Source organism: Kinneretia sp. DJ1R-11 (assembly GCF_025717595.1).
Lineage (GTDB): Bacteria > Pseudomonadota > Gammaproteobacteria > Burkholderiales > Burkholderiaceae_C > Paucibacter_A.
This window is the reverse complement of the sequence record NZ_JAJIRR010000009.1, coordinates 111961-225254: the sequence shown is the minus strand read 5'-3', so window position 1 is coordinate 225254 and position 113294 is coordinate 111961. Positions and strand designations below refer to the sequence as shown.

General features: G+C 65.9%; 100 protein-coding genes and 1 riboswitch (2 of these 101 only partly in view). Of the genes, 61 read left to right on the top strand and 39 right to left on the bottom strand.

Translation table 11 applies throughout. From position 1 onward, the window contains the following. The 4 genes from LNV23_RS16285 to LNV23_RS16270 form a co-directional block, all read left to right on the top strand. A protein-coding gene (locus LNV23_RS16285; protein ID WP_263563931.1) for a diguanylate cyclase domain-containing protein crosses the window boundary here: on the top strand, nucleotides 1-219 show its final stretch. It extends 357 nt beyond the left edge of the window; the window shows 219 of its 576 coding nt (coding positions 358-576); the start codon falls outside the window, past its left edge; it ends in the stop codon at nucleotides 217-219. A gap of 148 nt (nucleotides 220-367) precedes the next feature. Then, nucleotides 368-4369, top strand: a complete 4002-nt coding sequence (locus tag LNV23_RS16280; RefSeq protein ID WP_263563960.1) for a two-component regulator propeller domain-containing protein — start codon at nucleotides 368-370, stop codon at nucleotides 4367-4369. 57 nt (nucleotides 4370-4426) lie between these two features. Continuing rightward, a complete protein-coding gene (locus LNV23_RS16275; RefSeq protein WP_263563930.1) occupies nucleotides 4427-6142 on the top strand; it encodes an alkaline phosphatase family protein in 1716 nt (571 codons plus the stop codon). A gap of 2 nt (nucleotides 6143-6144) precedes the next feature. Continuing rightward, nucleotides 6145-7974, top strand: a complete 1830-nt coding sequence (locus LNV23_RS16270) for an ABC transporter ATP-binding protein (RefSeq protein ID WP_263563959.1) — start codon at nucleotides 6145-6147, stop codon at nucleotides 7972-7974. Nucleotides 7975-8015: 41 nt separating this feature from the next. Here LNV23_RS16270 and LNV23_RS16265 read toward each other — a convergent pair whose 3' ends face one another. From LNV23_RS16265 to LNV23_RS16255, 3 genes are all read right to left on the bottom strand, one after another. Then, nucleotides 8016-8804: a substrate-binding periplasmic protein gene (locus tag LNV23_RS16265; protein WP_263563929.1), complete on the bottom strand. Its 789-nt coding sequence runs from the start codon at nucleotides 8802-8804 to the stop codon at nucleotides 8016-8018. A gap of 51 nt (nucleotides 8805-8855) precedes the next feature. Continuing rightward, entirely contained in the window at nucleotides 8856-9785 is a 930-nt protein-coding gene (locus LNV23_RS16260) for a sensor domain-containing diguanylate cyclase (protein WP_263563928.1), read from the bottom strand. A 65-nt stretch (nucleotides 9786-9850) separates the two neighbouring features. Beyond that, entirely contained in the window at nucleotides 9851-10672 is an 822-nt protein-coding gene (locus LNV23_RS16255) for a head GIN domain-containing protein (RefSeq protein WP_263563927.1), read from the bottom strand. 150 nt (nucleotides 10673-10822) lie between these two features. On the opposite strand from LNV23_RS16255, the gene ypfJ reads away from it, so the two are divergent. Continuing rightward, entirely contained in the window at nucleotides 10823-11722 is a 900-nt protein-coding gene (ypfJ, locus tag LNV23_RS16250; protein ID WP_263563926.1) for a KPN_02809 family neutral zinc metallopeptidase, read from the top strand. Nucleotides 11723-11729: 7 nt separating this feature from the next. On the opposite strand, the gene LNV23_RS16245 is transcribed toward ypfJ, so the two are convergent. After that, a complete protein-coding gene (locus tag LNV23_RS16245) occupies nucleotides 11730-12518 on the bottom strand; it encodes a substrate-binding periplasmic protein (RefSeq protein ID WP_263563925.1) in 789 nt (262 codons plus the stop codon). A 345-nt stretch (nucleotides 12519-12863) separates the two neighbouring features. Between LNV23_RS16245 and LNV23_RS16240 the strand changes: the two genes are divergently transcribed. Genes LNV23_RS16240 through pssA form a run of 5 tightly spaced genes read left to right on the top strand, consistent with a single transcriptional unit; the run spans nucleotide 12864 to nucleotide 16491 of the window. After that, nucleotides 12864-13463, top strand: coding sequence for a hypothetical protein (locus LNV23_RS16240; protein WP_263563924.1), 600 nt, complete (start codon nucleotides 12864-12866; stop codon nucleotides 13461-13463). Nucleotides 13464-13473: 10 nt separating this feature from the next. Beyond that, nucleotides 13474-13797 (top strand): hypothetical protein, encoded by a 324-nt coding sequence (locus LNV23_RS16235; RefSeq protein ID WP_263563923.1) that lies wholly within the window; start codon nucleotides 13474-13476, stop codon nucleotides 13795-13797. Further along, nucleotides 13760-14716, top strand: coding sequence for an HprK-related kinase A (locus LNV23_RS16230; RefSeq protein WP_318023248.1), 957 nt, complete (start codon nucleotides 13760-13762; stop codon nucleotides 14714-14716). The genes LNV23_RS16235 and LNV23_RS16230 overlap by 38 nt, the downstream gene beginning before the upstream one ends. A gap of 7 nt (nucleotides 14717-14723) precedes the next feature. Beyond that, nucleotides 14724-15821 carry a nucleotidyltransferase domain-containing protein gene (locus LNV23_RS16225; RefSeq protein ID WP_263563921.1) on the top strand — a complete coding sequence of 366 codons (1098 nt, stop codon included), beginning with the start codon at nucleotides 14724-14726 and terminating at the stop codon, nucleotides 15819-15821. A 52-nt stretch (nucleotides 15822-15873) separates the two neighbouring features. Further along, nucleotides 15874-16491, top strand: a complete 618-nt coding sequence (gene pssA / locus LNV23_RS16220; protein ID WP_263517847.1) for a CDP-diacylglycerol--serine O-phosphatidyltransferase — start codon at nucleotides 15874-15876, stop codon at nucleotides 16489-16491. Nucleotides 16492-16506: 15 nt separating this feature from the next. Here the strand turns inward: pssA and LNV23_RS16215 are convergent, their stop codons facing one another. The 9 genes from LNV23_RS16215 to LNV23_RS16175 form a co-directional block, all read right to left on the bottom strand. After that, complete coding sequence (locus LNV23_RS16215) at nucleotides 16507-17478, bottom strand: DMT family transporter (RefSeq protein ID WP_263563919.1); 972 nt, start codon at nucleotides 17476-17478, stop codon at nucleotides 16507-16509. Between the two features lie 327 nt (nucleotides 17479-17805). Beyond that, a complete protein-coding gene (gene glcF, locus LNV23_RS16210; RefSeq protein WP_263563918.1) occupies nucleotides 17806-19071 on the bottom strand; it encodes a glycolate oxidase subunit GlcF in 1266 nt (421 codons plus the stop codon). 15 nt (nucleotides 19072-19086) lie between these two features. Then, nucleotides 19087-20166 carry a glycolate oxidase subunit GlcE gene (gene glcE, locus LNV23_RS16205; protein ID WP_263563917.1) on the bottom strand — a complete coding sequence of 360 codons (1080 nt, stop codon included), beginning with the start codon at nucleotides 20164-20166 and terminating at the stop codon, nucleotides 19087-19089. Between the two features lie 3 nt (nucleotides 20167-20169). Continuing rightward, nucleotides 20170-21657, bottom strand: a complete 1488-nt coding sequence (locus tag LNV23_RS16200) for an FAD-linked oxidase C-terminal domain-containing protein (RefSeq protein WP_263563916.1) — start codon at nucleotides 21655-21657, stop codon at nucleotides 20170-20172. Nucleotides 21658-21665: 8 nt separating this feature from the next. Beyond that, complete coding sequence (locus LNV23_RS16195; RefSeq protein ID WP_263563915.1) at nucleotides 21666-22385, bottom strand: PhaM family polyhydroxyalkanoate granule multifunctional regulatory protein; 720 nt, start codon at nucleotides 22383-22385, stop codon at nucleotides 21666-21668. A 212-nt stretch (nucleotides 22386-22597) separates the two neighbouring features. Beyond that, on the bottom strand, nucleotides 22598-23566 hold the full coding sequence (locus LNV23_RS16190) for a TraB/GumN family protein (RefSeq protein ID WP_263563914.1): 969 nt from the start codon (nucleotides 23564-23566) through the stop codon (nucleotides 22598-22600). A gap of 41 nt (nucleotides 23567-23607) precedes the next feature. Further along, a complete protein-coding gene (locus tag LNV23_RS16185) occupies nucleotides 23608-26004 on the bottom strand; it encodes an ATP-binding protein (protein WP_263563913.1) in 2397 nt (798 codons plus the stop codon). A gap of 109 nt (nucleotides 26005-26113) precedes the next feature. After that, on the bottom strand, nucleotides 26114-26407 hold the full coding sequence (locus LNV23_RS16180) for a BTH_I0359 family protein (protein ID WP_263517839.1): 294 nt from the start codon (nucleotides 26405-26407) through the stop codon (nucleotides 26114-26116). Nucleotides 26408-26578: 171 nt separating this feature from the next. Continuing rightward, nucleotides 26579-27580, bottom strand: coding sequence for a DUF3108 domain-containing protein (locus LNV23_RS16175; protein ID WP_263563912.1), 1002 nt, complete (start codon nucleotides 27578-27580; stop codon nucleotides 26579-26581). A gap of 50 nt (nucleotides 27581-27630) precedes the next feature. Between LNV23_RS16175 and LNV23_RS16170 the strand changes: the two genes are divergently transcribed. The 5 genes from LNV23_RS16170 (at nucleotide 27631) to LNV23_RS16150 (ending at nucleotide 32462) form a co-directional block, all read left to right on the top strand. Then, the gene (locus LNV23_RS16170; RefSeq protein WP_263563911.1) at nucleotides 27631-28626 is read left to right on the top strand and encodes a fumarylacetoacetate hydrolase family protein; all 996 of its coding nucleotides are present in this window, start codon (nucleotides 27631-27633) and stop codon (nucleotides 28624-28626) included. Nucleotides 28627-28669: 43 nt separating this feature from the next. Continuing rightward, on the top strand, nucleotides 28670-29344 hold the full coding sequence (locus LNV23_RS16165; RefSeq protein WP_263563958.1) for a DUF4197 domain-containing protein: 675 nt from the start codon (nucleotides 28670-28672) through the stop codon (nucleotides 29342-29344). Nucleotides 29345-29465: 121 nt separating this feature from the next. Beyond that, a complete protein-coding gene (locus LNV23_RS16160) occupies nucleotides 29466-30320 on the top strand; it encodes a ProQ/FINO family protein (protein WP_263563910.1) in 855 nt (284 codons plus the stop codon). 232 nt (nucleotides 30321-30552) lie between these two features. Then, nucleotides 30553-31278, top strand: a complete 726-nt coding sequence (locus LNV23_RS16155; protein WP_263563909.1) for a PEP-CTERM sorting domain-containing protein — start codon at nucleotides 30553-30555, stop codon at nucleotides 31276-31278. Between the two features lie 122 nt (nucleotides 31279-31400). After that, a complete protein-coding gene (locus LNV23_RS16150; RefSeq protein ID WP_263563908.1) occupies nucleotides 31401-32462 on the top strand; it encodes a homocysteine S-methyltransferase family protein in 1062 nt (353 codons plus the stop codon). Between the two features lie 16 nt (nucleotides 32463-32478). On the opposite strand, the gene LNV23_RS16145 is transcribed toward LNV23_RS16150, so the two are convergent. Further along, on the bottom strand, nucleotides 32479-33681 hold the full coding sequence (locus LNV23_RS16145) for an HD-GYP domain-containing protein (protein WP_263563907.1): 1203 nt from the start codon (nucleotides 33679-33681) through the stop codon (nucleotides 32479-32481). 85 nt (nucleotides 33682-33766) lie between these two features. Continuing rightward, nucleotides 33767-33882, top strand: a riboswitch (S-adenosyl-L-homocysteine riboswitch). 75 nt (nucleotides 33883-33957) lie between these two features. Between LNV23_RS16145 and metH the strand changes: the two genes are divergently transcribed. Then, nucleotides 33958-36702, top strand: coding sequence for a methionine synthase (metH, locus tag LNV23_RS16140; RefSeq protein ID WP_263563906.1), 2745 nt, complete (start codon nucleotides 33958-33960; stop codon nucleotides 36700-36702). Between the two features lie 170 nt (nucleotides 36703-36872). Next, entirely contained in the window at nucleotides 36873-37373 is a 501-nt protein-coding gene (locus tag LNV23_RS16135; protein WP_263563905.1) for a glycine zipper 2TM domain-containing protein, read from the top strand. Nucleotides 37374-37400: 27 nt separating this feature from the next. Here LNV23_RS16135 and LNV23_RS16130 read toward each other — a convergent pair whose 3' ends face one another. Together LNV23_RS16130 and LNV23_RS16125 are read right to left on the bottom strand one after the other, a co-directional pair. After that, nucleotides 37401-39497: a sensor histidine kinase gene (locus tag LNV23_RS16130; RefSeq protein ID WP_318023247.1), complete on the bottom strand. Its 2097-nt coding sequence runs from the start codon at nucleotides 39495-39497 to the stop codon at nucleotides 37401-37403. Next, nucleotides 39494-40180: a response regulator transcription factor gene (locus LNV23_RS16125; protein ID WP_263563904.1), complete on the bottom strand. Its 687-nt coding sequence runs from the start codon at nucleotides 40178-40180 to the stop codon at nucleotides 39494-39496. Before LNV23_RS16125 ends, LNV23_RS16130 begins: the two co-directional genes overlap by 4 nt. Nucleotides 40181-40330: 150 nt before the next feature. Between LNV23_RS16125 and LNV23_RS16120 the strand changes: the two genes are divergently transcribed. Next, nucleotides 40331-41539: an SPFH domain-containing protein gene (locus tag LNV23_RS16120; RefSeq protein ID WP_263563903.1), complete on the top strand. Its 1209-nt coding sequence runs from the start codon at nucleotides 40331-40333 to the stop codon at nucleotides 41537-41539. A 3-nt stretch (nucleotides 41540-41542) separates the two neighbouring features. After that, on the top strand, nucleotides 41543-43066 hold the full coding sequence (locus tag LNV23_RS16115) for a hypothetical protein (RefSeq protein ID WP_263563902.1): 1524 nt from the start codon (nucleotides 41543-41545) through the stop codon (nucleotides 43064-43066). Nucleotides 43067-43076: 10 nt separating this feature from the next. On the opposite strand, the gene LNV23_RS16110 is transcribed toward LNV23_RS16115, so the two are convergent. Next, nucleotides 43077-44591 (bottom strand): YifB family Mg chelatase-like AAA ATPase, encoded by a 1515-nt coding sequence (locus tag LNV23_RS16110; RefSeq protein WP_263563901.1) that lies wholly within the window; start codon nucleotides 44589-44591, stop codon nucleotides 43077-43079. A 293-nt stretch (nucleotides 44592-44884) separates the two neighbouring features. Between LNV23_RS16110 and LNV23_RS16105 the strand changes: the two genes are divergently transcribed. The 3 genes from LNV23_RS16105 to LNV23_RS16095 all read left to right on the top strand — a co-directional run bounded on the left by LNV23_RS16105 (nucleotide 44885) and on the right by LNV23_RS16095 (nucleotide 47625). Further along, complete coding sequence (locus LNV23_RS16105) at nucleotides 44885-45622, top strand: TorF family putative porin (RefSeq protein ID WP_263563900.1); 738 nt, start codon at nucleotides 44885-44887, stop codon at nucleotides 45620-45622. Between the two features lie 47 nt (nucleotides 45623-45669). After that, nucleotides 45670-46008 carry a P-II family nitrogen regulator gene (gene glnK / locus LNV23_RS16100; RefSeq protein WP_102769267.1) on the top strand — a complete coding sequence of 113 codons (339 nt, stop codon included), beginning with the start codon at nucleotides 45670-45672 and terminating at the stop codon, nucleotides 46006-46008. Between the two features lie 69 nt (nucleotides 46009-46077). Then, the gene (locus LNV23_RS16095) at nucleotides 46078-47625 is read left to right on the top strand and encodes an ammonium transporter (protein ID WP_263563956.1); all 1548 of its coding nucleotides are present in this window, start codon (nucleotides 46078-46080) and stop codon (nucleotides 47623-47625) included. A 126-nt stretch (nucleotides 47626-47751) separates the two neighbouring features. Here the strand turns inward: LNV23_RS16095 and LNV23_RS16090 are convergent, their stop codons facing one another. After that, entirely contained in the window at nucleotides 47752-48156 is a 405-nt protein-coding gene (locus tag LNV23_RS16090; protein ID WP_263563899.1) for a response regulator transcription factor, read from the bottom strand. Nucleotides 48157-48332: 176 nt separating this feature from the next. On the opposite strand from LNV23_RS16090, the gene gshA reads away from it, so the two are divergent. Then, nucleotides 48333-49628, top strand: coding sequence for a glutamate--cysteine ligase (gene gshA / locus LNV23_RS16085; protein ID WP_263563898.1), 1296 nt, complete (start codon nucleotides 48333-48335; stop codon nucleotides 49626-49628). A gap of 6 nt (nucleotides 49629-49634) precedes the next feature. On the opposite strand, the gene LNV23_RS16080 is transcribed toward gshA, so the two are convergent. Then, nucleotides 49635-50609: a LysR family transcriptional regulator gene (locus tag LNV23_RS16080; protein WP_263563897.1), complete on the bottom strand. Its 975-nt coding sequence runs from the start codon at nucleotides 50607-50609 to the stop codon at nucleotides 49635-49637. A 134-nt stretch (nucleotides 50610-50743) separates the two neighbouring features. Between LNV23_RS16080 and LNV23_RS16075 the strand changes: the two genes are divergently transcribed. The 3 genes from LNV23_RS16075 to LNV23_RS16065 all read left to right on the top strand — a co-directional run bounded on the left by LNV23_RS16075 (nucleotide 50744) and on the right by LNV23_RS16065 (nucleotide 57819). Then, the gene (locus tag LNV23_RS16075) at nucleotides 50744-53695 is read left to right on the top strand and encodes a TonB-dependent receptor plug domain-containing protein (protein WP_263563896.1); all 2952 of its coding nucleotides are present in this window, start codon (nucleotides 50744-50746) and stop codon (nucleotides 53693-53695) included. A gap of 89 nt (nucleotides 53696-53784) precedes the next feature. Beyond that, a complete protein-coding gene (locus LNV23_RS16070) occupies nucleotides 53785-55893 on the top strand; it encodes a S9 family peptidase (protein WP_263563895.1) in 2109 nt (702 codons plus the stop codon). Nucleotides 55894-55935: 42 nt separating this feature from the next. Further along, nucleotides 55936-57819 (top strand): potassium transporter Kup, encoded by a 1884-nt coding sequence (locus tag LNV23_RS16065; RefSeq protein ID WP_263563894.1) that lies wholly within the window; start codon nucleotides 55936-55938, stop codon nucleotides 57817-57819. A gap of 20 nt (nucleotides 57820-57839) precedes the next feature. On the opposite strand, the gene LNV23_RS16060 is transcribed toward LNV23_RS16065, so the two are convergent. After that, nucleotides 57840-58610, bottom strand: a complete 771-nt coding sequence (locus tag LNV23_RS16060) for a class II glutamine amidotransferase (RefSeq protein WP_263563893.1) — start codon at nucleotides 58608-58610, stop codon at nucleotides 57840-57842. A gap of 69 nt (nucleotides 58611-58679) precedes the next feature. Between LNV23_RS16060 and LNV23_RS16055 the strand changes: the two genes are divergently transcribed. Beyond that, complete coding sequence (locus LNV23_RS16055) at nucleotides 58680-59855, top strand: benzoate/H(+) symporter BenE family transporter (RefSeq protein WP_263563892.1); 1176 nt, start codon at nucleotides 58680-58682, stop codon at nucleotides 59853-59855. A 39-nt stretch (nucleotides 59856-59894) separates the two neighbouring features. Then, nucleotides 59895-60848 carry a glutathione synthase gene (gene gshB, locus LNV23_RS16050; protein ID WP_263563891.1) on the top strand — a complete coding sequence of 318 codons (954 nt, stop codon included), beginning with the start codon at nucleotides 59895-59897 and terminating at the stop codon, nucleotides 60846-60848. 77 nt (nucleotides 60849-60925) lie between these two features. Here gshB and LNV23_RS16045 read toward each other — a convergent pair whose 3' ends face one another. Continuing rightward, on the bottom strand, nucleotides 60926-61567 hold the full coding sequence (locus LNV23_RS16045; RefSeq protein ID WP_263563890.1) for a PEP-CTERM sorting domain-containing protein: 642 nt from the start codon (nucleotides 61565-61567) through the stop codon (nucleotides 60926-60928). Nucleotides 61568-61858: 291 nt separating this feature from the next. On the opposite strand from LNV23_RS16045, the gene LNV23_RS16040 reads away from it, so the two are divergent. Further along, on the top strand, nucleotides 61859-62965 hold the full coding sequence (locus LNV23_RS16040) for an S-(hydroxymethyl)glutathione dehydrogenase/class III alcohol dehydrogenase (RefSeq protein WP_263563955.1): 1107 nt from the start codon (nucleotides 61859-61861) through the stop codon (nucleotides 62963-62965). A 2-nt stretch (nucleotides 62966-62967) separates the two neighbouring features. Then, a complete protein-coding gene (fghA, locus tag LNV23_RS16035) occupies nucleotides 62968-63831 on the top strand; it encodes an S-formylglutathione hydrolase (protein WP_318023246.1) in 864 nt (287 codons plus the stop codon). Nucleotides 63832-63841: 10 nt separating this feature from the next. Here fghA and LNV23_RS16030 read toward each other — a convergent pair whose 3' ends face one another. Next, nucleotides 63842-63988, bottom strand: a complete 147-nt coding sequence (locus LNV23_RS16030) for a hypothetical protein (protein WP_263563889.1) — start codon at nucleotides 63986-63988, stop codon at nucleotides 63842-63844. A 194-nt stretch (nucleotides 63989-64182) separates the two neighbouring features. Between LNV23_RS16030 and LNV23_RS16025 the strand changes: the two genes are divergently transcribed. Further along, nucleotides 64183-65352 carry a GGDEF domain-containing protein gene (locus LNV23_RS16025; protein WP_263563888.1) on the top strand — a complete coding sequence of 390 codons (1170 nt, stop codon included), beginning with the start codon at nucleotides 64183-64185 and terminating at the stop codon, nucleotides 65350-65352. A 93-nt stretch (nucleotides 65353-65445) separates the two neighbouring features. Here LNV23_RS16025 and LNV23_RS16020 read toward each other — a convergent pair whose 3' ends face one another. Then, nucleotides 65446-66162, bottom strand: coding sequence for a choice-of-anchor J family PEP-CTERM protein (locus tag LNV23_RS16020; RefSeq protein ID WP_263563887.1), 717 nt, complete (start codon nucleotides 66160-66162; stop codon nucleotides 65446-65448). A gap of 276 nt (nucleotides 66163-66438) precedes the next feature. On the opposite strand from LNV23_RS16020, the gene LNV23_RS16015 reads away from it, so the two are divergent. Both LNV23_RS16015 and LNV23_RS16010 read left to right on the top strand, forming a co-directional pair. Then, the gene (locus LNV23_RS16015; protein WP_263563886.1) at nucleotides 66439-68313 is read left to right on the top strand and encodes an ATP-binding cassette domain-containing protein; all 1875 of its coding nucleotides are present in this window, start codon (nucleotides 66439-66441) and stop codon (nucleotides 68311-68313) included. Further along, entirely contained in the window at nucleotides 68310-68735 is a 426-nt protein-coding gene (locus LNV23_RS16010; protein ID WP_263563885.1) for a hypothetical protein, read from the top strand. Before LNV23_RS16015 ends, LNV23_RS16010 begins: the two co-directional genes overlap by 4 nt. A 25-nt stretch (nucleotides 68736-68760) precedes the next feature. Here the strand turns inward: LNV23_RS16010 and LNV23_RS16005 are convergent, their stop codons facing one another. Both LNV23_RS16005 and LNV23_RS16000 read right to left on the bottom strand, forming a co-directional pair. Continuing rightward, nucleotides 68761-69543 carry a fumarylacetoacetate hydrolase family protein gene (locus LNV23_RS16005; protein ID WP_263563884.1) on the bottom strand — a complete coding sequence of 261 codons (783 nt, stop codon included), beginning with the start codon at nucleotides 69541-69543 and terminating at the stop codon, nucleotides 68761-68763. Further along, entirely contained in the window at nucleotides 69540-70178 is a 639-nt protein-coding gene (locus tag LNV23_RS16000; RefSeq protein ID WP_263563883.1) for a response regulator, read from the bottom strand. The genes LNV23_RS16005 and LNV23_RS16000 overlap by 4 nt, the downstream gene beginning before the upstream one ends. Before the next feature lie 237 nt (nucleotides 70179-70415). On the opposite strand from LNV23_RS16000, the gene LNV23_RS15995 reads away from it, so the two are divergent. Continuing rightward, nucleotides 70416-71762 carry a protease complex subunit PrcB family protein gene (locus LNV23_RS15995; protein WP_263563882.1) on the top strand — a complete coding sequence of 449 codons (1347 nt, stop codon included), beginning with the start codon at nucleotides 70416-70418 and terminating at the stop codon, nucleotides 71760-71762. Between the two features lie 14 nt (nucleotides 71763-71776). Here the strand turns inward: LNV23_RS15995 and LNV23_RS15990 are convergent, their stop codons facing one another. After that, nucleotides 71777-73192, bottom strand: a complete 1416-nt coding sequence (locus LNV23_RS15990) for an aminotransferase-like domain-containing protein (protein ID WP_263563881.1) — start codon at nucleotides 73190-73192, stop codon at nucleotides 71777-71779. A 73-nt stretch (nucleotides 73193-73265) separates the two neighbouring features. Here LNV23_RS15990 and LNV23_RS15985 point away from each other — a divergent pair, with 73 nt between their 5' ends. Genes LNV23_RS15985 through LNV23_RS15965 form a run of 5 tightly spaced genes read left to right on the top strand, consistent with a single transcriptional unit; the run spans nucleotide 73266 to nucleotide 77632 of the window. After that, nucleotides 73266-74048 carry an aspartate/glutamate racemase family protein gene (locus tag LNV23_RS15985; RefSeq protein ID WP_263563880.1) on the top strand — a complete coding sequence of 261 codons (783 nt, stop codon included), beginning with the start codon at nucleotides 73266-73268 and terminating at the stop codon, nucleotides 74046-74048. A 42-nt stretch (nucleotides 74049-74090) separates the two neighbouring features. Next, a complete protein-coding gene (locus LNV23_RS15980) occupies nucleotides 74091-75299 on the top strand; it encodes an aminotransferase-like domain-containing protein (RefSeq protein ID WP_263517805.1) in 1209 nt (402 codons plus the stop codon). Nucleotides 75300-75301: 2 nt separating this feature from the next. Further along, entirely contained in the window at nucleotides 75302-76150 is an 849-nt protein-coding gene (locus LNV23_RS15975) for a PhzF family protein (RefSeq protein WP_263563953.1), read from the top strand. 40 nt (nucleotides 76151-76190) lie between these two features. Next, nucleotides 76191-76952 carry an alanyl-tRNA editing protein gene (locus tag LNV23_RS15970; RefSeq protein WP_263563879.1) on the top strand — a complete coding sequence of 254 codons (762 nt, stop codon included), beginning with the start codon at nucleotides 76191-76193 and terminating at the stop codon, nucleotides 76950-76952. A 44-nt stretch (nucleotides 76953-76996) separates the two neighbouring features. Then, nucleotides 76997-77632, top strand: coding sequence for a glutathione S-transferase family protein (locus LNV23_RS15965; RefSeq protein ID WP_263563878.1), 636 nt, complete (start codon nucleotides 76997-76999; stop codon nucleotides 77630-77632). A 33-nt stretch (nucleotides 77633-77665) separates the two neighbouring features. Here LNV23_RS15965 and LNV23_RS15960 read toward each other — a convergent pair whose 3' ends face one another. After that, on the bottom strand, nucleotides 77666-78133 hold the full coding sequence (locus tag LNV23_RS15960; RefSeq protein ID WP_263563877.1) for a c-type cytochrome: 468 nt from the start codon (nucleotides 78131-78133) through the stop codon (nucleotides 77666-77668). A 142-nt stretch (nucleotides 78134-78275) separates the two neighbouring features. Between LNV23_RS15960 and LNV23_RS15955 the strand changes: the two genes are divergently transcribed. From LNV23_RS15955 to LNV23_RS15895, 13 genes are all read left to right on the top strand, one after another. After that, nucleotides 78276-78965 (top strand): cytochrome b/b6 domain-containing protein, encoded by a 690-nt coding sequence (locus LNV23_RS15955; protein ID WP_263563876.1) that lies wholly within the window; start codon nucleotides 78276-78278, stop codon nucleotides 78963-78965. A 36-nt stretch (nucleotides 78966-79001) separates the two neighbouring features. Next, the gene (locus tag LNV23_RS15950) at nucleotides 79002-79496 is read left to right on the top strand and encodes a GNAT family N-acetyltransferase (protein ID WP_263517800.1); all 495 of its coding nucleotides are present in this window, start codon (nucleotides 79002-79004) and stop codon (nucleotides 79494-79496) included. A gap of 90 nt (nucleotides 79497-79586) precedes the next feature. Then, the gene (locus LNV23_RS15945) at nucleotides 79587-80480 is read left to right on the top strand and encodes an SMP-30/gluconolactonase/LRE family protein (protein WP_263563875.1); all 894 of its coding nucleotides are present in this window, start codon (nucleotides 79587-79589) and stop codon (nucleotides 80478-80480) included. Between the two features lie 192 nt (nucleotides 80481-80672). After that, complete coding sequence (locus LNV23_RS15940; RefSeq protein ID WP_263563874.1) at nucleotides 80673-81326, top strand: ATP synthase subunit I; 654 nt, start codon at nucleotides 80673-80675, stop codon at nucleotides 81324-81326. A 2-nt stretch (nucleotides 81327-81328) separates the two neighbouring features. Continuing rightward, nucleotides 81329-82219, top strand: a complete 891-nt coding sequence (atpB, locus tag LNV23_RS15935; RefSeq protein WP_263517797.1) for a F0F1 ATP synthase subunit A — start codon at nucleotides 81329-81331, stop codon at nucleotides 82217-82219. Between the two features lie 90 nt (nucleotides 82220-82309). Continuing rightward, entirely contained in the window at nucleotides 82310-82555 is a 246-nt protein-coding gene (gene atpE, locus LNV23_RS15930; RefSeq protein ID WP_058721792.1) for a F0F1 ATP synthase subunit C, read from the top strand. Nucleotides 82556-82593: 38 nt separating this feature from the next. Next, on the top strand, nucleotides 82594-83064 hold the full coding sequence (locus LNV23_RS15925) for a F0F1 ATP synthase subunit B (RefSeq protein ID WP_263517796.1): 471 nt from the start codon (nucleotides 82594-82596) through the stop codon (nucleotides 83062-83064). A gap of 2 nt (nucleotides 83065-83066) precedes the next feature. Then, nucleotides 83067-83600 (top strand): F0F1 ATP synthase subunit delta, encoded by a 534-nt coding sequence (locus LNV23_RS15920; protein WP_263517795.1) that lies wholly within the window; start codon nucleotides 83067-83069, stop codon nucleotides 83598-83600. A 92-nt stretch (nucleotides 83601-83692) separates the two neighbouring features. Further along, nucleotides 83693-85246 (top strand): F0F1 ATP synthase subunit alpha, encoded by a 1554-nt coding sequence (atpA, locus tag LNV23_RS15915; RefSeq protein ID WP_263517794.1) that lies wholly within the window; start codon nucleotides 83693-83695, stop codon nucleotides 85244-85246. A gap of 62 nt (nucleotides 85247-85308) precedes the next feature. Next, on the top strand, nucleotides 85309-86190 hold the full coding sequence (gene atpG, locus LNV23_RS15910; protein ID WP_263563873.1) for a F0F1 ATP synthase subunit gamma: 882 nt from the start codon (nucleotides 85309-85311) through the stop codon (nucleotides 86188-86190). A 49-nt stretch (nucleotides 86191-86239) separates the two neighbouring features. Further along, nucleotides 86240-87664, top strand: a complete 1425-nt coding sequence (gene atpD, locus LNV23_RS15905; protein ID WP_263518134.1) for a F0F1 ATP synthase subunit beta — start codon at nucleotides 86240-86242, stop codon at nucleotides 87662-87664. Nucleotides 87665-87748: 84 nt separating this feature from the next. Beyond that, nucleotides 87749-88162 (top strand): F0F1 ATP synthase subunit epsilon, encoded by a 414-nt coding sequence (locus LNV23_RS15900; RefSeq protein WP_102769300.1) that lies wholly within the window; start codon nucleotides 87749-87751, stop codon nucleotides 88160-88162. A 129-nt stretch (nucleotides 88163-88291) separates the two neighbouring features. Beyond that, entirely contained in the window at nucleotides 88292-89164 is an 873-nt protein-coding gene (locus LNV23_RS15895; RefSeq protein ID WP_263563872.1) for a D-hexose-6-phosphate mutarotase, read from the top strand. A gap of 51 nt (nucleotides 89165-89215) precedes the next feature. Here LNV23_RS15895 and LNV23_RS15890 read toward each other — a convergent pair whose 3' ends face one another. Beyond that, nucleotides 89216-89596, bottom strand: a complete 381-nt coding sequence (locus LNV23_RS15890; protein WP_263563871.1) for a hypothetical protein — start codon at nucleotides 89594-89596, stop codon at nucleotides 89216-89218. Nucleotides 89597-89840: 244 nt separating this feature from the next. On the opposite strand from LNV23_RS15890, the gene ppk2 reads away from it, so the two are divergent. Beyond that, nucleotides 89841-90650 carry a polyphosphate kinase 2 gene (gene ppk2 / locus LNV23_RS15885; RefSeq protein WP_263563870.1) on the top strand — a complete coding sequence of 270 codons (810 nt, stop codon included), beginning with the start codon at nucleotides 89841-89843 and terminating at the stop codon, nucleotides 90648-90650. 10 nt (nucleotides 90651-90660) lie between these two features. Here ppk2 and LNV23_RS15880 read toward each other — a convergent pair whose 3' ends face one another. From LNV23_RS15880 to LNV23_RS15870, 3 genes are read right to left on the bottom strand one after another with little or no spacing between them, the layout of a single operon-like run. Further along, a complete protein-coding gene (locus tag LNV23_RS15880) occupies nucleotides 90661-91182 on the bottom strand; it encodes a TPM domain-containing protein (protein WP_263563869.1) in 522 nt (173 codons plus the stop codon). Next, entirely contained in the window at nucleotides 91182-92120 is a 939-nt protein-coding gene (locus tag LNV23_RS15875; RefSeq protein WP_263563868.1) for a TPM domain-containing protein, read from the bottom strand. The genes LNV23_RS15880 and LNV23_RS15875 overlap by 1 nt, the downstream gene beginning before the upstream one ends. Before the next feature lie 7 nt (nucleotides 92121-92127). Next, on the bottom strand, nucleotides 92128-92754 hold the full coding sequence (locus LNV23_RS15870) for a LemA family protein (protein WP_411910589.1): 627 nt from the start codon (nucleotides 92752-92754) through the stop codon (nucleotides 92128-92130). Between the two features lie 176 nt (nucleotides 92755-92930). On the opposite strand from LNV23_RS15870, the gene hemE reads away from it, so the two are divergent. Further along, nucleotides 92931-94022 carry a uroporphyrinogen decarboxylase gene (gene hemE, locus LNV23_RS15865; protein WP_263563867.1) on the top strand — a complete coding sequence of 364 codons (1092 nt, stop codon included), beginning with the start codon at nucleotides 92931-92933 and terminating at the stop codon, nucleotides 94020-94022. A gap of 385 nt (nucleotides 94023-94407) precedes the next feature. Further along, on the top strand, nucleotides 94408-96513 hold the full coding sequence (locus LNV23_RS15860; protein WP_263563866.1) for a primosomal protein N': 2106 nt from the start codon (nucleotides 94408-94410) through the stop codon (nucleotides 96511-96513). Between the two features lie 6 nt (nucleotides 96514-96519). Here the strand turns inward: LNV23_RS15860 and LNV23_RS15855 are convergent, their stop codons facing one another. The 5 genes from LNV23_RS15855 to LNV23_RS15835 all read right to left on the bottom strand — a co-directional run bounded on the left by LNV23_RS15855 (nucleotide 96520) and on the right by LNV23_RS15835 (nucleotide 102900). Then, nucleotides 96520-98091: a methyl-accepting chemotaxis protein gene (locus LNV23_RS15855; protein ID WP_318023245.1), complete on the bottom strand. Its 1572-nt coding sequence runs from the start codon at nucleotides 98089-98091 to the stop codon at nucleotides 96520-96522. Between the two features lie 112 nt (nucleotides 98092-98203). Continuing rightward, complete coding sequence (locus LNV23_RS15850; protein ID WP_411910590.1) at nucleotides 98204-98713, bottom strand: chemotaxis protein CheW; 510 nt, start codon at nucleotides 98711-98713, stop codon at nucleotides 98204-98206. A 238-nt stretch (nucleotides 98714-98951) separates the two neighbouring features. Next, nucleotides 98952-99641 (bottom strand): PEP-CTERM sorting domain-containing protein, encoded by a 690-nt coding sequence (locus tag LNV23_RS15845; protein WP_263563863.1) that lies wholly within the window; start codon nucleotides 99639-99641, stop codon nucleotides 98952-98954. Nucleotides 99642-99682: 41 nt separating this feature from the next. Further along, nucleotides 99683-102262, bottom strand: coding sequence for a peptidase associated/transthyretin-like domain-containing protein (locus tag LNV23_RS15840; protein ID WP_263563862.1), 2580 nt, complete (start codon nucleotides 102260-102262; stop codon nucleotides 99683-99685). Continuing rightward, a complete protein-coding gene (locus LNV23_RS15835; protein ID WP_263563861.1) occupies nucleotides 102262-102900 on the bottom strand; it encodes a hypothetical protein in 639 nt (212 codons plus the stop codon). Before LNV23_RS15835 ends, LNV23_RS15840 begins: the two co-directional genes overlap by 1 nt. 276 nt (nucleotides 102901-103176) lie before the next feature. Here LNV23_RS15835 and LNV23_RS15830 point away from each other — a divergent pair, with 276 nt between their 5' ends. The 3 genes from LNV23_RS15830 to LNV23_RS15820 all read left to right on the top strand — a co-directional run bounded on the left by LNV23_RS15830 (nucleotide 103177) and on the right by LNV23_RS15820 (nucleotide 108205). Further along, the gene (locus LNV23_RS15830; RefSeq protein WP_263563860.1) at nucleotides 103177-104937 is read left to right on the top strand and encodes a LuxR family transcriptional regulator; all 1761 of its coding nucleotides are present in this window, start codon (nucleotides 103177-103179) and stop codon (nucleotides 104935-104937) included. A 98-nt stretch (nucleotides 104938-105035) separates the two neighbouring features. Next, a complete protein-coding gene (locus LNV23_RS15825; RefSeq protein ID WP_263563859.1) occupies nucleotides 105036-105920 on the top strand; it encodes a PEP-CTERM sorting domain-containing protein in 885 nt (294 codons plus the stop codon). 35 nt (nucleotides 105921-105955) lie between these two features. Next, a complete protein-coding gene (locus LNV23_RS15820) occupies nucleotides 105956-108205 on the top strand; it encodes a serine/threonine-protein kinase (RefSeq protein WP_263563858.1) in 2250 nt (749 codons plus the stop codon). Here LNV23_RS15820 and LNV23_RS15815 read toward each other — a convergent pair. Genes LNV23_RS15815 through LNV23_RS15805 form a run of 3 tightly spaced genes read right to left on the bottom strand, consistent with a single transcriptional unit; the run spans nucleotide 108195 to nucleotide 110211 of the window. After that, nucleotides 108195-108752 (bottom strand): ECF-type sigma factor, encoded by a 558-nt coding sequence (locus tag LNV23_RS15815; protein ID WP_263563857.1) that lies wholly within the window; start codon nucleotides 108750-108752, stop codon nucleotides 108195-108197. The two genes, LNV23_RS15820 and LNV23_RS15815, sit on opposite strands and share 11 nt — an antisense overlap. Further along, on the bottom strand, nucleotides 108749-109555 hold the full coding sequence (locus LNV23_RS15810) for a hybrid sensor histidine kinase/response regulator (RefSeq protein ID WP_263563856.1): 807 nt from the start codon (nucleotides 109553-109555) through the stop codon (nucleotides 108749-108751). Before LNV23_RS15810 ends, LNV23_RS15815 begins: the two co-directional genes overlap by 4 nt. Beyond that, nucleotides 109552-110211 carry a response regulator gene (locus LNV23_RS15805; protein ID WP_263563855.1) on the bottom strand — a complete coding sequence of 220 codons (660 nt, stop codon included), beginning with the start codon at nucleotides 110209-110211 and terminating at the stop codon, nucleotides 109552-109554. Before LNV23_RS15805 ends, LNV23_RS15810 begins: the two co-directional genes overlap by 4 nt. Nucleotides 110212-110322: 111 nt before the next feature. Here LNV23_RS15805 and LNV23_RS15800 point away from each other — a divergent pair, with 111 nt between their 5' ends. The 3 genes in view from LNV23_RS15800 to LNV23_RS15790 are tightly spaced (at most 43 nt apart) and all read left to right on the top strand, a layout consistent with a single transcriptional unit that may run on beyond the window. After that, on the top strand, nucleotides 110323-110694 hold the full coding sequence (locus tag LNV23_RS15800) for a response regulator transcription factor (protein WP_263563854.1): 372 nt from the start codon (nucleotides 110323-110325) through the stop codon (nucleotides 110692-110694). 43 nt (nucleotides 110695-110737) lie between these two features. Beyond that, complete coding sequence (locus LNV23_RS15795; protein WP_263563853.1) at nucleotides 110738-111526, top strand: HD-GYP domain-containing protein; 789 nt, start codon at nucleotides 110738-110740, stop codon at nucleotides 111524-111526. Between the two features lie 5 nt (nucleotides 111527-111531). Next, nucleotides 111532-113294, top strand: the 5' portion of a protein-coding gene (locus LNV23_RS15790; protein WP_263563852.1) for a PAS domain S-box protein. Its footprint extends 811 nt past the window's final position; only the first 1763 of its 2574 coding nucleotides appear in the window; it begins with the start codon at nucleotides 111532-111534; its stop codon lies beyond the right edge, outside the window.

Here is a 113294-nt window from a genome sequence, read left to right as displayed (position 1 = left end):
TTGCAGCGTGCCTTGAGCGGGCCGTATGAGCTGCAGGATGAACTGCTGTTCGCCAGTCTGCGCGTCGGCGCCGCCGCTGCCACCGGCCCGCGTGCCAGCGGACTGGAGCTGAGCCAGGCCGCCGAGTCGGCCATGGAGCGGGCGGCGCCCGACTCCAGCTGGGGCGAGCTCATGAGCTGGCAGGCCGAGCCGCGCGGCTGCCGGGCGGAGCCGAGCTGAGCACAGGGCAACACGGCATCCAGTTGGAGACGTGAAGGGCGGGCTGTTGCGCCGGCCGCGATATGCCCTGGCAGCGATTTGCCCCGATGTCTTTTTGCCGGCCTCCGGGTTAGGCTTGCACGGCCCCGTGGGAGAGACCGTCTTGCCGATGCACGCCCGAGCCCCGTACCGCCGTTTGCAGGCAGCGCTGCTGCGTCTGCTGTTGGCCGGCTTGCTCGTCCTGGGGCCAGGTCTTGCCCAGGCGGCCGCCTTGCACGGCTTGCGCTTCAATCAGCTGGGCAGCGACGACGGCCTGCCCGGCTCTGGCGTGGTGACCATGCTGCAGGACAGCCGGGGCCTGGTGTGGGTCGGCACCGGCAATGGCCTGGCCCGCTATGACGGCCGCCATTTCAAGGTTTGGGAGCCTGATCCCGAGCAGCCCGGAAAGCTCAGCCATGGTCTGGTGCACAGCCTGATGGAGGACCGCGCCGGCCAGGCGCTCTGGGTGGGCACGCGCACCGGCCTGGACCGCATCGATCTGCGCGATGACAGCTTGCGCCGCATCGCCATGCCCAAGGAGCTTGCCTTGCAGGACCAGCCTGTGCTGGGTCTGGCGCCGGCCGGGCCGCAGCGGCTGTGGGTGGCCACCCCCATGGGCCTGTTCCTGCTCGACCCAGCGAGCGGCCGCTTCGAACGCTGGCAGGCCGAGGGTTGGGCGCAGCCGCAGGAAGAACAGCGTGTGCGCAGCCTGCTGGCGGACGGCCAGGGCGGGATCTGGCTGGCGCAAGGCCATCGGGTCGTGCACATCGACGCCCAAGGGCGTTTGCAGCAGCAGCTCAACACCTTGCAAGGCAGCTCGGCCGGACAGTTCAGCCCGGTCGAGCTGCTGGCGCGCCGCCTGGCTTTTGACCGCGAAGGCCGGCTCTGGGTTGGCCTGGCTGCTGGCCTGCAGCTCTGGCGCATTCCCGCCGATGGCCGCTCGGCGCCGCAGCCCGAGGCCTTGCCCGAACACCTGCGCTTGCCGCGTGCCGTGGTCCACAGCTTGTTGCTCGATCAGGACGGCGCCATGTGGATTGGCGTGGGCGCCTCGCCCGCACTGCACCGCTGGCGCGCCGGGCAAAGCCACAGCGAGTCCTATGTGCACCTGCCTGGCGTCAGCAGCAGCCTGGCCGGCGACAGCGTGGCTTCCTTGATGCAGGACCGCAGCGGCACGCTCTGGGTCGGTACCTGGGGCCGCGGCATCAGCCTGACGGACTTGGCCGCGCGCGGTTTCAGCAGCTATTTGGAGGTGCCGGGCGATCCGCGCAGCCTGTCCAACGAGGCGGTCATGGCGACCCTGCTCGATGGCCCCGAGCATGCCTGGCTGGGCACCTATGGCGGCGGGCTGAACCGGGTGCACCTGCCCAGCGGTGACACCGAGCGCATCGACGCCTCGGCGGTGCCCTTGAAGCGCATCAAGGCCATGCTGGCCGAGCCGGATGGGCGCCTGTGGCTGGGCGGCGATGGCGGCCTGTTGCTTTACGACCCGCGGCGCGGCCGCAGCCAGGCCGTGGAGCTGGGCAATCGAACGCCGGGTGGCGCGTCCATCAGCTCGCTGCTGCGTGACCGCCAGGGCCAGGTCTGGGCTGGCAGCGCCGGCGGGCTCTACCGCCTGGACCGCGAGCGCCGCCTCAGCGTGTTTCGCGGTCAGCCTGGGCAGGCCGGCAGTTTGAGTCATGACGTGGTGGACTGCTTGTTGGAGGACCGCGAAGGCCGGCTCTGGGTCGGCAGCAAAGGCGGCTTGCAGCTCTGGGATGCCGAGAAGCAGCAGTTCAGCCAGCCTGTGCTGCCCAGCATCGACATGACGACCCCCGGCAAGCTGCCGATCTTCGGCATGCGCCAGGATGCGCAGGGCCGGATCTGGCTGGCCACCGAGATGGGCCTGTACCAGCTGCTGGCGCGTGGCGAGGCCTGGGAGATCAAGTCCTGGCGCGATCTGCCCGGCATGCCCAAGGGGGAGTTCAGCGCCATTCAGGACGCCTTGAATGGTGAGATTTGGCTCAGCAATGAGCAGGGTCTGACGCGGGTGCAGCCGGATCGCCGGCAAGCCCGCTTCTACCCCGGGCGCAGCCGTTTCGGCGGCGGCTTTGCGTTCGGCTCGGCGGCGCGCGGGCCGGACGGCAGCCTTTATTTTGGCGGGCCCGGGCTGCTGCGTTTCCAACCCGAGGCCCTGCGCGACAACCCGACGCCGCCGCAGCTGGTGCTCAGCGATGTGTTGATCCTGAACCGCTCGGTGCGCACCGTTGACCCAGTCCTTGGTGCTGCGGCCAGTGGCGCCGCGACGACGCCGGATCGGGCCCCCACCGTGAAAGGGCTGGACGGCCCTTTGCATCTGACCGAAAGCCTGCAGCTCTCGCATCACGAGACCATGGTCAGCTTCGAGCTGGCGGCCTTGCATTTCAACCAGAGGCAGCTGCTGCGCTATGCCTGGAAGCTGGAGGGCTTTGACCGCGACTGGATCTACGGCATCGGTGACCTGGGCCTGGCCACCTACACCAATCTCGACCCCGGCCACTACCGCCTGCATGCCAAGGCCGCCAATCCAGACGGCCTTTGGAGCGAGAGCCGCGTGTTGCTGGACCTCGCGGTGCAGCCGCCGTTCTGGCGCAGCTGGTGGTGGCGTGCGGGCATGGTGGGGCTGTTCTTGCTGGGCATGGCTTTGGCGTACCGATTGCGCGTGCGCGTGCTGCAGCAGAGTCGCCAGCGCTTGAGCGAGCTGGTCGAGCAGCGCACCGAGCAGTTGCAGGAGCAGCAGCAGCAGCTGGCGCGCGAGAAGCAGGCCGCCGATGCGCAGCGCGAGGTGGCGGAGAAGGCGCGCCGCGACATCGGCCTGCTCAGTGAGATCGGCCGGCAGATCACCGCCTCGCTCGATGTGGCCGCGATCCAGCAGACGCTCTACCGCCATGTCAACGAGTTGGTCGATTGCAGCGTGTTCGGCGTCGGCTTGGTGGACTGGCAGGCGCGCCAGATCAATTTCGACTTCGTCATGCAGCGCGGCCAGGCCTTCAAACCCTATCAGCGCGCGCTGGATGGGCCCGGCCCGGCGGCCCAATGCGCGCTGCAGGCGCGCGAGCTCAACCTGGCCGACCTGGGGCAGGACAACCGGGACTTGCAGCCCGAGGGCGAGGCACCGCTGCGCGCTCAGCTGCAGAGTGGCGCGGAGCCGGACGAGGCGCATTCGGGTCTCTATGTGCCCATGATGCTCAAGGGCGCGGTTTTGGGCGTGATCAGCGCCTTGAGCCCCAGGCTGCGCGCCTTTGGCGCCGCAGACCTGGACATTCTTCGCACCCTGGGCGCCTATGCCGCGGTCGCCCTAGACAATGCCGAGGCTTACCGGCGCCTGCAGATCACCCAGAACCAGCTGGTCGAGCAGGAAAAGCTGGCGGCCTTGGGCTCGCTGGTGGCCGGTGTGGCCCATGAGCTCAACACGCCGATCGGCAACAGCCTCTTGATGGCCAGCACCTTGAGCGACAGCAGCAAGCGCTTTTTGCAGCAGGTGCAGTCGGGCGCGCTGCGGCGTTCGGAACTGGAGCGCTTTTGCCAGACGGCCGAAGAATCAAGCCAGCTGCTGGTGCGCAGCCTGGGGCAGGCGGCCAGCCTGGTGACCAGCTTCAAGCAGATCGCCGTGGACCAGACCTCGGACCAACGCCGCGTCTTCGACCTGGCCACGCTCTGCCGCGAGGTGGCTCTGACCCTGGGCAACCGCCTGCGCCGCGATGAGCATGATCTGCGTCTGGACGTGCCCGAAGGCCTGACCCTGGACAGCTTCCCGGGGCCGCTGGGCCAGGTGCTGACCAACCTCATCATCAATGCCGTGGTTCACGGGCTCGACGGCCGCAAGGGTGGCTTGCTGCAGTTGCAGGCCGAGGCCCTGGACGGCGATCGCCTGCGCCTGCTCTTCAGCGACAACGGCCGCGGCATCAGTGCCGAGAACATCGGCCGCATCTTCGACCCCTTCTTTACCACCCGACTGGGTCAGGGCGGCAGCGGCCTGGGCTTGCACATCAGCTACAACATCGTCACCGCCACCCTGGGCGGCAGCATCGCCGTGCGCAGTGCTCCGGGCGAGGGGGCGCAATTCGAGATCGTCCTGCCGCGCGTGGCGCCGCGCGGGCCGGCGCTGTCGCCATGATCGACTAAGCTTGCGCCTCCACGCCCTCGTGCTTGTCTGTTTCACCACGCTTCCACCATGCATTCACCTTTGCCCAGACTTCCTCTCGCGGCCCTGGCCCTGAGCATCACCTTGGCCCTGGCCGCTTGTTCGAGCGCGCCTTTGGCTGAGTCCGCCGGCGCGTCCGCCGCTCCGGCCGCCGCGGCAAAGGCGCCACCCAAGCTGGTCGTGTTCCTGGTGGTGGACGGCTTGCCCATGCGTCAGGTGCTGGCCTACCGTGAGCAGCTGCAGGCCGACGGCTTCAAGCGTTTCCTCGACCAGGGCGCCTGGTTCTCCGATGCCCGTTATGCCCATGGCCACACGGTCACGGCCGCCGGTCACGCCACCATGCTGACCGGTGCCTACCCGCAGCGCACGGGCATCATCAGCAATGAGTGGAACGACGCTCAGACCTTTGCACCGGTCTACAACACCGGCGACACCGCCTATCAATACATCGATCACAAGACCGACCCGCTGGCCGGCACCAGCCCGCGCAATCTGCGCGCCGAAACCGTGGGTGATGTGCTGCGCACGCGCCAGCCGGCGTCCAAGGTGATCGGCATCTCGGGCAAGGATCGGGGCGCCATCCTGCCGGCCGGCCACAAGGGCACGGCGTATATGTATATGAGCGAGGACGGCCAGTTCGCCTCCAGCACCTACTACATGAGCAGCCACCCGCAGTGGGTGCGCGATTTCAATGCGGCCAAGCCGGCCGATGCCTTCTTCGGCAAGGCCTGGGCGCCGCTTTTGCCCGAATCGGCCTACGCCGGTTCGGTGCCCGACGGACAGCCCTGGCAGTTCAATGGCGGCAATGGCAACCGCTTGCCGGCGGTGCTGGGCGCCAAGCACGAAAAGCCGGGCCCGCTGTACTACAGCAACATCCTGCCCTCGCCCTATGGCGATGAGCTGACCCTGGCCTTTGCTCGCGCCGCCATTGAAGGCGAACAGCTGGGCGCCGATGCGCAGACCGACATCCTCTCGGTCAGCCTGTCCAGCCATGACTATGTCAACCATGCCTTCGGTCCCGAGTCGCGTCTGTCGCACGACCATTTCCTGCACCTGGACCGTTATTTGCAGGGGTTCTTTCAGTACCTGGACCAACGGGTCGGCCGTGCCAACTACCTGGTGCTGCTGACGGCTGACCACGGCTTCGCGGATTCGCCGGACTGGGCCAAGACCCAGGGCCGCGACGCCGAGCTGCTCAATCCGAGCGTGGTCATGACGGCGCTCAATGCCGGCCTGGTGCAGAAGTTCGGCGAGGGCCGTTGGGCTGTCAAGTTTTCGGCCGCCGGCGTGCTCTTCGACCACCAGCTGATCGCGGCCCGTGGCTTGGCGCCTGCTGATGTTCATGAAGAAGCTGCCCGACTGTTGCGCGGCATGAACGGCATCGTCGCCGCCTTCACACCCGCGCAGCTGGACAGTGCCGACACGGCCACGCCCTTCCTGGACGCCATGCGCAAGGCCTGGCACCCTGAGGTGTCGGCGCCGGTGCAGTTTGTCATCAAGCCCAACTGGCTGTTCAGCTCGCGCGCCGGTGGCAGCTCTCATGGCACGCCGCACCGCTATGACCAGCATGTGCCCATCCTGGGCTGGGGTCCTGCCTGGCTGGGCCGCGGAGAGGTGAAGACGCCGGTGGAGGTGGTGGACATTGCGCCGACCCTGGCTGAAATCCTGCAGGTGCCGGCACCGGCGCAGTCGCAGGGGCGCCCCCTGCCGCTGCCGGGCGCATCGCCCGCAGCGTTGGCCCGCTGATGCTGTTTTCCTGGTTCGAGCGCCGGGTCGAACCCTTTCCGGCCGGACCCCCGCCACAGCCGCCGCTGGGCTTCTTCCCCTTTGTCTGGTCGGCCACGCGCGGCATGCGTGGTCTGATCCTGGCCATGACGGTGCTGACGGCCGGCATCGGCGCTTTCGAGGCCCTGCTGTTCGCCATGCTCGGCTCGGTGGTGGACTTCCTCAGCCAGGTGCCGGCCGACCGATTGTGGGCACAGGAGAAGGGCCGCCTGGCCTTGCTGGCCGGCATCCTGCTGCTCAGCCCGCTGCTCATCGCCTTGCAGGCGCTGAGCAAGTATCAGGGTCTGTCGGCCAATTTCCCGATGCGCCTGCGCTGGAACTTCCACCGTCATCTGCTCGGCCAGAGCATGAGCTTCTTTGCCGATGAGTTTGCCGGCCGGGTCTCGGCCAAGCTGATGCAGACCGCGCTGGCGGTGCGCGACTGCGTGCTCATCGTCACCGACATCCTGGTCTTCATCACCATCTACTTCATCACCATGCTGGGCGTGGTGAGCAGTTTCGATCTGATCCTGGTGCTGCCCTTCCTGGGCTGGTTGCTTTGCTACGGCCTGGCGCTGTATCACTTTGTGCCGCGCCTGGGCCAAGCGGCCAGTGCGCAGGCCGATGCGCGCAGCCTGATGACCGGCCGCATCACCGACGCGTACACCAATATCAGCACCGTCAAGCTGTTCTCGCACAGCCAGCGCGAGGCGCAGTTCGCGCGCGGCGCGATGCAGGAGTTCCTGGGCACGGCTTACCGGCAGATGCGCCTGGTCAGCGGTTTCGAGGTGGTCAACCATGTGCTGTCCATGGGCCTGATCGCCAGCACCGCCGGCATGACGCTGTGGCTGTGGACGCGCGGCGAGGTCGGCGTCGGCGCCGTGGCGGCGGCCACGGCCATGGCCCTGCGTCTGAACGGCATCGCCCACTGGATCATGTGGGAGATGTCCAGCCTGTTCGAGCACATCGGCACGGTGCAGGATGGCATCAGCACCCTGGCGCGCGGCGTGACGGTGCGCGACGCGGACGGCGCCCAGCCGCTGCAGGTCAGCCGCGGCGAGATCCGCTTCGAGCAGGTCAGCTTTGCCTATGGCGGCACGAAGCCGGTGCTGAAGGCCCTGGACCTGCAGATACGCGCCGGCGAGAAGATCGGCCTGGTCGGCCGCTCAGGCGCCGGCAAGTCCACCCTGGTCAATCTGTTGCTGCGTTTCCATGACCTGGAGCAGGGCCGCATCTTGATTGATGCCCAGGACATCGCCGGCGTGACCCAGGACAGCCTGCGCGCTCAGATCGGCATGGTCACCCAGGACACCTCGCTGCTGCATCGCTCGGTACGCGACAACCTGCTCTACGGCCGGCCCGACGCCGACGAAGCACAGATGGTGCAGGCGGCCGAACGGGCCGAGGCCATGGCCTTCATCGCCGGCCTCAGCGATCCGAAAGGCCGCAGCGGTTTTGATGCCCATGTCGGCGAACGCGGCGTCAAGCTCAGCGGCGGCCAGCGCCAACGCATTGCCATCGCCCGGGTGATGCTGAAGGACGCACCCATCCTGTTGCTGGACGAGGCGACCAGCGCGCTGGATTCGGAAGTCGAGGCGGCGATCCAGACCAGCCTCTACCGCCTGATGGAAGGCAAGACGGTGGTGGCGATCGCCCACCGCCTGTCCACCATCGCGGCCATGGACCGTCTGATCGTGATGGACGGCGGCGAGATCGTCGAGCAGGGTGACCACGCCAGTCTGCTGGCTCAAGGCGGGCTGTATGCCCGGCTGTGGGCACACCAGAGCGGTGGGTTTTTGGGCGAATCGGACTGAGGCCCTGGCGCGCTGAACCCGGCTTTGTAGCGCGAACGCATTCAGTCGGGTGCGATCACCGGATGGCGTGCCGCGATGGCCGCCACCGTGCCGTCGCGCCGCATGGCTCCCCAGCTTTGCTGCAATCGCAACAGCAGGGCCGGCTCGCTGGCCAGGCTGAGCGCGATGGACGGGCGCGATTCGGAGAAGCGCAGCAGCAGCTCGACTTCGTCCGGCTCGTAGCCGAACTGCCGCAACATGCCCGGTGCCATGCTTTGGTTCAAGGCCACCAGCTCGGTGCGGCCGGCAAAGAATCGGCGCAGCATGGTGCCGTAGTCGGCGCTGCGGTCCAGCTGCACGTTCACCTTGGGCCCCAGAGCCAGCAGCTCGCGCTCGGAAACATCGTCTTTGACCACGGCGATGCGGTAAGCGCCCAGTTGCTGCAGGGCACTGAGGCGCACATCGCTGCGGCTTTTCAGCCGGTATAAGGCGCCATAGCGCACCGTGATCTGGCCGATCCAGCGGTAGTCGCGCTCGCGCTCGGGCAGGCGCACGATGGCTGGAATCAGCAGATGGGCCTCGGCCTTGGCGCGCACCAGGATGCGCTGCCAGGAACTGAACTCATAGCTGCAGTCCAGGCGGGCACGGGCGCAAAGCTGCTGCACCAGCTCGACCGAATAGCCTTGCGGCCGGCCCTCGGCGTCGCGCTGCGAATAGGGCGGCAACTCCTGCAGCAGCACGGTCAGTCGGCCCGGCTCGCTGCACTGCGCGACCTGCGGTATCAAGGGCAACAGCGGCAGCAAGCCCGCTGCCAGCAGGGCCCGCAAGTCAGATCGGCGCTGGTGTTGCATGGTCTGGATTCTGACCGCTTTGTCGGCCCGCTGTGCCGCGCGACGCGCTTTTCAGTCGGCCAGGCAGATCCGGTCACGCCCCGCGGCCTTGGCCTGGTAGAGGGCGGCGTCGGCTCGACCCAGCAGGCTGGTCGCGCTCTCGCCCCAGACGGCCTGAGCCAGGCCGATCGAGCAGGTGTAGCCGCGTGATCCCTGGCTGGCACTTTCGTCCAGCGGTCGGGCCTTGCGCACCCGGTCTTGCAAGCGTTCCATGATGGCCTGGGCCTGAGGCAGACCGGTGGCCGGCAGGATCAAGAGAAACTCGTCTCCGCCGATGCGGGCGCAACCGTCCTCACGGCGAATGCTGGCTTGCAGCTGGCGGCCGAAGTCGCAGATCACGCGGTCGCCGGCCGCATGGCCAAAACCGTCGTTGATAGCCTTGAAAAGGTCCAGATCCAGCAGCGCGACGCACAAGGGCCAGGGCTCGCTGCGGGTGAGCACGTCTTGCAGCATCTGCATGCCATGGCGTCGGTTGCTCAGCCCTGTCAAAGGGTCGGTGTGGGCCGCCGCCAGTGCGCGCACATGGGCCAGGCGCAGGCTGCGCTTGTCCTGGCGAAGGCTGGTGATGTCACTGGCCACCAGCAACATCCAGCCTTGCGCTTGCGTGGTCTCCGTGACCCAGAGCCAGCGGCCGTCGCAGAGGTCCACTTCAAAGGCGCGGTAGGGCAGCTTGCCGCGCCGGCTGCTGACCGAGGCCAGCCAGTTATCGATGTCGCCGGTTTCGATCAGGGCGCCATGGCCTTGCGCATGGTTGTCACGCATCATGTCGGCCCAGGTGAGCAAGCCGTCAGGTTCGACGCAATAGGCTTCGCGGAAGGCCGTGTTGGCGTGGCAGAGCACATCGCGCGCGTCGAACAGGGCCACCAGCAGAGGGCTCTGCTCCTGCAGTTCGAGCAGGGTTTCGGCCAGACCCGGGGGCAGGGGCGCGGGGGCAGTGGTCATCAGTGGGCAACTCCGGCGGATGCGAGCATTCTGCTGCATCTGCCGGCCCGGGCGGGTAAAGCGTTTCAGCGTCGGCTGATTTCGCCCGATCCGCTGATGGATTGGCGCAACTGGGGGCGTCCGCCGTAGCTGAGATCCCCGGAGCCGCGCAAGCTGGCGTCCAAGGTTTCGGACACGCCCAGGGCCAAATCGCCCGAACCGCTCAGTTCCGCCTTGACCTTGCGGCCGCTCAACGCACGGGCATCGACATCACCCGAGCCATTCAGTGTCCAGCTTTGGGTGTCGGCGCGGCCGGCCACCTGCAAGTCGCCCGAACCGATCAGGCTGGCCGTCAACTCCTGTACATCGAGCTGGCCGACCCGTACATCGCCGGAGCCATTGAGACTGAGGCTCAGGCGCTCGCCCTTGAAGCGGTCCAGCTGCAAATCCCCCGAGCCCTCGAGCGCCACGGCTTGCAGGTTCTTGCTCTCGATCCGTATGACAGGGGCATGGCGGGTGCGGAAACCTGCATCCTTCTGAATGCGCACGACCAAGGTGTCGCCTTCGATCCGTGTTTCGATCAAGGGCTCAATATTGTCATCGGCGCCCACCTTGATGCTGTCACCGCTGGCCTGGCTCAGGCGCACATCGAGGGGACCCTCCAAGCGCAGCTTGCTGAAGGCGGCGACGCTGCGCTGTTTCTCGACCCAGGTTCCCGAACCTTTGAGTCGCGAGCTGCCGCTGCCGTAGTCCTGGGTGCTGCTGAAGTTGAGACTCCAGCCGTTCCCTTCCTTCTTGAGGCGCAGGTTCCAGTCCTGCTCATCCTGGCCGTGGCCGGCCAGGGCAGTGCCGCAGGCCAGGGTCATGCCGATTAGTGTCAGCAGTGGGGTGTGGCGATTCAGGCGCATGGGCTGTCTCCGTAGGATGCGTGGGCTTGGTGACCAGTGTCGGCAGGGTCCGGCAGGCGACCAAGGTTTATGCGACAGACTGCAAGAGGCACAGGCTAGGATGCAAGCTGACGTCCGGCGCGGGGCCGGGCGGGGCAGCGGGAGTGCGCCATGAAATGGGAAGGCCAGCGCGAAAGCGAGAACGTGGAGGACCGCCGGGCCGACGGTGCCAGCGCCGGCGCGGGCCTGAGTGGCCTCGGTGGGCGCATGCCCGGAGGGCGTGGGCTGGGCCTCGGCGGTATCGTGCTGGCGCTGCTGGTGTCCTGGGCGCTGGGCGTCAATCCGCTGACCGTGTTGGGGCTCCTGCAGGGCGGCGGCGAGCTGCCGACTACAGCACCGGCCCTGCAGCGCAATGGGCCGCCGGCTCAGGATGTTGGCGCACGCTTTGTGCGCACCGTTTTGGCTGACACCGAAGATGTCTGGACGGCCTATTTCGCGCGCAACCAGCAGCCGTACGAGCGCCCGCATCTGGTGCTGTTCTCGGGCCGGTCCGACACCGGTTGCGGCATGGGCGAGGCCGCCATGGGCCCGTTCTACTGCCCTGCGGACCGCAAGGTCTATATCGATCTCAGCTTCTACGACACCTTGCGCGAGCGCTTAGGCGCGCCGGGCGATTTTGCCCAGGCCTATGTGATTGCCCACGAGGTGGGCCACCACCTGCAGAATCTGCAGGGCACGACGGTCAAGCTGGAGCGTGCCCGTCAGCGGGTCAGCGAGCGGGATTACCGTGCTCTGAGTGTGCGCCTGGAGCTGCAGGCGGATTGCTATTCAGGGGTCTGGGCCTTCCACTCTCAACGCAGCAAGGGCTGGTTGGAGCGGGGCGATATCGAAGAGGCTTTGAATGCAGCGGCGCAGATCGGCGACGACACCTTGCAGCGGCGCGCCCAGGGTACGGTGGTTCCCGAAAGTTTCACCCATGGCAGCAGCGAGCAGCGGGTGCGCTGGTTCAAGCGCGGGCTGGAGAGTGGCGATCTGACGGCTTGCGACACCTTCAGGGCAGCCGCGCTCTGAGCTGAGCTCAGTCCAGCATCACGAATGGGTGGCGTGCTGCGATGGCCGCCACGGTGCCGTCTCGCTTCATGCTGTCCCAAGCGCGTAGCAGTTGGTGGTGCAAGCCTTCGCCACTGCTGCGACTCAGGGCCATGAACAGCGAGTTTTCGGACAGCTTGAGAATCGGCTCGATCTGCTTGTAGTCGTAGCCGAACTGGCCGGTCACGGCCGCTGCCACGGTGCTGTTCAAGGCGACCAGATCATCGCGTTGAATGAAGAGCTTGCGCAGCATGGCCGCGTGGTCGGGGCTGCGATCGAGTTGCTTGCCCAGTTCAAACCCCTGGGCGACCAGGTCGCGCTCCGCAGCATCCTCCCGGACCACGGCGATCTTGTAGGCTTTCGCGGCCTCCAGCGTGGTCGGTTGTACCTCGGGTCGTGACTTGAGCCGGTACAGAAACACCCGGCGGGCGGCGGTCGGGCCAATCCAGAAAAACGCCGACTCACGCTCGGACAAACGTGCCATGCTGACCACCAGGACGCGCGGCGTGGATTGGGCACGCTGGTAAATGCGAGCCCAGGAGTTGAACTCGGCCTTGTAGCCATGGCCCGTGCGCTTGAGCAATTCCTGCATCAATTCCACGGCGTAGCCCGCCGGCTGCCCCGAAGGGTCCTCGTAGGAAAAAGGCGGGACCGGCTCGAGCAGAACGGTCAGAGGCTCGGCAGCCGCCACCGAGGCAGGCGGCTGCGCCCACCCGGTGGCGGACGAGATCAGCGCGATACAGATCAAAAACTGGAAGAACGTACGAGTGCCACTCATCAAGTTCCGCCTCTCAGGCTCTAGCTGCGAAGGGGCACGATATGTCATCTAGGTGCCCCAAACTTCTATTGGGCATGATCTGCAGAGTTTCACTGAAAGGAACTTTTCACGATCTCGCGATTTTGTGCCCAAAAGTAGCCGCTACCCCCCCGGATTGAGGGCTCACATGTCATTTGGGGTACTCGCAGAGTCCTCTACCATACGCTTGCTTTGATGGACTTGGCTGCAGGTCTATCGGGCAAGCCGTCTGCGACACTCCAGGTCTCGCGCGACGGACGGGGCGGCAGGTCTGACTGCTGGCCGGCGAGTATTCCGCGAGCACCGCACTGAAACAGAGGCAAGAACGTGAACAACTTCAAAGACAACCAGCCATCGAGCTCCGCCTCCCAGGAGGTCAGCCCTGTTTCGGGCGTGCTGTCCTCTGGACGCCGTCGTCGGCTTCTGCAGGGTGGTCTTGTTGCGGCTCCGACCTTGTTGGCGCTGACCACGACGCCTGTGCTGGCTTGCAATTGCAAGCTGCCTTCTGGGTTCTCGGCGTCTGGAAATTTCAGCCAAACGGGTAGCTACAGTTGTACAGCGCCCGGCAAGACGCCCACAGGATGGAAGTCGACTGTCGATGTGAACAACAAGTACTTTCCGACCAACGTTTCCAAAGGCACGACGTTTTTCAGCGTCTTTGGTGGAACCGACACCACGACAACTTTCTGGAATTTACTCTGCTTGAGTAATGCCAACAGTGACAGCCGAGCCCTTGCCGTGGCGGTTTATTTGCAATCAGTCGCAAACGCTGGCGCGAATTTCCCGTCCGTGAACATGGTCAAACAAATGTGGACATCGACCGAGGGTGCTGGCCGCTATACCGTGCTGACAGCGCCGGTCTTGACTTGGTCCCGGGCCGAAGTGGTGGTGTATTTCAAGTATCTGACCGGCTTGGCCACGGCTTGAGCTTTCGCTGTTGAGCGTGGCCTTGGAGGAAGCAAGCGGATCGGGGTCTCGGTTCTTTGTTGGACCTCGACGTCTGATTTGGAAGTCTTGCGAAGACGGGAGTCTTTTCTTTGACATGGATAGTGGGGAAACTAAATTGGTTTCTCCGCTCGCCCGGTTTTTGATGGTTTTGCTTGGCGCATCACCGTCTGGTCTGACGGTGTCCGTATTGGTCGATTTGGTCCATGCCGAAGAGCCTGACGTGGACATGCAGACCTGCCGCGATGAAGTCGGCGAAGCCTTAGAAAACTTGCTCGGTGCAGGTTTATTGCGGACTGCGGCCTGTGCGGGTTGATCAGTTGTCTTTGCCCCAAGTTCAGGCCGCGCTGACCGGAGCTGGGTTGCGGGTTGCGACCGGCCCGTTCAACTGCCTCTTGCGGTCGGACATCCCTGCGGTCGCCCCTGAGTTGGCGCAGAACTATGCCCACCACCGTCTGCTTGGCCCCGAGGAGTTCATCGACTTTCATGTCGCGGTGAATTCCAGCCGCGGCTTGCGCCGCTGGGTCCGGCCGCAGGCCCTGTTCTCGGTCGACGGTGTTGAACCCTTCACGCCGCTGCCTCGAGATCAAGCCCTGCCCATGATCGAGTGGGGCTTGAATTGGTGCATCACGGCCTACAGCAACCATGTGCTGATTCTTCATGCCGCAGCCGTGGCGCGCAATGGACGTACTTTGATCCTGCCGGCGCCGCCCGGCTCCGGGAAAAGCACTCTGTGTGCGGCCTTGGTGAATCGCGGTTGGCGCTTGTTGTCGGACGAGCTCAGCATCATTCGACTGGACACCGGCGCCATGCTGGGTTTGGCCAGGCCGGTGAACCTGAAGAATGCGTCGATCGGCGTCATTCAGCGCTTTGCGCCCCAGGCCTTGTTCACCCGACCGGTTCATGACACGACCAAGGGCACGGTGGCCATGATGGCCGCCCCTCAGGCCAGCGTCGAAGCTGTCGATGAGCCCGCTTGGCCGGCTTGGATGGTGTTGCCGCGCTACCGCGCCGGTGCGAGCACCGCGCTCACGCCCATGCCGCGCGGGGAAGCGTTCATGAAAATTGCCGACAATGCCATGAATTACCATATCTTGGCGGCCGAAGGCTTCCGTGCCGTCGGCGATCTGGTGGATCGCTGCCAACACTTCAGTTTCGAGTACAGCGATCTGGACGAAGCCATGCAGGTGTTTGACCAACTGGCCTTGTCGACTGCCGATGCAAACATCGTTTGAGCCTGCCATGAATGTGCTGCGGCAGGTCCTGCTGGACAGTCACCGCATCGCCGCCTTGAGCGCGGTCGAGTGGGATTTGCTCGTGCGCCAGGCCCGTCATGCCAATCTGCTTGGCCGCCTCTACCGCCGCTTGCAAGCGGCCGATCTTCTGGCTCAGGTCCCCGAGCGTCCGCTCCATCACATGGAGTCCGCTGCCGTCATGGCAGATCGCCAGCACATGCTGGTTCGCTATGAAAGCCGCTTCTTGCGGGACACCTTGGCTGGCTTGGGCTTGCCCTTGATCCTGCTCAAGGGCGCGGCCTATGTGGTCGGCGATCTACCGGCGGCCAGCGGTCGCGTGTTCGCCGACATGGACATCCTGCTGCCGCGCGAGCGGCTGCCCGAGGTCGAGTCTGCCCTGATCATGACCGGGTGGATCGGCGAACCACTCGATGCCTACGACCAGCGCTACTACCGGCAGTGGATGCATGAGCTGCCAGCCATGCGGCAGATGCACCGCGGCACTGCGCTCGATGTGCACCACACCATCCTGCCGCCCACGGCTCGACTCAAGCCGGATGCGCAAGCCTTGATCCGCGACAGCGTGGAGATCCCCGGCTCGCCCGGTATGCGTACGCTCCAGCCCACCGACATGGTCTTGCACAGCGCCTGCCATCTGTTCCACGACGGCGAGTCGGAGAACTTGCTGCGTGACCTCAGCGACCTCGATCTGCTCTTGCGCCATTTCTCTAGGGAGCCGAGTTTCTGGCCTCAGCTGGTCGCGCGTGCGGCTGCCATGGATTTGCAGATGCCTCTGCGCCTGGCCCTGCGCTATCTGGTCCAGGTGCTGGCCTGCCCCGTGCCTGGGTCGGCCTTGCAGGCTCTGAAGGCCGATCGAAGCCATGACGTCGCCGAGCACACCTTGGACTGGATCTACAGCCGCACCCTGCGGCCCCAGCACAGCAGCACCCGTGACTGGGCCACGCCGCTGTGCCGTAAGCTGCTCTACATTCGTGGCCACTGGCTGCGCATGCCGCCCCATCTTTTGTTCGTCCACCTGGCCCGCAAAGCTTGGGTGGGGCCGACCACCATCTCGGCCGCCGCCTTGGAAAACGATCCACGCTAAGTGGCGTATGGGCTGAGCTCGAGGCCCTGCGCCTTCCCTTATGCTTTCGCCCATGAATCGACCCAAACCTTTTGCCATGATCCGCGAGTTCCATCTCGCCGACTGGTTCACTCTGGCCAATGCCTTTGCCGGCATGGGTGCCTTGTTCGCGGTCATGAGCTATTTGCAGACCGGCTCGGTCGTGCACATCTTTTATGCCTGCGCCCTGATCCCGGTGGCCCTGGTCTTTGACGTGCTGGACGGCCGCGTTGCGCGTTGGCGCCAGCAGACATCGGCCATGGGCCGCGAGCTGGACTCCCTGGCGGACATCATCTCCTTCGGCGTGGCGCCCGCAGCCATTGCCTACGGCTGCGGCATGCAGGGTCTCTATGACCGCATCGTGCTGGTGTTCTTCGTGGCCTGCGGCGTGTCGCGCCTGGCGCGTTTCAACATCACGGCCGAGGCGCTCAGCGAAGGTGGCGACAAGGTCAAGTATTTCGAAGGCACGCCCATCCCCACCTCCCTGGTCCTGGTGATGGTGCTGGCTGCCGCCGCAGCGCAGGGCGCGATCGGTGATCAGCTGTGGCTGGGCCGCCTGGAGTTGGGTGGCTTCTACCTGCACCCTCTGGTGCTGCTCTATGCCGTGTCGGGCTCGCTGATGGTGAGCCGCATCCGTATTCCCAAACTCTGAGGTCGAGGCCAGGTATCAGGCCGCACTGGGCTGCGGCTTGATGCGCAGCGCCAGGATCACGCCGGCGATCAGCAAGGCGATGCCGCTCAAGGTCCACGCCGAGGGCCAGCGCCCGGCCAGCACAAAGGCATAGGCCAGGGCCGCCAGGGTTTCGAAGACGATCAGCTGCCCGACCAGGCTGGTCGGCAGGCGTTGGCTGGCCTCGTTCCAGCACAAGGTGCCGATCCACGATGAAAACAGGCCGATGGCTGCCATCAAACTCAGATAGGCCATGGGGCGCGGCCCCAGCGGCAGCTCGAAGTCAGCGGGCAGCAGACCCAGATCGCGCGGCAGCAGCCCCAGCAGCGCAAAGCACAGCAAGGCCATGGGCAGGGTGACCAGGCCCTGAGCCGTGGCCCAAACACGCGGGCTGCGCTCCTGGTGGGCGCGCAACCAGTCGGCATTGCGGATGGGATACCAGGTCCAGCAAGCGACGGCCACCACCGCCAGCGCCGCACCTTGGGCGTAGCGCTGCAGGGCTTCGGGACCGGCTTCCAGGCCGAGGGCCAGCCGCTGCAGTTCGGCATGGTTGACGCAGGCAATGCCTCCGGCGATCAGGGCCAGGGCCGGGCTCAGCTGCAGCCAGGGCAGGCGGCCGTCGCGTCGGTGGTCGCGCAGATTGGAGCTGATGGCGATCACCACCGGCAGCGTGCCGATGATGACGGTCGGCAGCGCCGCTCCGGCGCGCTGGATGGCAGCCGCCAGGCACAGGTAGTAGAGAAAATTGCCGATTGCGCTGAGCTTGCAGGCCTCCAGCCAGTCTGCGCGCGCCAGCCCCTTCAGGCTGCGCCGGTCGATCAGGGCCAGGGGCAGGGCGATCACGCCAAAGGCCAAGTAGCGACCGGCCACCAACAGGGCGGGCGGGTAGTCCGCCATCAGCAGCGGCGCCACAAAGACCAGGCCCCACATCAGTCCGGCGCCGAGGGCAAACAGCAATCCAGTCCACATGATGACTCGGCTTTCAGCGGCCCTGCGGCGGGCCTTCGGTAGGGGGGCGATCAAAAAGAAAAGACCGGGATCCCCCTGGGATACCCGGTCTGTTCGCTTGTGGCTGGCTGGCTCGGCAGAAATATTTGGAGCGCTGTGTCAAAGTGCTTGGCTGCACTCGCTTGTGGCCGGGCTGGCTGGCTGGGAGCTCGGTTGGTACAAAGGCTCCACCCTCCTGCATAGAGGAGCCGATTGTGAAAAAACTGGTTCGGCAGTGGTCTCGGTATTTGCCCGAGTTTGCGCGTTCTGCGCACATCTCGCGCGCAGCAAGAGCCCGCCGGGGGGCTGTCATGCCAGCGCTTGATCCAGCACTTCGATCCAATGCCGCACCGGTGTGCGCGTCCCGCTCTGCAGATGCTGGATGCAGCCGATATTGGCCGAGACGATGGTGTCGGCATGCAGTGGCGCCAGTGTCTGCAGTTTCTGATCGCGCAGCTGTTTGGACATGGCCGGCTGCAAGACCGAGTAGGTGCCGGCCGAGCCGCAGCAGAGGTGGGCGTCGCAACTGGGCAGCTGGACCTCAAAGCCCAGCTCGCGCAGGCCAGCCTCGACCTCCCCGCGCAGCTGCTGACCATGCTGAAGCGTGCAGGGCGGGTGGTAGGCCAATTTGGCACGCGCGGCGCCGCCGTCCGTTCGAGGCCGAGCTTTGAGGCGTAGTTTGAGCAAGTGCAGCAGCCCGGGCAGCAGTTCGCTCAGGTCCTTGGTCACGGCGCTCACACGGGCCGCCTTGTCGGCATAGGCCGGGTCGTGCGCTAGGGCCCGGCCGTAGTCTTTCACCGTGACGCCGCAGCCCGAAGCATTCATCACCAGGGCCTCGATCGGCCCGGCTTCGGTCAGGCCTTGCACCAGCGGCCACCAGGCGTCGATATTGCGGCGCATATCGTCCAGGCCGCCGGCATGATCACCGAGATGGCTGCGTATCGCACCGCAGCAGCCGGCGCTGTCGGCCACCAGCGTCTGGATGCCGGCTGCGTCCAGCACCCGGGCGGTGGCGCTGTTGATATTGGGTGCCATGGCCGGCTGCACGCAGCCCAGCAGCAGGGCCATCTTGCGCGCATGGGTGCGGGTCGGCCAGTCATGGGCCGCAGCCGGCGCGGGGCCCGGCATCTTGTCCTTCAGCACGGCCGGCAGCAGCGGCCGCAGCGCCTGTCCCAGCTTCAAGGCCGGGCCGAAGGCGGGCGAAGTCAGTCCTTCCTTGAGCAGCCAGCGCACCGCTTGCTGGGTACGCGGCCGGGCCACCTTGGCTTCGACGATGTCGCGCCCGATCTCCAGCAGCTGTGCGTATTGCACGCCCGAGGGGCAGGTGCTCTCGCAGCTGCGGCAGCTGAGGCAGCGGTCCAGATGCAGCTGGGTGGCGGCCGTGGGGGGCGCGCCTTCCAACACCTGCTTGATCAGATAGATGCGGCCACGAGGGCCATCGAGTTCATCGCCGAGCAATTGGTAGGTCGGGCAGGTGGCGGTGCAAAAGCCGCAATGCACGCAGTGGCTGAGGATGTCGACCGCAGCCCGGCCCTCGGGCGTGCCCTCAAATTCGGCGGAAAGCGTGGTCTGCATGCGGTGGGTGCCGGCTCAGAGTTCGGGGTAGAGCCGACCGGGATTGAACACCCGGTCGGGGTCGAAGGATTGCTTCAGCCCGCGCTGGATGCGCAGGAGCGCTTCGCTGGGCGGGGCAAAAACGCCGTGCCTCTGTGCGTCGCGGCACAGGAAGATGCTGGCATGGCCGCCCACTGCCAACGCCGCCTCGCGCATCTGCGCAGCCGGCAGGGGTGTGGTGACCCAGCGCTGCCCGCCGCCCCATTCAATCAGTTGTTCGCCGGGCAGCTGCAGGGCCGGCGCGGTCTGCGGCAGGCTCAGCCGCCAGAGCTTGGCGCCACCGGCCACCGCACGCGCGGCGCCGGCGAAAAACTCGTCGCTGTGGTCGCGCAGGCCGTCCCAGAACGGTTGCGCCAAGGCCTCGGGGATGGGCTCGCCGCCTAGCTCTTGTTGGGCCGCACGCACCGCAGCGGCGGCGCCGGCCAGGCGCAGCAGCAGGGCGCCGTCCCACCAGGCGCTGGCCTGTATGGGCAAAGGCTTGCCGCCCCAGCGGTTGAGCTGGTTGAGCGCCTGACTCTGGCCCAGCTCGAAGCGCACGGTGGCGCGCGCCAGCGGCTGCGGCATGACCTTGAGCGAAACCTCGAGGATCAGGCCCAGCACGCCGAGCGAGCCGGCCATCAGGCGCGAGACGTCGTAGCCGGCCACGTTCTTCATCACCGTGCCGCCGAAGTTCAGCAGCTCGGCCCGGCCGTTCAGCAGGCTCAGACCCAGCACATGCTCGCGCAGCGCACCCTGGCTGGCGCGCGTCGGGCCGCTGAGGCCGCTGGCCACCATGCCGCCCACCGTGCCCCGGCCACCGAATCGGGGAGGCTCAAAGGCCAGATGTTGGCCTTGCTCGGCCAACAAGGCTTCGAGCTCGCGTACAGGCGTGCCCGCCTTGGCCGTGATCACGAGCTCGCTGGGCTCATAACTGCTGACGCCGGCAAAGCCCGAGACGTCCAGCAGCTCGCCCTTTGGCAGCTCACCATAAAAGGTTTTGCTGCCCTGGCCTTGGATCTGCAGCGCACTGCCTTGTGCGGCGGCGCTGCGTATGCGTTCCTGGAACTCGCCCAGCATGACTCAGAACCTCTCCAGTTCGGGGTGGCCCAGCAGCCCGCCTTGCACATGCATGCGGCCGTACTCGGCACAGCGATGCAAGGTGGGAATGACCTTGCCCGGGTTGAGCAGCTCGGCCGGGTCGAAAGCCCGCTTGACCGCGAACATCTGCTCGCGCTCGGCCGGCGAAAACTGCACGCACATGGAGTTGAGCTTCTCCACGCCGACGCCATGCTCGCCGGTCACCGTGCCGCCCAGGGCGACGCTGGTCTCCAGGATCTCGGCGCCAAAAGCTTCGCAGCGACGCAGCTGGTCGGGGTCGCGCGCGTCGAACAGGATCAGCGGGTGCAGATTGCCGTCGCCAGCATGGAAGACATTGGCGCAGCGCAGCTGGTACTTCTGCTCCATCTGCTGGATGGCCAGCAGGATGTCGGCCAGGCGCTTGCGCGGGATGGTGGAGTCCATGCACATGTAATCAGGGCTGATGCGGCCCGAGGCGGGAAAGGCGTTCTTGCGCCCGCTCCAGAACTTCAAACGCTGCGCCTCATCGGCGCTGACCTGGCACTGTGTCGCACCGTGAGCCAGCAGCACGGCCTGCATGCGCTCGATCTCCTCGGCCACCTCTTCGGGTGTGCCGTCGCTCTCGCAGAGCAAGATGGCCGCGGCCTCCAGGTCGTAGCCGGCATGGACGAAATCCTCCACTGCCGCCGTCATGGGTTTGTCCATCATCTCCAGCCCGGCCGGGATGATGCCGGCGGCAATGATGGCCGCCACGGCCGCGCCCGCCTGACCCACATCGGCGAAGCTCGCCATGATGCAGCGCGCCAGCTGGGGCTTGGGCGTCAGCTTGACAGTGACCTCGGTGATGACGGCCAGCATGCCCTCGCTGCCCAGCACCAGGCTGAGCAAGTCCAGGCCTGGCGCATCGAGCGCTTCCGAGCCGAACTCCACGGCGTCGCCGGCCATGGTGAAGCCCCGCACACGAAGCACGTTATGCAAGGTCAGGCCGTATTTCAGGCAATGCACGCCGCCCGAGTTTTCCGCCACATTGCCACCTATGGTGCAGGCGATCTGGCTGCTCGGATCGGGTGCGTAATAGAGGCCGTGCACGGCGGCTGCTTCCGAGATGGCGAGATTGCGCACGCCGCATTGCACACGGGCGGTGCGCGCCACCGGGTTCACTTCGAGAATCTGCTTGAACTTGGCCAGACCCAGGGTCAGCCCTTGGGCATGCGGCATGGCCCCGCCGGACAAGCCGGTGCCGGCGCCCCGCGCCACCACCGGAACCAGCAGGCGCTGGCAGATGCGCAGCACGGCGCCGACTTGCGCCTCGGTCTCCGGCAAGGCCACGGCGAGCGGGCGTTGCCGGTAGGCCGTCAGGCCATCGCATTCATAGGGCGCCGTGTCTTCGCCATGCCAGAGCAGGGCGTGCGCCGGCAGCTCGGCCGACAGGGCCGCGACCAGGCGAGCCTGGGCGTGGCTGCGTTGCGACGGGTCGACGCTCGGCTGCATCGGCCCGCTCAGAGTTTGCGCTTGCGGGCCGGCGCCGCCTTGGCTGCGGTCTTGCGGGCGGCCGCAGCGGGTGCTTTGGGTGTCAGGCTCTTGGCCACCAGGCCGACCGCACTGCCGGCCATGGCGCCGGGCACGGTGGCCGCCTTGCGCAGGGTTTCACCGGCGGCGTCGAAGGACTGCTTGACGATGCTGCCGGCCAGGTTCTTGGCCGCATCGGTGGCGCTGTCCTTCATGGCCGTGGCCGCCAGCTGGGTGAACTGCTGGCTCAGGGCGCCCCACCATTGCATGGGGTCGACCACGGGCATGCTGGGCGCCGGCGCTTCGGCCGCCTTCTTCGGCTTGGCCGCTGGCGCAGCGGTCGCTTGACTGGCCGCTGCGAGAATTTCCGGTGGCACGCCCGGCCAGCTGCTCAGGCCCGTGGGCTCTGCTGTCGGCACCTTGAGCGCCTCGCTGAGCTGGGCCAGGGGCACATTCATGGACTTGAGGGTCGACAAGGTCATGCGCTGTACTTCCAGAGCCTGGATGGTGGCGCCCAGCATGCGCGCGTTCTGTTCCAGCCAGAACTGCACGGTGCGCAATTCCTCGATGCGCTTGCCCAGCTCCTCGGGGTTCAGGGTCGGCGCCACCCACTGGCCAATGCCGGGCAGGGCCGCGCCGGCGTTCTTGACCAGGCCTTGCAGGAAGTCGAAACCCGGGACAAATTTGCTGAAGCTGTTGGTGTCGGCCATGAGTGCTCCTAGGTTGGGTGGCTGGCCTGCATGGTACGACGTCAAACTAGGGAAGCTCTGCATGAATCAACCCGGCCCCTGCTAGCGCGGCCTCGGGCGGTCTGCGGCGTTGCACTTCTCGCCAATAGCTACAGCTATTGGCTTCAAACTGCGCCTTGCAGCCCATCCCGATCCGCACTGCATGGTCTCGCCCGGATTCATGCAGAGATTCCCTAGCGTACGTCTGACGGCGGCACCAGGCGTTCGACTTCGAAGCCCAGCTGGGTCAGCAGCAGGGGCAGGGATTGCTCGCCGCTCAGATGCAGGGCACCCACGGCGGCCAGCACCGGCCGGCCTTGCGCATGCAGGGCGGCGATGCCACGCGCCAGCGCGGGATTGCGCCCATCGTTGAGCCGCTGCAGCTCGGCCCGGTCCTGGGCGTCGTGGATGCAATCGCACCAGCGCTCGTAGTCGTGTAAGGTCGCCAGGTCGCCCGCGGCCCAGGCCTCGGCCAGGCGCCGCAGCGCCGGCCTCACTTGGCCGCGTTCGAGCTGGGTCAGGCCTTTGAGCAGCAGCTGGCGCGCCTGTTGGGTCTGTTGCGGGATCAAAGCCAGCAGTTGCAGCTCGGCCGATTCCAGGGCATGGACGCTGCGGCCTTGCTGGCGCGCCCAGCTGCCGAGCATCTGCTCCTGGCCGAAGCCGGGGTCGAGGCCGTCCCAGCGGGCCTGCAGCACCGTGTAGCTGCTCAGTTGCAGCAGCGGATGCAGGCCTGCCAGGGCGCCTTCGGGCAGGCAGGCGGTGCGCGCTTGGGCGGCCAGTCGCTGGTGCTCGGCCTCGCTCAGGCGCAGGGTTTCGCGTTGACGTGGTGGCTGGCTGAGCACCTTCAGCGTGGCCGGGTCCTGCAGGTCCAGCTCCAGGGCGAGCAGCTGCGTCTGGGCCATGGCCATGCGCAGCTGCGGCCCGGGAAATAGCCACTCCATGCGGCCGATGTGCAGGGTGCCGTAGAGGTAGGAGTTGATGCCGTCGCGACGCAGGCGGTAGAGCAGGCCGCGGTCGGGTGCTTGGGCGGCCAAGGTTTGGGCTTGTTCCGCGCTCGGGGCGGTGGCGCTGGGTGGGCAGGCGGGCGGCTTGGCACGCGCTGGCGCGGCGCCGAGCATCAGGGTGAGCAGGATCAGCAGGCGGGCAAGAAGCGGGTGGTTCATGCCGTGACGATGCCACACCTTGGCGGCGCTGCGCCGGAACTTCAGTGCTTGAAGCCGATGCTGCGGCGCGCCCGCACGCCGGGTTTGACTCGGTGCTCGGCCTCCAGCTGCGAAAGGAACTCATCGGGGCTCAGGGCCTCGCCCAGGGTTTCCACCTGCTGGCGCACGGCCGCGAAGTCGCCGGGGGTCAGCTGATCCAGGGCTGCCAAACGGCTGATCTGATCGGTGTCCAGCGCGGCCGCCTCGTCGCCGCAGGCCTCGCGGGCAAACATGCGCTGGCGCTGCTCGACGCGCAGGGGCTTGAAACCGATCTTGAAGGAAAAACGCCGCAGCGCGGCTTCGTCCAGCTCTTCAAAGAGGTTGGTGGTGCAGATGAAGATGCCGGCAAAGCGTTCCATGCCGGCCAGCATCTCGTTGACCTCGGAGACTTCGTAATTGCGCTCGGCCATGCGGCGGCTGCGCAGAAAGCTGTCGGCCTCGTCCAGCAGCAGTACGGCGCCTTCCGACTCGGCGGCTTCGAACATGCGGGCCATGTTCTGCTCGGTCTCGCCCACGAACTTGCTGGCCAGGTCGCTGGCCTGGCGCACCATCAGCGGCCGCTGCAGGGTCTGCGCGATGTGCTCGGCCAGGGCGGTCTTGCCGCTGCCCGGCGGGCCGTAGAAGCAGAGGTTGCCGACGCCGCGCCGCTGCAGGGCGGCGACGATGCGTGGCAGCTCGAAGCGCGACTCGCAATTCAAGAGCTCGAGCGCGTATTGCGTCACCGTGGGCCTGATGGCTCGGCCCTGGGCTCGCTGGCCCAAGGCCTTGTCGGCATTGGCGAGCTGGCGCTCGATCATCTGCTCGCAGTTGTCGCGGTCGCCGGCCAGCTGGGCAAAGCGCACCGCGGTGCGGATTTGCGCCGGCGTCAGGCCGCGTCGCTCAGCCAGGCGCCCCGCGAACTCGGCGCTGACCTGGACATCGGCCAGGGCCTTGTTGACCAGGCCCTGGCGCGCGCCGGGCGGCGGCGACTTGAGCTCCAGGTGGTACTGGAAACGGCGCCGGAAAGCCGGATCGATTTGCTCGATGCGGTTGGTGATCCAGATCACCGGCACCGGGTTGGTCTCCAGGATCTGGTTGACCCAGGCCTTGCCGGACACTGAACCCGAGGTCGGCGCCTCGGCGGCCGAATCGAGCCGTGCAATCAACTGGGCCGTGTCGGTGGACAGGGGCGGGAAGACATCCTCGACCTCGTCGAACAGCAGGGCGACATGGGCGCTGGCCTTGAGGAAGACCTGGCTGATCTGCAGCGAGCGGTAGCGGTCACGGCCTGACAAGCTGTTGCCGTCCCGGTCGGCATATTCCACTTCGTACAGATCCAGGCCCGCTGCCTGCGCCGCCACCTTGGCCAGCTCGGTCTTGCCGGTGCCGGGTGGGCCGTAGAGCAGCACATTGACGCCGGGCTCGCGCCGCGCCACGGCCTGGCGCAGCAAGGTGTTGAGCAGGGCCAGGTCTTCGGCCACGAATTCGAAATCGTCGGCACAGAGCTGGCTGCGCGTGGCCGGTCGGGTGAACACGGCCATCAGGTCGTGTGGTCCGGGGTACTCGCGCATCAGCACCGGCGGCAGCTGGTCGCTGACCTTCATCAGGTCGGCCAGGTCGGTGATGTTGTGCTCGGAGATCAGGTTCTCCACCATGCCGATGCGCTCCAGGCGTGAGCCGGCCCGCAGCGCTTCGGCGACTTCCTGTTCATTGACGCCGGCCACCGCTGCAATCGCGGCGAAGGCCTCTTGGGCGGTGTTGACCTTGAACTCGACCAGGGCGCCGCGCAGCTCGCGCTGGTAGCGCGCCAGCGTGCCGTAGAGCAACAGGGCACGTTCGGCCGGGTTCAGTTGCAGCAGGGTGCCAAGTGCGTCGATGTTCTTCTCGACCAGGGTGGATTCGCGCTTGAGCTGGCGGTCCAGCCACTCGCTGGTGGTGGCCAGCAAGGCCAGCATGTCTTTGGGCGCGTCCTTGACGTATTCGTCGAGATAAAAGAACAGGGTGGATTCCGAGAACGGGCCGTTCCAGACCCCGTGGCGCAGCAAAAAAGCCTCGTCGCTGAGCTGCTCATGGCCGCGCCAAAGCTCATTACCCTGGCAGCGCAGGGCCAGGTAATCCCGCAGGCGGCCCAGCACGCGCAGCGGCCAGACCAGATGGCGGCCGGTGAAGGAGAGCAGGCCATTGAAATCACGGCGCAGGTTGAAGCGGCCGGCATGCTTGACCGTCAAGGTCAGCACGAACTGGGAACACATGCGGTCCAGCACCGGTGCGTCCTTGAGGCCGGGCGAGGGCAGCAGGCGCACCGCGCTGCGCACCTCGGCCTGCGTTGCGGCGCTGGCGGGCTTGCCAAGAACAACAGGGCCCCCGCTGGCGGGGGCCTTGGCTTTGGCGGGCCGGGGGCTCGCTGTTCGCTTGACCATGGGCTGCATCCCTTGCTGAAAGCGCGCCGGCTCAGAGCCGACGCTGCCCCATCTTGGCGCAGCCGCGCGCCGAGGACAAGGGCCTGGCGCGGTGTTTTTTAGCGGCAGTTCAGTGCATCACCACCGGTTGATGGCCCATGCTGGCATAGCCTTCGATGAAGTCATCTAGGTCTTCCTCGCTCGGGTCTTGTTCAATCAAGGCCTCGACGCCGTCCTGGAACTGCTGGGCCAGGGCGCCCTCGATGAAGATCTCGCGGCGCGAGAATTTGTCGACGATCTCATAGCCGCCGCGGTGCAGCTGCAGCTCGGGGTTGGCTTGCAGGAATTCCCCGGGGACCGGTTCGGTGACTTGCACGTCGAACTTGACGACACTGAAACTGGGGGAGTTGTAAAGCATGTGCATGGTCGGCTCCTTTCAGCGTCAACTGCGGCCAGCGTGCCGTCTTTCAAGGCTTATCGGCAGCCCCGTGCACCTGGCCGTGAGTAAATAGTGTCAGATTGCAGGCCTGTTCGGCGCTTCGCTGCAGAAATTTCATGTTGGAAGCGTCAAAAAACACACGTGGATGCGGGGTCCTCAGGGTTTCTCTGCTGGCGCGCTGAGCTGCATCTGCCAACCACGATCATCGGGCAGGTCCATGATCAACTGAACCGGGATATGGCCGCGCGCCGGGTCCAGCCAGACCTCGATGTCGCCGCTGTAGGGCCCGAGCGCGGCCCGACGCAGATGCAGGGCGCGGGCAATGCTGGCGCCGGGCAACTCCAGGGTTTGCTGGTCCAGCACCTCGAAGTGCCATTCGCGCGCCTCGCCACGCAGCGCGACCACGGGCAGGCGCAGCTCGCTGCCCGGCGGGTAGCGCTCGGGTGCGGCTTCGATCATGGCCGCGAGCTGTATCCACCAGCTGAGCCGGTCTTGCACGCCGGGCGGCAAGGGCACCTCCTCGCTGCTGGCGGAAAAGCTGATCAAGCCTTCCTCGCGGCGAAAGTTGGTGGCGACCATGTCGCGGCCGCGGCGCTGCTGGACGTAGCGGTCCGGGCTCAAGCCTTGCGCGTCGAGCTGCCCCTGGCTTTTCCAAGCCGGCAGCGGCCGCCCTTCCAGCTCGCGTTCCAGCAGCAAGCTGTAGTCGCGTTCTCCCGGTTGCCAGTTGAGGCGGGCACGGCCGTACTGGCCGTTCTGCAGCAGGATGTAATGCCATTCGCCGGGCGCTGCCAGGCGGACGCTGGCCGGTGGGGCCTGCACGGGCGCCGGCCCGTTTGCGGAATCGGGTGCGCTATCTGGCCTGGATTCAGCTTGGGCAGCCGGCGTTTCGGCAGGCACGGCGGACCCTGGTCGACGCGGGCGGTCTGGCCTGAGCGTCGCGGCCGGCTCTGCTGTCATGTCGGATGCGACCGGCGCAGAGATTTTTTGATTCATCACCCGCACCGTGGTGAGGCCGGGCGTCGCGCGCTCCGTGCTGGCTGTCGGCGGGCTGCTGCCGGCCTGCATCAGCCAGGCGTGCGCGGCCAGGCTCGCGGCCAGGGCGAGCAGCCAGGGGCGGGCCAGGAGCCAGCGCTGAGTGGTGAAGAATTCGAGGTGCATCGTTTCGCATTGGACAATGCCGTCATCGCAGCGCTGTATTGTCACCATCGATGAAACTTGCCACCTACCAGGATGGGTCCCGCGACGGCCAGCTCGTGCTGGTCTCGCGCGACTTGAGCCAGGCCCATTACGCCAGCGGCATCGCCACCCGGCTGCAGCAGGTGCTGGACGACTGGGGTTTTCTGTCGCCGCAGCTGGAAACGCTCTACACCGACCTCAACCATGGCCGCTTGCGCCATGCCTTCAATTTCGAGCCCAAGCGCTGCCTGGCGCCGCTGCCGCGCGCCTACCAGTGGCTCGAAGCCTCGGCTTATCTGAGCCATGAGGCCCTGCTGCGCCAGGCCCGCGGGGCCGAGCTGCCCGACGGTTTCCTCAGCGAGCCCTGCCTGTCACAAGGCGGCAGCGACGACTTCCTTGGTGCTTGCGAGCCGGCGCGTTTTGCCTCCGAAGCCATGGGCATTGATTTCGTGGCCGAGCTGGCCGTGGTGACCGGCGATGTCGAGCGTGGCGCGAGCGCCGGCGAAGCGCTTGAGGGCGTGCGGCTCTTGATGCTGGCCAATGGCTGGTGCTTGCGTCAGCTGGCTCCGGCCGAGCAGGCCCGGGGTGGTGGCAGCTTGCACAGCAAGCCGTCTGCCTCCTTCAGCCCGGTGGCGGTGACGCCCGATGAGCTGGGGGCCTCTTGGCGCGAGGGGCGGGTCGACCTGAGCCTGCAGACCATGTGGAACGGCCGCAAGGTCGGTCATTGCGAAGCCGGCGCCGAGATGAGTTTTCACTTCGGCCAGCTGATCGCCCAGGCGGCCAAGACCCGACGCCTGCGCGCCGGCAGCATCGTTGGCTCTGGCGCGGTCAGCAAGCAGGATGGCAGCCACGGCTACAGCAGCATTGCCGAGAAGCGCGCCATCGAAACGCTGGACAGCGGCGCCGCCAAGACCGAGTACATGAAGTTCGGTGACAGCATCCGCATCGAGATGAAGGGCCGTGACGGCCTGAGTCTGTTCGGCGCCATCGACCAGGACCTGCTGTCCCTGGATGAGTCCGCCGAGTGATTTTCCCTGACCCCTTTTCCCCGCCGACGCAGGAGACGCGATGATGGAACGCCGCCCCTTGATCTTGTTGCCGCTGCTGAGTTTGTGCAGCCCCTGGGCCCGTGCGGGCCTGAGCGAGGGTGACGCCGCCGCCGGCATTCGCGCGGCGCTGGAGCGTGGCTGTACCGCGGCGGTGGCCCAGCTCGGCCGCGCCGATGGCTTTCTGGCCAACCCGGCCGTGCGCATCGAGCTGCCCGGTCATCTCAAGGATGCCGCGAAGCTGCTCAAGAACCTGGGGCAGGGTCGCAAGGTCGATGAGCTGCTCACGACCATGAACCGCGCTGCCGAAGCGGCCGTGCCTGCGGCCCGTCCCTTGCTCATAGCCGCCGTCAAAGGCATGAGCGTGGAAGACGGCCTGAAGCTGCTCAAGGGCGGTGACGACGCCGTGACGCAGTTCTTTGCCAGCAAGACGCGTGTGCCCTTGATCAAAAAGTTCCTGCCCATCGTCAGCCAGGCCACCCAGAAGTTGGCCCTGGCCGACAAGTACAACGCCGTAGCCGGCAAGGCCGCCGGGCTCGGCCTGCTGCGCGCCGAGGATGCCAACATCCAGCAGTACGTGACCGGCCGGGCCATCGAAGGCCTGTTCCAGATCATTGGCGAGGAAGAGCGCAAGATCCGCCAGGATCCCTTGGGCACGGGCAGTGCCTTGCTCAAGAAGGTATTTGGTGGCCTTAACTAGGGCTGGCTCGAGCGTCGGTGCGCGCTGCGCAAGTGGCCGAACAGCGTGTTTACGGGCGCCTGGGCCGCTGGGTGGACAATACGCGCTCGATTCCTTTCGCAGTCCTGCCGCACTTGCCCTCATGAACGACATTCCCGATTCGACCCAGCCCACTCCCATCGCGCCGGTGGAAGCCCAGGCCGAAGCCGCTGTTGTGGCCGCCAACGTGGCCGCTGACGCCGAGCTCACGCCGCCCCAGGCGCCGGAGACGGTTGCGCCTGCTGAGGCTGCCGTGCCTGCTGCTGCCGCGGCAAAGGAGATGAGCCCGGCAGCCTGTGCGGCCCAGCTCAAGGCCTTGTTTCCGGCCCTGTTCGGCGGCGGTGCCTTCAAGCCCTTGAAGCTGCGGGTGCAGGCCGATATCCAAGAGCGGGCTCCGGGTCAGTTCAGCAAGGCCCAGCTGTCTGCCTTTCTGCGCCGCTTCACCGGCAACACCGGCTACCTGATCGCCTTGAGCAAGGCCACGCAGCGCTTCGACCTGGACGGCCAGCCGGCCGGCGAACTCAGTGACGAACACCGTGCAGCGGCACGCGAAGAGCTGACCCGCCGGCGTAACCTCCAACAGGAGCGTGTCGCCAGCGAACAGGCCGAGCGTGACCTGGCCCAGACCCAGCGCCGCAACCGTGCCGGCCTGCTCTATGACTTTGAGCGCACCACGCTGACATTGCCGAATTTCTGCGTGCTCAAGGGCGTGTCGGCCGAGGAGTTGCCGGGGCTGCTGGACATCGCACGCGCGGAGCGCGCAGAAGAGCCGCCGCGCGAAACCCGTGAATCCCGTGAAATGCGGGATCCACGCCAAGCGCCGCGCGGCCCGCGTGGCCAGGCTGGCGGAGAAGGCCGCGGCGATACACGCCCGGCCGGCCGCCGCGATGGCGCAGGCCCGCGCGGTGCGCGCGGACCCGGCGGCCCGGGCAAAGGCAGGCCTGCCGGCGGCCGCTGAAGCAGCTGAAGCCAAGAGCCGACATCCATTCGCCAACGGCCTGCTTGTAGCAGGCCGTTTTGCTTGTCAAGCTGCGGATTACCTGAGCGTAGTTCCTTGGATGTGAAGTATTTGTGTCGCTGTTAACTTGTGTGCTCGATGGCGGACGGGAGTTGTGCGCCAAACGAGGGATGCAGATCCGGGGTTTGGACGCCCTGGGCTGCGGGTAACGCAATTCAATGACGGAGTGGAAATGAAAAAACTGATTCTCTTGAGCTTGTTGGCTGCCGCAGGCGCCGCACATGCTGACGTGATCTACAGCAATGGCCCGGTGGTGGGCGGCAATGGCTTGTCCGTGCTGACCTTGCCGGCCACGACTTTTGGCTTTGGTGCCAACACGACCGCAGGTCTGGCCGTGGCCGACGACTTCACGGTTGCCGCTGGCACTGTGTGGAATGTGCAAAGCCTGGACTTCTTCGGCTACCAAACTGGTTCCACCGGCTTCACCTTCACTGGCGCCACCTGGAGCATCGTTTCCGGCGACGTGAACACCGGCACCGTGGTGGCCTCAGGCAGTGGCGCCGTGACCAACGGCGGTCTGCAAGGCTACCGCGTCACCGAAACCACGCTGACCAACACTCAGCGCGGCATCTACAAGGCCAACGCTGACGTCAGCGACTTCCAACTGGCGGCTGGCAGCTACTGGCTGCGCTGGAGCCTTACCGGCTCCCTGGCTTCGGGCCCCTGGGCGCCGCCGACGTCCGATGCACGAGAAGGCAATGCGGCTCAGGCATCCACCACCTCTAACGGCAGCTTCAATCAGCTGATCGATGCCGGCTCCACCCTGACGGTGGAACTGCCCTTCGGCGTCAACGGCACCATCGCTGCTGCCGTGCCGGAGCCGTCCAGCTATTTGCTGATGCTGGCCGGTGGTCTGGCCGTGGCCGGTGTGGCACGTCGCCGCCGCCAAGCCCAGTGATCTGAGCTGCGCGCTGCGCAGATCGCCAAAAGGCCTGCTCTGCAGGCCTTTTTTTCGTCCGGAGGGTGTTGGAGTCAACCGTGCTTCAGCCTGGCACAGTCGAGCGTTCCTACAATGTCGCCATGAACACCTCAGCCAGCACCTACACCCGCGGCGGCCGCCTGGCCGAGATCATGCAAACGCGCATTGCCATCCTCGATGGCGCCATGGGCACCATGATCCAGCGCTACAAGCTGAGCGAGGCCGATTTCCGTGGCGCCCGCTTTGCCGAGCACGCGACCGATCTCAAGGGCAACAACGACCTGCTGGTGCTGACCCGGCCCGATGTCATCAGCCAGATCCACGAGCAGTACCTGGCCGCCGGTTCCGACATCATCGAAACCAACACCTTCGGCACCACCACCGTGGCGCAGGAAGACTATGGCCTGCAGGCTCATGCCTATGAAATGAATGTGGCCGCGGCCCGCCTAGCCCGTGCCGCCTGCGACAAATACAGCACGCCAGACAAACCGCGCTTCGCCGCCGGCGCCCTCGGCCCGACGCCGCGCACCGCCAGCATCAGCCCCGATGTCAACGACCCTGGTGCTCGCAATGTCGATTTTGACACCTTGCGCGCCGCCTACTACGAGCAGGCCAAGGGTTTGCTGGAGGGCGGGGTTGATCTGTTCTTGGTGGAGACCATCTTCGACACGCTCAATGCCAAGGCGGCCATCTTTGCCTTGGATGAGCTGATGGAGGACACCGGTGAGCGCCTACCCATCATCATCTCGGGCACGGTGACCGACGCCTCAGGTCGCATTCTCTCGGGCCAGACCGTGACCGCCTTCTGGCATTCGGTGCGCCACGCCAAGCCCCTGGCCATTGGCCTGAACTGCGCGCTGGGCGCCACGCTGATGCGCCCATACATCGAAGAGCTGGCCAAGGCGGCCGGTGCGGTGGCGGTCAGCTGCTATCCCAATGCCGGACTGCCCAACCCCATGAGCGACACCGGCTTTGACGAGACGCCCGATGTCACCGGCCGGTTGATGAGCGAGTTCGCGCGCAGCGGTTTTCTCAATATCGCCGGCGGCTGCTGCGGCACCACGCCCGATCACATCGCGGCGATCGCCAAGGGTGTGTCGGCCTACCAGCCACGGCCCTCAGGCTCCAAGTTCCTGAGCCAGCTGAGCGAACAAGCTGCCTGAAAACCCAAGTCTGACTTCAGCTGGCCCCGGCCAGCTTGAGCAGCTTGTCGACGTTGACGCGCAGCTTCAGCTCATGCGGCGCCAGGCTGGCCGCGATGGCTTGGCTGGCCAGTCGGGTGTCGCGCGGCACCGGCTCGCTCAAGGGGTTGCCGCTCTTGCCGAGCAGGGAGGCCACCAGGGGCTCGGTGGCACTGTGGCCGCGCTTGATGACCATGCCAACCTCGCCATTGGCCAGACGCACCAAGCTGCCGGGCGGGTAAAGGCCAGTGGTCTTGATCAAGGCCGCACCGGCTTCGTCGGGTTGCTTCAGCTCATCCAGGAAGACGGCGCGCGCGGCCGAGGCGCCAGCCATAGCCTGGCGTGAACGCCGTGGGCTCAGCCGGGCACCAAAGATGTCGATGCGGCGCAGCACACGCGCCAGCTGTTCGGCCGGAGCGCGGCCGGCCAGCGGGCCGGGGCCGGCGTCGTGATGCAGGCAGACAGTCTTCAGCCAGAGTTCAGACTTGACCCCCAGGCTGCCGAGCAGCTCGGCGCTGCGGTCGCCATGCGAGACCAAGGCTTGCTGCTGGGCATGGCTGGGTCCGTCCTCCTGGGAGGCCAGGCGATCCTGCTGGACGGTGATGCTCAGGTTCATGCTGAGCGCTGCTTGCGTGAGTGCCAGGCGCCAGTCTTCGGGCCAGCCCAGCTGGCGTGCGCAGAGTTCCGCCAGCACCAGGCTGAGCAGGGCGTGGCGGTCGCTGTAGCTCTGGAAATCCAGGCTGGCCTCGAGGATCAGCAGCATCAGGACGGCATCGGGCTTGGCATTCAAGCGCGCCAGGGCATCGTTGTGCAGTTGCTGGAAGCGCGGCTTGAAGTCCTCGGCTTTCGGCTCACGCAGCAGGCTGCGGGCATGCATCTGCAGATCGGCCCAAGCGGCCTGTTCGCCGAGCTCGACCTTCTGCGCCTTTTCCTGGCGGAAGTCGGCCTGCACTTTGACGATGTCAGCGAGCACCGCGCCCTGGTGCATCAAAGTGTCCATCTTGTGCGCCAGGGCGCGTTGGTACTCCTTGGTTTCATGGGCCTGGACCCAGGCACCGCGGGCGATCAGGGCTTGCACCTGGGGCGTGTTGGGCAGGGGCTGTCCGGCGGCGAAGAGCAGATTGCCCTCGGCGTCGCGCAGGGCGAAACTGAGCACCTGGCCGATGCGCAGGCTGTTGGGGGGGAGTTGGATCAGGTCCAAGATGGTCGTTCAGGGTTCACGGTAGATTGTCGGCATTTGCCCGGCTTTGCTTGAGTTCGGACACAGTGGGGTGCGTAAAATGCAGCTGTCCGAGGAGCGTTGCGACGGGTTCACACACTCAGCCAAGTGTGCCGCCAGGCTCGGACAGGTGCAGCCCGGGGAAACCGCAGGGCCGGCGCCCGGCAACGACGCTCACCGATTCCTCTGTGTTTTCTTGATTGAGCACGTGCGGGGCTGCGGTGAGTACGCGGCTCCGCCTTTGCGACAAAGGCCGCCATGACCCACACCACCTCCCCCGCTGCCGCATCGATTCCGCCCGCCATGAAGCTCTCGGGCCTGGAGCCCGTGCAGATCGGCGCCGGCACGCTGTTCGTCAATGTCGGCGAGCGCACCAATGTGACCGGCTCCAAGGCCTTCGCCCGCATGATCCTCAACGGCCAGTTCGAGCAGGCCCTGGCGGTGGCACGCCAGCAGGTGGAGAACGGCGCCCAGGTCATCGATGTGAACATGGACGAGGCCATGCTGGACAGCCAAGCGGCCATGGTGCGCTTTCTGAATCTGATCGCCGGCGAGCCCGAGATCGCCCGCGTGCCCATCATGATCGACAGCTCCAAATGGAGCGTGATCGAGGCCGGCCTCAAATGCATTCAGGGCAAGGGCATCGTCAATTCCATTTCGATGAAGGAAGGCGAGGCCGAGTTCCGCCGCCAGGCCAAGCTGGTGCGCCGCTACGGCGCCGCGGCCGTGGTCATGGCCTTTGACGAGCAGGGCCAGGCCGACACCTTCGCCCGCAAGATCGAAATCTGCGAGCGCGCCTACAAAATCCTGGTGAACGAGGTCGGTTTTCCGGCCGAGGACATCATCTTCGACCCGAACATCTTCGCCATCGCCACCGGCATCGAAGAGCACAACAACTACGCGGTCGACTTCATCGAAGCTACGCGCTGGATCAAGCAGAACCTGCCCGGCGCCAAGGTCTCGGGTGGTGTTTCCAATGTCTCCTTCAGCTTCCGCGGCAACGACCCGGTGCGCGAGGCCATCCACACGGTCTTCCTGTACCACGCCATCCAGGCGGGCATGGACATGGGCATCGTCAACGCCGGCATGGTGGGCGTCTACGACGACCTCGATGCCGAACTGCGCGAGCGTGTCGAAGACGTGGTGCTGAACCGCCGCCCAGATTCTGGCGAGCGCCTGATCGAGGTGGCCGAGCGCGCCAAGGGCATGGCCATCGACGACACGGCCCGGCTGGCCTGGCGCGCCGGTGATGTGAACCAGCGCCTCAGCCATGCCCTGGTGCATGGCATCACCGATTTCATCGACGCCGACACCGAGGAAGCCTGGCAAGCCATTCAGGCCAGCGGCGGCCGGCCCCTGCATGTGATCGAAGGCTCGCTGATGGCCGGCATGAATGTGGTCGGCGATCTCTTCGGCGCCGGCAAGATGTTCCTGCCCCAGGTGGTCAAGTCGGCCCGCGTGATGAAGCAGGCGGTGGCGCATTTGCTGCCGTACATCGAGGCCGAGAAGAAGGCCTTGATCGACGCCGGCGGCGAGGCCAAACCCAAGGGCAAGATCGTCATCGCCACCGTCAAGGGCGATGTGCACGACATCGGCAAGAACATTGTCACCGTGGTCTTGCAGTGCAACAACTTCGAAGTCGTGAACATGGGCGTGATGGTGCCCTGCCAGGACATCCTGGCCAAGGCCAAGGAGGAAGGTGCGGACATCATCGGCCTGTCTGGCCTGATCACGCCCAGCCTGGAGGAGATGCAGCATGTGGCCGCCGAGATGCAGCGCGACGAGCATTTCCGCTCGCGCGGCACGCCGCTCTTGATCGGCGGCGCCACCTGCAGCCGCGTGCACACCGCCGTCAAGATCTCGCCGCATTACGAAGGCCCGGTGGTCTATGTGCCTGATGCCTCGCGCAGCGTCGGCGTCTGCAGCGATCTGCTCTCGGACGAGCGCGCCGCCAAATTCATCGCCGACCTGCGCAGCGATTACGAGCAGGTCCGCCATCTGCATGCCAATAAAAAGCAGACGCCCATGGTCAGTCTGGCCGAGGCACGCGCCAACAAGCATGCCGTGGACTGGGCTAGTTATCAGCCGCCGGTGCCCCAGTTCATCGGCCGCCGCGTGATCCGCAACTACGACCTGGCCGACCTGGCCGAAGCCATCGACTGGGGCCCGTTCTTCCAGACCTGGGATCTGGCCGGCCCCTTCCCGGCCATCCTCAAGGACGAGATCGTCGGCAGCGAGGCGCAGCGTGTCTTCAGCGATGGCAAACGCATGCTGGAACGCCTAATCAAGGGCCGCTGGCTGCAGGCCAATGGCGTATTCGGCCTCTACCCCGCCGCCCAGGTGAACGACGACGACATCGAGATTTACAGCGATGAGAGCCGCAGCGAGGTCTTGATGACTTGGCATGGCCTGCGCATGCAGAGCGAGCGGCCGGTGGTGGATGGGGTCAAGCGCCCGAACCGCTGCCTGTCCGATTTCATCGCGCCCAAGGGCGTGGTGTCGGATTACATCGGCTTGTTTGCGGTCACCGCCGGCCTGGGCGTGGAGAAGAAGGAAGCCCAGTTCCTGGCCGACCACGACGACTACTCCGCCATCATGTTCAAGGCTTTGGCTGACCGCCTGGCCGAAGCTTTCGCCGAGCGCCTGCACCAGCGTGTGCGTACCGAGTTCTGGGGCTATGCCGCGGACGAGGCGCTGAGCAACGAGGCGCTGATCCAGGAGCAGTACCGTGGCATCCGCCCGGCTCCGGGCTATCCGGCCTGCCCCGACCATCTGGTCAAACGCGCGCTGTTCCAGACCCTGACGCCGGAGGAGATCGGCATGGGCCTGACTGACAGCATGGCCATGACGCCGGCTGCCAGCGTCTCGGGCTTCTACTTTGCGCACCCGGACGCGGCCTACTTCAATGTCGGCCGCATCGGTGAAGACCAGGTGTCCGACTGGGCGCAGCGCATGGCGCTGAGCAAGGAAGCGGCCGAGCGGGCGCTGGCACCGCTGCTCTGAGCGGCAGCAGCCAGCGCGTGCCTACGCTCGCTTACAACTGATTCGTGCAGAAAGTCGCGAAATGCTCCGGCGCGTGGGAACCTCGAACCCTGCCCGCTGTTTTTGACTCCTTTTGGCGGGCGCGGAGTCTCTTGATGAAAGCCCCTTTGCACTTTTCTTCCAGTCAAATCATGGCCAGCGTCCTCGGCGCTGTGGTTCTTTTGGGCGGCGCCTATGCCGTCGGTCGTTCACAAGGGCCGGCCGAAGCCGTGCCTGCGCCCGTGGCGACAGCAGCGGCACTGCCGAGCAAGGCCGAGCGCGAGCCAGCACCCGGCAAGACCGAGTCGTCGGTTTTGTGTTCAGACTGCGCTCGTGTGCTCTCAGTCCATGAGGAAAGCCGCGAAGGCAAGGCCAGCGGCCTGGGCGCGGTGGGTGGCGCGGTGATCGGCGGCCTGTTGGGCAACCAGATCGGCGGCGGCAATGGTAAGAAGATCGCCACCGTCGGTGGGGCAGTCGCCGGCGGCATGGCCGGCAATGAGATCGAGAAGCGCCAGAAGGCGCATCGGGTCTGGGTGGTGCGCGTCAAGCTTGACGACGGCCGCGTGCAGAGCTTTGTGCGCGAGAGCGATCCGCAGTTCCAGGTCGGCGATGTGCTGCGGGTCCGCAATGGCCAGTGGCAACACCAAGCCTGAAATCACGCGGCGACGGTCGCCGCCGCTTCAAGTGACGGTTCGCAGCGGCAGGCTGATCGAGAAACGCACGCCGTCTGGCAAGTGGCTGGCGACGATGCGGCCGTCCATGCGGGCCAGGTAGCTGCGCGCGACGAACAGGCCTTGGCCGCGGTGCTCGGCGCCCTCGGTGGCGCTGCTGACGCCGTAGTCGAAGATGCGATCGAACAGGGCGGCCGGGATGGCCTCGCCCTGGTTGTCCACATGCAGCTGTGCCATGCCATTGGCCTGCTCCAGCGTCATCCGGATGGCGGTGCCGGGGTGGCGGTGCCGGTCGGCATTGCGCAGCAGATGGGCGATGACATCCTCCAGCGCATGTTCGTCGGCATCGACCGGCAGCGCGCCCGCCTGCCAGGGCGTCAGCTGCACCGCAGCGATGCCCGCATCGGCCGCGTTCTCGGCAATCAGCTGCACAAAGGCGGCCAGATCGAGGGCCTGCGGGTTCAGGGCGGCGGCGGCCAGCGCTTCGCTGGGGCTGGCGGTGCCGTAGAGCACGCGCACCGCCTGCTGCATGCGCAGCAGATAACGGCGCTTGGGGTCGTCTTCGCGCGGATGCAGGGCCAGCAGCGATTGCAGCGGCGACATGATTTCATGCCCGACCGCATGCCACATGTCGTGCTCATGTTCGGCGCGCAGCTGCTCGCGCCGCAGTGCCAGCTTGGCGCGTGAGAGCAGATCGGCCAGCGTGCCGGCCAGAATGCCCAGCTCGTCGCGGCCGCGCAGATCGGCCACATCGAGCTCGCCGATGCGCTCGTCGATGCGGGCCGGCTGCATGTTGTAGGACACGGCCGCGGCGCGCTTCGTGAGCCGGGCGATGCGGCGCATCAGGCCCAGTGTGATGATGGCCCAGGCCAGGAAGATTGCGCCCAGCATGGCGCCCACCAGCCAAGACACCCGCGTCGCCACCGCGCTGAGCGCTTGGTCGACGCTGCGCCAGTCGCCGCTGAGGCGAAGCTGGTAGCGGCCCAACGGTGTCAGCACTTCGGCCTCGGCCAGCGGGGGCGGTGGTGTCTGGCTCAGCGGCAGGCGGCGGATCAGGCGGGTCAGCCAAGGCGAGGGCAGGGTGTCCAGTGGCTCGGACGCGGCGCCGCGCAGCTCGGCCACGCTGCGGCCTTGCTGGCTGATGCGCAGCAGCTCGCCCCGTTGCAGTTCACGGCCCAGGCCACCCAGGGTCAGCGGCGAATGGGCCGGGCCGGCCTGGTTGTCGAACAGCTCAGCGCCCTGCGGGCCCAGCAGCTCGATGTGCAGGCGCAGCTGGCTCAGATCGGCCGGTGGCCAGACCAGCTCGCGCGGCGCGGCCAGGGCTTGCTGCAATTCCGCGACCGGTACGCGTAGAGAGAACAGGGTCTGACGCGGGCAGTCGTCGGCGTTGGAGGGTGCGGCATCGGCGAGGCAAGGGCCTTCACGCCACAACCAGCCGCGGAAATCGCGGTCCGGGCGGGCCGGGCGCAGCTGGGTCTCGCCGGGCGGCACTTCAAAGCCGGTCAGCCGGCCGCGCTGCTGGAAGCGCCCGCCACTCTGCGCCTCGAAGGGCGCCAGCCATTGCTGGTTCTGGCCGCGCCACTGCACGCCGATGCGCACCCGATGCACCTCATCCAGCAGCAGCTGACCCGGCTGGCGGCCCTGCAGCGGGCCGGCCGGCAGCGAGCCGATGGCGTAGACAAAACCGCCGGCAAAGGCATTGCTGCCCAGCGCCAGGCAGAGGCTGCGGCCCTCGCCCTGGTCGCGTGCGCAGCCGGACATCTCGACGGCGCTGCGTGTCTTGGCGGGGTCGTCGAAATCGATGGTCGAGAAGGGCAGCAGCAGCGGCGTCTGGCCATCCTCGGCCTCGGCCTGCGGGTTCAGCAGCGCCAACTGGCCGCTGGGGTGGCGCAGCCGCGCCGCCAGCGCTTGCAGCTGGTGCTCAAAGCCTTGCGCATAGCGCTGGTAGGCGCGCTCTTTCTCTTCGCGCAGCAGCGTCACCGCGAGCAGCAGCGTGGCCAGGGCCAGCAGCAGGAAGACGCCGTGGAAGACGATGCGGTTCCGGAAGGCCAGCAGCGGCAGGCGGGGCATGTCTGCCACCCGGGGCAGGCGGCGCAGCAGGCTCACCGGGCCGTCCAGCGGAAGCCGCGCATGGGCACGTTCTCGATGCCGTCGAACGCCGCATCAACCTCGCGGAAGGCTTCACGGATGGCCGCCACATGCTTGCGGACATTGTCCTTGCTGCGCCCGCTCTTGACCACGTCGAACAAGGACTCATAACTGACCACCTCACCGCGCTGCTGCACCAGGGTGGCGAGGATGCGCTGTGCCGTCAGCGGCAGGTTGATGCGCTGGCCGCGCCACATGGCCGAGCGCTGCCACAGCGGGTCCAGCACCAGGCCTTGCACCGCTTCGGGCGCGGTCTGGCGGCTGCGCGCGGCGCGCAGCATGTCCAGAAAGGTGTCGACGAATTCGGCCTCGCTGAAGGTGGTCTTCTGCAGATAGTCCCAGGCGTCCAGCGCCTTCATGATGCCGCGGTAGATGGCCGCCGGCATGGCCGAGATCACCAGCACCGGCGTGCCCTGGTGCAGCTTGTTGATGGCATTGATCAGGGCCACGCCGGCATGGCGCTCGCGGCCCAGCTCGATGTCCAGCAGCACCAGGTCGTAACGCTCGCGGCTCAGCGCGCTTTCGGCGCTGTCGCGGTCGAACCAGGTGTCGATCTGCAGCTCGGGTCGGGTGCTGCGGATCCAGCCGACCAACTGGTCGCTGGTCGGGCGGTCGTCTTCGATCACGGCAATGCGAGTCATGGCGGGATTATGTGAGGCGCGGACGGTGCTGCCTCGGAAGCTTTCTTCCGCGCTACGGAGCAAAGCCGCCCGTGGCCGGCATGGCGTGTTCGCGGCCTCAGAAGCGACAGTGGCTTCACCCCCCAACCCACGGCCCAGGAGGCCACCACCATGAAGCTCCCCTCCTTGCATCTGCCCGAATCGCTGCGCCACCTGCCCGCCCGCCTCGGCGGTGGCCTGCAGCGCCGCTTGCCGGCCTTGCTGCTGCTCAGTGGCCTCGCTGCGGCGGGTGTCGGCCTGCTGATGGTGCCGCCCTTCTACACGGTGGCTCGCGGTGAGGTGGCAGTGCGCACCAATCTGTTCACCGGCAGCCTCAGCAGCGCCAACGAAGGCCGGCTGCTGCGCTTGCCCGGCGTGCACGAGGTGCGTGCCTTGCCGCTGCGCGACCAGACATACCACGCCAGCCGCATGGCGGCGGCCAATGGTGCCGGCGCGCTGCAATCGTTGGAAGGCCTGTCGCTGGGCCTGGATCTAACCCTGGCCTGGCGCATCGACACGCGCCAGTTGCCGGGCCTGGCCACGCGCCTGCCCGAGCAGATCGAACGCGACCTGATCGAACCGGCCCTGCAGTCAGCGATCTATCCGGTCGTGGCTCAGCACACGGTGCGCGAGATCTTCTCCAGCAAGCGACGCGAGATCGAGCAGGCGATTGCCCAGACCCTGAGCAAGCAGCTGGCCAGCCAGGGCCTGGAGCTGCGCAGCCTGCAGATCGGCCATGTGGACCTGCCGGCCGACTACCGCGCCGGCATGGACGGCCTGCTGGCCGAAGGCCTGGCCGCCGAAAAGATGCAGTTCACGCTGCAACTGAAGGCGCAGCAGGTCAAGCAGTCCGAGCTGGAGGCGCATGCCGACAAGTCTCGCCGCGAAATCGCCGCCGAGGCGGCCGAGCGTGAGCAGCTGATCGCGGCGCGCGCCCAGGAGGAGGCGATGAAGCACATCCTGCCGCTCAAGCAAAAGCAGATTGAGCAACGCACGCTGGAGGCCGAGGCCAACAATGCGCAGCGCATCAAGATGGCCGAAGGCAATGCGCGCGCCCGCCAGATCGAGGCCGAGGCCGAAGCGCGTGCGCGCGAGAAGATGGCCGATGCCGAGGCCTACCGCATTGCCCAGCTGAGCAAGGTCGATGCCGAGCGCATGGCGCGCGAAGGTGTCTTGCTGAGCCAGCACCCGCTGCTGGTACAGAAGGCCATGGCCGACAAGCTGTCCGACAAGGTGCAGGTCATCATCGCGCCGCCTTCGGCCAGCGGTGCTTTCATCGGCTCGGGGCTGCTGGGCAACGCCGCTCAGCCCGTGGTCGCTCAAACCCAGGTGCAGGAGTGAGCCATGCGTGAACGCAAACCCGCTCCCTTGTTCCATGCGCGGCCGCTGTGGTGCCAGCTGCATCCCGTGCACGTTCGCAGACGTTCGCGCGGCACCTGGCTCTGCTCGCTGACTGTGGCTGTAGCTCTGGCCGCCTGTGCGCTGCAGGCCTGGGCAGCGCCGTCGCGCCAAGCGATGTTGGTCCTGCAGGACGGCGCGGCCCTGCGCATCGCGCCCAAGGAAGGCAGCCCCGAGCAGGCCCGCCTGATTCGAGGCGAGGCTGTGGAGCTGCGCGGGGAACGGCTGGACTGGCTGCAGGTCTGGGACTACCGGCGCGAACGCGGTGGCTTTGTGCGGCGCAGCCAGCTGCTGCCGCTGCCGAGCGATCAGCCCACGCTGCGGGCGCAGCTGCAACTGGCTTTGCCGCAGGAGGGACAGGAGGGCCTGGCCCTGGCCCTGGCCAGCGCTTTCGTGCAAGCGGCCCCGGCGGCCGAGCTGAGCAGCGCGGTCGGTGCCGAGGTGCTGGATGCGATCGGCCAGCTGGGCCAGCGCATCGCGGCCAGCAGCGGCGTGCGCCGCGCCGGCCTGCTCGATGTGGCGGCGCGTTATGGCCTGCGCTTCGAGGCCTTCGAACAGGGCGACGGCAGCGTCAAGCTCTGCGATGCCGGTGATGCCTACCGCGCCCTCTTGAACCTGCCGGCAGCCACGCCCACAGCCAAGGCCCGCGCCGCGCTGGCGCTGACGCAGCCGGACTGCCGCCCCACGACCCTCAGCAGCAGTCAGCGCCTGGCCAGCGACGAGGCGCGTGCTGCGCTCCTGCAGCAGGCGCCGTTGCAAGGCCTGCCGCAGTACCAGGCCAACCGCCTGCGCAGCCGCCGCGCTGCCGTGGCCGCGAGCCGCGCTTTCCTCAGCCAAGCCCCGGTCCTGGCCGCAGAGGCGCAGGCCGAACTGGCCCAGGTCGAGGTGGCCGAGCTGGCCGAAGACGACCAGGGCGAATTCAATGACGCTGCCATGCGCGTCAATGCCGTGCGCTGGCTGGCGCTGCCGGCCCTGCAGGAGCGCCAGCTCTCCGCCCAGCTGCAGCTGCGCCTGGTGGCCGGCAGCAGCCCCGGCGAGCAATGCCTGCAGCTGCGCCAGCAGGGCCAGCTGCTGCTGAGCAAGTGCAGCGTCGCCCGCCTGCCTCTGGCCTCGGCCACGCTGAGCCGCGAAGGCCGGGCGATTGCCCTGGCGGCACAGCCGCTGGATGGCTGGCGCGAGCTCTGGTTGCTGCGCGCCGGCCCGCAGGGCTGGACGCTCGATGTGCTGCCGCCGAGCTTGGCTGCGCCCGGCCTGGGTTACGTCGAGTTCGCCGGCTGGGTGCCCGGTGGCCGCGAGCTGCTGCTGGCCAGTGAGTCGCGCGCCGAGGGCCGCTACAACCCGCGTCGCTTCATCCAGCTCGACCTCACGAGCCTGACGCCGCTGCGCCAGTCGCCCGACGCCACGGCCCTGGGCGCCTTCCAGCGCTGGGCCGATCCGGCTTGGCGTGGGGCTTCGGCGGCCTTGCGTTGATGGCTTGAGCTCACGCAGGCGCCAAACCGCGCCGGTACTGAATTGCCTCGCTGAGGTGGGGCACTTCGATGCGCGGGCTGCCGGCCAGGTCGGCCACGCTGCGCGCCACGCGCAGCACGCGGTGGTGGCTGCGGGCGCTCCAGGACAGGCGCTGAGCAGCCTTGATCAGAAAGGCCTGGGCGGCGGGTTCCAGTCCGGCATGCTGGTCCAGTTGCGCGGCGCTGAGCCCGGCATTGCTGCAGCCCTGGCGCTCCAGGGCGAGCTGGCGCGCGCGGGCCACGCGCTCGGCCACCACGGCGCTGGATTCGCCGTCGGCGGCGGCCTGTAGCAGCTCTGGCGCCTGCACGGGAACTTCGACGAACAAGTCCAAGCGGTCCAAAAACGGACCGCTGAGGCGAGATTGATAACGTGCAATCTGATCGGGTGAGCAGCGACAGGCGCGCAGCGCACTGCCGTGGTTGCCGCAAGGGCAGGGGTTCATGGCGGCGACCAACTGAAAGCGAGCCGGAAACTCGGCCTGGCGGGCGGCGCGAGAAATCAGGATGCGGCCGGTTTCCATGGGTTCGCGCAGAGCCTCCAGCGCGGCGCGATTGAACTCGGGCAGTTCGTCAAGAAAAAGCAGGCCGTGCTGGGCCAGCGAGATCTCGCCCGGCCGCGGCGGTGAGCCGCCGCCCACCAGGGCCACGGCCGAGGCGCTGTGATGCGGATTGCGCATCACCCTTTGGCGCCAGCGCCCGGGCTGGAACTGGCCGGCCAGACTGAGCACGGCGGCCGATTCCAGCGCCTCGTCCTCGCTCAGGGGCGGCAGCAGGCCGAGCAGGCGCTGGGCCAGCATGGACTTGCCCGTGCCCGGCGGGCCCACCATCAGCACACTCAAGCCGCCGGCAGCGGCAATCTCCAGGGCCCGTTTGGCGCCAGCCTGGCCCTTGATGTCGCGCAGATCGAGTTCCTCGCCGGCGGGCGCGGCGGTTGGTAGCGCCTGCGCGCGCGGCAGCGGGTTGTCGCTACCCAGCTGCAAGGCGGCGACCAGGTCCAGCAGATGGCTTGCCGCATGGACCGCCACGCCCTCGACCAAGGCGGCCTCGGCGGCGCTGGCCTCGGGCAGCAGCAGGCGCCGGCTGCTGGCCTCGCGGCGCAGCGCCAAGCTCATGGCCAGGGCACCGCGCACCGGGCGCAGCTCGCCGCCCAGGGACAGCTCACCGGCGCATTCCAGCTCGGGCAGTTGCTGCGGGTCGATCTGTTCGCTGGCGGCCAGCAGGCCCAGGGCGATGGGCAAGTCGAAGCGGCCGCCTTCCTTGGGCAGCTCGGCTGGCGCCAGGTTCACAGTGATTCTTTTGTTGTGTGGGAATGAAAGCCCGCTGTTTTGCAGGGCAGCCCGCACGCGTTCGCGCGACTCCTTGACTTCCGTCTCTGCCAGTCCGACCAGGGTGAAGGAGGGCAGGCCATTGGCCAGATGCACCTCGACACGGACCGGCTCGGCCGCCAGGCCGTCCAGCGCGCGGCTGTGAACGATTGCCAGAGACATGGTGCGCTTGTGCTCCCCTGCAGGCCAGGCCCTGGGCCGATTGTGCCCGGCCGCTGCGCCCAACAGGCACACAAAGCGTGCTTTGCACCAACTGGGTGCATCGAACTCGGGCGGCACCCGGCCTGGGCAGGCCAAGTTGGTGCGTCCACTGCGGGTTTCGCTCTAGGCGAGGAGGTCAGGAGATCGATGTGCTGTTGCGCAAAGCTGGCACGGAAGCTGCACTGCATACCGCCAAGTGCTCGCATTTCTCCGTTTTCCTTCTTTCACCTTTTGTTGACATCCAGGAGTTCCGCATGAAGACATCGTTCGCCAAAGCTGCTGCTCTCACTCTCGCTCTGGGCGCTCTGCTGCCCCTGGCCGCTCAGGCCGAGGAAGCCGCCAGCCCGCTGAGTTTCAATGCCAGCGTGACCACGGACTACCGCTATCGCGGTATCTCGCAGAGCCGCGTCAAGCCGGCCCTGCAAGGCGGTGCGGACTATGCGGCAGCCAACGGTTTCTACATCGGCACCTGGGCTTCGACCATCAAGTGGATCAAGGACGCGCCTTACAACGGCGGCGCTTCGCTGGAACTGGATGTCTACGCCGGCTACAAGACCGAAATCGCCGCGGGCCTGACGCTGGACGTCGGCGTGTTGGGCTACATCTACCCCAGCAATGACCTCAATCCGAGTGCCAACACCACCGAGGTCTACGGCGCTCTGAGCTACGGCGTCTTCACCGCCAAGTACTCGCACAGCACCACCAATCTGTTCGGCACGGCCGACAGCAAGGGCAGCGGCTACCTCGACCTGAGCGCCACCCTGGACCTGGGCGATGGCGTCACATTGGTGCCGCATCTGGGCCGCCAGAATGTCAAGCACAACTCTGCCGGGTCCTACACCGACTACTCGCTCACCCTGAGCAAGGAGTACGCGGGCATTGCCTTCGGCGCCGCGCTGGTCGGCACCAACACCGACGCCTATGTCGGTGGCCCCTCGGCCAAGAACCTCGGCAAGAGCGGTTTTGTGCTCTCGGCCAAGAAGTCCTTCTGAACTGAACGATCGCTCGTCTGATCGAAACCAAGACCCCGGAGACCCTCATGAAACTCATCACCGCCATCATCAAACCCTTCAAGCTCGACGAAGTGCGTGAAGCCCTCAGCGCCATTGGTGTGCAGGGCCTGACCGTCACCGAGGTCAAGGGCTTCGGACGCCAGAAAGGCCACACCGAGCTCTACCGCGGCGCCGAGTACGTGGTGGACTTTCTGCCCAAGGTGAAGGTCGAGGCCGCCGTGGCCGACGCCGTGGTGGAGCAGGTGATCGAGGCCATCGAGGGCGCCGCACGCACCGGCAAGATCGGTGACGGCAAGATTTTTGTCTCTCCGCTGGACCAGGTGGTGCGCATCCGCACCGGCGAAACCGGTCAGGACGCGCTCTGAACACGCCCGAGCGCACTTCAACAAGACGCCAGCAAGGCACCCCAAATCCGTAGGAGATCTGCAATGATCATCAAGAAACTTCTCGCCACTCTGGCCTTGGCCGCCGCGGTGCTCGCACCGGCCGCCTGGGCGCAAGATGGCGCGGCTTCGGCCCCGGTGGCTGCGGCCACAACCATGGCCTCGGCACCTGAGGCCAGCGCCGCTCCAGTCGCGGCGCCCACCGAAGCACCCGCCCCGGCCGCTGCCGCTGCCAGCGAGGCTGCCGTTGCCGCACCGGTGTTGGTGCCCAACAAGGGCGACACCACCTGGATGATGCTGTCCACCCTGCTGGTCATTCTGATGACCGTGCCCGGCCTGGCCCTGTTCTACGGCGGCCTGGTGCGCAGCAAGAACATGCTGTCGGTGCTGATGCAGGTGATGGTCGCCTTCTCCATGATCATCGTGCTGTGGGTCATCTACGGTTACAGCTTCGCCTTCACCGAGGGCAATGCCTTCATCGGCGGCACCGACCGGCTGATGCTCAAGGGCGTCTGGGACAACGCGGCCGGCACCTTCGCCAACGCGGCCACCTTCAGCAAGGGCGTGGTCATTCCCGAGATCGTGTTCGCGGCCTTCCAGGCCACCTTCGCCGGCATCACCGCTTGCCTGATCATTGGCGCCTTTGCCGAACGCATCAAGTTCAGCGCTGCCCTGGCCTTCCTGGCCCTGTGGTTCACTTTCAGCTATCTGCCGATCGCCCACATGGTCTGGTTCTGGATGGGCCCGGATGCCTACACCGCCGCGGGCGTGGTCGATGAAATGAACGGCAAGGCCGGTCTGCTCTGGCAATGGGGCGCGCTGGACTTCGCCGGCGGCACCGTGGTGCACATCAATGCGGCCGTGGCCGGTCTGGTCGGCGCCTTCATGGTCGGCAAGCGCATCGGTTACGGCAAGGAAGCCTTCACCCCGCACAGCCTGACCTTGACCATGGTCGGCGCCTCGCTGCTGTGGGTGGGCTGGTTCGGTTTCAACGCCGGTTCGGCGCTGGAAGCCAACGGCTTCGCTGCCCTGGCCTTCATCAACACCCTGGTGGCCACGGCTGCAGCGGTGCTGTCCTGGTCCATCGGTGAAGCACTGCACAAGGGCAAGGCTTCGATGCTGGGAGCTGCGTCCGGCGCGGTGGCTGGCTTGGTGGCTATCACCCCGGCGGCCGGCAATGTCGGCGTCGGCGGTGCGCTGATCATCGGCGTGATCGCCGGCTTTGCCTGCCTCTGGGGCGTGTCGGGTCTGAAGAAGCTGCTCGGCGCGGACGACTCGCTCGATGTCTTCGGTGTGCACGGCGTTGGCGGCATCGTTGGTGCCCTGCTGACTGGCGTGTTCAACTCGCCCGCCCTGGGTGGCCCCAGCCTGGTCGGCGACTGGGTCACGGCCAGCATGGTGACGGCCGATGCTTACACCATCGCCGGTCAGGTCTGGACGCAAGCCAAGGCCGTGGGCGTGACCGTGATCTGGTCTGCTGTGGTCTCCCTGGTTGCCTACAAGCTGGTCGATCTGGTGATCGGACTGCGCGTCAGCGAAGAAGACGAACGCCAAGGCCTGGACATCAGCTCGCACGGCGAGACGGCGTACCACAAGTGATTTGAGCGCCCTCGGCTGCGCCCCGCGCAGCCTCAGCAAGCCACAAGCCGCCCTGTCTTCGGATCGGGCGGCTTTTGTTTTGAATTGCGCGAACGACGGCTCCGTACCGCTTGCCGCCCTTCGCGATCATGGCCCGTGATCGGGCGCTGCGCTTTCCTGGCGTTTCTTGATCAAGACTTCGGTCAGTTCCAGCAGCTTGGCCGGGCTGAATGGTTTCGCGAGGAAGAAGTTGGCGCCGGTTGCGAGGGCGCGGGTCTTGGTGGCTTGGCTGGCGTCGGCGGTCAGCATGACGATCAAGGCCTTGGCGAGCCGAGGGTCGGCGCGCATCTGGCGGCAGACTTCAATGCCATCGATGCCACCCGGCATCATCACATCCAGGTACACCAGGTCGGGCTGCATGGTGCGAGCGAGGTCCATGGCCAGATTGCCATTGGGCGCCTCGTAAAGCTGATGTCCGGTGTCCTCCAGTGCCCAGCGGATCAGGCGACGGATGTCGGCCTGGTCCTCGACGATCAAGATCTTGGCCTTCATGGCGAATTGCCCGGACTGCGCGTGTTCATGCGGGCAAGCATATCGCTTGCGGCAAAACTTTTTTCATTGTGGTGGCCTTGGCAAAGCCGGGGCTGACCCCACCTGCGTGCTCCTAGAATCGAACGCAGCCCGCCGCACTGCCTTCCCTCCTTCGGCCCGACCCGAGCACCCCGACCATGGTTCCCCATCTCACCACCGCATTGACCGGTCCCATCAACGAGCTGGAGCAGCGCATTCTGGAGTCCATGCCGGCCATTGAGCGATGGTTTCGTCTCGAATGGATGGAGCACACGCCGCCCTTCTATTCCTCAGTTGATCTGCGCAATGCCGGCTTCAAGCTCGCGCCGGTGGGTACTCATCTGTTTCCGGGTGGCTTCAACAATCTGACGCAGGACATGTTGCCGCTGTCGGTGCAGGCCGCCATGGCGGCAATCGAGAAGATCTGTCCCGAGGCCAAGAACCTGCTGCTGATCCCCGGCAAGCAGACCCACAGCAGCTTCTATCTCAGCAACCTCGCCACCCTCAAACGCATCTTCACGCAAGCCGGGCTGAACGTTCGGCTGGGCAGCCTGGACCCGGCCATCACCGAGCCCACGGAGCTGAATCTGGCTGACGGCAGCAGCCTGACGGTTGAGCCCCTGCTGCGCCAGCGCGGTCGACTGGGTCTGAAGGATTTCGACCCCTGCACCATCTTGCTGAACAACGAGCTCTCGGAAGGCGTGCCGCGGGTTCTGGAGCATCTGCATGAGCAGTACCTGTTGCCGCCCTTGCATGCGGGCTGGACCCTGCGCCGCAAGAGCCAGCACTTCAAGTCCTATGAGGAAGTGGCCAAAAAATTCAGCAAGCTGCTGGGCATGGACCCCTGGCTGATCCACCCGATGTCGGTGCCGGTCAGCGGCGAGGATCTCAGTGCCGGTCACGGCTTGGAAGCGCTGCAGACTCAGGTCGATCTGGTGCTCAGCAAGACGCGCAAGAAGTACAAGGATTACGGCATCCAGGAAAAGCCTTTTGTGCTGATCAAGCCGGACGCCGGCGGCCACAGCCAAGGCACGCTGATGCTGCGCGATGCCAAGGAGCTGGCCGATCTGGGCCGGCGCGGCGCTGGGGCGCTGAACTGGTTCCAGAGCGGGCATGGGCCACACCAGCTGCTGGTGCAGGAAGGCGTGGTCACGCATGAGCGTGTCAATGAAGCCGTGGCCGAGCCGGTGGTCTATATGATGGACCGCTATGTGGTCGGCGGCTTCTACCGCATCCATGCCGAACGCGGCAGCGAAGAGAACCTCAATGCCCCGGGTTCCAGCTTTGTGCCCCTGGCCTTCGCCCAGAGCTCGCAGCTGCCACGCCCTGGCGAAAAGCCCGGTGCCAGCGCCCCGAACCGCTTCTATATGTACGGCGTGATCGCCCGCTTGGCCATGCTGGCGGCGAGCTATGAGCTGGAAGTTACCGACCCCGAAGCCGAGGTCTACGCATAAACGGGTCTAGCCCAGTTTTTGGCTGGCTTCGAGCATCAACTGCTTGAAGCGCTCCACCACCTCGGTCTGAGGTTCGCGCAGATGCCAGAGGGTCAGGTCGGCCAGGCCGAGGTCGGCGTCCAGGGGCAGGATCTTGGCGATGCCGTTCTGTGCCGCCAGCTTGGCCACATGCTGGGGCAGCAGGGTCAACATGGGCATGCGCTTGAGCAGGCTCAGGGTCAGCATGACGTCGCCGGTCTCAACCAGATTGGTGGGCAGGGCCATGCCCATGTCCTGCCAAAGTCGGTCCTGCAGGCTGCGTGAACGGGTGCCGGGCAGGGGCCAGATCCAGGGCTGCTGATTGAGGGTTTCCCAGCCCAACTTGCCACTGGCCTTGGCCAAGGGGTGGACGGTGCTGATCGCCACCACCTCGGGCTGGGCAATCAGGCACAGCGGCTCCAGATCGGCCGGCGCCTCGTGCGGGCGGATGCGCGCGATCACCAGGTCCAGGCGGCCTTCGCGCAATTCGCCGATCAGGCCAGTCAGCGCATGGGTGCGCACGCTCAACGTGATGTTGGGATGGGCCTGTTTCATGGCCGCCATGGCGTCCGGCAGGATCTGCGGCAGGGCCGCATTGGTGGCGCCGATGCGCAACTCGCCGGAGGCGCCACGGACGATGGAGGCAATGTCACCGCCGCCGCGCTGCAGGTCGATCTCGAGTTTGCGGGCCAGTTCCACCAGCCTTTCGCCCAGCGCTGTGGCGCGCAAGCTGCGGCCGCGGCGCATGAACAGGGTTTGTCCTAGGCCGCGTTCGATCTCGGCCAGGGCTTTGCTCACGGCGGGCTGGGTGACATGCAGCAGATCGGCCGCCGCACTGAGGCTGCCAGAGTCAGCCAGAGCTTGCAGCACCCGCAAATGACGCAAGCTCAGGCGCTTGGCGACGAAGGTTTCAGCGGCTTCGGGAGCGAGCGATGGAGCTGGGGAAGCGCTGGAGATAACCATTTTTTCACTTTAACAAACCTTTACTCATGTCGATTTTGTGACGCGCTCTTATGGTTTGCGCAAGCGTTGACGCCAGGAGCCGTATCCCTGACGCCGGCCGCCTCCTCTCATCAAAGAACCGTTGGAGATTCCTCGTGCAACAGCAGCGTCCTCACCTCATCGCCCTGGCCATCCTGAGCCTGGCTGCGTCCACCCAAGCTCAGGCGCAGGCCGCCGACAGCGCACCCAAGGCCGAGCTGGAGCGGGTCACCATCACCGGTTCCATGATCAAGCGCACCGACCGCGAAACGCCGTCGGTGGTGCAAACCATCAGCCGCGAAGACATCAAGAACTCCGGGTTCGGCACCATCGAAGAGTTGTTGCGCTCGACCGGCGCGGTCGACCTGAGCTCGGTCGGTGACGGCGCAGCCTCGGGCTTCGTCAGCGGCTTGTCCACCATCTCGCTGCGCGGCTTCGGCTCGCAAGGCACGCTGACCCTGATCAACGGGCGCCGCATCGCGCCGGCTGCTGCGGTCGACGTGAACTTCGGCCGTGGCAATCTGGTCAGCGTCAACACCATTCCCAAGGGCGCCATCGACCGTATCGAAATCCTCAAGGACGGTGCCTCGGCCATTTACGGCTCGGACGCCGTGGTCGGCGTGGTGAACTATGTGCTGCGCAAGGACTACCAGGGCGCCGAAGCCGGCGTCACCTACACCGCCAATGACAAGGGCGTGGGCGGCACCAAGAGTGCCAATGCCAGCTTCGGTTTTGGCGATCTGAGCCGCGACCGTTTCAATGTCTTCGGTGGCGTGGATGTTTCTCAGCGCGACCGCGTGATGTACCCGGACCTGCGCGACCGCGGTGCTCCCGAGCTCTATGACCAGGCCTTGAATCTCAACTCTTCCTTGAGTCGCTTCACGCCCTCCAGCGTCGCCTCCTTTTGGGGCAATTACTACAGCCTGCCCAGCAGCACCTCAGGCAGCACCACACTCAACGGCATCAGCGTCGCCAACTCCAGCACCTCGGGCAAGTTCTTCCTGGGCTCTCTGGCTGGCTGCCCCGATGAGCTGACTGTGGGCAAGGGCTTGCCCAACCGCCTGCCCGGCTTCACATCCACCACCGCCAACATGCCCAATGGCATGTGCCGCTACGACGTGGACAGCGCCACCGAGGCAATCGCCAAGCAGGACAAGATCGGCGCCACCGTGCGCGGCACCTTCGCCATCAACTCGGAGCTGACTGCGTATGCCGATGTCATGCTGTCCAAGACCACGACCGAGTCTTATGTCGCACCGCGCACGCTGACCACCAGCATCTTCAGCAGCGCAACGGCCAACACCGCCGTGACCTGGCCCAAGCTCGATGGTTCGCTGCAGACCTTCCCGACCATCATCCTGCCCATTGGCCACCCGGACAACCCGACCAATGGCAAGGCCAAGCCGGAAGCCGTGCAGCTGATCTACCGCTTCGCCGATGTGCCGCGCTTTGACACCACGGAGCTCAAGGCCTCGCGCTTCACCGCCGGCATCAGCGGCGTCATCGGCGACTGGGACATCGACAGCGCGCTGCTCTACTCTCGCCAGGACATGAGTCGCGTGCGCAGCAATGAGCTGCGTTCCTCCCTGCTCAAGAAGGCGATCGCCTCCAACAGCTATCACTTCGGCAAGGCCAACGACGCCGCTGCCATCGCCAGCATCGCGTCGGATGCGGTGATCGACGGCAAGGCCACCATCGCGTCCGTCGATGTGCGCGCCAGCCGTGAACTGTTCAACCTGGCTGGCGGCATGGCTGGTGTGGCCGTGGGCGCCGAGTTCCGCCGCGAGACCCTGTCGGCCAGCCCGAACGAGGCCTACACCAGCGGGGACTTCATCGGCTTGGTGGCCAATGGAACCTCAGGTTCGCGCAATTCCTATGCGGCCTTCGGCGAGCTGAGCCTGCCGGTGCACAAGGCGTTGGAAGTGCAAGCCGCCTTGCGCGCCGAGAAGTACAGCGACTTTGGCCGCGCCAACACCGGCAAGCTGGGTTTCAAGTGGAGCGCCATGCCTTCCTTCGTGGCCCTGCGCGGTACGGCCGCCACTGGCTTCCGCGCGCCCTCAATCTCGCAGATCGGCAACTCCTACGCCTCGTCCTTCCACAGCTTCGGAACTTATGCGGTGGCCGACAATCTGCGCTGCGACCTGAGCAACCCGGACCGGCCGGTCAGCAAGGCCGACCCGGCCAACAACCGCGACTGCAATGTGCTGGGTTTCAGCTCGCGCACGCCCAACCCGGGCAGCATCGCCACCACCATCAGCGCCAACCCCAATCTGAAGCCTGAGAAGTCGCGCTCCTTTACTTTGGGGGTGATCCTTTCGCCGACCAAGTATGTGGACCTGAGCCTCGATGCCTGGTACTTCCAGCGCAACAACGAGATCCGCTCGCAGCGCGGGGTGGACATCATGGAAGACGCCAACAAGTCGCCGTCCACGCCGAACCGCCAGGTCATCCGTGATCCCAATCCTGCGACCTGGCTGCCGGGCGTGCCCAACAGCGGCCCGATCTTGATGCTGGTGCGCGAGTACGGCAACTACAACTGGACCAAGACCTCGGGTCTGGACTACGAACTGTCGGCGCGCATGCCCACCGAATCTATCGGTGAGTTCAAGCTGAAGATCGAAGGCACCTACACCGGCCGCTTCGATTACAAGATCCTGGCCAATGGCGACACCACCTACTCGATCGGCACCACCACCAACGACATCCCCAAGACCAAGGCCACGGTCAGCCTGAACTGGAAGCTGGGTGACTGGAGCAGCTTTGCGCGCTTGAACCATGTGGACAAGCTCAAGAGCTCGACCACCGACACCTGCCAGACCTCGAGCTCGGCCTACAACAGCTTCTTGCGTGCCAATGACTACTGCTATGTCTCGGCCACCAACACCGTGGACATCGGCGGCAGCTACAAGGGCTTCAAGGACCTGGTGCTCTCCTTCAGCGTGCTGAATCTGGAAGGGACCTACCCCAATACCAACGGCCCGGTCTCGCCCTGGACTTATTACGATGCGGGCAATGCCGGTCAGCTGGGCCGTCGCTTCTCGGTGAGCGCGAGCTACACCTTCAAGTAAACACGCGGACAGTCCCGAACGCGGCCTCGGCCGCGTCGGTTTGAGGGGCGCTGCGAAGGCAGTCGCCCCTGTTTTTTTGGTGTTGCGCAATGAATCAGCATTTCAAAGCATGGTGCCGCGTGGGCGCCCTGTTTCTCTTGGGGGCTGGATGGGTGGCCCTGACCCTGGCCCGGCCCTTGTCGCCGCCGCCTGGTCTACAGGCTGATGGCCTGCCTGCCTTGCAGCGGGTGGCGGCGGCTGGCGCCGAAGCCCCGGTGCTGCGATTTCTCGGTTGGCATCCACAGCGGCGCGAAATGCTGGTGCTGGCAAGCGCCGGCGGCAGCCTGCAGCTGCACCGCTTGGCCGAGCCCGGCGCGCGCCCGCAGCCGCTGACTGGTGGGCGCGAGCGTGTGGACAGCGCGCAGTGGGAACCGCGCCGCGGCGAGTACCTGGTGTTCAGCCGTGACCGTGGCGGTGACGAGGCGTTTCGGCTCTACCGACTGCAGCCGCCCGAGGCGAACTCCGCCCGCTTGGCCGATCCGCAGCCCCTGACGCCGGCGGGGGCGCGCGTCAGCGCTTTTCAGTTCTTGCCGCAGGAGGAGGGGCTGGTCTATGTACTGGATGAGCTGGACGGCAGCCGCAATCCAGCGCCCAGCGATGCATTGGAAGCCGATGCTGAAGACGCTGCTGCGGCGCCCTCGCCCCGCACGCGAAGTTCACGTAGCCAGCTGTTCTGGATGGACCCGACCCGACCCGAGAGCGCGCGCCTGCTCGGCGACACAGTCGGCGGGCGCTACACCGATTTGCGCATCAGCGCGGCCGGCACGGTGCTGGCCCTGCACACCCTCAAGGGGCGCAGCCAGACCTTGCGCTTCGATCTGGACCCGGCTGCCGCGCCGGGCGGCCAAGCCTTGGGTGGCGGCAGCCAAGCCGAGGGGCGCGACGACGAGCTGCTGCTGCAGCGCCAGGCCTTGAACGGCGACTTCCGCCAGCTGGTGCAGTTGCAGCTCGCCACGGGCCAGCGCCGCGCCGTGAACCTGCCCGAGCTGGCCGGCGATCTCGAGGCCCTGGCCCTGCCGCCGGTCGGCAGCACAATGCCCCTGGCCTTGGTGCACAACGAGGCCGGCGTGTCGGTGCTGCGCCTGGCTCGGCTGGGCAGCGAACAGCCCTTGCAGCGCGTGGCGGCGGACTTGCCGGCCGGAGTGATCCAGGGGCCGCAATGGCATCCGCGCCTGCCCCTGCTGGCCTTCAACCACGCCTCGGCACAGAGCCCCGGGCGCATCGTCACTTGGTCGCCCGAGGCGCCGGGCCTGCAGGCATGGTCCGGGCGGGAGGAGGGCGCCACTTCCGGTTTGGACTACGCCAGCCTGCGCTGGAAGAGTTTCGACGGCCTGGAGATCAGCGGCCTGCACATCGCGCCGCCGGCCCATTTCAAGGGGCCCCGCCCGGTGTTCATCAGCATCCACGGCGGGCCCAGCGCGCAGGCCCGGCCCACGCATCTGTCGGGCAGCTTGCGCTACCTGGTCGAGACCCTGGGCATGCACCTGATCCTGCCCAATGTGCGCGGCTCCGAGGGTTTCGGCCAGCGCTTTCTCAAGCTGGACAACGGCCGCCGCCGCGAAGATGCGGTGCGCGACATCAGCGCCTTGCTGGACTTGATCGCCAGCCGGCCCGAGATGGACGCGCGCCGCGTCATCGTTTCCGGCGGCAGCTATGGCGGATATATGTCGCTGGCGGTGGCCACGCACGAGTCGGCCCGCATTGCCGGCAGCATCTGCCGGGTCGGCATTGCCAACTTCGTGTCTTTTCTGGAGAACACCGAAAGCTACCGGCGCGACAACCGCCGCGCCGAATACGGCGACGAGCGCGACCCTGAGATGCGCGCCTTTTTGCAAGGCATTTCGCCCCTGAGCCGGGCCGCAGCGGTGCGAAAGCCGCTGTTCATCGTCCATGGCCGCAACGACCCGCGCGTGCCCTATGGTGAGGCCTTGCAGATGGTGGCGGCGGTGCGTGCGGCGGGCACGCCGGTGTGGTTTCTGACGGCCGAAGACGAGGGCCACAGCTTCAGCCGGGCCGAGAACCGCGACTTCCTGTTCAGCGCCACCGTGGCTTTTGTGCAGCAGGCGCTGGCTGCCGTGCCGCCCGATGCCGAGCCTGTGGCGGCCGATGCCGATGTTTCATCAGATTTGCCGCAGCGCAGCAAAGCAGGCGCAAAATAGCACTTTTGGCTCGGCGGCGCCGCAAGCGTGCTGCAACATCACGTGAGTTCTTCCAACACGGCCCGCTCGCCCTCAGCCCTGGCCGGCTTGACCCTCGGTGCCCTGGGCGTCGTCTACGGCGACATCGGCACCAGCCCGCTCTACGCGCTCAAAGAAGTCTTTCACGGTGGCCATGTCGCCACCACGCCGGACAACATCCTCGGCGTGCTCTCGCTGCTGTTCTGGACGATGACCATCATCGTCTCGCTCAAGTACGTGATGCTGATCCTGCGCGCTGACAACAACGGCGAGGGCGGCCTGATCGCCATGCTGGCCTTGGCCACCAATGCCGTGAACAGCAGCCCGCGTCTGCGCCGGGCCTTGATGCTGGTCGGACTGTTCGGCACCGCCATCTTCTACGGCGACGCGGTGATCACACCGGCCATGACGGTGCTGGGCGCTGTTGAAGGCATCGATGTCTACGCGCCCCATCTGCACGACGCCATCCTGCCTCTGACCTTGCTGGTGCTGGCGGGTTTGTTCGCGGTGCAGCGCTTCGGCACGGGCGGCATCGGCAAGGCCTTCGGTCCAGTGATGCTGGTCTGGTTCGCAGCCTTGACGCTGCTGGGCCTGCCGCACATCCTTGCCAACCCACATGTGCTGGTGGCCGTGAACCCCATGTACGCCGTGGCCTTCTGCCTGGAATACAAATGGGTGGCCTTTGTCGCCTTGGGCGCCGTGGTGCTGGTGGTGACCGGGGGTGAGGCGCTGTACGCCGACTTGGGCCATTTCGGCAAGAAGCCGATCCGCATCGCTTGGTACGGCATCGTCATGCCAGCCCTGGTGGTCAACTACTTCGGCCAGGGCGCCATGTTGCTGGACGAGCCGACCTCGGTCAGCAACCCTTTCTTCAATCTGGCGCCGGCCTGGGCCGAGATCCCGCTCTTCATCCTGGCGACCTGCGCCGCCGTGGTGGCCTCGCAGGCCTTGATCACGGCCGCCTTCTCCGTCACCAAGCAGGCGGTGCAGCTGGGCATCCTGCCGCGCATGCGCATCCTGCACACCTCCGTGCGTGACACGGGTCAGATCTATGTGCCCTTCGTCAACTGGGGCCTGTTCGTCTTCATCGTGCTGGCGGTGGTGCTGTTCGGTTCGTCCAGCAAGCTTGCCGGGGCTTACGGCATTGCAGTGACCATCGACATGACCATCACCACGGTCATGACCTTCTTCGTCATCCGTTATGGCTGGAAGTACCCGCTGCCGCTGTGCCTGCTGGCCACCGGTTTCTTCTTCATCATCGATGTGATCTTCCTCGGCTCCAATCTGCTCAAGCTGTTCGCCGGCGGCTGGTTCCCGCTGATGATTGGCATTGGCATGTTTACCTTGATGCTGACCTGGAAGCAGGGCCGGCGTTTGCTCAGCAGCAAGCTGCGCGAGGATGCGATCGACCTCAAGAGTTTTCTGGAAGCTGTGTTCGTCAGCCCGCCGCAGCGCGTCGAGGGCACGGCGGTGTTCCTGTCGGCCGAGGCCGGCGTGACGCCCAATGCCTTGCTGCACAACCTCAAGCACAACAAGGTGCTGCATGCGCAGAATTTGTTCGTTACGGTCAAGCACCACGAGGTGCCCTGGGTCGGCTTCGACAAGCGGGTCCATGTGGAGCCGCTGGGCAATGCCTGCTGGGCCGTCAGCCTGCACTTCGGTTTCAAGAACGAACCCGATGTGCCGTATGCGCTGAAGATGCTGGAGCAGAACGGGGTTCACCTCGACGAGATGGAAACCAGCTACTTCCTGTCGCGCGACATCGTCATCCCGACGATTGGCAGCGGCATGGCCTTGTGGCGCGAAAAGCTGTTCGCAAGCATGCACCGCAACGCGGCCGCCGCGGCAGACTTCTTGCACCTGCCGACCAACCGCATCGTCGAGCTGGGCTCCAAGGTCGAGATTTAGGCCCGATGGGCTGAGCGGCCTCAGGCCAGGGTTTCGTGACGAAAGCCCTGGCTGCTCAGCAGCAACACCGAGCCTTGCGGGATCAACTCCCAGCCCTGCTGGTCATCGGCGAGGGGCTCGGAGGCCACGACCAGGCCTCGCGCGTCTTCCTCCCGCATATAGAGCGTCGGCGCGCGCTTGTCGCTGGCGAAGCGGAAGGCGTAGACCTGCTCGCCATCGGCGAGAGCTGCGGCGAAGCGCAGCGGTTCGTGGATGTTCAGCACCTGCATCATGGCCATGGTTTCCCGCAGCACCTGACTGACGGCATCGGCCACGCTCTCGCCAATTTCCATGCGGGCAATGATGAGCAGGAAGAGCAGCTCTGAATCGGTGGCGCCGAGGCGGCGCGCGTAGAGGTGATCCGGCAGGCGTGCCTCCATGGCCCGGCGGATCTGGCCGTAGCCGCCGATCTGGCCGTTGTGCATGAAGAGGTAGGGGCCGTAGTGAAACGGGTGGCAGTTCTGCCGCGCGATGCCGGTGCCGGTGGCGGCCCGCACATGGGCGAAGAACAAGTGCGAGCGCACATTGGCGCACAGGGCCAGCAGGTTCTCGTCCGACCAGGCCGGCATCACCTCGCGGTACACCCCCGGCGTCTCGCGTTCACCGTACCAGCCGATGCCGAAGCCGTCGCCATTGGTCACCGCCTTGGCCTGGTCGGCGCGCAAGGACTGCCGCACCAGGGAATGCTGCGGTTTGCAGACCAGCTCATCGAGAAAGATCGTGTCACCCAGATAGGCGAGAAAACGGCACATGGTGGGTTCGCAAAGTCCTGGCTTGAGCTTGCCACAACAAGGCGGGAGCGGGCCCGCTATGCTGCGCGCATGCTGAAAAAAAATGCCTGGTACCGGGAACTTTCCCTGTCCACCGCGGTGGCCGGGTTTGTGGCCGTGCTGGTCGGTTTCACCAGTTCGGTGGCCATCGTGTTCCAGGCTGCGCAAGCCCTGGGTGCTACACCGGCCCAAACCAGCTCCTGGATGTGGGCTCTGGGCCTGGGCATGGGGGCAAGCAGCTTGGGCTTGTCCTGGTGGACACGCCAACCGATTCTGACCGCCTGGTCCACGCCCGGCGCTGCCCTGCTTGCGGCCACTTCTGGCCTGAGCATGCCGGAAGCCGTGGGCGCTTTTCTGGTCTGCAGCGGCTTGATCGTGCTGTTCGGTGTGACCGGCTGGTTTGAGCGCTTGATGGACCGCATTCCGCTGGCCGTGGCCTCGGCCTTGTTGGCCGGGGTGCTGGCACGTTTCGGGCTCGATGCGGTGCTGACGGTCCGAACCGCGCCCGGCTTGGTGCTCGTCATGGCAGCGGCCTATTTGCTGGGCCGGCGCTTTTGGGCCCGCTATGCGGTGCCCGGCGTGCTGCTGGCCGGCGTGGTGATGGCGGCCTTGCAAGGGCGCTTGCACTTGGAGGCTGTGGACTGGGCCTGGGCGGCGCCGGTCTGGACCGCGCCCGAGTTCAGCCTGCCGGCCCTGATCGGCGTGGCCTTGCCCTTGTTCCTGGTCACCATGGCCTCGCAGAACCTGCCCGGCGTCGCGGCGCAACGCGCGGCGGGCTACCGCACGCCGGTGTCGGCCAGCCTGAGCGTCACCGGTGCGGCCGGCCTGTTGCTGGCACCCTTCGGCGGCTATGCCTTCAATCTGGCGGCCATCACCGCGGCCATCTGCATGGGTCGCGAGGCCCATGAAGACCCGGCCCGGCGTTACACCGCGGCGATGGCGGCCGGCCTGTTCTACATCGCCCTGGGCTTGGCTGGCGGCGCGGTGGTGGGCCTGCTGGTGGCCTTTCCGCGCGAGCTGGTGGCAGCCGTGGCCGGCCTGGCCTTGCTCGGCACGATTGCTGGCGGCCTGAACAGCGCCCTGGCCGAGCCTGAGCACCGTGACGCGGCCATGCTGACCTTTCTCGTGACCCTCTCGGGCCTGAGCCTGCTCGGCATTGGCGCCGCCTTCTGGGGCGTGGTGGCCGGCTCGGCTGCCCTGGCGGTGCAGAAGCTGCGCAAGACCTGACCCTTTTTCTTTTCTGCTCTTCTCGTGAGTGAATCCGCCATGAAACTGCTGTTTGTCGCCGACCCCCTGGAGTCCTTCAAGATCCACAAGGACACGACCTTTGTGATGATGCGCGAGGCCTTGCGTCGTGGCCACCAGATCTGGGCCTGCGAGCCGCAGGATCTGGTCTGGCGCAGCGGTGGCCGCGTGGTGGCGCGCCAGGCGCGCGCGATTGCGCTGACCGGCCAGACGGCGCCCTGGTTTGAGGTGCTGGCCACCCAGGAGCTGGTGCTGGCCGAGACCGACGCCATCGTCATGCGCAAGGACCCGCCATTCGACAGCGAGTTCTTCTACGCCACCCATCTGCTGGGCCAGGCCGAACGTGAGGGCGCGCGGGTCTTTAACAAACCGGCCGCGCTGCGCGACCACCCTGAGAAGCTGGCGCTGATGGAATTTCCGCAGTTCTGCCCGACCACCTTGGTGACGCGCAGTGAGGCGGCCATTCGTGCCTTCCATGCCGAGCAGGGCGACATCATCCTCAAGCCGCTGGACGGCATGGGGGGCATGGGCATCTTCCGCGTCGGCGCCGATGGCCTCAACCTCGGCGCCATCATCGAGACCCTGAACAAGGACGGCGCCGAGACCGTCATGGTGCAGCGTTATCTGCCCGCCATCAAGGACGGCGACAAGCGCGTGCTGGTGATCGGCGGCAAGGTCGTGCCCTTCTGCTTGGCGCGCATTCCGCAAGGTGGCGAGGTGCGCGGCAATCTGGCTGCGGGCGGCAAGGGCGTGGCCCAGCCCATCAGCGCGCGCGACCGTGAAATTGCCGAGGCTGTCGGCCCGCTGCTTGCGGCACGCGGCCTGCTGCTGGTGGGCCTGGATGTGATCGGCGACCACCTGACCGAAGTCAATGTCACCAGCCCGACCTGCTTCCAGGAGATCTTCGACCAGACCGGCTTTGACGTGGCCGCCATGTTCATCGACGCGCTGGAGGGCGCGCTCGCCAAGGCCTGAATGCAATGAAAAAAGCACCGTGCAGCTGGCGCTGACGGTGCTTGGCAGTGCGGGGTGGCGGCGCCGGCCGCCGGACCTCAGCCGCGCTGGCTGTTGCTGCTCTTGCGGCGGCTGTAGGCCAGGCCAGCGAGGGCCATCAGCGTCAGGGCGAGGGAGGCCGGCTCGGGCACATTGCTGGTCTGCAGATTGTCGAAGTACAGACCTTTTGACGACACCCAGCTGGCGCTCAGCAGATTGCGCTCGTTCAGCGCGAAGGTCTGCAGGCCACTCTTGCGGTCCAGATTGACGGTCTTCTTGGCGCTGCTGCCATCGACGTAGCTGAAGCTGAAGTCGATCGTGTAGTCGCTGAACACCGAGGCCAGCAGACCGTTGTTGTTGATCATGTCGTCGAGGTCGATGCTTTCGAAGTTGAAGGCATGGCCATCGACACGTGCCAAGCTGCTGCGGCTGTTGGCGAAGTTGTTGTATGCGACAGTGTTTTTGTTCTTGCCGCTGCCGCTGCTCTTGCTCATCAGGCAGTTGCTCAGGGGCTTGCCGAGCAGTTTCAAGCCGGCGCAGTCATTGCGGACAATGTAGTCGTCTTCGGTCACCGAGGCGACCGCCTTCAGAGCCGTGGTGGCGTTCAAGGCGTTGAAGTCCACGGTGGTGACGGGGGCGGCCTGGCTGGCGGCGCTGCTCAGTGCGAACAGGGCGCTGACGGCAAGAAGACGGAAGTTCATGGAGATCCCTGGTATTCGGGTGGTATTGATGTTGCGGGCCGAATACTAAGGAGGGCACTGCGCCTGCTCTATCGTGCGCTTGCGGGGGTGGGTTTGCGATTCGTGATGAAAGTCACTATGGGCGGGGTCGAGACCCCTTGAATCGGTGTGTCCCTTGCCTGTTTTTGTGTCCGCCCGACCCAAGACTTGAGCCAAAGCCTGAACCGGAATGCAGAGTCGCGGCAGGACGTTTATGCTGCGGCAACTTTCTGTGCCCCTCAGTTTCTTTACGTTTTTGGAGTCCCGCTCATGATCAAGACCCGTGCCGCCGTTGCCTGGAAAGCTGGCGCCCCTTTGAGCATCGAAGAGGTGCAACTGGACGGCCCGCGCGCTGGCGAAGTGCTGGTCGAAATCAAGGCCACCGGTATCTGCCACACCGACTACTACACGCTCTCGGGCGCCGACCCGGAAGGCATCTTTCCGGCCATCCTGGGCCATGAGGGCGCCGGCGTGGTGCTTGAAGTGGGCGAGGGCGTCACCTGGCTCAAGCCGGGCGACCATGTGATCCCGCTCTACACGCCGGAATGCCGCCAGTGCAAGTTCTGCCTCTCGCGCAAAACCAACCTCTGCCAGGCCATCCGCAGCACCCAGGGCAAGGGACTGATGCCGGACGGCAGCGCGCGCTTCTCCATCGACGGCAAGCCCATCTTTCACTACATGGGCACCTCCACGTTCTCCAACCACATCGTCGTGCCCGGCATCGCCCTGGCCAAGATCCGCGAGGACGCGCCCTTTGACAAGGTCTGCTACATCGGCTGCGGCGTCACCACCGGCGTCGGTGCCGTGCTGTTCACCGCCAAGGTGGAGGCGGGTGCCAATGTGGTGGTGTTCGGCCTCGGCGGCATCGGCCTGAACGTGATCCAGGGCGCCAAGATGGTGGGCGCCGACAAGATCATCGGTGTGGACTTGAATCCGGGCCGCGAGGCCATGGCGCGCCAGTTCGGCATGACCCACTTCATCAACCCCAAGGAGGTCGGCAATGTGGTCGACCATATCGTGCAGCTGACCGATGGTGGCGCCGACTACTCCTTCGAGTGCATCGGCAACACCAAGGTCATGCGCGATGCCCTGGAGTGCACGCACAAGGGTTGGGGCCGCTCCATCATCATTGGCGTGGCCGAGGCAGGCGCCGAGATCAGCACCCGGCCCTTCCAGCTGGTGACCGGCCGCAAATGGGAAGGCAGCGCCTTTGGCGGCGCCCGCGGCCGCACCGACGTGCCCAAGATCGTCGACTGGTATATGGACGGCAAGCTCAATATCGATTCGCTGATCACGCACAAGCTCAAGCTGGAGCAGATCAACGAAGGCTTCGATCTGATGAAGCGCGGCGAGTCGATCCGCGCCGTGGTGGAGTTCTGAGCGTGGCGGGCGCTTTGCAAGCGCTGGAGCTGCTCGGGGAGCATGGCAGTTTCGGAGGACGTCAGCGCTTCTACCGTCATGCCTCGGCCGAGATCGGCTTGCCCATGCGCTTTGCGCTGTACCTGCCGCCCCAGCCGAAAGGGCTGCTGGTCTTTCTCGCCGGCCTGACCTGCACCGAAGAGACTTTCACCATGAAGGCCGGTGCCCAGCGCCTGGCGTCCGAGCTGGGCCTGGCTCTGCTGATGCCCGACACCAGCCCACGCGGCGCTCAAGTGCCCGACGAAGCCAAGGATTGGGATTTCGGTGTCGGCGCCGGCTTCTACCTGGATGCCAAGCAGCAGCCCTGGGCCCGGCACTGGCGCATGGAAAGCTATCTCATGCACGAGCTGCTGCCGGGTGTGCAGCGTGAGTTTGGGCTTGCGGCCGAGCGGACCGGTGTGTTCGGCCATTCCATGGGCGGCCATGGTGCCCTGGTGTTGGCGCAGCGCCATCCCGGCGCTTTCCGTTCGCTTTCCGCTTTCGCGCCGATTGCCGCACCCATGCAGTGCCCCTGGGGCCAAAAGGCGTTTCAGGGCTATCTGGGGGGGCACGCGGCAGACTGGGCAGTCCATGATGCAAGCGCCTTGATGCTCATGCACGCCAAGGCCAGCCGGCCGCAGTTCCCCGGCGGTATCTTGATCGACCAAGGTCTGGCCGATGGTTTTCTGGCCACCCAGCTCTTTCCGGAAGCCTTCGAGGCGGCTTGTGCCGTCGCCGGGCAAGGTCTGACTCTGCGTCGCCACGCCGGCTATGACCATGGCTACTACTTCATCGCCAGCTTTGTCGACGATCACCTGCGCCACCACGCGACGCAGCTCTGCGCCTGAGTCGCAGTGATCAGGATTTCTTGCGCGGCAGCTCGGCGCGGGACGGTGTGATTGGGGTCAGAGCCGAGGGCAGGGCCAGGGGCGCGCCGGATTTGGCACCGCTGCTGTCTTGCTTGGGCTTCTTGGCTTCCTTGTTGCCGCGTTGACCTTTGGACATGGCGTTGACCTCATCGTTGCAGTGAAAGAATGCCTGCAGCATGCGCCTCGCTCAGGCTCACCACCGTGCGCTGGCAGACCGTGGTTGTACGGGTGAACGGGTTTGTTTCGGCGAACTGTCGTGATCGTCGCCGGCTAGGATGGCGGCGGAGCCCTCGCTCCTGCCGCCTCTTGTGATTGCTGCCCCATCCTGCCGTGGATCTTCGAACCCTGTTTCTTGCCCAGACCGCCTTGCTGGTCACCGTCGCCGTCACACTTTGGCTGGCCCGCAGTTCGGCGGACCACGCCAATGGCTTGCGCACCTGGACCTGGGGGATCGCCGCCCAAGGCCTGTCGTATTCTTTGCTGGCCGGCGCCGGGCATCTGCCGGCGCTGCTCTCGGGCGGCTTGGCCAATGCTCTCGGGGCGCTCGGCGTCGCCCTCTTGTTCGTGGCCATTCGTCAGTTTCTTGGCCTGGCCTGGCGCTGGCAGCCACTGCTGTTGATGGGCCTGGCGGTCACCGCGGTGGGCCTCGCATTCGGCGGCCGCTATGTCGGCGCCACGATCTTCAATGGCTTTGCTTACGGCCTGCTGCAACTTCTCAATGCCTGGGTGCTCTGGCGCGACCGCAGGGCCGCGTCGCCGCTTGGCCACCTGCCGGGCCAGCATGGACTGCTGCGGGTACAGGCGCTGGTGGCCTTGGCGCACCTGCTGATGGGCCTGGTTCTGCCGCTGCGTGCCCTGCTGCTGGCCCTGGGGGCTGATCAGCCCGACTATCTGGACATGTCCAAAGGCTGGCAAGAGCCGGTCTTCGTTTTCAGCTTTGTCTACCTGGTGGTCTGCAGCCTAGGTTTTTTGCTCATGTGCAAGATGCGGGCCGAGCAAGAGGTGCGCGAGCTGGCCCTGAGCGATGGTTTGACGGGTCTGGCCAATCGCCGTGCACTGGATGAGGACATGATCCGTGCTTTGGGTCTGGCCCAGCACTCCGGGCATTCCTTCGCGGTGCTGATGCTGGACATCGACCATTTCAAGGCCTTCAACGACCAGCACGGTCACCGCGCCGGCGATGCTGCGCTGAGGCAGTTCTCCCTGTGCCTCCAAGCCGAACTGAAGTCCGGCCGGGCTTACCGTTACGGCGGCGAGGAGTTCACGGTTCTGTTGCCCGAGATCGGCGCCGAGCAGGCCATGGCCTTGGCCGAGCAGCTGCGCGCCGTCATCGCCAATTCCTGCTCTTCAGCGTCCGCCTTGCCTGGGGTACGCAGCGCCAGCCTCGGCGTGGCCGTGTGGCAGAGCGGCGATGATGCCGACCGCTTGTTTGGTCGGGCTGACCGAGCGCTCTACCGTGCCAAGACCCAGGGCCGCAACCGCGTCGAGCTGCAGCTCTGAGGGCTGAACCCCGGCGCGCCGGCCCTCCCCGCGCATAAAAAAACCCGCTCTGTTGCCAGCGCGGGTTCCTGTCAGCGCGAAAGCCGGCTGGGATCAGCGGTCTTGCTGCAGCTGCTTGCGGCGGCGCAGGCCGATGGCGCCCAGGCCCAGAGCCATCAGGGCCCAAGTGGTGGGTTCCGGCACGGCGGCGGTGATGCTGACGCTGTCGATGCCGATGTAGTCGGAGTTGTCACCAGCCGGGCCGCCCGAGTTGACGGTGTAGCGGAAGGCGATGGCGCCGTCGGTGGCACCGCTCAGGCCGCTGATGATGGCGCTGTACTGGGTCCACTCGCCGGGGTAGCCGCCTTGTTCCAGATTCGGGTTGATGCTCAGCAGCAGGTTGGTGAAGCTACCCACGCTGGTGTCGCTGCTGCCGACATCGGTGCCACCGACATTGCTGAAGCGCACTTCCAGGCGGTCCGGGTACATCGAATCGGTGATGCTGCGGCTCCAGAAGCTCAGGGTGTCGCCGTTGTTGAAGCTCAGGGTCGGGGTGATCAGCCAATTGCTGATCTCGCCGGCGCCGGCCGTGTTGTTGAAGTTGGCGCCGATGTAGGAATTGGCGGCACCCGACTGCGAGGCGAACACCGTGGCATTGCCCTGGAACCAGCCGCTGGTGCCGAGAGGCACGCTGTTGTTCTTGGCGGTCCAGCCGGCCGGCAGGACCGTGTTGAAGCCTTCATCCAGCGTGGCAGCGTTGACACTGCCAGCGGCCAAGGCGGTGACCAGGGCGGGAATGAGGGCCCGGGCGAAAACGGAAGCGGTTGACATGCTCTTCTCCTGTAATACAAGTCAGAAATTGCGCCCGGCATCTGGTCCGGGGAAAATTCGGAGGTCCTGCTACGGAAACCTGTGCAGGACGACACGTTCTTCCTTGTACCTCCTCCGTTTTGATGACGAACCCATGAAATCCCTGGTACCCCCTGAGGATGGAGGGGGAGGGGAAACGCCAATTGTTTGCCCTTTCGCTGCTGTGTGGCGCCTTTCTTGCCGGTTCGTAGCTTCGTGTTTCGGGCCTAGCCTCCGGGTCGAGGACAATGTGCCCCCATGGCAGTCCTATCCATCTCCAACGCCCATCTCGCATTCGGCCACGTGGCCCTGCTCGATGGCGCTTCCTTCTCACTCGAAACGGGTGAGCGCGTCGGCCTCATTGGCCGCAATGGCACCGGCAAGTCCTCCTTGCTCAAGGTGCTCGCTCAAATCGAGAAACTCGATGACGGTTTGTTGCAATTGCAGCAAGGCCTGACCAGTGTCTATGTGCCGCAAGAGCCGGTGATGAATGCCGAGTCGAGCATCTTCGACACTGTCAGCGAGGGTGTGGCCGAGGCCAAGGCCTTGCGGGCGCGCTATGAAATTCACGATCCCGAGGACGATCTGGAATGGGTGGCCGAGCGCATCGAACACATCGGTGCCTGGAATTGGGAGCAGCGTGTCGAGGAAACCCTGCACCGTTTGAATCTCGACGGTTCGCGTTTGGTGGGCTCGCTGTCGGGCGGTCTGAAGAAGCGTGTGGCTCTGGGCCGGGCCCTGGTGGCTCAGCCGGACGTGCTCTTGCTCGACGAGCCGACCAACCATCTGGACCTGGATGCCATCACCTGGCTGGAAGGCCTGCTCAACGACTTCAAGGGCTCGCTGCTGCTGATCACCCACGACCGGGCGTTTCTCGACAATGTGGCCAATCGCATCGTCGAACTTGACCGCGGCCAGCTGCGCGGCTACCCAGGCAACTTCGCCGCCTTCACTGCGGCCAAGGCCTATGAGCTGGAGAACGAGGCGCTGTTCAATGCGCGCTTCGACAAGATCCTGGCCCAGGAGGAGATCTGGATCCGCAAGGGCGTGGAAGCGCGGCGAACGCGCAGCGTGGCGCGCATCCAGCGCCTGGAGTCCATGCGCGTGGCGCATGCGGCGCGGCGCGATGTGCAGGGCAAGGTCAAGCTGGACATCGACACCGGTGGCGCCAGCGGCAAGATCGTGGCCGAGCTGGAGAACGTCTGCAAGAGCTATGGCGATCGCGTCATCGTGCGCGACTTCACCGCCACCATTCTGCGGGGTGACAAAGTCGGCCTGGTGGGCTCGAATGGCGCCGGCAAGACCACCTTGCTGAAAATGATCCTCGGCGAGCTGGCCCCGGACAGCGGCGAGGTGCGCCAAGGTTCGCGCTTGACCGTGGCCTACTTCGACCAGATGCGCGACACGCTGAACCTCGACGCCACGCTGGCCGACACCATCAGCCCAGGCAGCGAGTGGATCGAGATCGGCAACCAGAAAAAGCACGTCAAGAGCTATCTGGGCGATTTCCTGTTCTCGCCTGCGCGTGCCAATTCACCGGTACGCAGCCTGTCCGGCGGTGAGCGCAACCGCTTGCTCTTGGCCCGCCTGTTCGCACGCCCGGCCAATGTGCTGGTGCTGGACGAGCCGACCAATGACCTCGACATCGAGACTTTGGAGCTGCTTGAAGAACTGCTCGCCGATTACGACGGCACCGTCTTCTTGGTCAGCCATGACCGACGATTCCTGGACAACGTCGTCACCAGCACCATCGTCAATGAGCTCGATGGCCGTTGGCGCGAGTACGAAGGCGGCGTGCAGGATTGGTTGGTCCAGTCCAAGCGCGCGGCTGCCCTGGCGGCCAAGGCCACGCCTGCGCCGACGCCGGCCGCGCCTGCTCCGGCCCCAGCGCCGGCACCTGTGGTCGCCAACAAGAAAAAACTCAGTTACAAGGAGCAGCGCGAGTTCGACGAGCTGCCGGGCAAGGTGGCGGCGCTCGAAGCCGAGCAAAAGCAGCTCAATGCCTTGCTGTCTGGAACCGAGTTGTACAGCCAGGGCGCAGCCCGCATCGCCGAGGTGACCGACCGAGCCGGCCAGATCGACGAAGAGCTGCTGGTCTTGATGGAACGCTGGGAACAGCTGGAAGCGAAATGAGCGTCGAGGCAGGGCCAGAGCGGTTAGAGGTGGCCGACGAGGCGCGGCGCCAGGAATGGCTGGCTTTGTTCAAGGCCCATGAACAGTACGAGCTCGCCGCCCTGGCGCTCAAGCTGTTCGCCATGGGCTTGTGTGCCGCCGCTTGGGGGGCTCCCTGGCTTTGGGCTTTGCTGATCTTGGCCTGGCTCCAGGAGGCGGTGCTCAAGACCTTTCAGGCGCGTTTGTCGGACCGTCTGCTGAGACTGGAGCAGGCCTTGCGTCGCAGCGAAGTCGCATCGAGCGAGGCCATGCAGTTGCACAGCGAGTGGCTGCAGCAGCGCCCAGGCAGCCTCGGTCTGCTGCTGGAATACCTGAAATCCGCCCTGCGGCCGACCGTGGCCTTGCCCTACCCGCTTCTGCTGGCGCTGCTGGCCTGGTACTGAGTGCAGGCGCTCCCGCGCTGACGGCTCAGACGCTCAGCTTGAGCTCACCGAGACCGTCGAAACGCACGCAGATCTGATCTCCGGCCGTCAGATCACCGAGCACCAGCCAAGCGCCGGTCGTCACCACCGAGCCGGCCGGCAGGCTGCGGCCCTCGCGGCTGGCGTGGCGCAGCCACTCCAACAGTCCCCAGAAAGGGTCGCCGAGCGAGTGGCTGCCACGCGCACACCGTGGCGTTTCGCCGTTACGCTGGATGCTGCAGGCTTGCTGCGACCAATCAATGGCCGCGCAGCTCTGGCGGGAATGCCAGTCACCCAGGGCGAGCGCCCCATGAGACAAGGCATCGGCTTGGCGCAACCAGGCCGGCGCGGCCTGGCCCTGCTGCCAGCGCGAGCTGACCAATTCTGCGGCCACGCACACGCCGTCGATCAGTTCCGCGGCATCCTGAGGTTCCAGACGGGCCAGCAATTCGGAATCGACTCCTCGGCCGAGACGCAGGGCAATCTCGGCCTCGACACCGGGGCGCTGCAGGCGCAGCTCACTGAAGTCGGCGGGGGCCGCACGCACGCCGGATGGCGCCAGTGGCGCATGGCTCAAGGCGGTCTGGCGAGAGGGGCCTCCGCTTTTCCAGAACTGCGGCGACGCAGCGGGCAGCCAGTTCAGTTGCTCGGCCAAGGCGGTCAATGCCTGGTCGGCGCACTGCGCATCCGGCGCATCGACAGGCCAAGTTTGGGCATCGAGCAAGCCCTCACCAAGCCAGGCGCGCGCCAGCTGGGCGGCCAGATCCTGGGCCAGATCCACGTGGTTCACAGGCGCTGCAATTTGTGCGCAGGGACCAGCTCGGGCTTGCCCTTGAGCTGTACCACCAGTTCGCCACTGCGCACCACCACGAACTGCACGGTGTCCGTTGCGTTGCCGTACTGGACCCGGTCGCCGGCCCGCAACTGGGGCGGCAAAGGTGGCAAGGCCAGCTTGACCGGCAGTTTGCCCGGGCCCTGCTGGGCCTTGATGACGGCATTCAGGCGTTGCGCCAACTCGGGGCGCTCTGTGGCCAGCAACTCCAGCGAGCGCTGCATGGTGCTCTTCAGATCGTCGGCCGTGAAGGGCTTGCGCAAGAGGAAGCGAGAGCCGGCGGCATGGGCTTCGGCTTCATGAGCGGGCGTCACCTCGAAGCTGAGCAAGGCCAGGCGACAGCCCGGATTGGCAGTCTTCAGGCGTTGGTAGAGGGCGATGCCATTCATGCCGGCCTTGGCAAACCAGTCCGTGATCAGGAAGTCCGGTTTGAATTCGAGGCCCAAGGCCAGGGCCGAGTCGGTGTCGCTGGCACAGCGGATGCTATGAGCCGGAAAGCCGAAACCCTCCAGCAACTGGCGTGCAAAGGTTTGCACGCCGGCCAAGGCATCGACGACAAGAAAGCGGAGTTCAGCGTTCGCGGGGGCACTCATGAGCAAAGCAAGGGCGGTCTGTCTCGGAGCTGCCCGAGCTGATGCAGGCAGCAGACCGCAATGGTAGCCCCCGTTTGAGGCCGCTGCATGTCGGCGCGCGTGCAGCGCTTTGTTTCTTGTGTGCGATTTCCGCATTGCCCGTTTCAAGCAGGGGCGCTTGTGCCGGTTCAGCGATTGACGTCTTGAAATTGCGTGGGATATTATTCCACGCAGGCGAACTGCCGCAAACAGTGGGGGATGAAGAACATGGAGAGCAGCAACTACAGCGCTTGGCCCTTGGCTCGGCTGACTTCGGCGGTCTTGCTGATGCCGGCCTTGGCTGTGGCCGTGGCGGCGGTGAGTCTGGCCGCCTGCGGTGGGGCTGAGCCCCCGGCTACGCAGGCGCCTTCGGTCTTGCAGCTCAGTGGCACGGCAGCCGTCGGCCTGGCTTTGCCGGCCGCCAAGGTGCAGGCCCGGTGCGAGCAGGGGGCGGGCATGGCGACCACCGCCGCCGACGGCAGCTATCTTGTGAAGATCGAGAACGGCCGCCTGCCCTGTGTCTTGCAGCTGCACGCTGAAGCGCAGGGTTTGAAGCTGCATTCATTGGCGCTGGCAGGCAGCGCTGCGCCGCTGAGCAATCTGACTCCGCTGACAGAGATGGTGCTGGTGCGCTTGGCGCGGGCGCCCGCCGAGCAGTTCTTTCAGCAATTCGATCGCAGCATCGCGCAAAGCTTGAGCGTCGACCGCATCAAGGCGGCGCAGGCCGATGTGGTCAGCGCGCTGGCCAGCACCGTTGACCTCAGCCCTCTGGCGGACTTGTTGGCCACGCCTTTGAAGGCGGCCACGCCAACCGCGCCCAAGCAGGGTGATGCGCAAGACCAACTGCTCGACCAGCTGGGCAGCCGTCTCAGCAAGCAAGGACAGGCGGAGCTGCTGGCCTTGCTGGCGGCAGGCAAGCCCGATGACCCGACCGCGCCGTTTGTCCCGCGCCTGAGCATTCAGCTCGATGACGCCAAGCTGCTGACCGGTGCCAGCCGTCAATTGATGGCGGACATCAACTACCCGCCCAATGTGCGCTACATCCTTCAGCCGGTCAGCTGGAAGGTCTTGGAGCCCGAGGGCGGAAAGGTCGATGCCTTCAGTGGTCGCTATCAAGCGCCGGGGCGCGCGGGCGTCTTTCATGTGCAGGTGCAAAGAGATGATTTCCCAGCGCTGACCGCTCGTGTAGCGATCCAAGTTGCCGACTTCCTCTCACTCGAGCAGCAAGCTCATTCGCGCATCGTGAATGCGCGAGAGGTCCTGATTCGCGACCGCAAGGCGTTCCAGAGCTTGTGGGCCGAGCATCGCGGCGATGCCGGCGAAGCGCCGGCGGTCGACTTCGACAAGGAAATGGTCGCCGCTGTGTTTCTCGGCCTGTCCGGGACGACAGGCTGCCATGGCGTTGCGGTGCAGGCCCTGCGCATCGAGACCACCGGCCTGCAACTGGAGTACCGCGCCACCACGCCGACCGAGGGCCAGATCTGCACACAGGTGATGACCTCGCCCGCCCACTGGGTGCGTCTGAACCGCAGCGATCTGCCTCTGGAATTCCGCCGCCTGCCCTGAGGCAGGCCGAGGGCTCAGCGCAGTTCTTGCAGCAGGCGCCAGAAGCGTGCGTCCTGCGAGGTGGCGAAGTTGATGCGCATCAGGGTGCCGGCGCGCCGGGTCGGACTGAACAACAGGCCCGGCGCGATCAGCCAGCCGGCGTCCAGCATGCGCTGGGCCAGACGTTCGGTGTCCACGCCCACCTCCAGCCAACCGAACAGGCCTTGCGGCGGCGTCACGAATTGGCAGCCCGCCTCTTCGGCCAGGTGCACGACGCGTTGCCGCGCGGCATCCAGGCGCGAGATCACTCGCTCGGCATGGCGACGTAACTGTCCTTGTTCCAGGCAGATGGCCACGGCGCGGTCCATCATCGGGCTGGTGGTCAGGGTGGACAACAGTTTCAGCTCGGTCAGCTGGTGCACGACCTGGGCGCTGGCGGCGACAAAGCCGACCCGCCAGGCCGGAGTCAGGATCTTGGAAAAACCGGAGACATAAATTGTGCGCTTGAGCCCGTCCAGGGCCGAGAGCCGCGGTGCATGGTTGGGGGCCAAGAAGGCGTAGGTGTCATCCTCGACCACCAACATATCGGCCGCCTCGACCAGCTTGAGGATCTGGTGGGCGCTGGCCAGCGAGAGGCTGTTGCCCGTAGGGTTGTGCAGCACCGAGACGGTCACATACATGCGCGGCCGGTGCTCGGCGATCAGGCGGGCCATGACCTCCAGGTCCGGCCCCTGTGGCCCGCGCGGCACCGGCAGCAGGCGCATGCCGGCCTGGGACAGGCGGGCGTACTCGATCGCCCAGCCCGGGTCGTCCACCAGCACCGCGTCGCCCGGCGTCAGCAGGCAGCGTGTGATCAGGTCCAGGGCATGGGTGGCGCCCACGGTGCTGATGATCTGCTCCGGTGCTGCATGGACGCCGATGTCCTCCAGGCGCCGGCTCAAGGCGCTGCGCAGGCGCGGGTCACCGCCCGGTTCGCCGTACTGCAAGGCCAGCTGGTCCGGCTCCTCGCTCTGGCTGACGACGCGGCGCATGGCGCTTTGCAGCATGGGCAGGTCCAGCCATTCGCCGGGCAAGGTGCCCAGGCCGGGGGCGTGGCGTGCATCGGCCTGGAACATGCCGCGGATCAGCGCACTGGCGTCGATCGGTGTCGGCGGAGCTTGCACGGCCTGGACCGGGGCCGCCTTGGCCTTGGGTGCCCGTGCATCGCGCATATCGCGAACGAAAAAACCGCGCTGCTTGCGAGCCTCCAGCAAGCCGGCCGCCAGCAGCTGGTCGTAGGCGGCCACCACGGTGTAGGGGCTGACGCCATGGTGGCGCGCGCATTCGCGCACCGAAGGCAGGCGCGCGCCGGGCAGGATCAGGCGTTGCTGGATGCGTTCCGAAAAACGCAGGGCCAACTGCTGGGCCAGAGAAAGGCTGGCGCTGCGGGACAGGGCTGTGCTGGTGCTCATACCGATACAGATTCTCAAAACGTATGGCTAAGTGTATTGGTTCTGTATTGGTTGTGGCGGCTAGACTGGGCTCATGAAATTGCTAGGCATCTTGGGTGGCATGAGTTGGGAGTCGAGCGGGCATCTGTATGCCTTGCTCAACCGCGAGGTGGCGGCGCGCATGGGCGGCCTGCACAGCGCGCGTCTGCTGATGCACAGCGTGGACTTTGCAGAGGTCGAAGCGATGCAGCAAGGCGGTGATTGGGCTGCGGCCGCCCGCCTGCTGGGTGAAGCCGCTGCCGGGCTCAAGGCCGCCGGCGCCCAAGCGCTGCTGCTGGCGACCAACACCATGCACAAGGTGGCCGATGAGGTGCAGGCGCAGGCCGGCCTGCCTCTTCTGCACATCGTCGACGCCACGGCCGCCGCGCTGCAGGCCCAGGGCTTGCGTCGGGTCGGCCTTCTGGCCACCCGTTACACCATGGCCTCAGACTCCTTCTACCACCAGCGCATGGCTGGGCATGGTCTGGAATTGCTGACGCCGCCGGCCACTGCCGCCGAAGAAGTGAACCGCGTGATCTATGAAGAGCTGTGCCGGGGCCAGCTGCGGCCGCAATCGCGCGCGCACTATCTGGCCTGTGTCGAGGAGATGGCCTCGCGGGGCGCCCAAGGCGTGATCCTGGGATGCACCGAAGTCGGGCTCTTGCTCGACGCCGAGGCGCAGCGTTTGAGCCCCCTGCCTTTTTTCGACTCGACCGTGCTGCAGGCACGCGCGGCGGTCGATTGGATGCTGGCCGGCGCCGACTCGGCCCCGCTCGGTGGTAAAAGCCCGGGTGAGGCCGCCGCGCCCGGCTCGGGCAGGCCAGAATTTTTGAATTGAACGAATCGCCTTTCTTGAATGAATCAGCAGGAGACAAGAAGCATGAGCAGCATCTGGAACCAAGCACGGCGCGCCGCGCGCATGAACCCGTCCATCATTCGCGAGATCCTCAAGGTCACCGAAAAACCGGGCATCCTGTCCATGGCCGGCGGCCTGCCCTCGGCTGAGACCTTCCCGGTCGAGGCCTTGAAAGCCGCCTGCGATCAGGTGCTCAGCCACAACGCCAAGGAAGCCCTGCAGTACGCGGCCAGCGAGGGCTTTGCGCCGCTGCGCGAATGGGTGGCGGCCCGCATGGCCAGCTTGGGCATGACCGTCAACCCCGATCAGGTGTTGATCACCAGCGGTTCCCAGCAAGGCCTGGACCTGGTCGGCAAGATCCTCTGCGATGCCGGCGCGCCGGTGGCCGTGGAAACGCCCACCTACCTCGGTGCCCTGCAGGCCTTCACGCCCTACGAGCCCAACTTCGTGAGCCTGGCCAGTGACGAGCAAGGCGTGGATCCGGCCGAGTTCGCCCGCCTGCCGCATGACGCGCCCGGCACCCGTTTTGCCTACCTGCTGCCCAACTACCAGAACCCCACCGGCCGGGTGATGAGCCTGGAACGCCGCCAGGCCGTGATGGCCGCCGCCAAGGCCGCCGGCGTGCCGGTAATCGAAGACAACCCCTACGGCGACCTCTGGTTCGACGAGCCGCCCCTGCCGGCCCTGGCCTCCTTCTGGCCCGAAGGCACCATCTACCTGGGCAGCTTCTCCAAGGTGCTGACGCCCGGCTTCCGCCTGGGCTTCATCATCGCCCCGAGCGAGCTCTACCCCAAGCTGCTGCAGGCCAAGCAAGCAGCCGACCTGCACACGCCCGGCTTCAACCAGCGTGTGGTCTATGAGGTGGTCAAGAACGGCTTCCTCGATGAGCATGTGCCCAAGATCCGGGCCCGCTACAAGGCCAACCGTGATGCCATGGCCGCCGGCCTGGAAAAGCACCTGCCGCCGGGTTGCGTCTGGCAAAGCCCCAAGGGCGGTATGTTCTTCTGGATCCGCCTGCCCGAAGGCATGAATGCCATGGAGTTGTTGCCCAAGGCGGTCGATGCCGGCATCGCTTTCGTGCCCGGCGCGGCCTTCTACGCCCAGAACCCTGATCCGCGCACCCTGCGTCTGTCCTTTGTGACCCTGACGCCGCCGCAGATCGAAGAAGGTGTGGCCATCCTGGGCAAGGTCTTGCGCGAGGCGCTGGACAACGGCGCTCAGCCCACCCCATGAGCTTGCAGACGCGCCGCTTCGCCCAAGTCGACGTCTTCACCGCCATGCCCTTGCTGGGCAATGCCCTGGCCGTCGTCATCGACGGCGAGGGGCTCAGCGATGCCGCCATGGCCAGCTTTGCCCGCTGGACCAACCTCAGCGAAACCACCTTTCTGCTGCCGCCCACGCAGCCGGGCGCGGACTACCGCGTGCGCATCTTCACGCCCGGCGGCGAGCTGCCTTTTGCCGGCCATCCGACGCTCGGCTCGGCCCATTGCTGGCTGGCCGCTGGCGGCGTGCCCAAGCAAAAAGGCCGGGTGGTGCAGGAGTGCGAGATCGGCCTGGTGACGATCCAGCGTGGCGGCGATCGCAAACGCGAGCGCCTGGCCTTTTCAGCGCCGCCGCTGAAGCGTTCCGGGCCGGTCTCGGCCGAGCTGCATGCGCAAGTCCTGCGCGCGCTGCAACTGCCGGCCGAAGCCGTGCTGGATGCCGTCTGGGTGGACAACGGCCCGGGCTGGATCGCCGCCCGACTGCGCTCGGCCGAGGCTGTGCTGGCTTTGCAGCCCGACTTTGGGTCGATGAAAGGCTTGAAGCTCGGGGTGGTGGGGGCCTACCCGGCAGCTTCGCCGCAGCAATTTGAGGTGCGCGCCTTCGTGCCGGATATCGGCGTGCCGGAAGACCCGGTCACCGGCAGCTTCAATGCCGGCCTGGCCTTGTGGTTGATCGAAGCGGGCCTGGCGCCCGATCGCTATGTCGCCGCGCAAGGGGCCAAGTTGGGTCGAGCCGGGCGCATCCATGTCCAGCGAGATGCGGATGGGACCTGGATCGGCGGTGATGTCGTGCCTCTGATCACGGGCGAAGTCAGCTTGTAAGCGGAGGCTTGCGGCGCAAAGCCGCGCAGGAGTGTTGGGAATGATGAATCAGGCGACCGATGCCTTGTTCCGCGAGGACTCGGCATTGCGGGAATGCCAGGCGCTTGTGCTGCGCGTCGACGAACGCGGAGTGGTGCTCGATCGCACCGTGTTCTACCCGCTGGGAGGTGGGCAAGCCGGTGACGCGGGCGAGGTGCTGCTGCCGGATGGCCGGATGCTGGCCATTGCGGACACCCGAAAAAGCAAGGAGCCGGGCGCGGAGGGGGGGATTCTCCATGTGCCGGCCCCGGGCCAGGAGGAGCTGCTGGCGGCTTTGCTGCCGGGCATGCAGGTACAAGCTCGCCTCAATTGGGCACGCCGCCATGCCTTGATGCGCTTCCACACGGCCACGCATTTGCTCTGCGCGCTGCTGCCCTATCCGGTTGATGGCTGCTCCATCACCGAGAGCTATGCGCGGCTCGACTTCCATACCGATGCGCCGTTTGACAAAGAGGCGCTGACCGAGGGCCTGAATCGACTGGTGACCGAGGCCCATGCCGTCAGCCACAGCTGGATCACGGACGAAGAGCTGGACGCCAATCCGAGCCTGGTTCGCAGCATGAGCGTGCAGCCTCCGCGCGGAACCGGTCGTGTGCGCGTGCTCTGTATCGAGGGCGTCGATCTGCAGCCCTGTGGCGGCACCCATGTCGGGAATACCGCTGAGATTGGTGGCCTGACCATCACCAAGATCGAAAAGAAGTCGGCCTCGACCCGACGGGTCGTGCTGGGCTTCGCTCAGACAGTGCACGCAGCGCTCCCCTGAGCCAGATTCCGCCCGGACAACTGGGCGCTCATTCCAAAACTCCGATGACACTCAAACTACTGGGCAAAGCCAGCTCCATCAACGTTCGCAAAGTCCTCTGGACCCTGGAGGAGTTGGGTCTCGCTTACGACCGAGAAGACTGGGGCTCGGGCTTTGCCGCGACCGACACTCCCGAATTCACTCGCCTCAATCCCAACGCGATGGTGCCGGTGCTGATCGATGGCGACTTCGTGCTCTGGGAGAGCAACAGCATCTGCCGCTATTTGGCGGCACGTGAGCAGCGCCTGGACCTGCTGCCCCAGGCGCCGCAGGCTCGGGCGCAGGTCGAGCAGTGGATGGATTGGCAGGCCGGGGAGTTCAACAACGCCTGGCGCTATGCCTTCATGAGCCTGGTGCGGCACAGCCCGGCCCATCAGGACCCGCAGCTCTTGGCCCAGGGCGTGGCGGCCTGGCATCGCCATGTCCGAATCCTCGATGCGCAGCTGGCGCGGACCGGCGACTTCGTCTGCGGTGAGCAATTCACCCTGGCCGACGTGGTGCTGGGTCTGTCGCTGCAGCGCTGGCGCGTGGCGCCCTTGGAGGATGAGAGGCGGCCGGATGTGCCCGCCGCCCTTGCCTATTTGGCGCGCCTGGAGCAGCGCGCAGGTTTCCGGAACCACGGCGCCAACGGCCAGCCCTGAGCTTCAGCCGCAGGGCGGCGCCGCGTCGAGGGCTTACTCGTTGCGGAAGCTGTCGTGGCAGGACTTGCAGGTGCTGGCGGCCGGGCCGAAGCTGGCTTTCAGCTGTTCCACGGTCGCGGGTTTGGCCGCAGCCAGCTTGGCGACCTCGTCCTGCATCTTCTTGGCGGCCTCGTCGAACTTGGCACGCTCGCTCCAGATCTCGGCCTTGGCACCGCCTTTTTCCTTGCTGGCCGTGCCTTCGACAAAGCCGTGGAAAGGCAGGCGCGAGAGGTTGGCGACGATGTCCGCATTGCTGGCCGCTGCGGCGGCATCAAAGGGCGCGCGCCCTTGCACCATGGCGCCCATGCGCCCGAAATGGCTGCCCATCAGCGTGAAGGCCGCCTTGCGGTACTTGACGGCGTCTTCCGGTTTCTGGAATTGCGCCTGGGCCGGCAGGCTGGTCGCCCATGCGCTCAGGCAGAGCAGGGCCAGGGTCAGGTGTTGCTTGGTCGGGGTCGTCATGATGCGTTGCGTCCTCGGTGTGGATTGAACAGGCGATACAGCCAAAGGCCGGCTTGAGTGTACGGAAGACCTGGCAGTTTTTCCGAGCTGTCGGCAGGGCGCGACTGGGGTATCGTTGCCGCAGCTGAATGGAGGGCTGCACATGTCCGAGGGCTTGTTGACGCGGGTGCGGATCTGGGACCTGCCGACCCGCTTGTTTCACTGGGCGCTGGTGCTCTGTGTCCTGGGGTCTGTGCTCAGTGCCAAGGTCGGAGGCAATGCCATGGTCTGGCATATGCGCCTGGGCTATGCCGTGCTGGCGCTGCTGGGCTTTCGCCTGCTTTGGGGCATGGTGGGCGGGCGCTGGTCGCGCTTTCGCAGCTTTCTCTACAGCCCGGCGGCGCTGTTGCGCTACCTGCGCGGCCGCCCCCTGGCGGATGACCATTTCGAGGTCGGTCACAACCCGCTGGGTGCGTATTCGGTGCTGGCCATGTTGGCCTGGCTTCTGCTGCAGGTGGCGTCCGGCTTGGTGGCCGACGACGAAATCGCCTTCAGCGGCCCTCTGGTGAGTCAGGTGAGCTCGGAGATCAGCCTGGCCTGGACCGCTTATCACAAGAGTTATGGGCAATGGGGCCTCTATGCCCTGGTGGCCTTGCATGTGGCCGCGATTGCCTACTACCGCCTCGGGCGGAGCAAGGATCTGATCGGCCCCATGTTTTCGGGTGACAAGCGCTTGCAGGCGGCCGTGCCGCCGGCTCGCGACACCTGGGCCAGCCGCTTGTTTGCCCTGACCCTGCTGGCGGCCTGCGCCGCCGGCGTCTATCTCTTGGTGACGCCTGCCCCGGTCGTTTGAGCCCGCCAGCATTCATTCACTACACTGCGGCGCTGCATGGACGAAAGCCCCGACATCACCTTGATTACGCCCGACGACGGCCCGAGCTGGTCGGCTGCACGCGACATCCTGCGTGACTATGCCGCCAGCCTTCAGGTGGATCTTTGTTTCCAGGACTTCGAGGCCGAGCTGGCCGTCTTACCCGGCCAATACGCCGCGCCAGGCGGTCTGCTCTTGCTGGCTTTGGTGGACGGTGCGGTGGCCGGCTGCGGAGGCTTTCGCAACCTGCCGGACGTCGACTACCCCAATGCTTGCGAGATGAAGCGCCTGTTCGTCCGCCCCGCCTTCCGCCGTTTCGGCTTGGGACGTCTGCTGGCTCAGGGTCTGATCGACCGGGCTTCCCAGGCCGGCTATTCATCCATGTTGCTGGATACGCTGGACGATATGGAGGCGGCACGCGGTCTGTACGAGAGCCTGGGTTTTGCGGCGGTGCCGCCCTACTACTTCAACCCCATCCCGGGCGCCCACTATTTGCGCGTCGAGCTGGACTGAGCTCCGGCCCGCTCAGTTTCATCGGGTTACGGCCGTAGCATGTCGCTTTTGCGCTTGCGTCAGGTCTGTATGAGCTCCGAGTCCGCCCCGTTGTACCTTGTCACCCAGGCCGGTCCGGCTGCCGCCACTTTGGGGGAGTCACCGCTCTGGTGCGTTGAGGAGCAGGCGCTTTACTACGTGGACATCGCCGAGCGCCAGGTCTTGCGCCTCGATCCCTCCAACGGCGAGCTGCGCCGCTGGGCGGTCGCCAGTGAACCCGGTTGCATCGCCCTGATCGAAGGCGGCGGGCTGGCGGTGGCGCAGCGCCAAGGTCTGTTCCGGCTTGATCTGGCCAGTGGCGACTGCAGTTTGTTGGCTCCGCCTCCCTATGCGCCGGAGCGCCAGCGCTTCAATGACGGCAAGCCGGATGTGTTGGGTCGCTTCTGGATAGGCGGCATCGACGACGCGCGCGCCCCTGACGCTGCCCTGTATCGTTATGAGTCAGGTCACTTCAGTCAGGCGGCCGCGGGCATCACCACCTCCAATGGCTTGGCCTGGAGCCCGGATCAGACCCTGCTCTACTGGTCCGACACCAAGGCGCACGAGATCTATCGGTTTCCTTTCAGCGCGGACACCGGTCACTTGGGTGAGCGCGAGTTGTTCGCTCGCTTCGAGCCGCGCGCTGCCGGCCAGGCGCTGGACAGCTATGGCGGCCGCCCCGATGGAGCGGCGGTCGATGCCGAGGGTTGCTACTGGGTCGCCATGTTCGAGGGCCAGCGTCTGCTGCGGCTTTCGCCCGAGGGTCAGGTCTTGATGGAAATCAAGCTGCCGGTACGCTGCCCGACCATGCCGACCTTCGGCGGGGCCGATCTGCGCACGCTCTACCTGACGACGGCGCGCGAGAAGCGCCCGGCCGAAGAGTTGGCCGCCCAGCCCTGGGCCGGCTGTGTGTTGCAACTGCGTGTGGCCGTGCCGGGCCTGCCTCCGCATCGGCTCCGGGCCTAGCAATTTCGCGTCGATTGCCCCGGCGGGAGCCCGGGCTGTCAGGCAAAAGTCATGGACCGACCGGATCATGCGCGCGCAGCCATGGCCCGGCGGCGCCAGAGGGTCTGGAGGGTGCTCCCGACAGTCCGGCTTTCCAGGGCTACGGGTTTCCACATATAATCTTTGGGTTTTGCCGACAGCCGTCATCCAGTCATGAGTGAATTTGAGGGCGAACACCGGAGCGATTCCAGGGGTTCACAGCTTGCCAAGCCCGCAAGTGCGCCAGGGGGGCAGTCCAAGCCAGCGACAGAGCGAAAGTTCCGTCCGGCCGATTGGGATGATGACGGCCGCGGTGATGCTGAAGAGGATGGGGTCGACGAGGCAGCTTTCAAGACGCTCACGCGGGAGGAAGCGCAAGCCTTGGTGGCGCGTCATCCGCCTTTGTCACCCTGGCGGGTGGTGGGGGCGCAGGCCGTGGCCGGTGGTTTGATCATCGTGCTGTGGTGGTTGGGAGCCTGGTTGGCCGGCGACGGCGTGCTGGGTGGGTTTGAAAAAGCGCGGTCGGCCCTGTGTGGCGTGGCGGCGGTGGTTCTGCCCAATGCCTTGATGGCATGGGGCATGACCGGGCTCTTCAGAGGGATCCCTGGCGCTGCGGTGCTGGGCTTCATGTTCTGGGAGCTGATCAAGATCATGTTGGCCGTGGCGATGTTGGCCGCGGCTGCGAAATGGATGCCCGGGCTGTACTGGCCAGCACTGCTGGTTGGGCTGATCGGGTGTTTGAAAGTTAATTGGGTGGCCCTGCTTCTGCAGGGTCGTTTCAGCAAAAATCGCGTGGCCGCAAGCCACGCCAAGCGGGACGGAAACTGACAATGGCAGCCGAAGGACACGCGCCGAACGCGGGCGAATACATCCAGCATCACTTGCAGCACATGCAAGTGAACTTTGCCGGTGAAGCGGTCAAGCAGACCAGCATTGTGGATTTCAGCCTGTTCAACCTCGACTCGCTGATTTATTCGGTGTTGCTGGGCGTGATCGGCTGCTTCTTCCTGTGGCGCGCTGCGCGCAAGGCCACTTCGGGTGTGCCGGGCCGCTTCCAGGCTGCCGTGGAAATCCTGGCTGAAATGGTCGAGAACCAGGCCAAGGGCGTGATCCACAACGCCGCCAGCCGCAAGGTGATCTCGCCCCTGGCGCTGACCGTGTTTGTCTGGATCTTCCTGATGAACTTCATGGACATGCTGCCGGTCGATCTGCTGCCGTCCGCATGGACGCATGCCTATGCCGCCATGGGCCATGACGCCCACCACGCTTATATGCGTGTGGTGCCGACCGCCGACCTGTCCACCACGCTGGGTCTGTCGACCAGCGTCCTGATCATGTGCTTCTTCTACAGCATCAAGATCAAGGGCATCGGCGGCTGGACGCATGAGCTGCTGGCAGCGCCTTTCGGCGACAAGTGGTTCCTGTACCCGATCAACTTCCTGATGCAGATGATTGAGTTCGCGGCCAAGACCGTGTCTCATGGCATGCGGTTGTTCGGCAATATGTTTGCGGGTGAGCTGGTGTTCATGCTGATCGCGCTGATGGGTGGCGTCTGGGCCTGGGAGTTGAACCCCCTGTCGGGTGGCTTCTGGCTGGGTCTGGGCCATTTGGTGGCGGGCACGGTGTGGACCTTGTTCCACATCCTGATCATCACCCTGCAGGCCTTCATCTTCATGATGCTGACCTTGATCTACACCGGCCAGGCGCACGATCAACATTGATCGCTGCAGCTGTCCTGCTGTTGAGTTTGTAAGTTTGTAAGTTCGTTTGTCCCTTTCCTTTTTTCTTTACTTTCCCTTCTGGAGCTAATCATGGAAAACATCCTCGGTCTCGTCGCGCTGGCTTGCGGTCTCATCGTTGGTCTGGGCGCTCTGGGCGCTTCGATCGGTATCGCTCTGATGGGTGGCAAGTTCCTGGAATCCTCGGCTCGCCAGCCTGAGCTGATGAACGAACTGCAAACCAAGATGTTCATCTTGGCTGGTCTGATCGACGCTGCTTTCCTGATCGGCGTGGCTATCGCTCTGCTGTTCGCATTCGCCAAGCCCTTCGCCATCTAATTGAACGGCCAACCTTTCACGGTTGAAAGGATCGTGCTGTGAATATCAACGCAACCCTGTTCCTGCAGGCGATCGTCTTTGCGATCCTTGTCTGGTTCACCATGCGCTTCATCTGGCCTCCGGTCATGAAGGCCCTGGACGAGCGCGCCCAAAAGATCGCTGACGGTCTGAAGGCGGCTGACCTGGCCAAGTCCGAGTTGGCCACGGCCAACAAGAAGGTCGACGAGCAACTGGCCCAAGCGCGCGGTGAAACCACCAAGCAGCTGGCCGACGCTGAAAAGCGTGCCGCCGCCATCGTGGACGCCGCCAAGACGCGTGCAGAAGAAGAAGGCGCCAAGATCGTGGCCGCTGCCAAGGCTGAAGCCGAGCAGCAAGCCATGCGTGCCCGTGAGGCCCTGCGCGAGCAGGTCGCCGCACTGGCCGTCAAGGGTGCCGAGCAGATTCTGCAGCGCGAGGTCAATGCCAGCGTGCACGCCGAGTTGCTGGGCCGTCTGAAGACGGAGCTGTAATCATGGCTGAGCTCGCAACCATTGCCCGTCCTTACGCTGAAGCGCTCTACCAAGTCGCGCTGAAGGCTGACGTCAAGGCCTGGGGCCAGCAGATTTCTGCGCTGGCTCTGGTGGCGCAAGACGCCGAGCTGCGCCAGTTTGCCGACAGCCCCAAGGCCCAGCCTGAGCAAGTGCTCGCCATCATGACGGCGGCCGCTGCTCAGCCCTTGGCCGAAGGCATGCAGAGTTTTCTGCGTGAAGTGATCGCCAATGGTCGCCTGGCAGCCTTGCCCGCGGTGGCAGCGCAGTTCCATGCGCTGGCCAATGCCGCTCAAGGCGTGGCCGATGCGACCATTTTCAGCGCCTACCCGATCGAGCCGGCCCAGTTGGCCGAGGTCGTGGCGGCGTTGGAGAAGCGTTTCGCTCGCAAGCTGCAAGCCCATGTCACGCTGGAGCCGGCATTGATTGGCGGCATCCGGGTGGTGGTTGGCGATGAGGTGCTCGACACCTCGGTCAAGTCCCGCCTGGAGCGCATGAAAGTGGCGCTCACCGCCTGATCAAGGCGATTGAGCGCGACGCCACCCCCTTTCGTTCATCCCTGTGTCTACCGCTCTGGCAACAGACGTTAGTCCAGATGGGAGCCATAGCAATGAATTTGAATCCTGCTGAAATTTCCGAAGTCATCAAGTCCCGCATCGAGGGTCTGGGTGCATCGACGGACGTCCGCAACCAGGGCACCGTCGTGTCCGTGTCCGACGGCATCTGCCGCATCCACGGTCTGTCCGACGTGATGCAAGGCGAAATGCTGGAGTTCCCGGCCGGTGCCGATGGCAAGCCGACCTACGGTCTGGCCCTGAACCTCGAGCGCGACTCCGTTGGCGCCGTGATTCTGGGTGCTTACGAGCACATCTCCGAAGGCAACACCGTCAAGTGCACGGGTCGCATTCTGGAAGTGCCCGTCGGCCCCGAGCTGATCGGCCGTGTGGTCAACGCCCTGGGCGAGCCGATCGATGGCAAGGGCCCGATCAACGCCAAGCTGACCGACGTGATCGAAAAGGTCGCTCCCGGCGTGATCGCCCGTAAGTCTGTGGACCAGCCGATGCAAACCGGCCTGAAGTCCATCGACTCCATGGTGCCCGTCGGCCGTGGCCAGCGCGAGCTGATCATCGGTGACCGCCAGACCGGCAAGACCGCCGTGGCCATCGACGCCATCATCAGCCAGAAGGGTCAGAAGATGACCTGCATCTACGTTGCGATCGGCCAGAAGGCTTCGTCGATCAAGAACGTGGTGCGCGCTCTGGAAGCCAACGGCGCGATGGAGTACACCATCGTCGTGGCCGCTTCGGCCTCTGAATCGGCTGCCATGCAGTACGTCTCGGCCTACTCGGGCTGCACGATGGGCGAGTACTTCCGCGACCGCGGTCAAGACGCGCTGATCATCTATGACGATCTGTCCAAGCAAGCTGTGGCTTACCGTCAAGTTTCGCTGCTGCTGCGTCGCCCGCCGGGCCGCGAAGCCTACCCTGGCGACGTGTTCTATCTCCACAGCCGTCTGCTGGAGCGTGCCGCTCGCGTGAACGCCGACTATGTCGAAGCGTTCACCAAGGGTGAAGTGAAGGGCAAGACCGGTTCGCTGACCGCGCTGCCCATCATCGAAACCCAAGCCGGTGACGTGTCAGCCTTCGTGCCGACCAACGTGATCTCGATCACTGACGGTCAGATCTTCTTGGAAACCAGCCTGTTCAACGCCGGTATCCGCCCCGCCATCAACGCCGGTATCTCGGTGTCGCGCGTCGGTGGTGCTGCTCAGACCAAGCTGATCAAGAACCTGTCCGGTGGTATCCGTACCGACTTGGCCCAGTACCGTGAACTGGCTGCCTTCGCGCAGTTCGCTTCCGACTTGGACGAGTCCACCCGCAAGCAGCTGGACCGCGGTGCCCGCGTGACCGAACTGCTGAAGCAGGCTCAGTACTCGCCGCTGCCCATCAGCTTGATGGCTTCGACGCTGTACGCGGTCAACAAGGGTTTCATGGACAGCCTGGACGTGAAGAAGGTTCTGGCTTTCGAGCACGGCCTGCACCAGTTCCTGAAGACCAGCCACGCCGCTCTGCTGGCCAAGCTGGAAGCCGACAAGGCCATGGACAAGGATGCGGAAGCCGAGCTGAACGCTGCGATCACCACGTTCAAGAAGTCTTTCGCTTAATGCCCATGACGGGGCGGAACAAGCACCAAGCGCTGAACCGCCCCATCTGAACAGGAGAAATCATGGCATCAAGCAAGGAAATTCGCGGCAAGATCAAGTCGGTCGAGAACACCAAGAAGATCACCAAGGCCATGGAAATGGTCGCTGCATCCAAAATGCGCAAGGCGCAGGAACGGATGCGCTCGGCCCGTCCTTACAGCGAGAAGATCGGCAATATCGCCGCCAACCTCGCCAAGGCCAACCCCGAGTACCAGCACCCCTTCATGGTCACCAATGAGTCGGCCAAGCAGGTCGGTTTCGTGGTGGTCACGACGGACAAGGGTCTGTGCGGTGGTCTGAACACCAATCTCTTGCGCGCAGCCACGGCCAAGTTGAAAGACTTGGAAGCGGGCGGTCAAAAAGCTGAAGTCGTTGCCATCGGCAACAAGGGCTTGGGCTTCATGAACCGCATCGGCGCCAAGGTGGTCTCGCATGTCACGCAGATGGGTGACCAGCCGCATATCGAGAAGATCATCGGCCCGGTCAAGGTTTTGCTGGACGCGTACGCGGAAGGCAAGCTCTCGGCCGTCTACCTCTGCTACACCCGCTTCATCAACACGATGAAGCAGGAGCCGGTGGTGCAGCAGCTGCTGCCCCTGAGCTCCGAAGGTATGCAGAGCGCGAACACCGACAAGTCTTCGCACGCCTGGGATTACATCTACGAACCCGACGCGGCGACCGTGATCGACGAGCTCTTGGTGCGTTACACCGAAGCGCTGGTTTATCAGGCTGTGGCGGAAAACATGGCGTCCGAGCAATCGGCACGCATGGTGGCGATGAAGGCCGCAACCGACAACGCCGGCACCTTGATTGGTGAGCTGAAGCTGGTCTACAACAAGACCCGCCAGGCCGCCATCACCAAGGAACTGAGCGAAATCGTCAGTGGCGCGGCCGCGGTGGGTTGATAAATCCCGCTGCTCGCCAAACCATACGCAACGAATACTGATTGAAGGAATCGATATGTCGAACACTCAAACCAACGCGGTTGGCAAGATCGTTCAGTGCATTGGCGCCGTGGTGGACGTGGAGTTCCCGCGCAACCAGATGCCGAAGATCTATGACGCGCTGAAGATGGAGGGCTCCGCCCTGACGCTGGAAGTTCAGCAGCAGCTGGGCGACGGCGTGGTGCGTACCATTGCTCTGGGCTCTTCCGACGGTCTGCGCCGCGGTTCGCAGGTGTACAACACCGGCGAAAACATCCAGGTGCCGGTCGGCAAGGCCACCCTGGGTCGCATCATGGACGTGCTGGGCTCGCCCATCGACGAGCGTGGCCCGGTTGATCAGGCGCAAGTCGCTTCGATCCACCGCCAAGCTCCTGCTTACGACGAACTCAGCCCCTCGCAAGAGCTGCTGGAAACCGGCATCAAGGTGATTGACTTGATCTGCCCGTTCGCCAAGGGCGGCAAGGTGGGTCTGTTCGGTGGCGCCGGTGTGGGCAAGACCGTGAACATGATGGAACTCATCAACAACATCGCCAAGGCCCACAGCGGTCTGTCGGTGTTCGCTGGTGTGGGTGAGCGTACCCGTGAGGGCAACGACTTCTATCACGAGATGGCCGATTCGGGCGTCGTGAACCTCGAGAAGCTCGAAGACTCCAAGGTCGCCATGGTCTACGGTCAGATGAACGAGCCTCCGGGCAATCGTCTGCGCGTGGCCCTGACCGGTCTGACCATCGCCGAGTCCTTCCGTGACGAAGGCAAGGACGTGCTGTTCTTCGTGGACAACATCTACCGCTACACCCTGGCCGGTACCGAAGTGTCCGCGCTGCTGGGCCGTATGCCTTCCGCCGTGGGCTACCAGCCGACGCTGGCCGAGGAAATGGGTCGTCTGCAAGAGCGCATCACCTCGACCAAGATCGGTTCGATCACTTCCATCCAGGCCGTTTACGTCCCTGCGGATGACTTGACCGACCCGTCGCCTGCCACGACCTTCGCCCACTTGGACTCCACCGTGGTGCTGTCGCGTGACATCGCTTCGCTGGGTATCTACCCCGCCGTGGACCCGCTGGACTCGACCTCGCGTCAGCTGGACCCGAACGTGGTCGGCGAAGAGCATTACCTGACCGCCCGCGGCGTTCAGCAAGTGCTGCAGCGCTACAAGGAACTGCGCGACATCATCGCGATTCTGGGTATGGATGAGCTGTCTCCTGAAGACAAGCTGGCCGTGTCCCGCGCTCGCAAGATCCAGCGTTTCCTGTCGCAGCCTTTCCACGTGGCCGAAGTGTTCACCGGCTCGCCCGGCAAGTACGTGCCGCTGAAGGAAACCATCCGTGGTTTCAAGATGATCGTGGCTGGCGAATGCGACCACCTGCCGGAACAAGCGTTCTACATGGTTGGCACCATCGACGAAGCGTTCGAAAAGGCGAAGAAGCTGGGTTGATGGAATCTCGCCGCCGCGGGCCTCAAACCTTCGGCGGAAGCTCCCTGCTAACTCTCTTTTTCAACGCTAAGGACGATACAAATCATGGCAACCATTCATGTTGACGTGGTCTCCGCCGAAGAGCAGATCTTCTCCGGCGAAGCCAAGTTCGTCGCGCTGCCGGGTGAAGGCGGCGAGCTGGGCATCTTGCCCAAGCACACGCCCCTGATCACCCGCATCAAGCCGGGTGCCGTGCGCATCGAGAAGGCCGACGGCAGCGAAGAGTTCGTCTTCGTCGCCGGTGGCATTCTGGAAGTGCAGCCGGGTACGGTGACCGTGCTGGCCGACACCGCCATCCGCGGCAAGGACCTGGACGAAGCCAAGGCCACGGAAGCCAAGAAGTTGGCCGAAGAAGCGATGAAGAACGCCAAGAGCGATATCGACTTTGCCGCCGCGCAAAGCGAGTTCGCCGCCATGGCGGCTCAGATCGCGGCGCTGCGCAAGTTCCGTCAGAAGTAATTCGCAAGTTCCAGGGTCGGGAAGCTCCGCTTTTCTGGCTCTGAACCCAGCGCCCGCCGACGCAAGTCAGGCGGGCGTTGTCCTTTTGAAATCCTCAAGAACAACCCCTTCATCGCCGAGAGCCTCGCCATGACCGCCGCCACGCCCAAGTCCATTGCCATCACCCGCCACCAGGGCCTCGATGCGATTGAACTGCTGTCGCCCGACGGCGCCCGTGCGACCGTCCTGCTGCATGGCGCTCACCTTCTGTCCTGGGTGCCGGCCGGCGGCGAGGAGCAGCTCTACGTCTCGCCCAAGACCGCCTATGCCAACGGTGAGGCGATCCGGGGCGGCGTGCCTGTGATCTTTCCGCAGTTCGCCACGCGCGGCCCGCTCAAGCGCCATGGCTTCGCCCGCAGCAAGCCCTGGCAGCTGGTCTCGGCCGAGCAGGGCGCCGACGATGCCCTGGCCGTGCTATGCCTGAGCGACGATGCCGCCAGCCGCATGTTCTGGCCGCACGCGTTTGAGCTGGAGCTCAGTGTTCGCATCAGCGGCCGTGAGCTGCAGATTGAGTTGGCCTGCGAGAACACCGGCGAGTCGAGCTTCGATTTCACCAGCGCCCTGCACACCTATCTGCGCTTGAACGATCTGGACTCGAGCAGCGTCGAGGGCCTGAGCGGCCTGCAGTACGAGGACAGCGCCGCCGGTGGCGAACTCAAGCGTCAGCGCGTCGAGCTGCTGTTGCCCGGCGGTGACCTGGACCGCATCTACCACGGGCTCAAGCAAGACCTGGCCCTCAAGGAACAGCTGATCAACCGCAACCGCCAGCTGCTGATTCGCCAACAAGGCTTCGAAGACACGGTGGTCTGGAACCCGGGCGCCGAGAAGTGCGCGGCCTTGGCCGATATGCCGGCCGAGGGCTACCAGCAGATGCTGTGCATCGAGGCGGCCCAGATCCGCCAGCCGGTGCAGCTGGCGCCGGGCGAGAGCTGGGTGGGCATGCAGACGCTGCTGCTGGCGTGAAGTAGCCGCATGCCGCTCTAGCGGCACGCCCGATGCGCGCCGCCTCAGTCCTCAGGGCTGGCCGTTGGTTTCGACGCCTGGAGTCGGCTGACCTTCCTTCTCGGCGCTGCGATCAAAGACCGTGCTCTTGCCGAACACCAGCTGAACCCAAGTCGGATAGGTGTAAGCGGTGCCCTTGTTGTGGTCGATCAAGGCGCCAATGCCGCCACCCAGCAGGATGTTGCCGTACATGCCGCCGTTGGCGCGCGAAATGGCACGTGCCGTGGCTTCCGGGTTGGTGGGGTGCTTGCAGACGATGTCCAAGTCCTTGCTCGAGCGGCGCACTGGCGCCGTGTCGCCGGACTTCACATTGATGGACCCGTAGTCATTGGTCAGCTTGCATTCGGCGCCGGACACCAGTTCCCCACCCGCCATCTTGGTTTCCACTTTCATGGGATGGGTTGCGTCATTCATCACCGAGGCGCAGCCTGTGCATGCGAAAGCGATGGCCAAAGAAATTGAGCTTTTCTTCATGAGATCCCTGAATCTTGTCACGTTATGTTGTGCCATTTTGGCGGCGCGATTCTGGCACAGACCTTGGCATTGAACGCTCGGCGTAACTGCTTACTCTTCATGGCCAAAGTTGCCTTGTTCTCCATGCACATGCCGTAAGCTCCACCAAGGAACCGGAGCAGACATGGCCAAGCAAGACGAAAATCGGGACTCCGCGAGCAGGACCAAGCTCAGCAAGTCCGACTACCTGGAGCGCATGGCGCCCATGCAGCTGGAGCTCAACGCCATGGCGCAATGGCTGCAGCACACCGGCAAGCGCCTGGTGGTTCTGGTCGAGGGTCGCGACACGGCCGGCAAGGGCGGCACGATTGCAGCGATTTCCGAAACCCTGAACCCGCGCCAATGCCATACGGTGGCCTTGGGCAAGCCCAGCGAACGCGAGCTGGGCCAGTGGTACTTCCAGCGCTATGTGCCCTTTCTGCCGGCGGCGGGCGAAATCGCCTTGTTCGACCGCAGCTGGTACAACCGCGCCGGTGTCGAGACCGTCATGGGCTTCTGCACCCCGGCACAAACCCAGGCATTTCTCAAGCAAGCGCCGGTGTTCGAGAAGCTACTCGTGGACGAGGGCATCCTGCTCTTCAAGTACTGGCTTTGCGTGGACCAGGCCCAGCAGGAATTGCGTTTCGCCGAGCGTCTGGCTGACCCCCTCAAACGCTGGAAGCTCTCGCCCATCGATCTGGAGGCGCGAGCCCGCTATGCTAAGTACGGTCAGGCGAGAGAACGTATGCTCAAGGCCACCCACAAGTCCTATGCACCTTGGGCTTTGGTCGATTTCAACGACCAGCGCCTGGGCCGCCTGACCCTGATTCGCCACTTGCTGGACCATCTGCCCGATGTGCGAGTGCCTCAGGCCAAGCTCAAGTTCCCTGCATTGGGCAGCAAGCCGCTGACGGAGAAGTTCAGCGGTAGCCTGAAGCCGATTCGGCTGCGTTGAGTCACTGGGCTCACAAACGCTGCACAGCGTCCGGCAATTCGTTTGGATTGCTTTGACCGGTGGTCAATGGAAAGTGCTCGCTGAGCAACTGGCTGACGGCTTCGACTGCTTCGGTCAAGCCCGCTTCGAAACGATCCGCGCGCAGAGGTTCAGCCAGGCGTGCAATCACAGCCTGCCACTGAGCGGCGCTGACCCTGTGGTTGAGACCGCGATCGGCCACGATTTCCACAGCGCGGTCGGCCAACTGCAGGTAAATCAGCACCCCGTTGTTGGCTTCGGTGTCCCAGATCCTGAGCTTGCCGAACAGGGTCAAGGCGCGCTGTCGGGCGCACAGACCTTGCCACAAATAGGACAGGGGCAAGCTCGCCTCCACGCAGACGCAGATCTGGCCGCTGTGCCGCTGTTCGCTGGCCTTGACCAGGTCTTCAACACGCGCCAAGGCGGCATCCGGCAGCATGCGGCGAACGTCGCCGCTGTCCAGCCAGCGGTGACGCAGCCAGCGCAGCCATCCTGGTCGTGTGCTGTTCGCCATCACCAGTCCCCCGAGGCGCCGCCGCCACCAAAATCACCGCCGCCGCCGGAGGAAAAATCGCCGCCGCCGCCGCCGCCGCCGCCGCCTTGCGAGCCGCCGCTCCATGTGCCGCCCCAGATGATGGGTAGATCGGCCGCGCGGCCGCGGGAGAGGCCGCCGCTGCGGCTGCGCGAGGCGCCCACACCCATCAAGCCCACCAGCACCAGGGATGCGAAGCCAGCCAGGCAGCCGATCAGCAGGCTGGACGCCAGCCAGCCCGCTGCCGTGCCGGCGAGACCACTGCTCAGCAAACTGCCCAACTTGCGGCCGAACACGCCGGTCAACACGGCACCGAGCAGCGGCACCCCAATGAAGAACAGCGCCGCCAGCGATTCGAAATCAAAGCCACTATCGCCGGCGCCGGGGCGGGTGGCTGCAGTAGGCGCGGGCAAGGCTTCACCGCGGATGCGCGCGTCTAACTGGTCGATGGCCAGATTCAAGCCACCGGCATAGTCACCTGCCTTGAAGGCTGGCGTGATGGCGCTCTGGATGATCAGCCGAGCCGCAAGGTCGGGCACAGCACCTTCCAGCGCCTTGGCCACCTCGATGCGCACCTTGCGGTCGTCCTTGGCGACCACGATCAACACGCCGTCGCCCACGTCCTTGCGGCCGATCTTCCAGGCATCGCCGACGCGTTGCGCATAGGCTGCGATGTCCTCGGGTTGGCTGCTGGCCACCATCAGGATCACCAGCTGCGTGCCGGTTTCGCGTTCGAGGCGCGCGAGCTTGCTTTCCAGCGCTTCGCGCTGCGCCGTGCTGAGCGTCCCGGTCTGGTCCATCACCTGGTGGCTGAGCACCGGCACCGGGCGCACGTCCTGGGCCCAGGCCGGCATGCCGAAGCCGCCGCTCAGCAGAGCAAACAGCCAAAGCGGAAACAGCAGGCGAAGCGCCTTGCTCATGGCTTGCTTACTTGGAAGCCGGCTTGTCGAAGCTCACAGCCGGGGCGTTGCTGATCGCCGCCTCGTTCTGAACCGTGATATTGGGCTTGACCTCATAACCCATCACCTTGGCGGTCAGGTTGCTGGGGAACTGGCGGGTGTGCACGTTGTAGTCGGCCACGGCCTTGATGTAGCGGTTGCGCGCCACGGTGATGCGGTTCTCCGTGCCTTCGAGCTGCACGCGCAGGTCCTGAAAGCCTTGGTTGGCCTTGAGGTTGGGGTAGTTCTCGCTGACCACCAGCAGGCGCGAGAGTGCGCTCGACACCTCGCCCTGGGCAGCCTGGAATTTCTTCAAGGCTTCCGGGTCCTTGGCCAGCTCGGGCGTGACCTGGATGCTGGTGGCCTTGGCGCGAGCCTCGATCACCTTGGTCAGGGTTTCTTGCTCGAAATTGGCCTCGCCCTTGACCGTGTTGACGATATTGGGGATCAGGTCGGCGCGGCGTTGGTATTGGCTCAGCACCTCGGCCCAGTTGGCATTGACCTGTTCATCCAGGCTCTGGAATTCGTTGTAGCCGCAGCCGCTGAGCGAGAGGGTCAGGGCGAGGGCGGCCGCCGCGGTGGTGGCGCCGCGCTTGGTCATCGAGATGGCCGACATGGAAATCCTCCGTGATGGAATCGTTCGAGGGTAGAGCGCCATGTGGCGGCCCGCCGTGCGAAATCAAGTGCCGGCCGAGTATCGCAGCGCTTGATGACGGCAACGGATGACAGGTCCCAGGCGCGCTGCTTGCTCTGCAGCAAGCTCAGCCTATCCCGGCATCGGATAATCCGCCCATGAATGCACCTCTGCAAAACGACACCTTCCTGCGCGCCTGCCTGCGCCAGCCCACCGACTACACCCCCGTCTGGCTGATGCGCCAGGCCGGCCGCTACCTGCCCGAGTACCGCGACACGCGGGCCAAGGCCGGCAGCTTCATGGGTCTGGCCACCAACCGCGACTACGCGACCGAGGTGACCTTGCAGCCGCTGGAGCGCTACAAGCTCGACGCGGCCATCCTGTTCAGCGACATCCTGACCGTGCCCGATGCCATGGGCCTGGGCCTGTCCTTCGCCATCGGCGAGGGTCCCAAGTTCGCCAAGGTCGTGCGTGATGAGGCCGCCGTGGCGGCGCTGGCCGTGCCTGATATGGACAAGCTGCGCTACGTCTTCGACGCCGTCAGCTCCATCCGCAAGGCCTTGAACGGACGCGTGCCCCTGATCGGCTTCTCCGGCAGCCCCTGGACCCTGGCCTGCTATATGGTCGAAGGCGGCGGCTCGGACGACTACCGCCAGGTCAAGAGCCTGATGTACGCCCGCCCCGACCTGATGCACCGCATCCTGCAGGTCAATGCCGACGCCGTGGCTCAGTATCTGAACGCCCAGATCGAAGCCGGCGCCCAGGCCGTGATGCTGTTCGACAGCTGGGGTGGTGTGCTGGCCGACGGCAAGTTCCAGCGCTTCAGCCTCGACTACTCGCGCCGCGTGCTGGCCCAGGTCAAGACCGAGCATGAAGGCCAGCGCATCCCGCGCATCCTGTTCACCAAGGGCGGTGCGCTCTGGCTGGACGAAATCGCCGATGCCGGCGCCGATGTGGTGGGCCTGGACTGGACAGCCAACCTCGGCCGCGCCCGCGCTCAAGTCGGCAGCCGGGTCGCCCTGCAAGGCAATCTCGACCCGAATGTCTTGTTCGCGCCGCCGGACGCCATCCGCGAGCAGGTGCGCTCGGTGCTGGACAGCTTTGGCAATCCGCAGCGTGCCGACGGTGGCTGGGACGGCCATGTGTTCAATTTGGGACATGGCATCAGCCAGTTCACCCCGCCTGAGCATGTCACAGCCCTGGTGGACGAGGTGCATGCCCACTCACGTCGACTGCGCTCCGGCGTCTGAGCGCGGCCCGGGCCCGGCGGCCGCTGCGGCCGGGCCAAAAAACACGGCCACAAAACGTGAAGTAAGCACTCAGGGTAGAGACTTATCCCCAATTTTCTCGAAGCGAGACAGACCCGGGGCCTGTGCTGCACTGCAGCTTGGTGTTTTCCCGATTGCTCGCTAAGTGCTTGATTTATATGGCAACAGCGCGGCGCGGAGGAGAATGGTCTGGCATTGGTAAGTGCCGTGACAAATCGTGCCGGCGTGCATTCTTCGAACTTTCCCCACAAAGTTATCCACAGATTTGGTGCATTGTTTTTCGGGCCCTTTCAAATCATGCACTTAGATCGCAAAGCTCATTCAAACTCTCAAGCGACTGGCCTCGAGCCCGGCCTGAGCTGCGCGCATGACTGAGCTGGCCGGCTTGCTGCGCATCCGCGTCGCGGTCGAGGCGCCGCAACACAGCGGCCTCAGCGGCCCGCTGGACTATCTCAGTGAGCGGGCGCTCGCACCGGGCAGCCTGGTGCGTGTGCCCTTGGGTCGGCGCGAGCTGATGGGCATCGTGTGGCCCGGTGAATCCGAGGGGCAGGTCGAGGCCTCCATGCTGCGCCCCATCCTGGCCGAGTTGGAGGGTTTGCAGCCTTTGAGCGCGGCCTGGTGCCAGCTGCTGGAGTTTGCCGCCAGCTATTACCAGCGCAGCATCGGTGAACTGGCCTTGGCCGTGCTGCCGCCACAGCTGCGTGAGCTGGACAGCGCCCAGCTCCGGGCGCGGCTCAAGAAGCTCGACAAGTTTCTGGCCACGCCGGCCGACGCTTCGGCGCCAGCGCCGGCACGGCCGACCTTGAACCCGGCCCAGCAGCAGGTGCTGGACGAGCTCGACGCCTTGCTGAATGCCGCCCGCGACCGTGCCCCCGCGCCGGTGCTGCTCTACGGCATCACAGGCAGTGGCAAGACCGAGGTCTATTTGCGCGCCGCCGAACACGCCTTGGCGCAAGGCCGCCAGGTCCTGGTGCTGGTGCCCGAGATCAATCTGACGCCGCAGCTGGAAGCGCGTTTTGCCGAGCGCTTCGGTGGCCTGCAAGCCGATGGTGCCGCCGGCCATCGCATCGTCTCCCTGCACAGCGCCCTGACCCCGGCCCAGCGCCTGCGCAACTGGCTGGCCGCGCACATGGGTGAGGCCGATCTGGTGCTGGGCACGCGCCTGGCCGTGTTTGCCTCCATGCCGCGCCTGGGCCTGATCGTCGTCGACGAGGAGCACGACCCGTCCTACAAGCAGCAGGACGGTGCCCGCTACTCGGCCCGCGATCTGGCCATCTACCGCGCCCATCAGGAAAAGATCCCGGTCATCCTGGGCTCGGCCACGCCCTCGCTGGAGAGCTGGCAAAAAGCCAATGAAGGGCGCTACAAGCGCCTGCTGCTGCCGGGCCGCATCGGCGGTGGTGCCTTGCCGCGCGTGCGCCTCTTTGACATGAAGCGCTTGCCGCTGAGCAAAGGCGTCACGACGGCGCTGACCGCCCCGCTGCTGGAGGCCCTGCGCCAGCGCCTGGCGCGCGGCGAGCAAAGCCTGATCTTCCTGAACCGGCGCGGCTATGCCCCGGTCTTGCACTGCGCCGAATGCAACTGGAAGAGCGACTGCCCGCATTGCAGCGCCTGGCGCGTGTTCCACAAGGGCGACCGCACTCTGCGCTGCCACCACTGCGGGTTCACCGAGCGGGTGCCCAGCGCCTGCCCGACTTGCGGCAACCAGGACATCGCACCCCTGGGCCGCGGCACCGAGCGCCTGGAAGAGCAGCTGCAGGAACAACTGCCCGGCGCCCGCGTGCTGCGCATCGATGCCGACAGCAGCAAGCACAAAGGCGAGCTGGAGGCGCAGCTGGCGGCCGTGCACAGCGGCGAGGTCGACATCCTGGTTGGCACGCAGATGGTGACCAAGGGCCACGACTTCCGTCGCATCACCCTGGTCGCGGCGGTCAACCCCGACGGCGCCTTGTTCAGCAGTGATTTCCGCGCGCCCGAGCGGCTCTTCGCTCTGCTGATGCAGGCCGGCGGCCGGGCCGGGCGCGATGCCGAAGCGGCGGCACGCAGCGAGATGTGGGTGCAGACCTGGCACCCCGAGCATGCGCTCTATAAATCACTGCAAAGCCATGACTTCGAGGCCTTTGCCAAGAGCCAGCTGGCCGAGCGCGAATCGGCCGGCCTGCCGCCGTTTGCCCATCTGGCTTTGCTGCGCGCCGAGGCGCGCACGGTCGAGGCGGCCCTGGGCTTTCTGAAAGCGGCGTCCGCCTTTGCCCAGGCCCTGCCCGAGGCGCGTGGCACGCTGATCTACCCGGCCATCCCCATGAGCGTGGCCCGGGTGGCCAATGTCGAGCGCTTGCAGATGCTGGTCGAGGCCGGCAGCCGCGGTGATTTGCAGCGCCTGCTTTGGCATTGGATGCCTGAGCTGCACCTGCTCAAGCGCGAGCACAAAGGCGTGTTGCGCTGGGCGGTGGACGTGGATCCGCTGGCGATCTGAGCGGGCTCAGCTTCGCCCGGCCGCGTCGCGCAGGCGGAACACGGCCACCGCTTGCACCAGATCCTGGGCCTGAACCCGCAGGCTCTCCGCCGCCGCGGCGCTTTCTTCCACCAGGGCGGCATTCTGCTGGGTGGAGCGGTCCATCTGGCTGACGGACTGACCCACTTGCGCGATGCCCCTGCCTTGCTCCAGGGTGGCCACGGTGATTTCGGCCACGATGTCGCTCACGCGCTGGATGGACTGCACGATCTCGCCCATGGTCTGGCCAGCTTGTCCGACCAGGGCGCTGCCTTGTTCTACCTGCTCGACGCTGCGGCCGATCAGGGACTTGATTTCTTTGGCTGCCTCGGCGCTGCGCTGGGCCAAGCTGCGGACTTCCGAGGCGACGACGGCGAAACCGCGACCCTGTTCGCCCGCGCGCGCCGCTTCCACCGCCGCGTTGAGCGCCAGGATGTTGGTCTGGAAGGCAATGCCGTCGATGACGCTGATGATGTCGCCGATCTTGCGGCTGCTTTCGTTGATGTCCTGCATGGTGGCGACCACCTTGCCCACGACCTCGCCGCCTTGTGCGGCCACCGCGGAGGCCCGCTTGGCGAGCTGGTCGGCTTGTTTGGCGCTGTCGCTGTTGTTGCGCACCGTGCCGCCCAGTTCGTCCATGGTGGCCGCGGTCACTTGCAGGCTGCTGGCTTGCATTTCGGTGCGTTGCGACAGGTCCAGATTGCCTTTGGCGATTTCAGCCGAGCCGGTGGCGATCGAGTCCGAGGCCTGCCTCACTTGGCCGACCACGCGTGCCAGGGCCTGCTGCATGGCCGCCAGGGAGGCCAGCACGCTGCCCGGCGTGGCTCGCGCAGCGCCCTCGACCTCGCTCAAATCACCGGCAGCCACTCGCTGTGCCACCGCGCTCAGGCGGGCGGGTTCGGCCCCGAGCTGCCCCAAAATCTTGCCGGAGATGGACCAGGCCAAGGCGCTGCCGCTGATCAAGCCCAAAGCGAGCGCCGTCAACATCACCGCTCGAAAGCCTTCGGCCTCATCCATCGCCACCTTGTTGAGTGCCTGAACCCGCGCTTCTTCAAAGTCGATCAGCGTATTGATTGCCCCCAGCCACTGCACATATTGCGGCTTCACACGGGTCCACAGCAGGGAGTTGGCGATCGCGGTGTCACCTTTATCTATGGCGACCATCACGGCCTGGGTGGAGGCGACGGACTCGGTTTCAATCGCCTGGATCGCGCCATACAGGCGCTTGAGCTCGCGTGCGTCGCCGGACTGGCCGATCTTCTCTTCGAGCGGTGCGGCCGAGTCGGCATAGAACTTGGCCAAGCTGGCGATGGTGCCGGCCTCTTTGACTCGCTGCTCCGCCGTGCTGGCCAGCACATAGTCCCGGCTGGCAATCGCGCGGTCGTGGGCCGAACCGCGGAAGTTGATGGCATAGCGCTGAATCTGTGAGTGCTCCCGGCTGTTGGCCTGCAGCGCACCTTCGATGGCGTACACCTTCACCATGGCGATGCCGGCCATGATCACCAGAATCATCAGCACGGCAGCAAAGCCCAGAGCCAAGCGCTTGGAGACATTCATCATCGAGCTCCTCATGAAGCTCGGATGCTGGCGCGGCAGCCGGCGCGGGTCTGTGCGCTATCGCTCGGTCAGGCCTGGCCGCCGTCGATGCCCCTGCCGAGTTGCCGGGCGGCAGTCAATTCAGCGCCACCAGCTCGGTGGGCAGCAGGCCCATCGCGGCGCTGCCCAACAGATGCTCGATGTCCAGCAGGATCAGCATGCGCTGGGTGTCCTCGCTGTCCGGCGTTCCGATGCCGGCGATGTAGCTGGCGTCCAGGGCATGGCTGAAGCTGGGCGCCGGCTTGATCTGTGGGCCGCTCAGGGCCAGCACATCGCTGACCGAGTCGACCACCACGCCAATCACCCGGTCCCGCATATGCAGCACCACGGTCACGGTCAGCGCGTCGTAGTTCACCTGGGGCAGGCCGAAGCTCATGCGCAGATCGACGATGGGCACGATCACGCCGCGCAGGTCGACGATGCCCTTGACCCAAGGCGGCGCATTGGCAATCTGGGTGGGGGCCTCGTAAGAGCGGATTTCCTGCACGCAGCGCAAGGGGATGCCGTAGGACACGCCGCCCAGTTGGCAGCTCAGGTACTCCCGGCTGCGGCCAGGGTCGAGCTGCGCAGCCTCCGAGGCCGGCATGTGCTTGCGGTGCTCGGGCATCACTTGCAGGGCGTTCATGTCGAATTCCTTCAGTTGCGGTTCACGCCTCCACTTTAAATATTCAAAATGATAAAAAACAGACCGACCAATTGATAAGGCCGCCTGCCGTGCGCTTGTTCACGCAGGGTCAGGCGGCCTTTGTGGCCGGGGTTCAAGCGAGCCTGAGAACGGCCGGCAGTCCCGTTTGGTCCTCGTCGGTCATTCGGCTTTTCAGGCTTCAGCCCTTCGTCGACCGACGACGCGCACCCAAGCCCAGCAGGCCGATCCCGCCCAACAGCAGGGCGCCGCTGCTGGGTTCCGGCACCGCCGCCACCGTGCCCAGCACCAAGTCATTGGCCGCCACCCAGGTCGGGCCTCCGGCCGGCTGCACTGCGCTGATCTCGAAGTAGCGGATCTGGCTGGTCGAGGCAAAGCCGTAGAAGGTGCCCGGCTGGGCGTTTTCGATGAAGACCACTTGCTCGACGCCGTCGGCGTCCAGGGCGTTCAGCTTGATGCTCTGGCCCGGCAGAAAGGCGCCCAGCGCATCGGTGCCAAAGAAAAAGCCGCCGACGCCGTAAACCTTGTCCGTGTAATTGAAGTCGAAACTGATGACGTCGGTGGCTTGATCGGTGGACAGCCAGACATCGGTATCGCTGCCGGCGTTGTAGAAGCTCGAGTAGTCGCTACCGTCGAACTTCAGCGCACTGACCACATAGCCGTAGCCGGCGCCCGGCTCGCGGGACAGCGAGCCCGGGCCCTGGGCCCAGAAGAGGTCGTCGAAGCGGTCCGTCACCGGCGCCGAGATGGCGGCTTGGAATGCTGCTTGCGAGCTGTAGAAGGTCATCTCGGCGTGCGCGGCAGCGGCGCTGCCCAGCAAGGCCGCCAGGGCCAGTGCGTGGAGAGAAAAGAAGGAATTGCGCAGTTTCATAGAGGTTTCCGGTAGGGACGAGGCTGGGCCTCGTCACAGGGTCAGAGGTTTTCGCAGCGGCCGAGCTTGGCTCCGGCCTTGATGGGGTCATTCAATCCGGCCGGGAAGGCGACGGCGCTGGACTGTCCGTTCTTGCAAACGTAGACGGTGCTCAGATCGACGCGCCAGGTCGCTTGCGCGCCGGTCAGTCCGCCCATCAGCACCTGCCCGCCGCCGCTGAGGGCGATCGGGTTTTCCAGGCCGTACTTGTCTGCTTCGACCACGCCCTGCTTCTTCAAGAAGTCGTTCAGGCCGATCCAGCCGATGTCCTCCACCCACATAAAGCCGGCGAACATGGTGAAGAAGTCACCGGCCCGGGCCAGCACCACGCGGCCGTCGGCGCTGATGGCGCTGATGTTGAGCTGCGGCGTGCCGGCATTGGCTTCCACCCAGGCCGCGCCGTCGACCGCGCAGTGGTCGATGCCGTCCCAACTGATGAAGGGCATGTCGATGCAGTACTTGGGGCTGCTGCGCGGTGTGAAAGCGTCCGGGCCGGTGCCTTTGAGCGCGTTCCACATCAGCATGCCCTGGGCCGTGGCCAGGGGCACACGGCTGCCGTCGAAGTTGACCGCATCGGCGCTGATCGCGCCGGTCAGGGCGCTCAGGTCCACCGGATTGGCATCGCCAACCCAGCCAATGGCGCGGTCGTAGTTGGCTGTGCCCACCGCCACGCGGCCGTCGCCGGAGACGGCGTTGGCGCGCATCCAGGGCAGGCCGCGCAGGTCAAGTCCGTCCAGTTTCAGGGCCTGGCCGCCACCTGTGGCCGTCCAACGGTAGGGCACGACCTGCAAACCCAGGTCGGTGTCCCAGTCGTGCATGACACAGCTGCCATCGGCATTCTTGTGGCCGCTGTAGCCCACGGCGGCAGTGCCGTTGGCGTTCATGCCGAAGCCATAGCTGCTGGTCACGCCGGCGGCGCCGCCCAGGCCGCACTCATCGCTGAGTGCGCCCATGGGGCTGGCCTGGCCGGTGTCAAAGTCCCAGAGCGCCATCTGCTTGATGGTGTAGCTGTAGCCATCGGGGTCGGTGTGAACGATGCCGTCGAAGTTGGCTTCCACCAGCATCTTGCGGCCATCGCTGGACATATTGCTGCTCGAAGAAGACAGCAGGTCCAGGCTCTCCGGGAACAGCTGAATGCCCTCCTTGGCGTCCCAGTACAGCGGGTAGCCGAAGCCGTAGGCGCCACCGGCGCGCTGGCCGTCGGCCGACATGCTGCTCAAGAAGACACCGCCGATGAAGTCGTACTGCACGCCGTCGCGGTGGCCGTTGAAGACAATGTCGGCCGGGCTGACCGTGCCGGCCTGCACCTCGATGGCGCCGGCCAGGCAGGGCGAGTCCAGCGACGGATCATGGCTTTCGCCGTTGTTCCAGTACTCCGCCTGGGACAGCAGCATGGCCGGGCGGGTCGGGTAGCCGCCGCCGCTGATTTCCTCGATATAGAGCTGGTAGCGCTCTCCCGGTCTCAGGTTGTTGATGCGGAAGCGTCCGTCCGGCCCCAGCTTGCCCTGGGTTTGGTCGCCCGACATGGCCGAGACCGCATCACCGAGCGGGTCGCGCACATTGCGGGCCACCACATTGATGCCGCTGAAGCCGGTCTTGCCGTCCTTGAGCAGCAGGCTGCCGGCGATGGAGCCGGTGCGGGCCAGATAGTCGGCTGTGGGGTAGAGATTGGAAATGCCGGCGATGTCGTCCGCGCGGTCCACCGTGCTCATCTCCTGGCCGATCGAGCGGCCCTTGGCCACGCTTTGCGGGTCGATGAAGGGGAACATGGTCTCGACCTGCTTGGGGTCGATATGGCTGGCGGCCGGGCCATAGAGCCAGTGGTGCACTGGAGCCACACAGCCGGGCACGCCGGGGTAGAGGTCGCGGCCGTAGCCGGGCTGGCTCATGAAAGCCAGCTGACCGTTGACCTGCGAGTGCGAGAGGTTGATGGCGTGGCCAAACTCGTGTGTGAAGACACCGGCATAACGCGCCCCATTGACGTCAGCCGGCGGTGCCGATCGTTGGCCAACGGGCGGATTTTCGTGGCCGACCATCCAGCCATTCATCAGGGCGGTGGCCTTGACGATGGTCTCGGGGTAGCCGTCGCCGTCGCGGTCCTCGGCGAACTCGGGCATGGCGATGCCCAGCACCTGGTCACGCGGCACACCGAAGAATTCCTCCAGCACACGGCCGTCTTCGTCGTAGATGACGTAGAAGCCGCCTTGGTTGAACTGGCCGTAGACCAGCTGGGCACTGGCGGCGTCATTGACGTCGCGACCGATGCTGGGCACGGCGGTGAAGGGTGTGAATAGACTCGGGTCGGTCTGGGCGCGCCAGGTCGAGGTCGTGACCGAGCTCCATTGTTTGAGCGCAAATGCAGTGATGGCGTTGGCCTGCTCGGCGCTGAGGAACACGCTGCCGTCGTTCTTGCGGGTGAACACGCCGACATCGGTGTAGACCTTGATCGGGCCTTGCGTGGTGTCCCAGCGCAAGGGCTGCGGGTTGCCTGGCTTGTCGTTCAAGTAGAGCGGGCCGGCGGCCTGGGCGCTGGCGGCGGCCAGCAGGCCGGCCAGCAGCGTGGTCTTGAAGTGGGTGTTCATCAGCGCATTGCTCCCGTGGCCAGCCAGTTGTTCTTGAGGCTGCGTTGCACCAGCCCTTGCAAGGTGTTCAGGTCCACGCCGCCGGCGCGGTTTTCCAGCATGCGGGCTTCATTGCGGCGCAGCAGGCCCGGTGTCACCACCATGCCCTCGAACAGGCCGACGTTGTTGAAGCCGTTGCTGACCTTGTTGCCGGTGATGGTCAGCTTGCCCTGGGCCAGGCCCACGGGGGTGCTGAAGCCCGAGCGGGCCGCCGGCTTGTTCATGAAGGCCATCACCCGCTCGCCGACCTGCCAGCTGGGCATGCCCTCGATCTTGGCGGGCAGCAGGTAGCGGCCGTCGTCGAGCTTGCGCGCGCGCAGCAGACCGTACTGGCGGATCGTGTAATCGCTCTTGACCGTCAGCGACTTCTTCGCGCTGCTGCTGACCTTGAGCGTGATCTCGGTGTAGGGCAGGCCGTCCTGAAAGCCGTCCGTCAGCGCCGTGACCTGGCCGCTGACGATGACATCGGCGCGGGCGATCAGCTGGGCCAGGTTCTGCGGCGGCAGCTGGGTGGCTTGCGCCTGGGGCGCCAGCAGGGCGCTCAGCAGGGCCAGGCCAGCGCCGATGCGCGCGCTCCCGGCCAGGTGTTCATGTTTCATAGGTCAACACTCCTTGATGGGTCTGAATTTGGCTGCGCTCTGAGCTGTCGGTGACGACTCTCAGAACATGGCCTTCACCTTAGCCAGCCCCCCGCGCCACCACCCCCCCCGTCGCGGGTGGTGGCGGCGCGACCACCCCCCCGGGAAAACCTGTGGCTGCAGGCACCAGGCTGGTGCGTGAATGGGGTATCTCCGAGCAATTCGGACCCCCGTGTTTCGAGGGACCATGGGCTTTGCCTGAGTCCTGCGGCCTTGTTCAGCCTCTAGACTTGCCGCATGAAGTACGAGCTGTGCGACGACGAACTGGCGCGGCTGGAACTGGCGCTCGAAGAAGCCACCGGGGTGGAGCGCCTGCAGCTGGTGGCCGCCCTGGCCTGGCATTTGCGCCAGCGCGACAGCCTGCGCGCGCTCAAGCTGATTGCTGAATGCGAGCGTCGTCAAGCCATCTTCGAGGCCGCCGGCCGGCCCTTGAGTGCACAAGAGGCGGCCGGCTTGGCTTTGCGCCTGGCGTTGGCGGCCGCTGAAATCGCCGTGCATTTCTGTCGCCTGGATGAGGCCGAGGACCAACTTGCGCGCGCTCGCGCCCAGTTGCAGCTGGCGCCGGATCCGGCCGCCGCCTGTGACGCCTGTCTGGTTGAAGCGGCTCTGGCCAAGGCCACCGGCGAACGCAGCCGCGAGCTGCAGGCTCTGCGCGAGGCCGAGATCCAGTCCGCGGCCAGTGGCGACCCCCAGCGAGTCGGCATCGCCCGCGGGGTCGCCTGCAGCGAGTTCAGCCTCAGCCAGACCCACCAGGATCTGGCGCGTCAGCAAGACCTCGGTCTGGGTTCCGCCATCGCGAGCGGTGGACCGGCCAGCGAAGCCTGGCATCTGGCGGCGCAGGCCTTTCCGCTCTGCCTGCGCGAACCCGCCACGGCGGCCGGCCTGTTTCTGCGTGCCGCTGAGCTCGCCCGCAGCATGGGCATGCGCCGTTTCGTTTGCATCATCACCATGAATGCCGGCAATGCCTGGCTCGAGCTGGGCGACCTCAACAACGCTGGCAGCTGCTTCGAGCAGGCGGCCGAGCTGGCCGCGCGCACCGGTTGGCCGGTGCTGATGGGGACCAGCCAGACCCAGATCGGCCGCGTCCTGCGTCACCTGGGCCGCTTTGAGGAAAGTCAGGCCGTGCTCAATGAAGCGCTGGCCTTGCTACGGGTGGCGCCGCCCGGCACGGCCAAGGCCTTCGCCTGCAGCGAGCTGGCTCTGACCCTGCTGGCCCTGGGCCAGGCGCCGGCGGCCGTCGAGGTGATGAAAGAGGGCATTGCTCTGTACCGCGCGGCCCAATCCAATGTCAATCTGGCCCTCAATCTGGTGCGTCAGGCGCGCGCCCTGGCGCAGCTGGGTGGCACCGAGGCGGCCTTGGCCGCCATCGCCGAGGCCCAGGAACTGATCGAACGCTTTGGCTACTCTGCCCTGGCGGTGGACCTCGCCGAGGCCCTGGCCGAGGTGCACCGCCACAGCGGTGCCCGCCTGCCGCCCCCGCCCGGCATGACGGCGCCCAGCGCGCCCATCCATTACGCCCAGACCGCGCTCAGCCGTGGCCTGAACATCGCCGGCTGGAAGCCTCCGCCGGCCTTGCTGGACTATCTGGCCGACGCCTGGGCCGAGGCCGACGAAATGGCGCAAGCCTATTCCTACTCGCGTATGGCGCGCCTGGCCCATGAGCAGGGCGACGCCATGAAGCTGAAGAACCCGCGCACCATGCTGCACCTGCTCGGCTATCGCAGCCTGAGCCCGCAAGCCACGCCACCGGAGCCGAGCCTGGCACCGCGTTTGCTCAGCCCCGCGGCGTCGAGCGAGGCGCTGACGCCCAAGGAAAGCCAGATCCTTCAACTGCTGGCGCGCAACTACTCGAACAAGGAAATTGCCCAGTCCCTGGGGGTCAGCACCGAGACCGTGAAATGGCACCTCAAGGGCCTGTACGGCAAGCTGGCAGCCGGTTCGCGCCGCCATGCGGTGACTCGGGCACGCACCCTGGGCATGCTGCACAGCGGCGTCTGAACGCCCCCCCTAGTTCACCATGTCCGGGTTCAGCACCCGGTTTCCGTTGGCTTGAAGCGAGCGCGCATGGTGCGCGTTCGACATTCAAGGAGCGGAAGATGAAGACCCAAAACTCGATGACACGCAGCAGCGAGGGCTTGTGCCTGGCGCTGGGCTTGTTGTTGGCGGCGGCCGGTGCGCAGGCCCAGAACTACCAGATCACCGGCCAAGTCAACACCCTGGCCTCGACCTTTGCACCGGGGCCGCGCGAGGACCTCCAGCGCGCTGAGCACTTCAACTGGATGGACCGGCCCGAGGCGCAAGTGGTGCAGAGCCTGGCGGCCCGGGTCGACGGCAGCAATGGCGGCTATGGCTGGGCCACCTTGGAGGCCTCGATGGGCCGGCTCAAGGCCTTTGCCGAATCGGCCTACCCGAGCGGCATCCCGGCACCGCATTTCTACGGCTACTCTTTCGGCACAGCCCAGGCCACCTTTGCCGACACCGTGCAGGTTCAGGGCGCGGGGCTGGCTCCGGGCGCGCCGGTGCGCTATGAATTGCTGCTGTGGATCGAGGGGCAGATCAGTCAGCCCTACTTCGAGATGGGTGGGCATCTGGCCGTTGACGGCGTGGCCGAGATTCGCCTCACGGACCGGACCAGCAACACTCAGAAGATTCTCAGCTGGGACGCCAAGACGCAGAGCACGGGCTGGTACAGCCTGGCCCTGGACACCGAGGTCGGCCATGCCTTGACGATTTCGGGCATGTTGTACGCAGGCGCCTCGGTCGACTCCAGTGCCACGCTGGCGCGCTGGGCTCAGTCCGACTTCAGCCACACGGCGAATTTCTATCTGCGACCTTCTGTGGCGACGCTCAACACCGTCGGCGCCAGCGGCCATGACTTCACGGTCAGCGCCGTCCCCGAGCCTTCCAGCGCCACGTTGCTGGCGCTCGGTCTGCTGGGCCTGGGCCTGAGGCTGCAGCAGCGACGTCGCCCAAACGCCTGACCGTCTGTTCCGCCGCACTGGCATCATGGCTGCCCATGACGAGCTTGCCTTGCGCCGCTGTGGATTGGCCCGAGTTCTCGGCCCTGCTGGACGCGGCCCTGGACCTGCCGGAGGCCGAGCGCGCCGCTTGGCTGCAGGCGCTGCCGCCCGCTGCGCTGCATTTGCGTCCAGCCCTGGCCCGGGTGCTGGCGCAGGACGGATCGGCGACGCCGCGCCTGGAGCTGCCCGCCACGCTTCTGGGCAGCGAGCCGGTGGGCGAGCCTGAGTTCAGCCCGGATCAGGTGTTGGGACCTTGGCGCCTCCTGCGCCGACTGGGGCAGGGCGGCATGGGCGAGGTCTGGCTGGCCGAGCGCTGTGACGGCGCCTACCAGCGTCAGGTGGCGCTCAAGCTGCCCCATGCCCTGGCATTGCTGGGCCAGGGGCGGCGGCGCTTTGCCCAGGAGCGCGACATCCTCGCGACCCTGCAGCACCCTCATATTGCCCAGTTCTACGACGCCGGCACGGCCGAGCTGCATGGCGGCGAGCTGCAGCCCTGGTTGGCGCTGGAATATGTGCCGGGACTGAGCATCAGCGCCCACTGCCAAGTCCGGGCGCTCGCGCCACGGGAGCGCTTGCGCCTGATGCAGCAGGTGATGGCGGCGGTGCAGCATGCCCACGGCTGCTTGCTGGTACATCGTGATCTGAAGCCGTCGAATTTGATGGTCACGGCGAGCGATGAGGTCAAGCTGCTGGACTTCGGCATTGCCAAGCTGCTACGGCCTGAGCCGGCGCTGGGCGAGCCGAGCCGATTGCTGCTGGCGACACCGGCCTATGCCGCGCCCGAACAGGTCCAGGGCGGCACGATCAGCGTGGCCACCGATGTTTATGCCTTGGGGGCGGTGCTGCAGGAACTGCTTTGTGGCCGCCCGCCCGCGCCAGACAGCGCCGGCCCCTTGCTGGCCTCCGAGTCCGTGCAGCCCGGCCATGCCGAGTACTGCGGCATGAGCCGGCGGCGCTTGCAGCGCTGGCTGCGCGGCGATATCGACGCCTTGCTGGCCAAGGCACTGGCAAGCGAACCGGCCCAGCGCTATGGTTCGGTCCAGGCCTTCAGCGATGACATCGGTCGCCACCTGGCGGGCCTGCCATTGCAGGCGCGCCGCATCTCCTGGCTGGCGCGCCAAGCCAAGGCGGCGCGTCGGCATTGGCTGCTGCTGACGGCGGCGGGGGCCGTCAGCCTCAGCCTCGGTCTGGGACTGGCGAGCAGCTGGTGGCAGGCGCGCCAGGCGGCCGAACAGGCGCGGCGCGCCGAGGCGATTAAGACCTATTTGCTGGAACTCTTCAAGACCCTGGACCCGCGCCAGGCCGATGCCCAGGACCCCGCTGCTGGCATGCGCCGCCTGCTGCAGCAGCAGATGGCGCAGATCGAGCAGCGTCTGCCCAGTGATCCCGAGCTGGCCGAGGAACTCCTGCGGCTCAGTGCCACGGTGGCGGTCTATCTCAGTGATGAGGCGCGCAGCTTGGAGCTGGCGGGTTTGCGCTGGCGCCTGCTCAAGCAGCGCCTCGGGGCGGGTCATGCGCGCAGCACGGAGGCCGGCCTCTCCTTGTTCTGGGCCCTGTGGTCGGCGGATCAGCGCGAGGCCGCGGCTCGGGTGCTGGGCGAGCTGGACACGCAGCTGCCCGCCACCGGCTTGCTGCGCGCCGAATGGACCCTGGCGTACCACGATGTGCAGGTCGAGCGCGGCGCCGCCGCTAGCGAACGCAGTGCGTTGCTGCAACAAGCGCTGCGGCTCTATGCCGAGGCGGCGCCGCAGGACAGCGGCCGCATCGCCGCGCTCAGTCATTGGGCCGCTTTGCAGTTGAAGGTGGGCGATGCAAGGGCAGCGCTGCGCACCGTAGACCAGGCCCTGGCCTTGCTGCCCAAGGCTGAGCCCTACATCGCCTTGGACCATGCCCGCGTGCTGGCCTTGCGCGCACAGGTCCGCTCGGCCCTGCAGCAGGCCAGCAGCGGGCCTATGGAGGACTTGGATCAAGCCGTGGTCTTGCTGCGCGGCAGCATCGGCCTGCGCAATCCGCTGGCCTGGGCCGTGGTCGCGCAGCGATTGCAACTGGGCTGCGCCGCACCGGCCGGCCCGCTGCAAGCCCAAGCCTGGGCGCAGGCCGAGCGCCTGTGGCGTGAAGCCTGGCCGGACCCGTCGCTGAGCGGTGTCGCTTCGCAGGCGCCCATGGATGGACGTGCCGCCTTGCTGCGCAGCGCGGTGGCTGCTTGTGCATGGAGCGCAGCGGTCGTGCCGCCGTTCAAGCCGTGAGCATGCTCAGCAGCAAGGCGCGGGCCTTCTGCCAATCGCGCCGGACGGTGCGTTCGGTCAGGCCCAGGTTGCAGGCAATCTCGCCCTCACTGAGTCCGCCGAAATAGCGCAGCTCCACCACCTGGGCCAGGCGCGGCTCCAGGTCCTGCAGGGCCAGCAAGGCCTCGTGCACCGCCAGCACGGCCGGCTCCGGACTCGCACCGGGCAGGGCGGCCAGGCCTTCGGTGTCCAGGCTCAGATCGGCCTGGCCGCCGCCGCGTTGCTCGGCCGCTTGCTCGCGCGCCAGGTCGATGATCACCGAGCGCATGACCCGGGCGGCGTAGGCCAGGAAATGGCCGGAGCTGGCAAAGCGGGGCTCGGCATTGCTGCGGTTCAGACGCAGAAAGCTTTCGTGCACCAGCGCGGTCGTGTTCAGGTGCAGGCGTGTCGGACCAGCGCGGCGCAGCCGCGCGCGAGCGATCTGCTTGAGCTCTTCGTACAGCTCTTCGAATTGGGGCTCGGCCTCGCCGGGCATCACGTCATCGGGTGCCAAGTGTTGTGGACTCACGGCTCGGGCGTTTCGGCCCGGATGGCGCGCAGCTGCAGGCGGAGCTCCTGCCACAGGCCTTCGGCCTCGGCCGGCCAGGCGGCCTCTGCGTTCAGCGCTTGCTCAAGCTGCCGTTCCAGTCGGTTGGCCAGGTCGCTGCTGCTGTCCAGGCCGAGGATCAGGAGCACGCTCTTGAGGCTGTGGGCCAGGCGTCGCAGCGCTGGGGCATCGCGGGCCGAGCAGGCGCGTTCGCCTTCCTGCAGGTCTTGGGCGAACTGCTCCAGGCTGGCAGCGCGGAAGCCGCGGTAGAGCGCCGCGTCGCCGCCAAAATTTCGCAAGATGGCCTCCTGGTCGGCCTGCGGCGCGGGGGGCGGCGCCGCATCGTTGGGCCGGTAGGGCTGTAGCGGCGGCGGCTCGCTGGCCCTGGGCACCGGGCCCAGGATCTCGAGCACGCAGGCCTCCAGCTCGCCGACGCTGCAGGGCTTGAAGAGCATGCGTTCAACGTCCAGGGTCTGCAGGCGGCTGCGCACCTCGGGTTGCAGGCCGGCGCTGAAGGCCACCAGGCGTGCGCTGCCGCGCAGCGCTGGCAGGGCCTGCAGCTCGGCCAGCAGGTCCAGGCCTGAGCGGTCGGGCAGCATCAGGTCGGTGATGAGCAGCTCGAAGGCGCTGCGCCGCAGGGCCAGCAAGGCTGAACCGACATCGCCGCAGACGGTCAGCTCGACCGCCAGGTCCTCCAGCACCATGCTGACAAAGCGCTGCAAGGAGGGGTCGTCCTCGACCAGCAGCACCCGCCGCAGCCCTGCCCCGTGGGCCAGGGCGCTCACTCGGCGGCTCCAGCCGCCAGTGCCGCGTGCAAGGCAGCTGGCAGGTCCAGCACCAAGCGCGGCTTGTGCACCACCGGCACGCCACTGAGGGCAAAGGCAAAGGGCTGACGCTGGTCCTCGTCCAGCGAGGTGACGACGATCAGGCGGCTGTGCGCAAACTGCACATGCGAGCGCAAGCTGGTGATCAAGGTGGCGCCATCGATGCCAGGCAGCAGGATGTCGACGATCAGCACCTCGGGCTGCAACTGGCCGACCATGGCCAGACCGACGATACCGTCGTGGGCACTGTGCAGCTCGAGCTCGGGGAACTGCTGCTTGAGCAGCATGCCGATCAGGTTCTGGTAGTGCACCGAGTCTTCGATCACCAGGATGCGCTGCGGCGCTGGGTCGGCTTTGGCCGTCGCCGCGCTGTCGGGCGGCAGGGCGGCCCGCGCCGCGCTGCGGGCCAGGGCGCCAGGACCTTGGCGCTGCAGCTGCCAGCTACGCACCGATTCGCTGGAAATCCGGCGGTGCCCGCCGGGTGTCTTCCAGGCGGTCAGCTCGCCTCGGTCCACCATCAGCTGGACCGAGCGCACGGCCAGGCCCAGCATGCGCGCCACTTCCATGGTGCTGAAATCGGCACCGTCTTCGTCACTGCGCTTGTTTGATTCAGTCATTGTGTGATTTTGCCGAATTAATAAGGAAGCACACGCATTTTTTCCCGGCCATCAATTGATATAAATGATAAATTAGCCGCACTGAAATGAAATCTGACCGGAGCCACCGCCATGAAGAAGATCCTGATCGTCGATGACCATGCGGACATCCGCCGGCTGATCCGCATGACGCTGGAGTTCGAGGACTACGAGATCCACGAGGCGGCCAACGGTGACGCTGCCATGGAGCAAGCCCGCAAGCTGCTGCCGGACTTCGTACTCATGGACGTGATGATGCCCGGCGGCATCGATGGCTTGGAGGCCTGCCGCCAGATGCGCGCCGACCCGGCGCTGCGCAGCACCCATGTCATTTTGCTGAGCGCCCGTGGCCAGGCGCGCGACAAGGAAGCGGGCTTGAAGGCCGGTGCCCACGACTATCTGGTCAAACCCTTCAGCCCGCTGCAGCTGATCGACAGCCTGGCCGCCCTCTGGCTGATCGACTGAACACCGCCTTGACGTACACGGCGAAGGCTTTGCAATCATGCTCATGACGACTTCAGCGCATACGGCCGATCTGCTGGCGGCCCCCGAACTTCTTCAACCGCCCAGTTTGCAGTTCGACGCTGCAGCCTCGGCCCAGATGGAATGCTTCATCTCCGACTTGGGCCGCATGTACCACGAGCGCAACGAGGCGCTGCGCGAGGTCTCCCGCGCCCACCACGAGGCGCTGCTGCGTCTGGCGCGTGCCGCCGATTTCCGAGACGACGACACGGGCGTGCACATCCTGCGCATCGGCTTCCTGGCCGAAGCCCTGGCTCTGCTGGCCGGCCAGACAGCGGAGGCTGCGCGCATGTTGCGCTGGGCCGCGCCCATGCATGACATCGGCAAGATTGGCGTGCCCGACGATGTGCTGAAAAAGCCCGGCGCCTACAGCGATGAGGAGCGGCGCGTGATGAACAGCCACCCGCTGATGGGCGCACAGATCCTCGGGCGCTCCCGTATCCCCTTGTTTCAGCTGGCCGCTGAGGTGGCCATGAACCACCATGAGCGCTGGGATGGCGCCGGCTATCCCATGGGCCTGGCGGGCGCGGTCATCCCTCTCTCGGGTCGCATCGTGGCTGTGGTCGACTTCTTTGATGCCCTGACCATGGATCGCTGCTACCGGCCGGCGTTTGACGATGCCACCGCGCTGCAGATGCTGGCTGAGCAACGCGGTCTGGCGTTTGACCCCATGCTGGTGGATCTGCTGCTGGCCAACGCCAGCGAGATGATCGCGCTGCGCGAGCGGATCAACCAGGACCCGCCCAGTTTTGAATCCTTGATTGACCAAGGTTGAGCACCATGGGCCCCCGCTCCTCTCCAGTCCTGCTCCAGTCCAGCGATGCGCCGGCCGTGTCGCAGCGTCTGCGGGTCTATCTGGCTGCCTGTTTGCTGAGCCTGGCCTTGTTGCTGGCCTTGGCCGTGCTGGCCTGGTACGAGCGCAATGAAGCGCTGAGCGCCGCGCGGGCGCGCGCTGAGCTGATGAGCCGGGTGCTGGAGGACCAGATCACCCGTGCCGTCGAGGCTGCCTCGCTGAGTTTGCGGGTGCTGGCCGAGAGCCCCGCTTTGCCTGCTTGGCTGGCCGCCGATGCTGCAGCCAGCAGCGCTGATGCTGCCACGACCCAGGCCGGGTTGCGTCAGGCCTTGCAGGGGCAGACGGTGCTGCGCAGTGTGGCCTTGCTGAGCCCCCAGGGCCGCGTGCTGGCCAGCTCGGAGGCGGGTGAGGCTGGTCTGCAGGTCGAGCTGAGCTTGCTGGGCAATTGGCCCGGCGATGGCGTCGACCGCCTGAGTCGGATGCTGCCCGGTCGCGGCGTGCGCGACCTGCGCGCAGGCCCGGTCACGTCGCCGGTCAGCATGCTGCCCTTGCTGCGCCAGCTGAATCTGGGTGGTGGCCGACGCTTGTTGCTGTTGGCCTTGATCAACCCCGACACCCTGGCCAATTACCAAAGTCAGGCCCTGGCCGATCTTCAGGGGGCTGCCTTGTTGAGCAGTTTCGACGGCCAGTTGCTGGCCAGCAGCGAGAGCGTGCCCCAGGCACCCGGCAGCCGCTTGAGCGGACATCCCGTCTTCAGCGACTGGCTGCCGGCCCGAGAGTTTGGAAGTTATGTGGGTGCCGGCGCGGTCGCGGGTACCCAGGTGGTGGCCTTCCGTGCTTCGCGCACCCGCCCGCTGGTGCTCCTGGTCGAACAGCCCGTGGATTTGGCTCTGCAAAGCTGGCGCGACATGCTCTATGTTTTGCTCGGCATTGCCGTGGCCGGCACTTTGTTGATCGCCGGCGCGACCTGGGTCGTGCTGAGAAGCTTGCGCAGCAGTGCGCGGGGGCGGGCTGCGCTGAGCCGGGCCCATGAACGGGTGGCGGCGCGCGAGCAGGACTTGCGCGTGCTGCTGCGCAGTCTGCAGGAGTTCGTGTTTCGCACCGATGCCAGCGGTGCTATCAGCTTTGTCAATGCCCGATGGGCCAGCCTCAGCGCCTTGCCGAGCCGGGACGCCCAGGGCCTGCATCTGGCCGACCTGGTGGTGCCCGAACACCGCGCGCGGGTGCAGGCCTTGTTCGACCCGCGTGGCCCGCTGGAGGAGGCTCGCACGGCCCAGTTCGCCCTGGTGGCGCCCGATGGCCGGATGCGTCGTTTTGAGATGTCTGTCCTGCCTTTGCAGGAAGCCCGTGGCCAGGGTCTGACGGGCTTCGCTGGAAGCGCAGTCGATGTAACCGAGCGCTGCGAAGCGCAGCAGAGCCTGCAGCACCAGCTGGCCTTCAGTGCGCTGCTGCAGGAGATGAGCCCCTTGCCGGTGTCCATGTTCGATGCAGCCGGGCGCTATGTGACCGTCAACCAGGCATGGGAAGAATTCACCGGGCGCAGCCGCTTCGCCACCATCGGCCAGGAGGTCGGCGGCTTCATGCCCAAGGCCGAGCGCTCGGTGCATGATGACCAGGACGCGCGACTGCTGCGTGAAGGCGGCCGCATCCGCTACGAGACCCAGATCAAACACCGCGACGGCAGTCTGCGAGACATGCTGATCACCAAGGTGCGCGTGCCCGATCAGAACGGCGGTGTCGCCGGCATCCT

Coding starts and splice junctions, on each gene's coding strand:
- LNV23_RS16280 (WP_263563960.1), top strand. CDS start 368: ATGCACGCCCGAGCCCCGTACCGCCGTTTGCAGGCAGCGCTGCTGCGT.
- LNV23_RS16275 (WP_263563930.1), top strand. CDS start 4,427: ATGCATTCACCTTTGCCCAGACTTCCTCTCGCGGCCCTGGCCCTGAGC.
- LNV23_RS16265 (WP_263563929.1), bottom strand. CDS start 8,804: ATGCAACACCAGCGCCGATCTGACTTGCGGGCCCTGCTGGCAGCGGGC.
- LNV23_RS16260 (WP_263563928.1), bottom strand. CDS start 9,785: ATGACCACTGCCCCCGCGCCCCTGCCCCCGGGTCTGGCCGAAACCCTG.
- LNV23_RS16255 (WP_263563927.1), bottom strand. CDS start 10,672: ATGCGCCTGAATCGCCACACCCCACTGCTGACACTAATCGGCATGACC.
- ypfJ (WP_263563926.1), top strand. CDS start 10,823: ATGAAATGGGAAGGCCAGCGCGAAAGCGAGAACGTGGAGGACCGCCGG.
- LNV23_RS16245 (WP_263563925.1), bottom strand. CDS start 12,518: ATGAGTGGCACTCGTACGTTCTTCCAGTTTTTGATCTGTATCGCGCTG.
- LNV23_RS16225 (WP_263563921.1), top strand. CDS start 14,724: ATGAATGTGCTGCGGCAGGTCCTGCTGGACAGTCACCGCATCGCCGCC.
- pssA (WP_263517847.1), top strand. CDS start 15,874: ATGAATCGACCCAAACCTTTTGCCATGATCCGCGAGTTCCATCTCGCC.
- LNV23_RS16215 (WP_263563919.1), bottom strand. CDS start 17,478: ATGTGGACTGGATTGCTGTTTGCCCTCGGCGCCGGACTGATGTGGGGC.
- glcF (WP_263563918.1), bottom strand. CDS start 19,071: ATGCAGACCACGCTTTCCGCCGAATTTGAGGGCACGCCCGAGGGCCGG.
- glcE (WP_263563917.1), bottom strand. CDS start 20,166: ATGCTGGGCGAGTTCCAGGAACGCATACGCAGCGCCGCCGCACAAGGC.
- LNV23_RS16200 (WP_263563916.1), bottom strand. CDS start 21,657: ATGCAGCCGAGCGTCGACCCGTCGCAACGCAGCCACGCCCAGGCTCGC.
- LNV23_RS16195 (WP_263563915.1), bottom strand. CDS start 22,385: ATGGCCGACACCAACAGCTTCAGCAAATTTGTCCCGGGTTTCGACTTC.
- LNV23_RS16190 (WP_263563914.1), bottom strand. CDS start 23,566: ATGAACCACCCGCTTCTTGCCCGCCTGCTGATCCTGCTCACCCTGATG.
- LNV23_RS16185 (WP_263563913.1), bottom strand. CDS start 26,004: ATGGTCAAGCGAACAGCGAGCCCCCGGCCCGCCAAAGCCAAGGCCCCC.
- LNV23_RS16180 (WP_263517839.1), bottom strand. CDS start 26,407: ATGCACATGCTTTACAACTCCCCCAGTTTCAGTGTCGTCAAGTTCGAC.
- LNV23_RS16175 (WP_263563912.1), bottom strand. CDS start 27,580: ATGCACCTCGAATTCTTCACCACTCAGCGCTGGCTCCTGGCCCGCCCC.
- LNV23_RS16170 (WP_263563911.1), top strand. CDS start 27,631: ATGAAACTTGCCACCTACCAGGATGGGTCCCGCGACGGCCAGCTCGTG.
- LNV23_RS16165 (WP_263563958.1), top strand. CDS start 28,670: ATGGAACGCCGCCCCTTGATCTTGTTGCCGCTGCTGAGTTTGTGCAGC.
- LNV23_RS16160 (WP_263563910.1), top strand. CDS start 29,466: ATGAACGACATTCCCGATTCGACCCAGCCCACTCCCATCGCGCCGGTG.
- LNV23_RS16155 (WP_263563909.1), top strand. CDS start 30,553: ATGAAAAAACTGATTCTCTTGAGCTTGTTGGCTGCCGCAGGCGCCGCA.
- LNV23_RS16150 (WP_263563908.1), top strand. CDS start 31,401: ATGAACACCTCAGCCAGCACCTACACCCGCGGCGGCCGCCTGGCCGAG.
- metH (WP_263563906.1), top strand. CDS start 33,958: ATGACCCACACCACCTCCCCCGCTGCCGCATCGATTCCGCCCGCCATG.
- LNV23_RS16135 (WP_263563905.1), top strand. CDS start 36,873: ATGGCCAGCGTCCTCGGCGCTGTGGTTCTTTTGGGCGGCGCCTATGCC.
- LNV23_RS16125 (WP_263563904.1), bottom strand. CDS start 40,180: ATGACTCGCATTGCCGTGATCGAAGACGACCGCCCGACCAGCGACCAG.
- LNV23_RS16120 (WP_263563903.1), top strand. CDS start 40,331: ATGAAGCTCCCCTCCTTGCATCTGCCCGAATCGCTGCGCCACCTGCCC.
- LNV23_RS16115 (WP_263563902.1), top strand. CDS start 41,543: ATGCGTGAACGCAAACCCGCTCCCTTGTTCCATGCGCGGCCGCTGTGG.
- LNV23_RS16110 (WP_263563901.1), bottom strand. CDS start 44,591: ATGTCTCTGGCAATCGTTCACAGCCGCGCGCTGGACGGCCTGGCGGCC.
- LNV23_RS16105 (WP_263563900.1), top strand. CDS start 44,885: ATGAAGACATCGTTCGCCAAAGCTGCTGCTCTCACTCTCGCTCTGGGC.
- glnK (WP_102769267.1), top strand. CDS start 45,670: ATGAAACTCATCACCGCCATCATCAAACCCTTCAAGCTCGACGAAGTG.
- LNV23_RS16090 (WP_263563899.1), bottom strand. CDS start 48,156: ATGAAGGCCAAGATCTTGATCGTCGAGGACCAGGCCGACATCCGTCGC.
- gshA (WP_263563898.1), top strand. CDS start 48,333: ATGGTTCCCCATCTCACCACCGCATTGACCGGTCCCATCAACGAGCTG.
- LNV23_RS16080 (WP_263563897.1), bottom strand. CDS start 50,609: ATGGTTATCTCCAGCGCTTCCCCAGCTCCATCGCTCGCTCCCGAAGCC.
- LNV23_RS16070 (WP_263563895.1), top strand. CDS start 53,785: ATGAATCAGCATTTCAAAGCATGGTGCCGCGTGGGCGCCCTGTTTCTC.
- LNV23_RS16060 (WP_263563893.1), bottom strand. CDS start 58,610: ATGTGCCGTTTTCTCGCCTATCTGGGTGACACGATCTTTCTCGATGAG.
- LNV23_RS16055 (WP_263563892.1), top strand. CDS start 58,680: ATGCTGAAAAAAAATGCCTGGTACCGGGAACTTTCCCTGTCCACCGCG.
- gshB (WP_263563891.1), top strand. CDS start 59,895: ATGAAACTGCTGTTTGTCGCCGACCCCCTGGAGTCCTTCAAGATCCAC.
- LNV23_RS16045 (WP_263563890.1), bottom strand. CDS start 61,567: ATGAACTTCCGTCTTCTTGCCGTCAGCGCCCTGTTCGCACTGAGCAGC.
- LNV23_RS16030 (WP_263563889.1), bottom strand. CDS start 63,988: ATGTCCAAAGGTCAACGCGGCAACAAGGAAGCCAAGAAGCCCAAGCAA.
- LNV23_RS16020 (WP_263563887.1), bottom strand. CDS start 66,162: ATGTCAACCGCTTCCGTTTTCGCCCGGGCCCTCATTCCCGCCCTGGTC.
- LNV23_RS16015 (WP_263563886.1), top strand. CDS start 66,439: ATGGCAGTCCTATCCATCTCCAACGCCCATCTCGCATTCGGCCACGTG.
- LNV23_RS16010 (WP_263563885.1), top strand. CDS start 68,310: ATGAGCGTCGAGGCAGGGCCAGAGCGGTTAGAGGTGGCCGACGAGGCG.
- LNV23_RS16000 (WP_263563883.1), bottom strand. CDS start 70,178: ATGAGTGCCCCCGCGAACGCTGAACTCCGCTTTCTTGTCGTCGATGCC.
- LNV23_RS15995 (WP_263563882.1), top strand. CDS start 70,416: ATGAAGAACATGGAGAGCAGCAACTACAGCGCTTGGCCCTTGGCTCGG.
- LNV23_RS15990 (WP_263563881.1), bottom strand. CDS start 73,192: ATGAGCACCAGCACAGCCCTGTCCCGCAGCGCCAGCCTTTCTCTGGCC.
- LNV23_RS15985 (WP_263563880.1), top strand. CDS start 73,266: ATGAAATTGCTAGGCATCTTGGGTGGCATGAGTTGGGAGTCGAGCGGG.
- LNV23_RS15980 (WP_263517805.1), top strand. CDS start 74,091: ATGAGCAGCATCTGGAACCAAGCACGGCGCGCCGCGCGCATGAACCCG.
- LNV23_RS15970 (WP_263563879.1), top strand. CDS start 76,191: ATGATGAATCAGGCGACCGATGCCTTGTTCCGCGAGGACTCGGCATTG.
- LNV23_RS15965 (WP_263563878.1), top strand. CDS start 76,997: ATGACACTCAAACTACTGGGCAAAGCCAGCTCCATCAACGTTCGCAAA.
- LNV23_RS15960 (WP_263563877.1), bottom strand. CDS start 78,133: ATGACGACCCCGACCAAGCAACACCTGACCCTGGCCCTGCTCTGCCTG.
- LNV23_RS15955 (WP_263563876.1), top strand. CDS start 78,276: ATGTCCGAGGGCTTGTTGACGCGGGTGCGGATCTGGGACCTGCCGACC.
- LNV23_RS15950 (WP_263517800.1), top strand. CDS start 79,002: ATGGACGAAAGCCCCGACATCACCTTGATTACGCCCGACGACGGCCCG.
- LNV23_RS15940 (WP_263563874.1), top strand. CDS start 80,673: ATGAGTGAATTTGAGGGCGAACACCGGAGCGATTCCAGGGGTTCACAG.
- atpB (WP_263517797.1), top strand. CDS start 81,329: ATGGCAGCCGAAGGACACGCGCCGAACGCGGGCGAATACATCCAGCAT.
- atpE (WP_058721792.1), top strand. CDS start 82,310: ATGGAAAACATCCTCGGTCTCGTCGCGCTGGCTTGCGGTCTCATCGTT.
- LNV23_RS15920 (WP_263517795.1), top strand. CDS start 83,067: ATGGCTGAGCTCGCAACCATTGCCCGTCCTTACGCTGAAGCGCTCTAC.
- atpA (WP_263517794.1), top strand. CDS start 83,693: ATGAATTTGAATCCTGCTGAAATTTCCGAAGTCATCAAGTCCCGCATC.
- atpG (WP_263563873.1), top strand. CDS start 85,309: ATGGCATCAAGCAAGGAAATTCGCGGCAAGATCAAGTCGGTCGAGAAC.
- LNV23_RS15900 (WP_102769300.1), top strand. CDS start 87,749: ATGGCAACCATTCATGTTGACGTGGTCTCCGCCGAAGAGCAGATCTTC.
- LNV23_RS15895 (WP_263563872.1), top strand. CDS start 88,292: ATGACCGCCGCCACGCCCAAGTCCATTGCCATCACCCGCCACCAGGGC.
- LNV23_RS15890 (WP_263563871.1), bottom strand. CDS start 89,596: ATGAAAGTGGAAACCAAGATGGCGGGTGGGGAACTGGTGTCCGGCGCC.
- ppk2 (WP_263563870.1), top strand. CDS start 89,841: ATGGCCAAGCAAGACGAAAATCGGGACTCCGCGAGCAGGACCAAGCTC.
- LNV23_RS15880 (WP_263563869.1), bottom strand. CDS start 91,182: ATGGCGAACAGCACACGACCAGGATGGCTGCGCTGGCTGCGTCACCGC.
- LNV23_RS15875 (WP_263563868.1), bottom strand. CDS start 92,120: ATGAGCAAGGCGCTTCGCCTGCTGTTTCCGCTTTGGCTGTTTGCTCTG.
- LNV23_RS15870 (WP_411910589.1), bottom strand. CDS start 92,754: ATGTCGGCCATCTCGATGACCAAGCGCGGCGCCACCACCGCGGCGGCC.
- hemE (WP_263563867.1), top strand. CDS start 92,931: ATGAATGCACCTCTGCAAAACGACACCTTCCTGCGCGCCTGCCTGCGC.
- LNV23_RS15860 (WP_263563866.1), top strand. CDS start 94,408: ATGACTGAGCTGGCCGGCTTGCTGCGCATCCGCGTCGCGGTCGAGGCG.
- LNV23_RS15855 (WP_318023245.1), bottom strand. CDS start 98,091: ATGATGAATGTCTCCAAGCGCTTGGCTCTGGGCTTTGCTGCCGTGCTG.
- LNV23_RS15850 (WP_411910590.1), bottom strand. CDS start 98,713: ATGCCGGCCTCGGAGGCTGCGCAGCTCGACCCTGGCCGCAGCCGGGAG.
- LNV23_RS15845 (WP_263563863.1), bottom strand. CDS start 99,641: ATGAAACTGCGCAATTCCTTCTTTTCTCTCCACGCACTGGCCCTGGCG.
- LNV23_RS15840 (WP_263563862.1), bottom strand. CDS start 102,262: ATGAACACCCACTTCAAGACCACGCTGCTGGCCGGCCTGCTGGCCGCC.
- LNV23_RS15835 (WP_263563861.1), bottom strand. CDS start 102,900: ATGAAACATGAACACCTGGCCGGGAGCGCGCGCATCGGCGCTGGCCTG.
- LNV23_RS15830 (WP_263563860.1), top strand. CDS start 103,177: ATGAAGTACGAGCTGTGCGACGACGAACTGGCGCGGCTGGAACTGGCG.
- LNV23_RS15825 (WP_263563859.1), top strand. CDS start 105,036: ATGAAGACCCAAAACTCGATGACACGCAGCAGCGAGGGCTTGTGCCTG.
- LNV23_RS15820 (WP_263563858.1), top strand. CDS start 105,956: ATGACGAGCTTGCCTTGCGCCGCTGTGGATTGGCCCGAGTTCTCGGCC.
- LNV23_RS15805 (WP_263563855.1), bottom strand. CDS start 110,211: ATGACTGAATCAAACAAGCGCAGTGACGAAGACGGTGCCGATTTCAGC.
- LNV23_RS15800 (WP_263563854.1), top strand. CDS start 110,323: ATGAAGAAGATCCTGATCGTCGATGACCATGCGGACATCCGCCGGCTG.
- LNV23_RS15795 (WP_263563853.1), top strand. CDS start 110,738: ATGACGACTTCAGCGCATACGGCCGATCTGCTGGCGGCCCCCGAACTT.